At 35.7% G+C, this 115,343-nt stretch carries 121 protein-coding genes, 3 pseudogenes, 1 riboswitch and 2 other annotated features (1 of these 127 only partly in view); of the genes and pseudogenes, 79 read left to right on the top strand and 45 right to left on the bottom strand.

Annotated elements, in window-relative coordinates:
- The 3 genes from MKY70_RS26290 to MKY70_RS26280 all read right to left on the bottom strand — a co-directional run.
- Positions 1-251: the beginning of a DUF418 domain-containing protein gene (locus tag MKY70_RS26290; RefSeq protein WP_088033286.1), read on the bottom strand. 919 nt of this gene lie to the left of the window's left edge; only the first 251 of its 1,170 coding nucleotides appear in the window; its start codon is at positions 249-251; the stop codon falls past the left edge of the window.
- A gap of 301 nt (positions 252-552) precedes the next feature.
- A complete protein-coding gene (locus MKY70_RS26285) occupies positions 553-1,059 on the bottom strand; it encodes a ferritin (RefSeq protein WP_000949400.1) in 507 nt (168 codons plus the stop codon).
- 53 nt (positions 1,060-1,112) lie between these two features.
- Positions 1,113-1,436, bottom strand: a complete 324-nt coding sequence (locus tag MKY70_RS26280) for a MazG-like family protein (RefSeq protein ID WP_341026078.1) — start codon at positions 1,434-1,436, stop codon at positions 1,113-1,115.
- 73 nt (positions 1,437-1,509) lie between these two features.
- Here MKY70_RS26280 and MKY70_RS26275 point away from each other — a divergent pair, with 73 nt between their 5' ends.
- Both MKY70_RS26275 and MKY70_RS26270 read left to right on the top strand, forming a co-directional pair.
- On the top strand, positions 1,510-2,088 hold the full coding sequence (locus tag MKY70_RS26275; RefSeq protein ID WP_445662070.1) for an LOG family protein: 579 nt from the start codon (positions 1,510-1,512) through the stop codon (positions 2,086-2,088).
- Positions 2,089-2,457: 369 nt separating this feature from the next.
- On the top strand, positions 2,458-2,961 hold the full coding sequence (locus MKY70_RS26270; protein ID WP_000533787.1) for a DinB family protein: 504 nt from the start codon (positions 2,458-2,460) through the stop codon (positions 2,959-2,961).
- A 105-nt stretch (positions 2,962-3,066) separates the two neighbouring features.
- Here MKY70_RS26270 and MKY70_RS26265 read toward each other — a convergent pair whose 3' ends face one another.
- The 3 genes from MKY70_RS26265 to MKY70_RS26255 form a co-directional block, all read right to left on the bottom strand.
- On the bottom strand, positions 3,067-3,264 hold the full coding sequence (locus MKY70_RS26265; RefSeq protein WP_002166501.1) for a hypothetical protein: 198 nt from the start codon (positions 3,262-3,264) through the stop codon (positions 3,067-3,069).
- Between the two features lie 394 nt (positions 3,265-3,658).
- On the bottom strand, positions 3,659-4,099 hold the full coding sequence (locus MKY70_RS26260) for a Dps family protein (protein ID WP_002034654.1): 441 nt from the start codon (positions 4,097-4,099) through the stop codon (positions 3,659-3,661).
- A 170-nt stretch (positions 4,100-4,269) separates the two neighbouring features.
- On the bottom strand, positions 4,270-5,703 hold the full coding sequence (locus MKY70_RS26255) for an alanine/glycine:cation symporter family protein (protein WP_060749376.1): 1,434 nt from the start codon (positions 5,701-5,703) through the stop codon (positions 4,270-4,272).
- A gap of 411 nt (positions 5,704-6,114) precedes the next feature.
- Between MKY70_RS26255 and MKY70_RS26250 the strand changes: the two genes are divergently transcribed.
- The 6 genes from MKY70_RS26250 to MKY70_RS26225 all read left to right on the top strand — a co-directional run bounded on the left by MKY70_RS26250 (position 6,115) and on the right by MKY70_RS26225 (position 11,567).
- Entirely contained in the window at positions 6,115-6,612 is a 498-nt protein-coding gene (locus tag MKY70_RS26250; protein WP_002015988.1) for a cation:proton antiporter regulatory subunit, read from the top strand.
- The gene (locus MKY70_RS26245) at positions 6,613-7,812 is read left to right on the top strand and encodes a cation:proton antiporter (protein WP_131246992.1); all 1,200 of its coding nucleotides are present in this window, start codon (positions 6,613-6,615) and stop codon (positions 7,810-7,812) included. It begins immediately after the preceding gene.
- Positions 7,813-8,006: 194 nt separating this feature from the next.
- Positions 8,007-8,441 carry a DUF3920 family protein gene (locus MKY70_RS26240; protein ID WP_131246991.1) on the top strand — a complete coding sequence of 145 codons (435 nt, stop codon included), beginning with the start codon at positions 8,007-8,009 and terminating at the stop codon, positions 8,439-8,441.
- A gap of 109 nt (positions 8,442-8,550) precedes the next feature.
- Positions 8,551-8,961 carry a MarR family winged helix-turn-helix transcriptional regulator gene (locus tag MKY70_RS26235; RefSeq protein WP_060749374.1) on the top strand — a complete coding sequence of 137 codons (411 nt, stop codon included), beginning with the start codon at positions 8,551-8,553 and terminating at the stop codon, positions 8,959-8,961.
- A 50-nt stretch (positions 8,962-9,011) separates the two neighbouring features.
- Positions 9,012-9,710 (top strand): pirin family protein, encoded by a 699-nt coding sequence (locus MKY70_RS26230; RefSeq protein WP_088033272.1) that lies wholly within the window; start codon positions 9,012-9,014, stop codon positions 9,708-9,710.
- A gap of 207 nt (positions 9,711-9,917) precedes the next feature.
- Positions 9,918-11,567, top strand: a complete 1,650-nt coding sequence (locus MKY70_RS26225) for a M4 family metallopeptidase (protein ID WP_341026073.1) — start codon at positions 9,918-9,920, stop codon at positions 11,565-11,567.
- 448 nt (positions 11,568-12,015) lie between these two features.
- Here MKY70_RS26225 and MKY70_RS26220 read toward each other — a convergent pair whose 3' ends face one another.
- From MKY70_RS26220 to MKY70_RS26205, 4 genes are all read right to left on the bottom strand, one after another.
- Positions 12,016-13,464, bottom strand: coding sequence for a serine hydrolase domain-containing protein (locus MKY70_RS26220; RefSeq protein ID WP_052943327.1), 1,449 nt, complete (start codon positions 13,462-13,464; stop codon positions 12,016-12,018).
- 362 nt (positions 13,465-13,826) lie between these two features.
- The gene (locus MKY70_RS26215; protein ID WP_341026071.1) at positions 13,827-14,765 is read right to left on the bottom strand and encodes a DMT family transporter; all 939 of its coding nucleotides are present in this window, start codon (positions 14,763-14,765) and stop codon (positions 13,827-13,829) included.
- A 196-nt stretch (positions 14,766-14,961) separates the two neighbouring features.
- A complete protein-coding gene (locus MKY70_RS26210) occupies positions 14,962-15,690 on the bottom strand; it encodes a hypothetical protein (RefSeq protein ID WP_052943329.1) in 729 nt (242 codons plus the stop codon).
- A gap of 133 nt (positions 15,691-15,823) precedes the next feature.
- Complete coding sequence (locus tag MKY70_RS26205; RefSeq protein WP_052943330.1) at positions 15,824-16,411, bottom strand: TetR/AcrR family transcriptional regulator; 588 nt, start codon at positions 16,409-16,411, stop codon at positions 15,824-15,826.
- 363 nt (positions 16,412-16,774) lie between these two features.
- On the opposite strand from MKY70_RS26205, the gene MKY70_RS26200 reads away from it, so the two are divergent.
- From MKY70_RS26200 to MKY70_RS26185, 4 genes are read left to right on the top strand one after another with little or no spacing between them, the layout of a single operon-like run.
- Positions 16,775-17,305 carry a helix-turn-helix domain-containing protein gene (locus MKY70_RS26200; protein WP_052943331.1) on the top strand — a complete coding sequence of 177 codons (531 nt, stop codon included), beginning with the start codon at positions 16,775-16,777 and terminating at the stop codon, positions 17,303-17,305.
- A 22-nt stretch (positions 17,306-17,327) separates the two neighbouring features.
- Positions 17,328-18,713 (top strand): tyrosine-type recombinase/integrase, encoded by a 1,386-nt coding sequence (locus MKY70_RS26195; RefSeq protein WP_341026070.1) that lies wholly within the window; start codon positions 17,328-17,330, stop codon positions 18,711-18,713.
- A 25-nt stretch (positions 18,714-18,738) separates the two neighbouring features.
- A complete protein-coding gene (locus tag MKY70_RS26190) occupies positions 18,739-20,916 on the top strand; it encodes a tyrosine-type recombinase/integrase (RefSeq protein ID WP_052943333.1) in 2,178 nt (725 codons plus the stop codon).
- On the top strand, positions 20,885-21,367 hold the full coding sequence (locus tag MKY70_RS26185) for a hypothetical protein (protein WP_052943334.1): 483 nt from the start codon (positions 20,885-20,887) through the stop codon (positions 21,365-21,367). The genes MKY70_RS26190 and MKY70_RS26185 overlap by 32 nt, the downstream gene beginning before the upstream one ends.
- 164 nt (positions 21,368-21,531) lie before the next feature.
- Here MKY70_RS26185 and MKY70_RS26180 read toward each other — a convergent pair whose 3' ends face one another.
- The 4 genes from MKY70_RS26180 to MKY70_RS26165 all read right to left on the bottom strand — a co-directional run bounded on the left by MKY70_RS26180 (position 21,532) and on the right by MKY70_RS26165 (position 26,816).
- Positions 21,532-21,849: a metal-sulfur cluster assembly factor gene (locus tag MKY70_RS26180; protein WP_002124161.1), complete on the bottom strand. Its 318-nt coding sequence runs from the start codon at positions 21,847-21,849 to the stop codon at positions 21,532-21,534.
- 120 nt (positions 21,850-21,969) lie between these two features.
- Positions 21,970-23,661 carry a methyl-accepting chemotaxis protein gene (locus tag MKY70_RS26175; RefSeq protein ID WP_341026066.1) on the bottom strand — a complete coding sequence of 564 codons (1,692 nt, stop codon included), beginning with the start codon at positions 23,659-23,661 and terminating at the stop codon, positions 21,970-21,972.
- Positions 23,662-23,889: 228 nt separating this feature from the next.
- Complete coding sequence (locus tag MKY70_RS26170; protein WP_341026065.1) at positions 23,890-25,584, bottom strand: methyl-accepting chemotaxis protein; 1,695 nt, start codon at positions 25,582-25,584, stop codon at positions 23,890-23,892.
- Between the two features lie 413 nt (positions 25,585-25,997).
- A complete protein-coding gene (locus MKY70_RS26165; protein ID WP_341026064.1) occupies positions 25,998-26,816 on the bottom strand; it encodes a class I SAM-dependent methyltransferase in 819 nt (272 codons plus the stop codon).
- A 113-nt stretch (positions 26,817-26,929) separates the two neighbouring features.
- Positions 26,930-27,200 (top strand) — a binding site (T-box leader).
- Positions 27,201-27,250: 50 nt separating this feature from the next.
- On the opposite strand from MKY70_RS26165, the gene metG reads away from it, so the two are divergent.
- On the top strand, positions 27,251-28,885 hold the full coding sequence (gene metG, locus MKY70_RS26160; RefSeq protein WP_341026063.1) for a methionine--tRNA ligase: 1,635 nt from the start codon (positions 27,251-27,253) through the stop codon (positions 28,883-28,885).
- Between the two features lie 195 nt (positions 28,886-29,080).
- Here the strand turns inward: metG and MKY70_RS26155 are convergent, their stop codons facing one another.
- From MKY70_RS26155 to MKY70_RS26135, 5 genes are all read right to left on the bottom strand, one after another.
- Positions 29,081-29,983, bottom strand: a complete 903-nt coding sequence (locus MKY70_RS26155) for an EamA family transporter (protein WP_341026062.1) — start codon at positions 29,981-29,983, stop codon at positions 29,081-29,083.
- A gap of 139 nt (positions 29,984-30,122) precedes the next feature.
- On the bottom strand, positions 30,123-31,556 hold the full coding sequence (locus MKY70_RS26150; protein ID WP_341026061.1) for a sensor histidine kinase: 1,434 nt from the start codon (positions 31,554-31,556) through the stop codon (positions 30,123-30,125).
- Positions 31,534-32,199: a response regulator transcription factor gene (locus MKY70_RS26145; RefSeq protein ID WP_088033256.1), complete on the bottom strand. Its 666-nt coding sequence runs from the start codon at positions 32,197-32,199 to the stop codon at positions 31,534-31,536. Before MKY70_RS26145 ends, MKY70_RS26150 begins: the two co-directional genes overlap by 23 nt.
- A 364-nt stretch (positions 32,200-32,563) precedes the next feature.
- Positions 32,564-33,025: a L,D-transpeptidase gene (locus MKY70_RS26140; protein WP_088033253.1), complete on the bottom strand. Its 462-nt coding sequence runs from the start codon at positions 33,023-33,025 to the stop codon at positions 32,564-32,566.
- Positions 33,026-33,055: 30 nt separating this feature from the next.
- Positions 33,056-33,499 carry a DUF3978 family protein gene (locus tag MKY70_RS26135; RefSeq protein ID WP_088033250.1) on the bottom strand — a complete coding sequence of 148 codons (444 nt, stop codon included), beginning with the start codon at positions 33,497-33,499 and terminating at the stop codon, positions 33,056-33,058.
- A 413-nt stretch (positions 33,500-33,912) separates the two neighbouring features.
- Between MKY70_RS26135 and MKY70_RS26130 the strand changes: the two genes are divergently transcribed.
- The 5 genes from MKY70_RS26130 to MKY70_RS26110 all read left to right on the top strand — a co-directional run bounded on the left by MKY70_RS26130 (position 33,913) and on the right by MKY70_RS26110 (position 37,193).
- Positions 33,913-34,527 carry a DedA family protein gene (locus tag MKY70_RS26130; RefSeq protein ID WP_012261944.1) on the top strand — a complete coding sequence of 205 codons (615 nt, stop codon included), beginning with the start codon at positions 33,913-33,915 and terminating at the stop codon, positions 34,525-34,527.
- Between the two features lie 402 nt (positions 34,528-34,929).
- Positions 34,930-35,169: a helix-turn-helix transcriptional regulator gene (locus tag MKY70_RS26125; protein ID WP_088033246.1), complete on the top strand. Its 240-nt coding sequence runs from the start codon at positions 34,930-34,932 to the stop codon at positions 35,167-35,169.
- A complete protein-coding gene (locus tag MKY70_RS26120) occupies positions 35,153-35,860 on the top strand; it encodes a DUF3169 family protein (RefSeq protein ID WP_341026059.1) in 708 nt (235 codons plus the stop codon). The genes MKY70_RS26125 and MKY70_RS26120 overlap by 17 nt, the downstream gene beginning before the upstream one ends.
- A 43-nt stretch (positions 35,861-35,903) precedes the next feature.
- A complete protein-coding gene (locus MKY70_RS26115) occupies positions 35,904-36,956 on the top strand; it encodes a site-2 protease family protein (RefSeq protein ID WP_140152395.1) in 1,053 nt (350 codons plus the stop codon).
- A gap of 96 nt (positions 36,957-37,052) precedes the next feature.
- The gene (locus MKY70_RS26110; RefSeq protein ID WP_002034639.1) at positions 37,053-37,193 is read left to right on the top strand and encodes a DUF3985 family protein; all 141 of its coding nucleotides are present in this window, start codon (positions 37,053-37,055) and stop codon (positions 37,191-37,193) included.
- 199 nt (positions 37,194-37,392) lie between these two features.
- Here the strand turns inward: MKY70_RS26110 and MKY70_RS26105 are convergent, their stop codons facing one another.
- Together MKY70_RS26105 and MKY70_RS26100 are read right to left on the bottom strand one after the other, a co-directional pair.
- Complete coding sequence (locus tag MKY70_RS26105; protein WP_088033240.1) at positions 37,393-37,779, bottom strand: DUF3938 domain-containing protein; 387 nt, start codon at positions 37,777-37,779, stop codon at positions 37,393-37,395.
- A 341-nt stretch (positions 37,780-38,120) separates the two neighbouring features.
- Positions 38,121-39,014: a YitT family protein gene (locus tag MKY70_RS26100; protein ID WP_000530031.1), complete on the bottom strand. Its 894-nt coding sequence runs from the start codon at positions 39,012-39,014 to the stop codon at positions 38,121-38,123.
- A gap of 274 nt (positions 39,015-39,288) precedes the next feature.
- Between MKY70_RS26100 and MKY70_RS26095 the strand changes: the two genes are divergently transcribed.
- From MKY70_RS26095 to MKY70_RS26085, 3 genes are all read left to right on the top strand, one after another.
- Positions 39,289-39,573 (top strand): hypothetical protein, encoded by a 285-nt coding sequence (locus MKY70_RS26095; RefSeq protein ID WP_002015967.1) that lies wholly within the window; start codon positions 39,289-39,291, stop codon positions 39,571-39,573.
- Between the two features lie 28 nt (positions 39,574-39,601).
- Positions 39,602-40,384, top strand: coding sequence for a membrane protein insertase YidC (gene yidC / locus MKY70_RS26090; RefSeq protein WP_002191109.1), 783 nt, complete (start codon positions 39,602-39,604; stop codon positions 40,382-40,384).
- A 130-nt stretch (positions 40,385-40,514) separates the two neighbouring features.
- Entirely contained in the window at positions 40,515-41,477 is a 963-nt protein-coding gene (locus MKY70_RS26085) for a hypothetical protein (RefSeq protein ID WP_341074621.1), read from the top strand.
- 90 nt (positions 41,478-41,567) lie between these two features.
- Here the strand turns inward: MKY70_RS26085 and MKY70_RS26080 are convergent, their stop codons facing one another.
- Positions 41,568-41,795 carry a hypothetical protein gene (locus MKY70_RS26080; protein WP_002015964.1) on the bottom strand — a complete coding sequence of 76 codons (228 nt, stop codon included), beginning with the start codon at positions 41,793-41,795 and terminating at the stop codon, positions 41,568-41,570.
- Positions 41,796-41,960: 165 nt separating this feature from the next.
- Positions 41,961-42,197: a binding site (T-box leader), on the top strand.
- Positions 42,198-42,262: 65 nt separating this feature from the next.
- On the opposite strand from MKY70_RS26080, the gene MKY70_RS26075 reads away from it, so the two are divergent.
- Positions 42,263-43,576 (top strand): APC family permease, encoded by a 1,314-nt coding sequence (locus tag MKY70_RS26075; protein ID WP_088033231.1) that lies wholly within the window; start codon positions 42,263-42,265, stop codon positions 43,574-43,576.
- Between the two features lie 110 nt (positions 43,577-43,686).
- Positions 43,687-44,871, top strand: coding sequence for an MFS transporter (locus tag MKY70_RS26070; RefSeq protein ID WP_341074630.1), 1,185 nt, complete (start codon positions 43,687-43,689; stop codon positions 44,869-44,871).
- A gap of 431 nt (positions 44,872-45,302) precedes the next feature.
- On the opposite strand, the gene MKY70_RS26065 is transcribed toward MKY70_RS26070, so the two are convergent.
- The gene (locus MKY70_RS26065) at positions 45,303-46,061 is read right to left on the bottom strand and encodes a TrmB family transcriptional regulator (RefSeq protein WP_016121009.1); all 759 of its coding nucleotides are present in this window, start codon (positions 46,059-46,061) and stop codon (positions 45,303-45,305) included.
- A 208-nt stretch (positions 46,062-46,269) separates the two neighbouring features.
- Here MKY70_RS26065 and MKY70_RS26060 point away from each other — a divergent pair, with 208 nt between their 5' ends.
- The 4 genes from MKY70_RS26060 (at position 46,270) to MKY70_RS26045 (ending at position 50,172) form a co-directional block, all read left to right on the top strand.
- A complete protein-coding gene (locus tag MKY70_RS26060) occupies positions 46,270-48,270 on the top strand; it encodes a methyl-accepting chemotaxis protein (protein ID WP_341026054.1) in 2,001 nt (666 codons plus the stop codon).
- A 77-nt stretch (positions 48,271-48,347) separates the two neighbouring features.
- Complete coding sequence (locus tag MKY70_RS26055; RefSeq protein WP_001018862.1) at positions 48,348-48,650, top strand: MTH1187 family thiamine-binding protein; 303 nt, start codon at positions 48,348-48,350, stop codon at positions 48,648-48,650.
- A gap of 48 nt (positions 48,651-48,698) precedes the next feature.
- A complete protein-coding gene (locus MKY70_RS26050; protein ID WP_088033224.1) occupies positions 48,699-48,944 on the top strand; it encodes a YusU family protein in 246 nt (81 codons plus the stop codon).
- A gap of 310 nt (positions 48,945-49,254) precedes the next feature.
- Entirely contained in the window at positions 49,255-50,172 is a 918-nt protein-coding gene (locus MKY70_RS26045; protein WP_002015957.1) for a proline dehydrogenase family protein, read from the top strand.
- A 22-nt stretch (positions 50,173-50,194) separates the two neighbouring features.
- Here the strand turns inward: MKY70_RS26045 and MKY70_RS26040 are convergent, their stop codons facing one another.
- Both MKY70_RS26040 and MKY70_RS26035 read right to left on the bottom strand, forming a co-directional pair.
- Positions 50,195-51,034 (bottom strand): D-alanyl-D-alanine carboxypeptidase family protein, encoded by an 840-nt coding sequence (locus MKY70_RS26040; RefSeq protein ID WP_033713142.1) that lies wholly within the window; start codon positions 51,032-51,034, stop codon positions 50,195-50,197.
- A 97-nt stretch (positions 51,035-51,131) separates the two neighbouring features.
- Entirely contained in the window at positions 51,132-51,278 is a 147-nt protein-coding gene (locus tag MKY70_RS26035) for a YuzL family protein (RefSeq protein ID WP_002034611.1), read from the bottom strand.
- A 237-nt stretch (positions 51,279-51,515) separates the two neighbouring features.
- Between MKY70_RS26035 and MKY70_RS26030 the strand changes: the two genes are divergently transcribed.
- The 15 genes and pseudogenes from MKY70_RS26030 (at position 51,516) to MKY70_RS25960 (ending at position 67,040) form a co-directional block, all read left to right on the top strand.
- A complete protein-coding gene (locus MKY70_RS26030) occupies positions 51,516-53,897 on the top strand; it encodes a 3-hydroxyacyl-CoA dehydrogenase/enoyl-CoA hydratase family protein (protein ID WP_341026052.1) in 2,382 nt (793 codons plus the stop codon).
- A gap of 21 nt (positions 53,898-53,918) precedes the next feature.
- Positions 53,919-55,091 carry an acetyl-CoA C-acetyltransferase gene (locus MKY70_RS26025; protein ID WP_001206332.1) on the top strand — a complete coding sequence of 391 codons (1,173 nt, stop codon included), beginning with the start codon at positions 53,919-53,921 and terminating at the stop codon, positions 55,089-55,091.
- 117 nt (positions 55,092-55,208) lie between these two features.
- Positions 55,209-56,993: an acyl-CoA dehydrogenase family protein gene (locus MKY70_RS26020; protein ID WP_445662069.1), complete on the top strand. Its 1,785-nt coding sequence runs from the start codon at positions 55,209-55,211 to the stop codon at positions 56,991-56,993.
- A 746-nt stretch (positions 56,994-57,739) separates the two neighbouring features.
- Complete coding sequence (locus MKY70_RS26015) at positions 57,740-58,051, top strand: putative cyclic bacteriocin (protein WP_341026051.1); 312 nt, start codon at positions 57,740-57,742, stop codon at positions 58,049-58,051.
- Positions 58,052-58,162: 111 nt separating this feature from the next.
- Positions 58,163-58,669, top strand: a complete 507-nt coding sequence (locus MKY70_RS26010) for a stage II sporulation protein M (RefSeq protein WP_341026049.1) — start codon at positions 58,163-58,165, stop codon at positions 58,667-58,669.
- Positions 58,670-58,697: 28 nt separating this feature from the next.
- Entirely contained in the window at positions 58,698-59,384 is a 687-nt protein-coding gene (locus MKY70_RS26005; protein WP_341026047.1) for a YIP1 family protein, read from the top strand.
- 12 nt (positions 59,385-59,396) lie between these two features.
- A complete protein-coding gene (locus MKY70_RS26000; RefSeq protein WP_341026046.1) occupies positions 59,397-61,115 on the top strand; it encodes a hypothetical protein in 1,719 nt (572 codons plus the stop codon).
- 15 nt (positions 61,116-61,130) lie between these two features.
- Complete coding sequence (locus tag MKY70_RS25995) at positions 61,131-61,892, top strand: ABC transporter ATP-binding protein (RefSeq protein ID WP_341026045.1); 762 nt, start codon at positions 61,131-61,133, stop codon at positions 61,890-61,892.
- A 697-nt stretch (positions 61,893-62,589) separates the two neighbouring features.
- A pseudogene (locus tag MKY70_RS25990) lies at positions 62,590-62,721 on the top strand (helix-turn-helix transcriptional regulator); the annotation flags it as partial.
- Between the two features lie 109 nt (positions 62,722-62,830).
- Positions 62,831-63,553 (top strand): MBL fold metallo-hydrolase, encoded by a 723-nt coding sequence (locus MKY70_RS25985; protein ID WP_341026043.1) that lies wholly within the window; start codon positions 62,831-62,833, stop codon positions 63,551-63,553.
- 3 nt (positions 63,554-63,556) lie between these two features.
- Entirely contained in the window at positions 63,557-64,114 is a 558-nt protein-coding gene (locus MKY70_RS25980) for a TetR/AcrR family transcriptional regulator (protein ID WP_131246974.1), read from the top strand.
- Positions 64,115-64,358: 244 nt separating this feature from the next.
- On the top strand, positions 64,359-64,544 hold the full coding sequence (locus tag MKY70_RS25975) for a hypothetical protein (RefSeq protein WP_001180550.1): 186 nt from the start codon (positions 64,359-64,361) through the stop codon (positions 64,542-64,544).
- A gap of 13 nt (positions 64,545-64,557) precedes the next feature.
- Positions 64,558-64,806 (top strand): spore coat protein, encoded by a 249-nt coding sequence (locus MKY70_RS25970; RefSeq protein WP_341026040.1) that lies wholly within the window; start codon positions 64,558-64,560, stop codon positions 64,804-64,806.
- 247 nt (positions 64,807-65,053) lie between these two features.
- Positions 65,054-66,004 (top strand): L-lactate dehydrogenase, encoded by a 951-nt coding sequence (locus MKY70_RS25965; protein WP_033713146.1) that lies wholly within the window; start codon positions 65,054-65,056, stop codon positions 66,002-66,004.
- 22 nt (positions 66,005-66,026) lie between these two features.
- Positions 66,027-67,040 (top strand): PTS transporter subunit IIC, encoded by a 1,014-nt coding sequence (locus tag MKY70_RS25960; RefSeq protein ID WP_002112681.1) that lies wholly within the window; start codon positions 66,027-66,029, stop codon positions 67,038-67,040.
- 57 nt (positions 67,041-67,097) lie between these two features.
- On the opposite strand, the gene MKY70_RS25955 is transcribed toward MKY70_RS25960, so the two are convergent.
- A complete protein-coding gene (locus MKY70_RS25955; protein WP_088033204.1) occupies positions 67,098-67,745 on the bottom strand; it encodes a phosphatase PAP2 family protein in 648 nt (215 codons plus the stop codon).
- Positions 67,746-67,889: 144 nt separating this feature from the next.
- On the opposite strand from MKY70_RS25955, the gene MKY70_RS25950 reads away from it, so the two are divergent.
- The 18 genes from MKY70_RS25950 (at position 67,890) to yunB (ending at position 84,302) form a co-directional block, all read left to right on the top strand.
- A complete protein-coding gene (locus MKY70_RS25950; RefSeq protein ID WP_002191092.1) occupies positions 67,890-68,417 on the top strand; it encodes a hypothetical protein in 528 nt (175 codons plus the stop codon).
- Positions 68,418-69,059: 642 nt separating this feature from the next.
- Complete coding sequence (locus tag MKY70_RS25945; RefSeq protein WP_002129756.1) at positions 69,060-69,425, top strand: arsenate reductase family protein; 366 nt, start codon at positions 69,060-69,062, stop codon at positions 69,423-69,425.
- A gap of 41 nt (positions 69,426-69,466) precedes the next feature.
- Positions 69,467-69,850, top strand: a complete 384-nt coding sequence (gcvH, locus tag MKY70_RS25940; protein WP_000026895.1) for a glycine cleavage system protein GcvH — start codon at positions 69,467-69,469, stop codon at positions 69,848-69,850.
- Positions 69,851-70,341: 491 nt separating this feature from the next.
- Positions 70,342-70,686 carry a toprim domain-containing protein gene (locus MKY70_RS25935; RefSeq protein WP_000640865.1) on the top strand — a complete coding sequence of 115 codons (345 nt, stop codon included), beginning with the start codon at positions 70,342-70,344 and terminating at the stop codon, positions 70,684-70,686.
- Positions 70,687-70,689: 3 nt separating this feature from the next.
- Complete coding sequence (locus tag MKY70_RS25930) at positions 70,690-70,998, top strand: thioredoxin family protein (protein WP_002015940.1); 309 nt, start codon at positions 70,690-70,692, stop codon at positions 70,996-70,998.
- A gap of 152 nt (positions 70,999-71,150) precedes the next feature.
- Positions 71,151-71,495, top strand: coding sequence for a hypothetical protein (locus MKY70_RS25925; RefSeq protein WP_002015939.1), 345 nt, complete (start codon positions 71,151-71,153; stop codon positions 71,493-71,495).
- Positions 71,496-71,620: 125 nt separating this feature from the next.
- A riboswitch (SAM riboswitch) is annotated at positions 71,621-71,728 on the top strand.
- A 433-nt stretch (positions 71,729-72,161) separates the two neighbouring features.
- The gene (locus MKY70_RS25920) at positions 72,162-73,187 is read left to right on the top strand and encodes a methionine ABC transporter ATP-binding protein (RefSeq protein ID WP_341026037.1); all 1,026 of its coding nucleotides are present in this window, start codon (positions 72,162-72,164) and stop codon (positions 73,185-73,187) included.
- A complete protein-coding gene (locus MKY70_RS25915; protein ID WP_002129754.1) occupies positions 73,180-73,845 on the top strand; it encodes a methionine ABC transporter permease in 666 nt (221 codons plus the stop codon). Before MKY70_RS25920 ends, MKY70_RS25915 begins: the two co-directional genes overlap by 8 nt.
- A 22-nt stretch (positions 73,846-73,867) precedes the next feature.
- A complete protein-coding gene (gene metQ, locus MKY70_RS25910) occupies positions 73,868-74,680 on the top strand; it encodes a methionine ABC transporter substrate-binding lipoprotein MetQ (protein ID WP_002015935.1) in 813 nt (270 codons plus the stop codon).
- Positions 74,681-74,753: 73 nt separating this feature from the next.
- On the top strand, positions 74,754-75,560 hold the full coding sequence (gene metQ, locus MKY70_RS25905) for a methionine ABC transporter substrate-binding lipoprotein MetQ (protein WP_341026035.1): 807 nt from the start codon (positions 74,754-74,756) through the stop codon (positions 75,558-75,560).
- A 237-nt stretch (positions 75,561-75,797) separates the two neighbouring features.
- Positions 75,798-76,583 carry a Fe-S cluster assembly ATPase SufC gene (gene sufC / locus MKY70_RS25900; RefSeq protein WP_002034576.1) on the top strand — a complete coding sequence of 262 codons (786 nt, stop codon included), beginning with the start codon at positions 75,798-75,800 and terminating at the stop codon, positions 76,581-76,583.
- Positions 76,584-76,598: 15 nt separating this feature from the next.
- Positions 76,599-77,891, top strand: coding sequence for a Fe-S cluster assembly protein SufD (gene sufD / locus MKY70_RS25895; protein WP_341026034.1), 1,293 nt, complete (start codon positions 76,599-76,601; stop codon positions 77,889-77,891).
- A complete protein-coding gene (gene sufS / locus MKY70_RS25890; RefSeq protein WP_002015930.1) occupies positions 77,891-79,111 on the top strand; it encodes a cysteine desulfurase SufS in 1,221 nt (406 codons plus the stop codon). Before sufD ends, sufS begins: the two co-directional genes overlap by 1 nt.
- Positions 79,101-79,532, top strand: a complete 432-nt coding sequence (gene sufU / locus MKY70_RS25885; protein ID WP_002089369.1) for a Fe-S cluster assembly sulfur transfer protein SufU — start codon at positions 79,101-79,103, stop codon at positions 79,530-79,532. The genes sufS and sufU overlap by 11 nt, the downstream gene beginning before the upstream one ends.
- Positions 79,533-79,580: 48 nt before the next feature.
- The gene (gene sufB / locus MKY70_RS25880) at positions 79,581-80,978 is read left to right on the top strand and encodes a Fe-S cluster assembly protein SufB (RefSeq protein WP_002015928.1); all 1,398 of its coding nucleotides are present in this window, start codon (positions 79,581-79,583) and stop codon (positions 80,976-80,978) included.
- A 753-nt stretch (positions 80,979-81,731) separates the two neighbouring features.
- Positions 81,732-83,147 carry a bifunctional metallophosphatase/5'-nucleotidase gene (locus tag MKY70_RS25875; RefSeq protein WP_341026423.1) on the top strand — a complete coding sequence of 472 codons (1,416 nt, stop codon included), beginning with the start codon at positions 81,732-81,734 and terminating at the stop codon, positions 83,145-83,147.
- Between the two features lie 65 nt (positions 83,148-83,212).
- Positions 83,213-83,515, top strand: a complete 303-nt coding sequence (locus MKY70_RS25870) for a YunC family protein (RefSeq protein WP_002015926.1) — start codon at positions 83,213-83,215, stop codon at positions 83,513-83,515.
- 55 nt (positions 83,516-83,570) lie between these two features.
- Positions 83,571-84,302 (top strand): sporulation protein YunB, encoded by a 732-nt coding sequence (gene yunB / locus MKY70_RS25865; protein WP_002129745.1) that lies wholly within the window; start codon positions 83,571-83,573, stop codon positions 84,300-84,302.
- Between the two features lie 57 nt (positions 84,303-84,359).
- Here yunB and MKY70_RS25860 read toward each other — a convergent pair whose 3' ends face one another.
- Positions 84,360-85,343, bottom strand: coding sequence for a M23 family metallopeptidase (locus MKY70_RS25860; RefSeq protein WP_341026032.1), 984 nt, complete (start codon positions 85,341-85,343; stop codon positions 84,360-84,362).
- A gap of 189 nt (positions 85,344-85,532) precedes the next feature.
- Here MKY70_RS25860 and lipA point away from each other — a divergent pair, with 189 nt between their 5' ends.
- Positions 85,533-86,429, top strand: coding sequence for a lipoyl synthase (gene lipA, locus MKY70_RS25855; protein ID WP_002034580.1), 897 nt, complete (start codon positions 85,533-85,535; stop codon positions 86,427-86,429).
- Between the two features lie 20 nt (positions 86,430-86,449).
- Here the strand turns inward: lipA and MKY70_RS25850 are convergent, their stop codons facing one another.
- Positions 86,450-86,929, bottom strand: coding sequence for a YbaK/EbsC family protein (locus tag MKY70_RS25850; protein ID WP_002184734.1), 480 nt, complete (start codon positions 86,927-86,929; stop codon positions 86,450-86,452).
- Between the two features lie 74 nt (positions 86,930-87,003).
- On the bottom strand, positions 87,004-87,558 hold the full coding sequence (locus MKY70_RS25845) for a histidine phosphatase family protein (RefSeq protein WP_131246967.1): 555 nt from the start codon (positions 87,556-87,558) through the stop codon (positions 87,004-87,006).
- Positions 87,559-87,691: 133 nt separating this feature from the next.
- On the opposite strand from MKY70_RS25845, the pseudogene MKY70_RS25840 reads away from it, so the two are divergent.
- Positions 87,692-88,134: pseudogene (locus MKY70_RS25840) on the top strand (hypothetical protein).
- A 24-nt stretch (positions 88,135-88,158) separates the two neighbouring features.
- On the opposite strand, the gene MKY70_RS25835 reads toward MKY70_RS25840, so the two are convergent.
- Positions 88,159-88,974, bottom strand: coding sequence for a YhfC family intramembrane metalloprotease (locus MKY70_RS25835; RefSeq protein WP_341074620.1), 816 nt, complete (start codon positions 88,972-88,974; stop codon positions 88,159-88,161).
- Positions 88,975-89,082: 108 nt separating this feature from the next.
- On the opposite strand from MKY70_RS25835, the gene MKY70_RS25830 reads away from it, so the two are divergent.
- Positions 89,083-89,814, top strand: coding sequence for a MerR family transcriptional regulator (locus tag MKY70_RS25830; protein WP_341026029.1), 732 nt, complete (start codon positions 89,083-89,085; stop codon positions 89,812-89,814).
- Positions 89,815-89,842: 28 nt separating this feature from the next.
- On the opposite strand, the gene MKY70_RS25825 is transcribed toward MKY70_RS25830, so the two are convergent.
- On the bottom strand, positions 89,843-90,421 hold the full coding sequence (locus tag MKY70_RS25825; RefSeq protein ID WP_341026028.1) for a YhcN/YlaJ family sporulation lipoprotein: 579 nt from the start codon (positions 90,419-90,421) through the stop codon (positions 89,843-89,845).
- Between the two features lie 118 nt (positions 90,422-90,539).
- On the opposite strand from MKY70_RS25825, the gene MKY70_RS25820 reads away from it, so the two are divergent.
- Positions 90,540-90,842, top strand: coding sequence for a YutD family protein (locus tag MKY70_RS25820; protein ID WP_000435944.1), 303 nt, complete (start codon positions 90,540-90,542; stop codon positions 90,840-90,842).
- Positions 90,843-90,885: 43 nt separating this feature from the next.
- On the opposite strand, the gene MKY70_RS25815 is transcribed toward MKY70_RS25820, so the two are convergent.
- On the bottom strand, positions 90,886-91,344 hold the full coding sequence (locus tag MKY70_RS25815; RefSeq protein ID WP_060749336.1) for a hypothetical protein: 459 nt from the start codon (positions 91,342-91,344) through the stop codon (positions 90,886-90,888).
- Positions 91,345-91,544: 200 nt separating this feature from the next.
- On the opposite strand from MKY70_RS25815, the pseudogene MKY70_RS25810 reads away from it, so the two are divergent.
- Both MKY70_RS25810 and MKY70_RS25805 read left to right on the top strand, forming a co-directional pair.
- Positions 91,545-91,734: pseudogene (locus tag MKY70_RS25810) on the top strand (IS200/IS605 family transposase); the annotation flags it as partial.
- A gap of 9 nt (positions 91,735-91,743) precedes the next feature.
- Complete coding sequence (locus MKY70_RS25805; protein WP_060749335.1) at positions 91,744-92,823, top strand: RNA-guided endonuclease InsQ/TnpB family protein; 1,080 nt, start codon at positions 91,744-91,746, stop codon at positions 92,821-92,823.
- A 292-nt stretch (positions 92,824-93,115) separates the two neighbouring features.
- Here MKY70_RS25805 and MKY70_RS25800 read toward each other — a convergent pair whose 3' ends face one another.
- Entirely contained in the window at positions 93,116-93,382 is a 267-nt protein-coding gene (locus MKY70_RS25800) for a DUF3055 domain-containing protein (RefSeq protein WP_002167444.1), read from the bottom strand.
- A gap of 16 nt (positions 93,383-93,398) precedes the next feature.
- The gene (gene glpX, locus MKY70_RS25795; RefSeq protein ID WP_002015911.1) at positions 93,399-94,370 is read right to left on the bottom strand and encodes a class II fructose-bisphosphatase; all 972 of its coding nucleotides are present in this window, start codon (positions 94,368-94,370) and stop codon (positions 93,399-93,401) included.
- 147 nt (positions 94,371-94,517) lie between these two features.
- Between glpX and MKY70_RS25790 the strand changes: the two genes are divergently transcribed.
- From MKY70_RS25790 to MKY70_RS25780, 3 genes are all read left to right on the top strand, one after another.
- The gene (locus MKY70_RS25790; protein WP_341026025.1) at positions 94,518-94,958 is read left to right on the top strand and encodes a DUF86 domain-containing protein; all 441 of its coding nucleotides are present in this window, start codon (positions 94,518-94,520) and stop codon (positions 94,956-94,958) included.
- A 74-nt stretch (positions 94,959-95,032) separates the two neighbouring features.
- Positions 95,033-95,665 carry a helix-turn-helix transcriptional regulator gene (locus MKY70_RS25785; protein WP_341026023.1) on the top strand — a complete coding sequence of 211 codons (633 nt, stop codon included), beginning with the start codon at positions 95,033-95,035 and terminating at the stop codon, positions 95,663-95,665.
- 107 nt (positions 95,666-95,772) lie between these two features.
- Positions 95,773-96,537 carry a TIGR01457 family HAD-type hydrolase gene (locus MKY70_RS25780; protein WP_088033171.1) on the top strand — a complete coding sequence of 255 codons (765 nt, stop codon included), beginning with the start codon at positions 95,773-95,775 and terminating at the stop codon, positions 96,535-96,537.
- A gap of 711 nt (positions 96,538-97,248) precedes the next feature.
- Here MKY70_RS25780 and MKY70_RS25775 read toward each other — a convergent pair.
- Both MKY70_RS25775 and MKY70_RS25770 read right to left on the bottom strand, forming a co-directional pair.
- On the bottom strand, positions 97,249-97,905 hold the full coding sequence (locus MKY70_RS25775) for a hypothetical protein (protein ID WP_341026022.1): 657 nt from the start codon (positions 97,903-97,905) through the stop codon (positions 97,249-97,251).
- Positions 97,906-97,945: 40 nt separating this feature from the next.
- Positions 97,946-98,443, bottom strand: a complete 498-nt coding sequence (locus tag MKY70_RS25770; protein ID WP_341026021.1) for a matrixin family metalloprotease — start codon at positions 98,441-98,443, stop codon at positions 97,946-97,948.
- 697 nt (positions 98,444-99,140) lie between these two features.
- Between MKY70_RS25770 and MKY70_RS25765 the strand changes: the two genes are divergently transcribed.
- Complete coding sequence (locus MKY70_RS25765) at positions 99,141-99,671, top strand: iron ABC transporter substrate-binding protein (RefSeq protein ID WP_088033167.1); 531 nt, start codon at positions 99,141-99,143, stop codon at positions 99,669-99,671.
- A gap of 32 nt (positions 99,672-99,703) precedes the next feature.
- Here the strand turns inward: MKY70_RS25765 and MKY70_RS25760 are convergent, their stop codons facing one another.
- Positions 99,704-100,285, bottom strand: coding sequence for an NAD(P)H-dependent oxidoreductase (locus MKY70_RS25760; RefSeq protein WP_078203754.1), 582 nt, complete (start codon positions 100,283-100,285; stop codon positions 99,704-99,706).
- Positions 100,286-100,571: 286 nt separating this feature from the next.
- Here MKY70_RS25760 and MKY70_RS25755 point away from each other — a divergent pair, with 286 nt between their 5' ends.
- From MKY70_RS25755 to MKY70_RS25745, 3 genes are all read left to right on the top strand, one after another.
- On the top strand, positions 100,572-101,360 hold the full coding sequence (locus MKY70_RS25755) for an ABC transporter ATP-binding protein (protein ID WP_341026020.1): 789 nt from the start codon (positions 100,572-100,574) through the stop codon (positions 101,358-101,360).
- Positions 101,344-103,917: an FtsX-like permease family protein gene (locus MKY70_RS25750; RefSeq protein WP_002191072.1), complete on the top strand. Its 2,574-nt coding sequence runs from the start codon at positions 101,344-101,346 to the stop codon at positions 103,915-103,917. Before MKY70_RS25755 ends, MKY70_RS25750 begins: the two co-directional genes overlap by 17 nt.
- Positions 103,918-104,438: 521 nt before the next feature.
- Complete coding sequence (locus MKY70_RS25745; RefSeq protein WP_002015903.1) at positions 104,439-104,918, top strand: GNAT family N-acetyltransferase; 480 nt, start codon at positions 104,439-104,441, stop codon at positions 104,916-104,918.
- Between the two features lie 19 nt (positions 104,919-104,937).
- On the opposite strand, the gene MKY70_RS25740 is transcribed toward MKY70_RS25745, so the two are convergent.
- Positions 104,938-105,429 (bottom strand): phosphatidylglycerophosphatase A family protein, encoded by a 492-nt coding sequence (locus MKY70_RS25740; RefSeq protein WP_061690088.1) that lies wholly within the window; start codon positions 105,427-105,429, stop codon positions 104,938-104,940.
- 120 nt (positions 105,430-105,549) lie between these two features.
- Here MKY70_RS25740 and yutH point away from each other — a divergent pair, with 120 nt between their 5' ends.
- A complete protein-coding gene (yutH, locus tag MKY70_RS25735) occupies positions 105,550-106,551 on the top strand; it encodes a spore coat putative kinase YutH (protein WP_002089339.1) in 1,002 nt (333 codons plus the stop codon).
- A 59-nt stretch (positions 106,552-106,610) separates the two neighbouring features.
- Here the strand turns inward: yutH and MKY70_RS25730 are convergent, their stop codons facing one another.
- Positions 106,611-106,826, bottom strand: a complete 216-nt coding sequence (locus MKY70_RS25730; protein WP_001137788.1) for a hypothetical protein — start codon at positions 106,824-106,826, stop codon at positions 106,611-106,613.
- 436 nt (positions 106,827-107,262) lie between these two features.
- Positions 107,263-107,499, bottom strand: coding sequence for a NifU family protein (locus MKY70_RS25725; RefSeq protein ID WP_000431159.1), 237 nt, complete (start codon positions 107,497-107,499; stop codon positions 107,263-107,265).
- A 206-nt stretch (positions 107,500-107,705) separates the two neighbouring features.
- On the opposite strand from MKY70_RS25725, the gene MKY70_RS25720 reads away from it, so the two are divergent.
- Positions 107,706-108,014 carry a YuzD family protein gene (locus MKY70_RS25720; protein ID WP_000248590.1) on the top strand — a complete coding sequence of 103 codons (309 nt, stop codon included), beginning with the start codon at positions 107,706-107,708 and terminating at the stop codon, positions 108,012-108,014.
- Between the two features lie 51 nt (positions 108,015-108,065).
- Entirely contained in the window at positions 108,066-108,860 is a 795-nt protein-coding gene (locus tag MKY70_RS25715; protein WP_341026019.1) for a nucleotidyltransferase domain-containing protein, read from the top strand.
- A 350-nt stretch (positions 108,861-109,210) separates the two neighbouring features.
- Here MKY70_RS25715 and MKY70_RS25710 read toward each other — a convergent pair whose 3' ends face one another.
- Complete coding sequence (locus MKY70_RS25710) at positions 109,211-109,687, bottom strand: SMI1/KNR4 family protein (RefSeq protein ID WP_002015882.1); 477 nt, start codon at positions 109,685-109,687, stop codon at positions 109,211-109,213.
- Positions 109,688-109,775: 88 nt separating this feature from the next.
- Between MKY70_RS25710 and MKY70_RS25705 the strand changes: the two genes are divergently transcribed.
- The 3 genes from MKY70_RS25705 to phnA all read left to right on the top strand — a co-directional run bounded on the left by MKY70_RS25705 (position 109,776) and on the right by phnA (position 112,048).
- Positions 109,776-110,150 carry a hypothetical protein gene (locus MKY70_RS25705; protein ID WP_088033149.1) on the top strand — a complete coding sequence of 125 codons (375 nt, stop codon included), beginning with the start codon at positions 109,776-109,778 and terminating at the stop codon, positions 110,148-110,150.
- Positions 110,151-110,503: 353 nt separating this feature from the next.
- Complete coding sequence (locus tag MKY70_RS25700) at positions 110,504-111,277, top strand: DUF2628 domain-containing protein (RefSeq protein WP_088033440.1); 774 nt, start codon at positions 110,504-110,506, stop codon at positions 111,275-111,277.
- A 429-nt stretch (positions 111,278-111,706) separates the two neighbouring features.
- Positions 111,707-112,048, top strand: a complete 342-nt coding sequence (gene phnA / locus MKY70_RS25695) for an alkylphosphonate utilization operon protein PhnA (RefSeq protein WP_002089332.1) — start codon at positions 111,707-111,709, stop codon at positions 112,046-112,048.
- Positions 112,049-112,098: 50 nt separating this feature from the next.
- Here the strand turns inward: phnA and MKY70_RS25690 are convergent, their stop codons facing one another.
- From MKY70_RS25690 to MKY70_RS25675, 4 genes are all read right to left on the bottom strand, one after another.
- Positions 112,099-112,893: an ABC transporter permease gene (locus MKY70_RS25690; RefSeq protein ID WP_341026018.1), complete on the bottom strand. Its 795-nt coding sequence runs from the start codon at positions 112,891-112,893 to the stop codon at positions 112,099-112,101.
- Positions 112,877-113,536, bottom strand: coding sequence for an ABC transporter ATP-binding protein (locus MKY70_RS25685; protein WP_002191064.1), 660 nt, complete (start codon positions 113,534-113,536; stop codon positions 112,877-112,879). The genes MKY70_RS25690 and MKY70_RS25685 overlap by 17 nt, the downstream gene beginning before the upstream one ends.
- Positions 113,537-113,604: 68 nt before the next feature.
- Entirely contained in the window at positions 113,605-113,805 is a 201-nt protein-coding gene (locus MKY70_RS25680; RefSeq protein ID WP_044439152.1) for an aspartyl-phosphate phosphatase Spo0E family protein, read from the bottom strand.
- A gap of 235 nt (positions 113,806-114,040) precedes the next feature.
- Positions 114,041-115,111, bottom strand: a complete 1,071-nt coding sequence (locus tag MKY70_RS25675; protein ID WP_088033145.1) for an NAD(P)/FAD-dependent oxidoreductase — start codon at positions 115,109-115,111, stop codon at positions 114,041-114,043.
- Positions 115,112-115,343 lie beyond the last annotated feature (232 nt).

The raw sequence follows: 115,343 nt of genomic DNA, 5'->3' as shown, positions 1-115,343 counted from the left end.
TTTCCTTTTGCGATAATACTTTTTTGTAACAAAATAATGCTAAGCCCAAATAAAAAAGAGAATAGGGAAATAAAATTCTGCGTGCCGAAAAATTGAATAAACCAATTAGCACTTTCATCGAGTTTTCCGAAAATATAAGTGGGTTTTTCATTAGCGAATAACCCGAATTGAATTAATGTTATATTAACAAGTAAAATGCCAAATAAAGCGAAACCACGAATGGCGTCAACAAATTCTACACGTTGGTTCATTTTTTCTCTCCTCGTATATTGTTTTATCCCGCTATTTGCGGGCAGTAAGACTCCCACCTCAAAATTCGGCGGGAGCAAAGAAGTTAGGTGGGAGTCGGGCTGCTCGTAAACGCCCGATTGGTGAGGGCTAATGATCCGTGGGGGATGAACAAAACCCCACGGATTAAAGTTTTACTTTATATTGAAAATAATACCATTTTTTTACTGATTCTATGTCAAATACGAGGAATTTTAAGGTTATTTTAAGCTAGAGAGAAAATAAAAAAATCACCTTAATATATTCATTAAGGTGATTGAAATACTACTCAGCTGGAGGCGTAAATGTACGTTTCTCTAATTCAGCATCTAGCATAAATAATGCGTTTGAATCGCTTGTAATACGTTTTAATTTTTGGATGATGCTATCAAATGAAGCTTCTTCTTCTACTTGCTCATCAACGAACCATTTTAAGAATGTAATTGTTGCATGCTCACGCTCATCCCAAGCGATATCAGATAAGTGATAAATACGTTTCGTTACTTCACGCTCGTGCTCAAGTGCTACTTCAAAAGCGTTCAGTACAGATTCATATTCGTTATTTGGATTATCGAATCCAGTAATAATAGCGCGCTCACCGCGGTCATTAATATAGTTGTAAAGCTTCATTGCGTGGAAACGCTCTTCTTCAGCTTGTACAAGGAAAAAGTTAGCGAATCCATCATAGCTCTCAGCTGTACAGTATGCAGCCATTGCCATATAAGCGTGGGCAGAGTAAAATTCAAAGTTCATTTGTTCATTTAATGCGTCGTGCAATTTTTTAGATAACATAAAATCCCCCTTATTATTGTGACAAGAATATTATACCATAATTGATAACATTCTCATTTGAGTGCTTCGAACCTTTTCGAAAGCTTTGTGACGTGTGCGTCCATAATGTCTTGTAAATCCAAATCATATTTTTGCGAAAGGATAATAAGGTTAGATAGTACATCACCAAGTTCTTCTTTTAGTTCTTGTTTTAGCTCTTCTTCTGTTTTCGCATCTTCATCAGGACGATCGCGGCCGATTTCAATAGCGCGAACAACTCGTGAAACTTCCCCAACTTCTTCAATTAAGAAATTTAAGCGAATAAAGGCATTATACTGTGACCAGCTTCGTTTTTCGTAAAATTCCTCAACCCATCTTTGAAATGCAACGATATCCATTTCTTCCTCATCCCCTCAATATGTTGTACAATGTCAATTGTATCATGACAATATATAGTTTTGGGGTGTAGGAATGAGAAAGATTTGTGTGTTTGCAGGTTCTAATTTAGGGGAGAGACCAGAGTTTAAAGAGCAGGCAATCCAGTTAGGGAAAATGTTTGTTGAGAACGACTATGAGCTCGTATATGGTGGTTCATGTGTTGGATTAATGGGAGAAGTAGCAAACGAAGTTCTTCGTTTAGGTGGACGTGTAACAGGTGTTATGCCGCGCGGTCTATTTCGAGGAGAAATCGTACATACAGGATTAACAGAATTAATTGAAGTAGAAACGATGCATGAGCGAAAGGCGAAAATGGCAGAGCTTGCGGATGCTTTCATTGCATTACCAGGCGGATACGGAACGTTTGAAGAACTATTTGAAGTAGTATGTTGGTCACAAATTGGTATACATAATAAGCCGGTTGGTTTATTAAACATAAAAGACTTTTACGGACCAATTTTGCAAATGGTTGAACGGGCAGCAGAAGAAGGCTTTATGAATCCATCGAATAAAGAGTTAATTGTTTCCGCTGAGACGGCAGATAAACTAATTCATGAAATCCAAAATTACGAGCGTCCTGTCTTGGGGACGAAGTGGAAGGAATTATCATAGTACATTTTTATAGCGATTTATAGAAACACATGTCTTTTTTATCGTAAAAAGGCATGTGTTTTTAATTTGGTTAAATATATTGATAGTGAGATGTGAAATCGTTGGAAGAGGGGAAGTAGATGGAGGTATGTTTTGCTTACTTAAAAAAAGAACATCTGAATAAACGGTGAGTAAGGAATTATTGAGTGACATAGAATTGTTCCGTTAAAGGGTCAGGTTGTGGAAGATGGCGAATGTTTTTTATGAAGTTAATAGAGGTTTTTTTAATCGTAATCAGAATAAATTTTATAGATGTAATCCTTTGGGAATTTTTAAGCAGCTATGTATCATAATCTAATCATTAAAATGAAAATTGGAGGAGAAATGAGCATGGGTCGTTCTGTATTAAAAATGTATAATTACCACTTATGGGCAAATGAAGTTATTTTAAATCGCTTAAAAGAACTACCGCAAGACATTTTCCATAAGGAAGTTAAGAGTGGTTTTTCTTCGGTGGCAAAAGTAATGTCTCACATATACCTCACAGATTTAGCCTGGCTCGAGATCATTTCTGGCAAAAGTATGAGTGATGCAATGGTACACACAGACCAATTGAAAGAACAGCTAGAAACAAAAAATATTGAGGAAATGGAAACTAGTTTTTATGAATTATCTAAACGATATAAAGAACTTTTAAGTAGTCAACAAGATTATGAAAAAGTGTTTGAGGTTGATAATCCGTATGCTGGGCTCCTGGATACGACGGTTTCTGAAACAATACTACACGTCGTCACCCACGGAGCATATCACCGTGGGAATATAGCCACAATGTTGCGGCAAATGGGGCATACCTCTGTTATGCAAGATTTTGGACTATTTCTATATTCAAAATGAATTCTTTTTATTTACGATAGAATATGTGTTGTATGATGTTTTTGGGGACTGCTTTTATTAGTGGTTTAAGCTTAATTATGTATTAGAGAAAAAAGGCATTCCATATTATTTCGGAATGCCTTTATTGTTATTGTTACTTTGTTTTTTATACAGGTACCAGCCACCCCAGCCGCCACCAATTGCTACAACAACGAGGAAAGCATAGTCTTTAACCTCGACACGTATATTGAAAATATTAGCTATAAGTAAGAGAATCCCAACTGTTATTAACGCAAAAAATGCTCTAATTAAGTAGTCTTTCAACTGAACCACTCCCGCCATTTAAGTAGTAAATGATGAATATGGAAAAGCTTTTTTGGATCTATTTTACTAAAGGGTGTTACCTATATTTTAACATAAAAGGGATTGTAATATATTGATAAAAGTAGAGGAGAGGGGGGCTAATATTGTCGTGATTTGTCGGTAAGTCGATATAATTGGAAAATCGCTGATATAAATTTCATGTACTGATATGCATGACAACCCCATAGAAAAAAAGCGACTCTGAACGAGCCGCTTCCGCTTTAAGTGGTATCCAGCTCCGGTGGCTAGCTCTTCGTGTCTAAGAACCTTCCACATAAGAAGGCAAAAAGCGCCTTCTATGTGAAAGAACCTTAGCCAGTCAGAGCTGAACGAGCCACCTCCGCTTTAAAATCTATTATTGATTCAAGAACGCGCGTAGCATCCAAGCGTGTTTTTCTAGTTCTGTGTAGATGCCTAGTAGTAGGTCAGATGTCATTTCGTCGTCAGATTCTTGAGCGATTACCATGCCTTTTTTCAGTTCAGTTAGCATCATTTCGTAGTCTTTCATGATTGCTTCGACCATCCCTTCTGCAGTTTCTCCGTAAGCTGCTTCTTGAATAGAAGATAGTTCTAAGTATTCTTTCATTGTTGCTACTGGTTTGCCGCCAATTGCTAAAATACGTTCTGCGATTTCATCGATGTGAGTAGCTGATTCTGTGTAAAGCTCTTCAAATTTTTCATGTAGTGTGAAGAATTGAGGTCCTTTTACGTACCAATGGAAGTTGTGTAGTTTTGTAAATAAAACGCTCCAGTTTGCTACTTGTTTGTTTAATGCTTCGATTACTTGTGTATTCATTATGATCAATCTCCTCTTGAGTTATTATTTTATACAAATTACTAATTTATAATTATTATAATCTAGTAAGTTGTATAAATCAACCCTTTTGCTGGAATTAATTTGAACAAATTATGAACTGTTGTAAATAAAAAATCCCTATTACTGTGAAGTAATAGGGATTTTTATTGTTAAATAGCTTGTTTCTTCTCTTCTAAATCTTGCCCATCCCAACACTCTGTATTTTTTAAGCCAGGGATAGAACTTGCAACGAAAACAGGATCTTTTCCTTGTTTCTTTTGTTTTATATAGTCTACTAATGCTGCGTAGGCAAATTTGCTAAGGAATGAGATGGCAATTAAGTTTGTGAATACCATTAGTCCCATAAATAAATCAGCTAAGCTCCAAACTGTTTGAAGGGCAGCGATTGATCCGAAGAACACCATTCCGACAACTGCAACACGATAAATCATTAACCATGTTTTGCTTTCTTTAATGAATGCGATATTTGTTTCACCATAATAGTAGTTTCCTAGTAAAGAACTGAAAGCGAATAGGAAAATAATAATCGCTAAGAAAGTGCTTGCCCATGGTCCGATTTGTGAACTTAATGCTTGTTGTGTTAATTCAATTCCTTGTAAATTTGATCCTTTGTAAAGTCCAGAACATAATACGATAAATGCTGTTGATGTACATACTAAGAATGTATCTACGAAAACACCTAGTGCTTGAACAAGTCCTTGTTTTACAGGATGAGATACATCTGATGTTGCAGCTGCGTTAGGAGAGCTACCCATACCTGCTTCTGTCGCGAATAAACCGCGCTGAATTCCGAATTTGATTGCTGCTCCAATACCACCAGCGATGGCTTGGTCTAAACCGAATGCACCGTTAAATATTTCCATGAAAATGCTTGGTAACATATTGAAGTTGTTAATAACGACAAAAACAGCCACACCAATATAAATGATTGCCATTGGCGGAACGATCATTTCTGTAATACGTGAAATGCTTTTAATACCACCAAAAATAATTACCGCAACTAATAAAGCTAATACAGCTCCTACGATAGTTCGTTCTAATCCAAAAGCATTTTCAAACGCTATTGTTACTGTATTTGCTTGTACTGAATTGAAAATTAATCCGTATGCAACTGTAATGAGAAGTGAAAACCAGACACCCATCCAGCGTTTGTTTAACCCTTTTTCCATATAATATGCTGGTCCACCACGGAATCTGCTTCCATCTTTTACTTTATAAATTTGCGCGAGCGTACATTCTACAAAACTAGTAGCTGCACCGATAATAGCGATAAACCACATCCAAAATATTGCGCCAGGTCCGCCCATTGAAATTGCTAGTGCTACACCAGCTAAGTTCCCGATACCAATACGTGCAGCTGCACTTAAGCAAAATGCTTGGAATGGAGAGACGCTATCTTTTTTCTTTTCTTTTCGATTGAACCCTTTACTAATTAAACTGACCATTTCACTGAAATGAGTAATTTGGACAAATTTTAATTTAAAAGAGAAATAAAGACCGAAGCCGATTAGCATTGCAATAAGAATATATGACCACAAAATATTATTCGTTACTTCAAGGAATCTGCTAAAGATATCAACCATATAATACACTTCCTTTTTTTCGTAATAAGAAAAGTATATGCAAAAAATATATCAGAATCAAATTTTCTAAAAAAACATGTTACATAAACTTAGTTTATGTTATGATTAAGTTACATTGTAATATTTTTAAAATTATTTACATTTTAAAAAACTAAATTTAAAGCGAGAAAGAGGGGATAATTTGAAAGAAGAATCTTTATTGAAAGTAAGCCTTAAGATTTTGAAAACGAGAAGTAATTTATTTTTTATCGTTACATCTTCAAGTATGTTTCTAGGAGCTACTTATTATTACAATAAAAGATTTCCAAATCACAAATATCCTGAATGGTTAGAATTTCTAAAATTGATTGGATGAATAAAAGACAGAAAAACAGAAAATTTAAATATAAATCCGTTGAGGAGGAGTTAAAGATGAATATTAGAGAAAGTGAACTTCCAGGTATTGGTTACAAGTTTCAAATCGTTACGAAAGGTAACGAAAAAATGGTGATTGTTATTCATGATGATGGACGTAGAGAAATGTATCATTTCGATTCAGACCATGAAGAAAGTCTATCAAGCATTTCATTGCGCGACTCAGAGGCAAGACAAATTGCAGCAATATTAGGCGGGATGGTATATAAGCCTAGGGCACTAGAAAATGTTGAGATGGTCTTTGAAGGTTTAGCAATTGAGTGGTTCAAAGTGGAGAATGCAGCGCCAGCAATTGGAAAAACAATTGGTGATCTTGAAATAAGAAAAACATATAGCGTAACGATAATTGCAGTTATGAAAAAGAATATGAAAAAGCTATTTAATCCAGGTCCAGACACGGTGATTGAAGAAGGAGATATGCTTGTAGTTTCTGGTGAGAGAGAAGAAATTAAAAAGATTATTAATGAATTACTTTCGAATAGGGGGACTGACTAGATGGATACTTTAATTTTTGAAGTTGGTACAGCTTTAGTTTTAGTAGCAATTGCGGCGGTAATCGCTGGAAAGTTTAAATTCTCAGTAATTCCTTTTCTAATTGTTCTTGGCATGTTAGTAGGGCCGCACGCGCCGACAATAGGTGTTATCGATCTCAAATTTATTGAAAGTGCAAGTGTGATATCCTTCCTTGGAAGGATTGGCGTTCTGTTCCTTCTTTTCTATCTGGGATTAGAGTTTTCGATGAAAAAACTAATTAAATCTGGACGTTCTATCGCGATTGGCGGAACAATCTATATTTTGATTAACTTTTCACTAGGATTATTATACGGATTTATAATGGGGTTCCCGTTACTCGAAATCTTAATTATTGCGGGTATTATTACGATTTCTTCTAGTGCTATCGTTGCAAAGGTATTAGTTGATTTAAGAAGAACTGGTAATAATGAAACCGAATTAATTTTAGGAATTATTATGTTTGAAGATATATTCCTTGCTGTATATTTATCAGTTGTCTCTGGTTTAGTTCTAGGGGATCATGCTTCCTTCCTAGGCGCTCTTACCTCAATTGGAATTGCTTTAGGATATATGCTTCTATTCTTTATTGTAGCTAGAAAGGCGACACCGTTATTAAATAAATTGCTTAATATTAGTTCGGATGAAATTTTCATTATTGTAGTATTTGCTTCGTTGTTCTTTATTGCAGGTTTTTCAGAAACAATTCACGTTGCAGAAGCAATCGGGGCACTTCTTTTAGGGTTAGTTTTCTCTGAGACAGAGCATAGTGATCGAATTGAACATCTTGTTGTTCCATTTAGAGACTTCTTCGGAGCTATCTTCTTCTTCAGTTTCGGATTAAGTATCGATCCGTTTTCATTGGGCGGAGCAATATGGTTAACGTTAGGTGCTGTACTTCTGACGATAATCGGAAACTTTGTAGCAGGGATGATTGCAGGGCGACAAGCTGGATTATCTCATAAAGCGTCAACAAATATTGGATTAACAATCGTTTCAAGGGGAGAATTCTCAATCATTATGGCTAATATCGGTATCGCGGGTGGGTTAATGTCGGTATTGAAACCATTCTCAGCACTATATGTGCTTATACTATCCATTTTAGGTCCCCTTCTAACGAAAGAGTCAAAGAATGTATATAAACTTTTAAATAAAATCTTTAAGTGGGATACAAAGAATAGCTAAATTTTAAACAATTGACGTGTAAGTTCAGACTTTATATAAGGTATTATTGTGAAGGAATCTATAGTTAAATAGATTCCTTTTTTTATGGGGAATTAATAACTGGTTGTTATTTGTTAGAGAAGGATATGTTTAATATTTTACATATTGTGGCATACATATAGGAAAAGGGAGTTTAGGAAGGGGATTATTGAGAAATGGAACTCCAGTTTCAAAATGTATATCAACAAGTTGAGAATTGGTATGTGTTGGATTCGGAGCTTCCTTGGGATGTCAAAAAGTTAAGAAATGATTTGTTTTCTCTTATTGAAGTAAGTGCAACGCCAGTTATTTTTTGTGATACGTGTGATGCGAATCATGTACTTTTATCATTAGGAGAAGAAGAAGAGGAGTTTTTATTCCCAGTAGGTGGTTTTTATCATAAAGAAAAACAATTAATTTTCGTTTGTATGTGGGAAGAGTATGAGCAAGTGCTCAAAACGCTATTGCATGAATTCAGGCATGCGATGCAGCATAAGGACGATATACTATATGTTGGAAATGAACTATACGAAGAAAGATGGATTGAGAAAGATGCGAGGCATTTCGCGGAGAGGAAGCTAGATGAATATAAAAATAGAAATTTAATCTGAAGCATAAGTGGAGGAAAATCACTGTGCTTTTTTGCTAATTAAAAATAAGTAGTTGACCTTTAATAAGTTTAGTTCTAAACTAATATTATCAAATGAGCGAGGTGATGGAATGAAAGCAGAGGAAAGACTTGGATTACTATTATGGTTTCGTTTATCACGCTTTTATAATAGAAGTATTCGTGAGACGAATCAGCATTTGAAAAAGTGGAATGTATCTGCCGCTCAGTTTGATGTATTAGTTCAAATCGGAGGAAACGATCGTTTAACGCAGCAAGAACTTGGAAATAAGTTGTTTGTTACGAAAGGAAATGTTACTCAACTTTTAAATAAGATGGAGCAACTAGATTGGATTCAGCGTGAACAAGAAGGTACCACGAAATATATTTCATTAACAGAAGAGGGAAAGGTTCTATATGAAGAAATAGTCCCGCCGCAAGAAACATTTCAAGCAGAGCAATTTGATAAGTTAAATAGAGAAGAACAAAAACAATTATTAGAATTACTGAAGAAGTTGCAGTGATAAAATTAAAAATAAATATCTCGATTTCGAGATAATATGAGGTGAAGGATATGTTTAGAAAAGTTGATCATAAAAATATGGGAAGAGCAAATCACGGTTGGTTAAATACACATTTTCATTTTTCCTTTGCAAATTATTATAATCCAAACAACATGAATTTTGGAGCAGTGCGTGTTATGAATGATGATTTAATAGCGCCACAAACTGGTTTTGATATGCATCCGCACCGTGATATGGAGATTATCTCTTACGTTATAGATGGTGAATTAACACATGAAGATAGTATGGGGAACCGCGGGACAATTGAGCGTGGGCATGTTCAATATATGAGTGCAGGTACTGGTGTATTTCACAGTGAGCATAACTTAGGAAGTGAAACATTACGTTTATTGCAAATTTGGATTTTACCAGACCGCGACGGTCATAAACCAAACTATGGTGAGTTTAAATTTGATTGGAGTAAACGTGAAAATGAGTGGTTCCATATAGTATCTCCTTCTGATGGAGATGCACCAATTCATATTCACCAAGATGCAAATTTATATTCTTTATCATTAGAAGCTGGTAAAGAAATTCATTTTCCTGTTAAAGAAGGACGTCAATTGTACCTTGTACAAATTGAAGGTAGCAGCGTTGTAAACGGTGAAACACTTGTAATGCGTGATGCAGCGGAGGCTGTAGAAGAAGATATTCGCATTCAAGCGAAAGAAAACTCTCACTACTTAGCGATTGAAATGAAAATGGAATAAAGTGAAACTTTAACCCATGGCGGTTTTAAGTATGTGAATAGCGAGATGAAAAGTTATAGGGAAGAGGATATCGAAAACGATATCCTTTTTTGTGTGAGTTAAATTAACAGAAAAAACTTTCTCAATTTTTGAGAGCAGGTATTAGAGGGATTATTCAGAATATTTATAAAGGTGTTAAAAACTTTTAGGGAAATGGGGAGTGTTAGATTGAAAAAGCAAGTAATTTCATCAGCATTAGCATTAACTGTTATCGCAAGTGGGTTTGGGGCATTTGGAGCAACTACGACGAAAGCAGAAGAGCAAAAAATCCAGTATCACCAAGAGTTTAAAACGCCAGCTTACATAGGTGAAGAATGGAAAGCGCCGGAAGGACTAGATAAAAAAGAGACGGTCTTTCAATATTTAGAGAGTAAAAAGGATATGTTTAAACTAGCGGGAAATATTGACAAACATTTCAATATCGTTGGTGAAGAAAAAGATGCTGATTCTGGTACAACACATGTGAAGTTAGTTGAGAAGCATAATAACATTCCTGTGTATGGTTCAGATCAAACAGTTACGCTTGATAAAGAGAATAATGTAAAAGCATTTTTCGGACAAGTTATTCCGAATTTAGATAATAAAAATATTCCTGCATCTGCAAGTATTAGTGCGGAACAAGCAGAAACGATTGCAAAAGCTAATATTGAGAAAGAAATTGGTAAAGTAAAGAATTATGATGGTGTGAAAAAAGATTTATATGTGTATGAAAAAGATGGTCAATACTATCTTGCATATCTTGTAAAAGCGTCGGTTTCGAAACCAGCTCCAGGATATTGGCATTACTTTGTTGATGCAACAAATGGAAATGTTATTGAGAAATATAATGCTGTAGATAACATTACTGGATTTGGTTACGGAGTATTAGGTGCTAGACAATCATTTGAAATTGCTCAAGATACGAAAACAGGAGCGTTCAACTTATTTGATGGTACACGAGGACAAGGTGTCCATACATTTGATGCAGAGAATATGGATGAAAACTGGTTTAATTTATTCTCACAAATTCTTGGATATACAGGAGAAGAAGTTGTAAGTAAATCTAAGTTCTTCGAAGATAAAGCGGCAGTTGATGCGCATGTGAATGCAGGAAAAGTATATGATTATTATAAAAAGACATTTAACCGTAACTCTTTCGATGATAAAGGTGCGAGACTTATTTCTACTGTTCACGTAGGTGAATCTTGGAATAACGCAGCTTGGAACGGTGTTCAGATGATGTATGGTGATGGCGATGGCAAGACATTCATTCCATTATCTGCTGGACTAGATGTTATCGGTCACGAATTAACGCATGCTGTAACTGAACATACAGCAAACCTTGTTTATAAAGATGAGTCAGGTGCGTTAAATGAATCGTTATCTGATATCATGGGTGTCATGGTTGAGAAGAAGAGCTGGGATTTAGGTGCTGATATTTATACACCTGGTAAACCTGGTGATGCACTTCGTTCTCTGAAAGATCCAGCATCTATTCCAAACCCATTAAAACCAGGTGAAGGTTACCCAGATCACTACAATAAACGTTATACTGGAAAAGCTGATAATGGCGGCGTTCATATTAACAGTAGTATTAACAATAAGGCAGCGTATTTAGTGTCTGAGGGCGGCACACATTACGGTGTGAAAGTAACTGGAGTAGGCCGTGAAGCGACAGAAAAAATTTACTATCGTGCTCTTACGAAATATTTAACTGCAAACTCTGACTTTAAAATGATGCGTCAAGCAGCACTTCAATCAGCGGAAGACTTATACGGTAAAAACTCTAAAGCTGTACAAGCTGTAACGAAAGCTTATGATGCAGTAGGAGTAAAATAATAAGAGAAAAAAGACCTGACTAATATGTAATACTGAATGAATGATTGTTATTAATTATATAGTATTAATACACGACGACGTATGTTGTTTAATAACGTAATTTAAAGGTGTATCAACAATTTGGTTGATACACCTATTTTTTATGCTTTTATCGCCCGTTTATCACTACATTCAATCTCTTTATTACTACTTTTGTGTAAAAAGAATAAAGATGTTTAATTTTGCTGTACAGAGATAATAAAGTTGTTTAATTTACAATAAAGTCATTTAAAAAATAATATAGTTGTTTAAAAATCCTTCTTCTACTAACGAGGCAGGTTAGTGGAAGAAATAGCAAGTGGGTTTAACTAGGAGAAGTGTCGATGACATTAAAGAAGACACCGAGGTGTCTTCTGTTTTTTAAATTAAGGATATCGATAAATTAAGATTTATTTACTTAACATTATACTTATTTTCGGACCGAGGCATCTAATCGGTGAGTATATACAAACCAAGTAATGCTTGCTGTTAATAATGTTGACGAAATTAAAGCTGTAAGAACACTATATGTTTGCCAAATAAGTATCGTTGACCAATCGAAGGCAAAAAACATTATACACTGGGCAATCGTAGCGATTAGGAAAATAATTGTTACGATTGTTCTCTTTTTTGTCATTGGCTGCTGCTCATTCGTTTTCCTTTTTCTTAATCCTAAGAAAAATAACAGAACGGCTAATAGGCAAAGAATAATTGTGGTAGACGACAAAATGATATCCAACAGCTGTGTGCCGCTTATCTCATATGACTGAGTTAGATTGCCGTTTAATATATTTTTAACTTTTAGTACCAGGTTTATATTGGTATTTGCGCCGTTGCTCAGTAAGCAGATGGCTGTTCTTTCATTTGGCAGTATGGCTACTTCGGTACTAAAATTTGGATTACCCCCAGTGTGTTCTATAAACGTTTGTTCGGCGTTTACCGACCAACCTGCCGCATAATACATATCATTGACAGCCGAAACAGACATATCACCCCTATGTGATTTTTCGATGGCCCTGTGAAATATTTCGGGTATGTCCTGCACGATACCCATCTGTATGCCCATCCAACGCGCCATATCTTTTGTATTAGAAATGATATAGCCGGCAGGTTTATTCCCAGCATAATCCGGAGCGTTAAATGGAGTTGTTATAAAAAAGGAAGAACGGTAACCCTGTGCTAACTGTCCAGTGGCTTGAGCATCTTCTTTATAAACATACGTCTGGTTAAGACCTAAGGGTAGAAATACCTGTTCCTTCATAAAGTCTTCATAGCTTTGTCGTGATACAATCTCAATAACCAAACCCAATACGTCATAATTAACGGTTCCATAGTTATATTGTTCACCGGGAGAGAACGCCAATTCTGCATCTACCAGCGTTTCCACAGTCTTTTGCAACATATCAGGCGTATTACCTTGTGGAATATTTTGAATATGTCTAATATTTGTTAGGCCGCTGGTATGGTGAAGAAAGTTATTTAGTGTAAGGTTTTGCATATCAACAGGTTTACCTTGATACTTTAACGTAAACCAAGGTAAATATTTTTGGATAGGGTCAGTCATTGATAGCAACCCTTGCTCTTCCAATAGCAAAATCCCCATACCAGTAAAAGCTTTACTCACCGAGGCCAACTCATAGAGTGTATTTTCACTTGCAGACTGGCCCTTTTCAAGATCTGCATACCCAGAAGAAAAGTAGAACACTTCACCATCAGCAAGTATTGAGATTGACATTCCAGGCACACCTGACGTACGACAGGCATCATCTAGCAATGCTTGTATTGCCACAGATTTCGAATCTGACAACGCATAACCTTGTGTTACGAATCCTGAGAATAATATAAATATCGTTAATACAAAAACAATAGTTTTTTTCATATACTCTCCTTTTTGAAGAATTATAAGGGGAAAAATAACTTATTTTTATAACTATAAACTAAACTCTAATTTATCTTTCTATTTACCTATATAATATCAAATGATTGTGAAGAGTTACACTTAAACTAACGGGGGCGTTAGTTCAATAAGAAGTAAACAACTTTATTATTCATTTTTTAAGCATTACATAAGCAGATGGATATAATTTGAAACAACTTTAAAGAGCCTTGCTGCATATAGAATGTAGTAAGGCTCTTATCTTTTTTAATCAAAATTCAATAACTTTATTATCACTATACATTTGCTTGTAAAAATAAAATAACGATCTATTTGTTATCCTCAAAAACATATTGATGAACAATTTAAAATACCCTGATTAAAAAAACACCAGCTATCATAACAATTAAACCGAAAATTTGTATGGGCTTGACTCGATTTTTCAAAGAGTTAAGCAATCCAAATTGTTCTACCATCAAACTACCGATGATTTGACCGAATAAAGTAAGGATTACAGTTTGTCCATTTCCAATTTGATCAACGAGGTATACATTTATTAGAACATAAGACCCACCTAATATCCCTCCAAGCCATATCCACCATGGAGCTGATTGCTTAATAGGTTCTTTAATATTTGTGTAAGAACGGTCTATTATTCCGACAATTATAATTAAGGTAATAGTACCTACAAAGAATGAAACAAGTGCTGCGTGTGAAGAGGAATGAAGAACCTTTCCTAATTGACCATTGATAGCAATTTGTATAGCCATTAACATACCAGCCATTATGCCTACTATACGCCAAATCCATTGATTTAACATGCTCTCCTTGTCTGTTTGAGAAGAATGTTTTTCACTTTTCTCTTGTTTAGCTATAGCTAAAAAGATACCTATTAAGACTAGTAATACACCGAAGATTCGGCTTAATCCCAAAGGATACTGTACTGGATTAAACCAGCCGTAATTATCTATTAGCATACTCATCAGAGTCATTCCCAAGATTGGCATTATTGCTGTTTGTACACTACCCAATTTAGGAAACAAAAGTATATTGGTGGTTAAAGCAATTGCTCCACCAATCCCCCCCAGCCATATAAAGATAGGTTGGTTCAAGAATAAGTCTAGTGGAATACCTAATGGTGAACCACTAATTAATATTGTAATAGTTAAGAAGATTACCCCTACAGCAAATGAGATCATTGAAGCTAAAAAAGGAGAAAACACAAATTTTCTTAATTGAGCATTAATGGCTGTTTGCACAGCAAAAATAGCACCAAAACTTACAGCCAAAAGTATAGCAAACATGGAATTTCACCTCTATTTTATTAGTAGAAAATTCATTTCATTTAAATGCATTATCCCTTTTTAGGGAAATAAAAAATTAAAGCGACGGCAGTAAAAATATTGAAGCCGTCGCCAGGTAGAATGAATACAATAAATGCAAGAGAGAGCACTTTTCAAAAAGCTTATATTTTTTTATTTCTAGAAGGCTCTTACAGTATTATTTTTTTTGTTTTTTTATCCACTGTAACCAGTAAGAAAACTCACATGCTAAATGCATTTGATGCGATTTAATAAGACTGTTAGGACAAAGTGCAGGGAACTCAACAACTAGACTTACTTCTATCCCAGTATCAGTATTTTTAAATTGATGTCGAACTCCACCAATAATAGTACCGTCTTTCATACGTGCTACACCTGTTGATTGGTATTGATAAGATTTATCTCTAGGTGTTTGCAATCTAGTTTCGTCACCAAAAACAATAAAGAATTGAACTGGAAACGGAGAGTTACCAGTAGTTTCTATAACTTCTAATTCATTTTCTCCAAAAGGTCTTAATACATAGTGATCAGGACAAGCTGATAAATTCACTTGATTATTCTCGCGTGATTGTTCAAGCATAAAACTATCAATTCCATTTATCGCTTCTTCTGCTGTAATCCCATCTAAATAAATACTTGTTTTTGAAAATTTTCTTTTATCACCAGATAAAGCCGTACCAATACGCATGCCCATCTCACTCAATCTAAGTTTAAATCTCAATTTATCGTACATTTCATTGTATGAATATCTTAACTTTAGTTCCGTTAGTTTTTTTATCATGTCATCTGTATCATGGATTTGAGGCTCTTTATGACCTAATGTATTGAAAACTTTCTTAATACGTTCGTTTTTCCATTTTGTAAGTTCTTCTTGTGAAATATTTTTTCCTTCAATATAAATTTTCATATTAATTCTCCTTTACTCTTCATCAATTATTATTCCAACTATTGTTTTTAATCTTATTGTTAGTGAATTTATTGAATATAACCCAATTATTTCTTTTAAACATATCTGAATGTAAATTTTCCATGATATTCTTTTAAATTTTTTCTTCTTTTTGATCGTATTTTAATGTGGTTAAGATTAGATTAATCGTCTCTTTTTTCGTATTTAGAGTTAAATCTATCTCTGAATGGGCAATACTACTAAGACCATATAAAATAAATCCAGAAGTTAAAGATAAGTTGTCAGTATGGAATACTCCTATTTTTACTCCATCCTCAATAACTCGTTCAATGAGTGGTCGTAATTGCATAAATAATTTTTGCTCAAGCAGGTAATGTTGTTCCGTATGAAATGAACTGGCATCTTTGTAAGGGGCCAATTTTTCAACAAATGTCCAAAATATGTCTAGAGAATTCTCCATTTTTTGTATCACAGGCAATTCATTCGAAGTGAGTATTTGTTGAATTTTTTCTATATTTTTTGCGATGAAATTGTTTAAAAGTTCATCAACAAAATTTTCTTTGGATTTAAAGTAATAATAAAATAAGCCTGTTGCTACATCTGCTCGATTAACGACATCCTTTATGCTAAAGCCCCCCATACCGTTTTTTATATAAAGTTCAAAACCAATATCCAGTAACTCTTGGCGCCTTATATCAGGTTCTTTTGATATTCTTTTCATAATTTATCTCCTACAATATTATTTTTTGCGACTGAATCTGATTCAATCATAAACGACTGAATTCTATTCAGTCAAGTATTATTGAATCAGATTCAGTCACTTATTATATAGAAACATGCAACTTTATTTCAAACCCACATATAAAACTTGTTTGTGGCGTTGTCATTCACTTTCATCACCATTTTTGCTATTTCTTTCGGTTCAAGAGAAGGTAAATTAGTTGTACAGTCGACTTATTACCACATCCATCGAAGTAACAAATACAACCCTTATTGCTTAAATTCTCTCCTATCGGGGCATCATAGCAGAACGTACAATCTGTTTAACAACATAATGGAAATAACACTTTAAGGAGGAGTTTATATGGAAAATTGGTTTTCAGTTAAAGAAGTAGCAGCCCTTCTGGGCTACAAAAATGAAGAAACCATAAAAAGAAAACTAAAAGATGGGCTTTTTCCAAATGCATTCCAAAACAGTCGCAAAGAAGGTTGGAAGATACCAGCAAGCGATGTAGCAACTCTAGCTGGCTCTTCTCTAAAAAAAGTCCAAAGCAAAAATAAATCATCTTCTACTGATTACAACAAATTTGAGCTGGTCAAATTTGCATATCAAATAGCAACCCTTACTTCTCCTCCGGAAGGAGTACATAAAGCTCTCACTTCTTTACCATTAGAACAAGCACTTAAAATCTGTCTAATTTTACGGCAACAAAGTAGACCAATTGATGATCCATTCAAGTTTGTCAAAGCAGCGATAACGAAGAAGTGGACACCAGATCCGATTACAGATGTGAAGAAAAAAAGTTTAGTCGATTTCACACAACGTGATTTTGAAGGAGGGGGATTGAAGGAACAAAGCATGGGGAAAATCCCTTTGTACAATTGGTTGGAGTAGGAATAAAGGTGGTTAATGTGAGATGAAAAGCAATTATTACTACCATATTAAATGCCCTGAAGGGGTAAAACCTAAAAAGTTTAAATTAATCGTAATGGACAAACATCATACTCCTTTCTTACCTCTGACGGTTTTTTATAAGGAGGCATTGGGTAGGATTTCAGACAGCAGTGCGGAATCCTACCTTAAAACCCTGTATACCTTCTTTACATGGCTTCGTACGGGTAGTAATTATCAGGGGAGAATTGTAAATTGGAATGATGAACCTCACATTGTACGGGCATCCATAGAGGACTATTTGATGTATGAAGCTCATTGTAAGATTTCAACAAACGATAGCAAAACACATTACAATGTAAAGTTAACAAATAAAAGCCCTAATACTGTCAGTCGATTGTTAAGTGCTTTAAAATCTTTTTACAAAATCATGATTCATGTAAGGATGTATTTTTATCCCAATCCCTTAATTGATACGCACGCTATTTTAGAAGAGCACCAAACCCTAAAGGAGGGTATTAGGGAGGGAAAGCCCAGAATGCCCAATGAGGCAGGGACAGAAGAACCTTTACCCAAAAGATTCAGAAGGTTAACCGACTCTTTTTTTAAGGTCATAAATGGCGAGTGGAAACCTCAGATTATTGATACTCCTCATCTCCCTGCTATGATTGATAAGGCTGGAGCGAAAAGTAAATGGAAACTTAGAGACGAAATTATTACACGAATGTTATTTCAAACCGGAGCAAGAGCAAGAGAGGTTATTGAACTTACATTTGGTGACTATCATTCTAGGAATGACAAGAATGAGTTTGCCACCTTTAACAAAGGAAGCAATGGAAAAAGGACAAAGTTTTTGAGAGTAGATAATGACACGTTAAAATTACTTGATAAATATATACATGGTGAGAGAAAGAAAGTTGATAAAAGTGCTTTAAACATGAATGACACACCTGATGAAACTCCAATATTTCTTAATCAATATGGAAATCCCTACACGTATGATGCCTTTCTAAAAAATTGGTTAACTATCATGGGAAAAGCAGAAATTAAAATCAACATTCATAAAACTCGTCATTGGTTCGTAACCCGAAACATTCGTGAAATTCGTGAAAACTACAAGACAAAGGTAGAACAGGATAATGCAATCGAACAATTAAGAATTTATATAAATTGGAGCGACAAAGCAGACACCATGAAAATCTATGAGCACTATATTGATGAAAGAGATTATGTGGCAAAGGTGCATGATAAATTATTGAAAAAGATGAAACAGGATCAGGAGGAGTATTTAAATCCGTTAAAGCCTCGTAAGAAGGCTAAACAACCTTCGGTTGAACCTAGAAATAAGGTTGTTCAAATTCCTGAAAAACGACATGAATTAATGAATTTTATTAATGAATTGAATAGTTAATCCATTAACCTAAGGATGTGGGAATGTGATTAATAAATTAGAAACTAAACTATGGTATCAAGAATTAAAAGGCAAGGTTGATGACAACATTCTTGCCTATCAAGATAAACGAGGTTACTTTTGGGATAAGGTTAATCCTGAGCATTTGCGTTACTTCAAAAGCAACTGTTGTAATCATCCTTTTACAAACCACTTAGCATTAGGTTTGATGGTAATGTCCAATGAAAATTTAGATCCCATGACTATTTACGGGGTAAATATAGCAGTAAGTATCGGTCTCAAGAACCTCTTTCAAGAACTAAAAATAGCGAGTGTTAATGATTTTGATGTGGATATACATCTGTCCAATTATTTACGAGGGGAGATTCTCCCCTCCCATTCAGATCATAAGAGAAGTGAATTCTTTAGGTTCTATAAAAGTGAAGTCAAACATGTACAAAAATGGTACGGGACTAAATTAAAAAAGGAGCAACAAGAAGTGTTTGCCCCTTTTTTATTCCCTCAAACATACTTGGAGCCCAGGGATTTTAAAGTTACAAAAGCAGCAATTGAAAATGCAAAGAATAAACGGAAGTCCGAAACAGACGCAATTTCGAAAGATTTTTTAAAAATTCGTGCCGAAGGTGGATTCCGTTTGAATCAAGTTAGGCGTTTGCGACAGAAATACCTTGAGGTTGTGGAATTAGTAAAAGATCACGGTTATCCTCTTCCTTTTGAATTTTCTTATATTGAAAACGGAGAACGCGGAGATGTATCAAAGGAGCTTTTTTCCTTTCGATTATGGGATAAACCGTCTTTCATACTTCATCATAGTGACAATTATTCTTCAGTAACCATTGGTAATGCAAAAGCACGAAAATTGACTTATTCAGATAAAAACAATGAATACTTCGTCGAGTTTTTAAAAGCAGAAGTATTAGATGATGAAACTGGTAAACCAGTAGAAGAAACTGAAGGTTTTTGGTTTTTACCCATTTTGGAACATCAATTAACCGGAATTTGGCATCAATCTTTAAGCGAAGAAAAAATAAATAGAAAATTAAAAATACTTGAGATGTACGGATATAGCGAACTAGGTTCTGAGGTTCTTACTACGCCTTTCTATTCTAATCACAAAGGCATTCTATCACAAGGTATTTTTGTATCTGAAAACCAGAATCATGCCGATGGCGTTTTAATGAACATTGAGGTATTGTACATTACAGCTCTATTTGGTGCGACAGCACTAGATATATTTACGTCTTCAGGTTCAAGGTTAGGGGAAATGGTGCAAATTCATTTTGGCACAGGGTGTTTAGATCAGGGAATTGTCATCGATTCAGAAACAAATCAAGAGATAACAGCGTACATGTTTAGAGCTATTCCGAAAGGAAGAGATGAGCCTGCAATCTTTTATGTCGTCAAAGATACTTTTGATTTAATAAAGGAAATTGGTTTTTACCTTAGAGATGTACATTATAAAGGTTCACTTCCAACTGTGGAATTTAGATATCGTAAAAGTACGGGTGTATCGCGACCAGACCAACCATATTTATTTCAGTTTCACGGTAAGCATTTTGGACATATAACTTTTGCATGTGTTTTAAACTTCATCTGTTTCGGATTGGTTTATGAGACACAAGACAAGAAATTAGTAAAGCTGAAACCACACTTATTACGCCACAGTTTTGCGACACATGCGGTACAGGCAGAGGAACTCCCGATTGATGTCGTAGCAATGATTCTTAACCAAAAGGATGTATCAGTTACAGGATATTATTCTCAACCTACTCAAAGCCAAGTAACAGGTTTGGTGTCCGACTTTCATACTTCTATGACTACTAAAATTGACATTATGAAGGAAGTATTAAGAAATCCAAAAGAGCTACAAGAAATTTTTAAACGTCAGAGAGAAATTAGTGGACCTTTTAGTAAAACTGTTGGGGGTACATGTGTCACTAATAAGATTTGTCCAATAAAGTTTGCATGTGTAGGGTGTGGTACTAAAATACCTGAACCAGAACAAAAGCACGAGTTAATTTCTTATTTAGAATGGGCACAAAAATCAATGGAGTATCACCAAGAAAAAGGGTTCAAATTGGAAGTAACAAAATTAAAAAAAACGATACATGATGCGAAAGTTGAATTGAAAGAAATAGCATTAATTGAGGAGTATAGGAGAGATAAGGAAAATGAGCCAAAACTTATCATTAGAAAGCCATAAAAGCGGTTTAGAGAACGATTATGAAAAACGAAGGATTAACTCCTTTAAACTAGGTAAAAAAGCAATAGATGTCCTCCTAACGGAGGGCAAAGAAGTTACCTTACACAATGTATCTAAAAAGACAAAAGAACTTGATGAACAAGGCAAAGGGATTCATTTTAACACCATTAGAAATCATGAAGAACTCTATGCATATTATAAAGAAAAAAGTAAGAGTTATAAGAAAAAGCAAAAAGAGCTGGAAAAGCATCTTCCTTATCGTAAAAATAAAAAATATTCCTTTCATGAGTTTGAGCAATTAAAACCTGACAGAAGTTTAAAAAATGTTTATAGACAATATATGCGTCTAACAAAGACTGAATTAGCGACTCGTTTGATAGAAGCTGAGCAGTACATAGCAGAAGGAAAACAGGAGTATTTGAAAAAGTTATTTGAGACGTATGAGGGATAAAAACTGAATTTAAACCACAAATTGTCGTGATAAAAGGAGTGGATTCCCCACTCCTCTTTTTATTCCCTACAATTGTTTAACAACATACCTTTATTGCTAATTCAAACCTCAAAGTTCACTTTTCTTGTCTTTCAGTAAAATGGATTGTCAGGTCTTTTTCTTATTTAATCACGAATACCTAATGCGATTTTCGCCATACGAGACATGCGTTCTTTTGTCCATGGCGGATTCCATACAACGTTTACTTCTATTTCATTTACTTCGGGTACGTTCGTTGATAATATTTTTTTAACGTCTGATACGATTTGCCCAGCCATGGGACAACCGATAGAAGTCATCGTCATTGTAATGACAGCATTATTATTTTCATCAGCTGTAACGTCATAAACTAATCCAAGATTGATAATATCAACACCTAATTCAGGGTCAATAACAGCTTCTAAGTTCGCATATAACTTTTCTTCAAATGCTTGTTGTGACATGTGTAGCACCCCCCTAAATATTAATGATATCGATTCTCATTATAACGGATATACGTATAAAGTGCAGGGAATGAGCTCAAAAAAAATATTCCTCTTGGAAGAGGAATATTTTAAAAAAAGCTACTCAGTTTTAAAATGAGATACAAGCTGATCTAATTCTTCAACTGTTTGTTTCATTTGTTTTGCAGTGAGAGTCATTTCATTCATCACGATGACTTTCTGTTCAGCAGATTGTGCCGTTGCGGCTGTTTCACTAGATACTTCATTTGAAATAGAAGCGATGTTATTAAGTGAAGCGTTCATTTCTTCAGCGCTTGCAGCCATTTCTTCAGCAGTTGCTGATATGTCTTGCATTTGAGTTGATACTTTATTTACTTGTTCAACAATTGTTGTGAAAGAAGTACCAGCCTCACGAACGACAGTAATGCCTTCAAATGCTTCAGAACGACCTTTAGACATCATAGAGCTAGCAGTTTCCGTATCATTTTGAATTTGATGAAGCAATTGGTTAATATCTTTTGCCGCTGTTTTTGATTGTTCCGCAAGTTTACGAACTTCATCAGCTACGACAGCAAATCCTTTTCCTTGTTCACCAGCACGAGCTGCTTCAATAGAAGCATTTAAAGCAAGTAGATTTGTTTGTTCAGCGATATTAGAAATAGATTGTACAGCTGTATCAATATATTTTGTATGAGTGATTAGACGTTCGACTACTTCTGATGTAGCATTTACAGCTTCATGTATCGTTGTCATTTGTGAAACAGATTTTTGGATAACAGTACTTCCGTCGTTAGCGTGTTCAGATGTAGCTACAGCAAGTTCGGCTACAGATGAAGCAGATTCAGCGATACGCTGAACACTTATTGCCATATCATCCATCGCAGTCGAGCTTTCTTCCATACTAGAAGTTTGCGATTGAATACTTGAATTTAAGTTGGACATCGAGCTTTGAACTCTTATTGTTGCCTCGCGTGATGTATTAGTCTTTTCTAGCATATTTTCAGAAGCTGTTTGTACTTCTACAGATGTTTTTTGAACACGATTAATGATATGTTGCAGGTTTTCTAACATTTTATTAAACGATGATGCAATTGCACCGATTTCATCATTGCTATTTACTTGTAGACGGGCTGTTAAGTCGCCTTCTTGAGAGGCTAATTCTTTTAGTTTAGTATCAATTTGTTGAATTGGTTTTACAAGCTTACCAGAGAACCACCATGCAAGAATAATTGCAGTTACAATACAAATAACAAGTGATAAGAAGACAACATATTCAATTCGTAGTGAAGATTGATCGATTTTTTCAATAGATTGTTCACGTAATTTAGCTTGTTCATTAGTGTAATTTGTGAAATCACCGATTACTTTATAAACAGTGCCATTCTCTGTAGAAGCTACTTGTAAAGCTTCTTCCCATTTTTGTTCTTTTGCAAGAGTGAATACTTTCTCTTCAATGAACTTTCTCCAAGTGGATCCTAATTCCATTGTGCTTTTCACGGACTGAGAAGTGTTAGGGTTAGAAAGAAGTTGCCCTTTTGTATCTTCAAGACGTTTACTCATCTCATTAAACTTGTCTAATTCGACTTGATCATGTTGTAGTAAATAACCTCTTAAAGCAGAAAGTTGTACTTGATAAGCGTCTCCGCGCTCTTTCAATTCTGTTGCAAGAGGAGAAATTTCTTTTTGTAATGTTTCAGCTTTATGAGACTGATCCATGGTAAAGAATAAAATAAAAGCTAAGGCGATGCCGAATAAAGCGCAAATCATTCCCATCATGAACATTAGTTTTTTTCGAATGCTAATAAAATTCATATGATAAAAATCCTCCTTGTAAAATCTTAGTATTAGAATTAATTAATTAATGTAAAAAATTGAAAGAAAGCTTTACTCCATCTGGAATAAAGCTTTCTTCTTTCCTTTAGGAATTATAGCAGACAGAATGGGAGATAGAAAGAGATATTTTAGCGTGAAAAAAGAGAGACTCTAAATCGCTCTTTCTAACAATTTAGAGTTCGTAGAAGTATAAATGAAATTTTCATTTTAACCATTTGTTTTGAAATGAGAAACGAGCACTTCAAGTTCTCGCACAATTGTTTTCATTTCTGATGATTTTTTAGCAACGACACTCATTTTGTTTACTTGGTCACCAGCTGAAGTTGCTGTTTTCGATGTTTCGGCAGCAACTTCATTTGAAATAGAAGCGATATTATTTAAAGCTGCATTCATTTCTTCAGAACTTGCGGCCATTTCTTCAGCAGTTGCAGACATTTCTTGCATCTGTGTAGAGACTTTATTAATGTGGTTAACAATTGCTGAGAATGAAGATCCAGCGGTACGAATGACTGTAATTCCTTCAGAAGCTTCTGACTGACCTTGTGTCATCATGTCATTTGCTATTTTTGTGTCCGCTTGAATTTGATGAAGTAAATGGTTAATGTCATTTGCTGCTAGCTGAGATTGTTCAGCAAGTTTTCGTACTTCATCGGCAACAACAGCGAATCCTTTTCCATGTTCACCAGCGCGGGCGGCTTCAATAGAAGCGTTTAAAGCAAGTAGATTCGTTTGTTCTGCAACGTTAGAAATGGATTGAAGAGCAGTATCAATATGATTCGTATGTGTAATGAGTCGCTCTACCACTTTTGATGTAGCGTTAACAGCGTCATTGATTGTATTCATCTGTGTAATAGATTTTTCAATTACTTTACTACCATCATCTGCTTTTTCAGAAGTTGTAACAGCTAAGCTAGCAACAGAAGAGGCAGATTCTGCAATGCGCTGAACACTTGTTGCCATATCATCCATTGCGGTTGAACTTTCTTCAATGCTAGAAACTTGTGAACGAATATTGTGCTCAAGAGCATTCATAGTCTCTTTAGTTTTTGCGGTATTTTCCATAGAAGCAGTTGTTTCGATAAACACATTTTCAGAAGCTTCTTTTACACTTGTTGATGTTTGTTGAACTTGCTTTATTATACGCTGTAAGTTAGCAAGCATTTGATTAAAGGAATTTGCGATGTCACCAATTTCATCTTTACTCGTTACGTGTAATCTAGCGGTTAAATCGCCATCTTGAGAAGCTAATTCTTTTAACTTCGCATCAATTTGTCGAATCGGTTTAACGAGTTTACCAGAGAACCACCATGCCAATAGAATAGACGTTAATGTACATGTAATGAGTGAGAAGAAAATAATATATTGAATAAGGGATGAAGAAGACTCTACGTCAGCAATTAATACGTCCCGTTTGTCATTTTCTTCATTTGCATATTTAGTAAAACGACTTAAAAGATCATTTACATAATCTGTTTGAGCAAGAGCAATTTTGGATGCTTCATCCCATTTTCCTTCCCGTGCAAGAGGGAGGACTTCATTATCTACGACGCTGCGCCATTTTGCTCCCATTAAAATGGCCTCTTTCATTCCTTCAGGGAGTTTTTTATCACTCGTTACTTTTTCTCTTGTATCAGCTAATTTCTTTCCTTCCCGGTTGAATTTATCTAATCCTTTTTGATCGTGCGATAGTAAATATTCTTGTAAGCCAGCAACTTGCGCCTGGAACCAATCACCGCGTTCTTTTAAAATGGTTGCTCTTTTTGATACATCATTTTTTAATGTTTCGATTTCACTTGCTTGGCTCATGGCGAACGAAAGAATAACAATAAGAGCAATGCTAAATAAAGAAGAAATGCTTAAGAGTGTGAACAGAAGTTTTTTTCGAATACTAATATATTTCATCGTTACCCCTACCTTTTTCGAAACTATTTATTACGATTTATAAATACAAGAAACGGAATTAATAAAAACATTATTATGAAGTTATTAATCTGTTCAGTGAAAATTATAGCAGATAATGGAAGGAGGCAAATTGATATGAATAAATGTTCTTAAAATGTATACATTTGTATATCAAAAAATTCATAAATAAAAATCAGAAATGGTATTGTAATTTGAAATAACATCCTGTATACTTCTAATTAGTTGATAACGATTATCACTATCAACTGAACATTACTCTTCGTTATGTTGGTCATACCCCTTTTTGACGACGTAAGTCAGAGACGAATGTTGAAATATCTTGTGTCCTATTCTACAGAATTATGGTAATCTCCAACCTCAACTTATATGCGTAAGCATGCAAAAAAAGGATCCTATCCGTGAAGGGATCCTTTTTTGCATGGTGTTGCAATTAATGTATATAGACCAGGTATACGCTCTTCAATTCCCTCTGGTGCAGTAGAAGGGAAAACCCACTTTTGATGAGATCCGTGTTCTTCAATCAATTTTTCAACCTTGAAATTTGTTTCTGCCATTGATGTAATTATTTCTCCTAGTGTCCAGCGCCTAATTTTTGTTCTCGGTAAAGCGTATTTCTGTGATCCCGTAAGGAGAGTACTATAAGCTACGTCATCTTCAATAAGTTCCTCGTCGAAATAATTTCCATTTGCTCGAAATGATGGATGATCTACTCCTAATAATTTTGTATAAACGGGATGATAGTCACGTAGTATAAATGTCCCATCTTGTTTTAGTAAGTGAGAGATTATATGAAAGAGTGGCTTTAAGTCTAAAAAGTAATGGAGCACGCCAAGTTCCAGTAACACGATATCAAATGATTGGGATAGATTTAAATCTAGTACATCGGAAATGATATATTGAATAGAGACACCAGCAGCTTCGGCTAGTTCGGTTGCGTATTTTTCATTACTTGCTGAAATGTCTACAACTGTTACATCGGCTCCTAAAAGAGCAAGAGCAACTGCTTTATTTCCTTTTGATCCGAGTAAATTAATAATACGCTTTCCTTTTGGAGATTGTATGTAGGGTAAATAATGAGTGACCTCGCGCACGGGATCTTCCATGAGCTTTTTCGCATAATCCTCTGGTGCCCCGTGGCGATTTGTCCAAGCTTCATAAGCAGCTGCGTTCCAGCTTTTTTCATTAATAGTACTTAGTTGTTTTTGATTCAATTTTATCACTCCTTTTGTGAACGTATAGTTATTCGGTGAATGAGTAGGATTTCCTGTTTTTTTGAATAAAAGTTTGATTTTTCTGTTGTTAAGTCGTAAAATACGTTTTATACATAAAAGCGTTGAAAAGGAAAAGTAGAATGGAACCATTCTTTCCAGAGAGCTTCGGTAGCTGAGAAGAAGCAAGAATATTCATTTGAACAATGGCCTTTGAGCTTCGTCCTGAACTTATCAAATGATAATAGTAGGCGGCGACGAGAGTTGGTACTCGTTATCAAAACCACAGTATAAGAGCATATAGCTCCGTACTTGTTAAGGTTAGTTATGCGAATGACTGACGAAATAAGGTGGTACCGCGACTGTTTATACAGCCCCGCCCTTATCTTTTTTAAGATAAGGGCGGGGCTTTTTATATTTTAAAGGAGGAATATAAGATGAGTATTTTTATTGGAGGCGCTTGGCCGTATGCAAATGGTTCGTTACACCTTGGACACATTGCTAGTTTGTTACCAGGAGATATTTTAGCACGTTATTACCGGGCAAAAGGTGAGAATGTGTTGTATGTTTCGGGAAGTGATTGTAATGGAACACCGATTACAATTAGAGCAAAACAAGAAGGTGTGACGGTGAAAAAAATTGCTGATAAGTATCATGAAGAGTTTGAGCGATGTTTTCGTAGCCTTGGTTTTACTTATGATTGCTATACACGTACAGATAGCGAGCATCATCATGAAACTGTTCAAAAAGTCTTTTTGCGACTATTAGAAGAAGGTTATATTTATAAAAAAGTAGTTGAACAAGCTTATTGCGAAACGTGTACGCAATTTTTACCGGATCGATATGTAGAAGGTATTTGTCCGCATTGTCATGAAGCAGCAAGGGGCGATCAATGCGATGCTTGTTCCGCTATTTTAGATCCACTCGATTTGTTAGAAAAGAAATGTAAGTTATGTGGTAGTACGCCATCAGTACAGGAAACAGAGCATTTCTATTTTGCATTGCATAAATTTCAGCAGCAAATTAAAGAGGTCGTAGAAATTGCAAAGCAGAAAGTAACATGGCGCGACAATGCAATTCAATTAACAGAGAGATATTTAAAGGAAGGATTACAAGATAGGGCAGTGTCACGTGATTTACCAATTGGGGTACCAATTCCAGTGGCAGGATATGAAGATAAGAAAATTTACGTATGGATTGAAGCAGTGACAGGATATTATTCGGCGAGTAAACGCTGGACTGAAGAAACAGGGAAAGATGATCAAGAGTTTTGGGATAAAGAAGCGAAAACATATTATGTGCACGGAAAGGATAATATTCCGTTTCATTCAATCATTTGGCCAGCGGTATTACTTGGAATAGGAGAAGAAGCAATCCCGCGTCATATCGTTTCGAATGAATATTTAACAGTTGAAAAAAGAAAATTATCTACAAGTAAAAACTGGGCAGTATGGGTGCCTGACATATTGGAACGCTACAATCCAGATTCTATTCGTTACTTTTTAACAGTTAACGCACCAGAAAATCGTGATACTGATTTTTCATGGCGTGAATTCATTTACAGTCATAATAGTGAACTATTAGGCGCATACGGAAACTTTGTGAATCGGACGTTGAAGTTCATTGAAAAGTATTATGATGGCATTGTGCCAAAAGCAAATATTAATATAGAGCTGAGAGATAAGATAGAAGGATTATATAAAAGTGTAGGAGAGGCAATTGAACAAACTAAATTTAAGGTGGCATTAGAAACAATATTTGATGCAGTACGCTTTGCAAATAAATACTTTGATGAAAAGCAGCCTTGGAAACAAAGAGAAGACGACCCAGTTTCATGTGAAGAAACGATTTGTAACTGTGTTTATCTTATCGCTAACTTTGCACAACTGCTTGAACCATTTTTACCGTTTTCAAGTGAAAGAGTTAGAAATACATTATCGAGTGTTAAAGTAAATTGGGAACCCCAAAATACGTTGCCAAACCGAATTGATATTGTGCAGCCATTATTTGAGCGAATCGATGTAAAGCAAATTGAACATGAGGTAGAGAAGTTATATGGAGCGGTAAAGTGAAATATAAGGAAAAGACCTTTCAAATAAATGAAAGGTCTTTTGTTATGCTGTATAACCCTCTTTCTTATCTTCCAAAAAGAAAAGCACAGCAAGGATTACGAGAATAATAGCTGCAATATCATATGTTATCTTGAATGTAGTATTAAAGTTTAACATATCGTAACTTTATTCACATTTATATACAAGTTGATGTTTTCACGCACTATGCACACGATTATGTTTTTTTTCTTTCCTGGCAGTAAGTAGTTGCGGTGTAAAAATACCGAGTAATATAACTACAATCCCAATCCACTGCATTGGCGATACAACTTCATGAACAAGTGTAATAGAAGCGATAATTGCTGTTGGTAATTCAGCTGCACCTAATATTGTACCAAGTCCCGTTCCGACTTTTGGTACCCCAATTGAAAAACAAATGACAGGTATAATAACCCCGAACAGTCCAAGGAAGAAAGCATATTTCCATAGGCCTGCTTGTAAAGCGCCGTCCGTTAAAAAGGTAGGCGGGAAAAATAAGCATACAATAAGAGTAGCACTCGTTGTCATAAGAAAGCTTTTCGTATAAGGCGGAACATCTGTAGCAACGCGCCCGCTTACAAATACATAGAATGAGAAAGAGACGGCAGCTAATAGTCCGAAAATAATACCTTTCGTAGAAAAGTTTTGTCCAAGACCTTCAAATACTCCACCAGCAAACAATGTACCAGTAAATAAAATAATAATAGATATAACTTTCTCACGGCTTGGAAAGGTTCGATTTGCAATCGCTTCGATGACTACACCAATCCAAGTGAACTGAAAGAGTAAAACGACAGCGATAGATGCCGGTAGTTCTTCTACAGAAATAGCGTAGAAAATCCCAGTCATACTCATCGTTGTTCCGACTGTTAGTAATGAAAAGAATTGCCTTTTTGTTACTTTATGGCGTGAAAAGAAAAGAACGAGTAGAAGTAGTCCAATCCATCCGAAGACATATTGACCTCCTAATAGTTGATGTGCTGAAAATCCGTCAATGAATCCGAGTTTGAAAATAGTTGAAAGTACGCCGTAGCTACAAGCTCCGAGTAAAACGAGTAATGAATACTTGAATTTCTCCATAAAGATCCTCCTTAAAAATAATAAAAAACGCCCGTTATCCTAATAAGGAAAACGGGCGAACGAAACAGAGTAAGAGACTCTACAAAATTCCGCCACTCATACGAAGTATGAGTTTGGGGTATGAAATTATAGTAGTAGTTTACATTGCTTTTGGGAATACAATGGAGCATTTTACACCTTGAGGTGTGTTTTGTATCCCATAAGGGAACTGATGTTTATCTAATATTTGTTTTACAATATATAACCCAAGACCACTACCTTGTACTAAGCCATGTTTGCCAGGATTTGCGCGATAGAATGGCTCAAATAAATGGGCAAGTTTATCCTCATCGATTTGTGAACCTGTATTTAATACTTCTAATGCGTAACCGTTTGGCTTTTCATAAAGCTTTATATATACATGCTGATGATCAATTGTATAATGAATTGCATTTGAAATAATGTTAAAAATAGCAGTTTGAATAAATTTAGGATCAGCTAAAATTTGTACGTCTTGTTTAATGTTAGATTGAACATTTAATTGTTTTACAGATACAAAATAATCCACTTTTTTCATAACATCCTCAATAATAGTAGTTAATGAAATAACTTCTAAATTCGGTTTAAATTGAGGGTTTTGTATTTTGGATAATTCTGACATCTTTTCCGTTAATATGTTAATATCTTGCATCATCTCGTAGGAGCGTTTTAAATATTTATCTCTATCTTTATAAGCTCCGATTCCGTGAATCATGCCATCTAGTTGTCCCATAACGGCTGCGATAGGTGTTTTTAATTCATGGGATACCATAGACATAAATTCTTTGCGAGATTGTTCTAATTGTTGTTCCTTCTTGAGCTCATTTCTTAAATCTTGATTGCTTTCATGTAAATTCTTTACAATATTTGGTACTTGTGAAGCAGCTACTTGCAAATTAAAATCTGTTTGATCTGTATTTTTGTTCAGCGCCTTTTTATCTGAGAAATCAAGATTCATAATATCTTTTAAAGCATCGCTCATATATTGAAAAGGTTTGGCAATTAGTTTTGTATAAATTAAAGATCCGAGCAGTGATAATGCAAGCATTGTCGCACCAATATATGGAGCTAACTGTTGCAGTGCATCTGCTAATCTTGGATTATCATTTGTTTTATTTGCTGCATTTTGTTTATGTAAGGCATCATTGTTAGCGATTTGCTTTTCCGCTTCTGTAAGTGGAGCAGCTGTACTATTTTTCCCCGCAATATTTTGTGCATGTTCTTTTGTTTTTGCAGTTTGGCTAGGCTGCAACAGGTGATTGATGGCTGTAGAGAGTGTTTTATAATCTATAATAGAAGATTGAAAATTAAAAATATTACTCTCTGGCACAGCTTTATTTTGATTCGTTTTACTTTGGTCGTTTTGTTTGTCTGAATCCGCATGTTCTGTAGTCTGCGCGCCATTTTCTTTTGCAAAACGTTCTTTATCGTAGTTTGAAGCTAGAAAATAAATAACTTGATAAAGACAAAGTGATAAAAGAATACAAAATAATAAGGTTTTGATGAAAATATTTTTGGTGATGTTGTCTTTACTACGATTCGATTTTGTAGCCAATGCCTTTCACCGTTTTGATATAAGGAATTCCTAATTTTTTTCGTAAGTTTTTAATATGTGTATCTATAACTCTTACATCACCATAATGTTCATAGCCCCATACCTTATTCAACAAATCACTTCTTGATAATACTTTCCCCCGATTTTGCAGTAAAGTATATATAATTTCAAATTCTTTTGTTGTCAATTCAATTTGATTACCATGAACATAAGCGGCATATGCTGTAGAATTTAACATCAACTCATGGAATTGTAGTATAGTCGCAGTTTCTGCTTCCTTCGTTGCTGCCCTTCTTAATACAGCTTCTACACGTTTAATAAATACCGTATAATGGAACGGTTTCGTAATATAGTCATCAATACCTAATTCAAATCCTTTAATTTCACTTTCTTCATTATGTAAGCCTGTTAACATAATGATTGGTACATCAGATTGTCCTCGCATAATTTTACAAATACTATAGCCATCTATATCTGGTAACATCACATCAAGGAGGACAAGATCGTATGAATTTTTTTGGAAAAGAAGTATACCTTCTGTGCCAGCGCCAACGACATCAACGTTAAAGTTTTGTGCCATTAGAAATTCACGAATAAGTTCTTGTATATCTGGGTTGTCTTCAATCACCAGTATATGCGTCATAGTAACACCTCCTAAATAACGCTTTTTACTGCAATATTCGAATTCATCATTTTTCGGATGACTCAAATTGTTTATACATATAATAAGCCCCCGCTATAAAATAATCATGAAAGCAGCAAGGGGAATTGTTTAGAGAAACTGAATATTTCAGAATTACAGTAGTTCTATTATAGTATGTATTGTAAAATTTATAAAATATTATAAATGTATAATTTTAATATCTATGTTTATCAATGTTTTGATGTTATTTGACACAATCTATTCTCATTATATATGTAAATACAGTTGTTTTGCTACTGTAATTGAATAAATAAAATAAGCCAAGATATAAAATTCTTGGCTACACGTAAATCGTGTTCTTAGGTTATTTTACAGTGACAGTAGCTTGCTGCTGAATACGCTCAAATAACCAGTGTATATCATTGTTATACATACGAATACAACCGAGTGTTGTCGCTTTTCCGATTGCTTGATTATTGTTAGTTCCATGAATAGCATAAGTTGTTCCGTAAGTTCCTGCCATATTTAATCCGAGCCAACGGTCACCAAGTGGATTACGTGGGTCGCCGCCTTTAATTTTGCCTGTATAGTAAGGACGGTTTTTAATTTTATTTACGATTTGAAAAGTACCTTTAGGTGTAGGTGTTGCTACTTTTCCAGTAGCGACAGTGAAACTTTTTATGAATTTTCCATCTTGATAATAATCCATTTTATTTATCTGCGTGTTTACGATAAGCTGATCTTTCATTGTAGCTGCCTCTGCAGTAGTGAATGGAAGAGTTAAAAATCCTAATGATAATAGTGCACTTAATAATAGTTTTTTCATTATGTTCTCCTTTTACTTGTTGTAATAGTCTTACATACAATGAATTTGTAATCCTCGTAATGCTTGATTTATATTTTCATCTAATGTTTCAAAGAAGGTAGTAATCTTTGTATTGTGTTTGTTGTTTTTATCAATAAGTAATCTTTCATTTAATAAAAGCTCACCATGTAGTCCAAAACTTTGAACTTGAATCTTTAGTTCATCTTCAGTTTCAGAAATAATAGGTAAGAAATAGTGAAAAGCTTTCGTTGGAATGATGTAGCTTTTGCCAATCATGCTTTCTTGATTTGAATTGATCCATTTTCTCGTGACGATCTTAATGTTCTTTTTTGAAACGATAAAAGATAGTGTTGTAGATTTTGTTAAACTTACGTCAAATTCATTTGTTTCACATATGTTTAAATTAAAAACGTTTTCATTTTGATGAGATTCAACATTTGTATTAATAAAATCGTGCATTTTATAAGCTTCCATTCGTATTCACCCTTTTTTCAATTTCGAAAAACGACTTATATTTATTCAGTTTAATGCTTAGTCATATATTAGTTAAATTTTTCAACAAATTCCGATATAATCTTACAATACGTATATGAAGCTAATATGAAGTTAGTATGAGTTTGTTATGGTTTTTTATAGAGAACAAAATAAGGTGATTTCCAAGTGTTAAAAACTGGATAAAAAATGTATATTAATGGCTATATTCCGTACGGTATATAGTTGTTAGCTCATTTTAAAATGATAATGGGTATAAGCAAATAAAGAACAGAAAACTTTAGTGTGAGCCTTACAAAAATGTAATAAAAATGTAAGCTATTGTGATAGTTATTTCGACAATTTTTTTATACAATAATAGTAAGAAGTTGTACGTGATTGAAAGGAGAGATGACATGGAATGGGTTCATGAATTATTTCAGCAGTACGGGTACTATGTTGTACTTGTTGGTTTGCTGTTAGAATACATTGCACTTCCGTTTCCGGGAGAGCCAACATTAGCATATGCGGGGTTTTTAGCACAGAAGGGTGATCTAAGTTTACCTATTTTAATTATCCTATCCTTTATTGGGACAAGTGTAGGAATGACAATTCAATACTTTTTAGGGAATAAGCTTGGTATGCCTTTTGTTCAAAAATACGGGAAGTACGTATTTTTAACACAAAGAAAAATTGATTTAACGAGAATGTGGTTCGATAAGTATGGATATTTTCTAATCTTTATCGGTTTCTTCATTCCTGGTGTACGTCATTTTACAGGATACTTTGCAGGTATCATTAACTTACCGTTTCGCCGCTTTGCGATTACAATTTATTCAGGTGCTTTATTCTGGGTATCGTTCTTCTTAATCGGTGGCTACTGGTTAGGTGGTAACTTACATGATATTTTCGGATTATTGGAAGATAATATCGGCAAAATCATTTTCGGAGCCATTGTCATTGTAGCAATTACGTTAAGCATTCGTTTCCGCAAGCAACTAAAACGAGTATTTTTACAAAACGCAAGTTAATATGGAATCCATTCTATGTCAGATTTTAGGGAGGCAGTGCAAAAGCACTGCCTTTTTTATTGTATTTTCCAGTTTGCTTTTATTTTTCCATCGATACCGTAACCGGTCACTACTATATAATACGTTCCCGTTCTATTAGGTGAAAGTTCGTACGTATCGTTGCTTAGGTCGGAAAGGGGTTCATATTTATTAAATTCACTAGAAAAGTAAGTGCTATAACCTTGGTAGGTGCTATTTTCAGTAATAAGGAAGTTTACGTTGACCTCAATTATGTAGTTCTTGAAGATTATTATATACGTTATGTTTAGTATAATATATATTCGTTTTTGACATGTATCTACGTCAAAATGACAATTATAATTGACAAATATAAGGATGTTATTTACAATTTTAATTAAATAAATGAAAAAGAGGGAAGACATGAAGCTTCAAAATCGAGTGAGGGAATTTCGAGCAAAGCATCGTTTATCACAAGGGGATTTAGGGAAAGCGATTGGCTCATCACGGCAAACCATTAGTTTAATTGAGCGTGGGGATTATGCGCCATCTATTGTGTTATCGCTAAAAATCGCACAAATTTTTGGAGAGCCGGTGGAGGAGATATTTATGTTGGTGGAGGGGGAAGATGGAGATGAAGGGTAAGGGGAAAATGACGGCTATATTGAAGTTGTTAGTAGGAGCAATTTTTGGTGGGCTTATAGGGTATGTAGTAGGGGATATTGCAACAGAGGGTACTAGCAAAATACCTCCTGTTATTAGCATTGCTATGATGAGTGTATTTGGCGTAGCGATTATATATTATATTTGGAAGCGTACAAGAGCGCTCGCACAAACGAAAGATGAAGAAGAAAATGTTAAGGGACGAAGATTAGGGATAGCGCTTATTTATTTTCGAGTAATGGAAATTATTATTCCATCATGGTTTGTTTGTTCAGTTATCACTTTTTATAGAACGTATACAAGTGAGGGGAACTTGCTCTTTGTTAGTGTAAGTATTGTCGTATCTACAGTGTGCTTTATTGCTATAACTTGGTTAGGATCTGTAATGAGGAAAAGGTATAACGCTCTATATCCAGAACAGAGTGTTACGTATTCTCAGTCAATGGAAATGTGGGCAAAGAATGCAGATGAAGGGCAAAAGCAAATTGTTCATGAAGCGGGATATAAGGCATATCAATATACAAACATGACACTTGCTTGTGCGTGGTTGGCGGCGATTGCGTATGCAATTTTAGATGGAAAAGACTTCTTTATGGTCATTATGATTTCGTTCGTTTGGGTATTACATGTTGGAACATATATGTACGAAATGCATAAAAAAATGATTTATTAAGGGGAGAAAAACGGTGGATGTTTTAAGAAGACCTGCTTTTTTAATGTTCGTTGCTTTCGTTTGCTCCGCTGTATACGGATTTATTCGAATAGAAAAAGTACAGCAAATTATAGAAATATGGACCTTTTTCGGGATTGCATTGCTTGTGGTGGCTATTCATGAATTAGGGCATGTAATATTCGGCTTGATGGGCGGTTTGAAATTTAAATTTATGGCAGTAGGACCTATTACTGTGCAAAATGAGAAAGGAAAAATACGAATTCGAGAAAATAAATTATGGGAGTACTTTGGAGGCGTTGCGATGCTAGTGCCGCCTTCTATAGAGACACCGAACCTTTCAAAAAAATGGGCGTGGATGACTTTAGGTGGACCGATTACAAGTGTACTATTCGGTATTACTTCAGGTTACATATACATGGTTAGTTATTATCAATATCTTTTATATTTTTCCGTTTTACACTTTACGATTTTTGCCGTTACAATAGTGCCGATAAAAGGAACATTCCTGAGCGATGGCATGCAATTTCTCATTTTAATTAAAGATGATGAAGGGGCTAGAGGGCATTTATATAATATTCAAGTATCGGGTGAATTATTAAGCTACAAACGGCCGAAAGATTGGGATGAGAGATTAGTAGAAATTAGTGAAGAAAAAATAAAAGAGGATAAAAGTATAAGAGAAATAATGAGCGGACTTATGCTCGTATTTTATGCCCGAGCTGATCAAGAGGGAATGGAAAAAGCGATAGTGCATTTAGAGAAAATTGTGCAGTTACCTGTGACAAAAGAAAATAAATATTTTGTTGGTAGTTTTCATAGTTGGTATCTTTTATATAGAGTACTTTATCAGCAGGAAAATCTTTACTTGCAAGAAGCGAAGAATCATGCGAAGGCAATTACAAGGCTGGACTTACATGGGTATTACCGTACGCAAGGAATTATCAAATATTTAGAGCAAGATATGGAAGCATGCCATATTTATATGAAGAAAGCAGATAAAGAATTGAAGAGCGCTGAGAAGAGTGAAATAGGATATTTACAATTGGATAGAGAGTGGTTCGAGCAGTTGAAGGAGAGGGTATCTTACGATGGGTGAGGTATCCTCTTTTCTATATGTAATCTTATGCCGTTCCATAAAAAGTTCGGGGCGAGTAAAATGAGGTAAGAAGAGCAAAGCTTGGAGGAGTTATATATGGAAATTTTAGCGATTATTTTGCTAGTCTTACTCATTTATGTGATTTTTAAAGTGGCATATGTAGCAGTAAAGATACTCGCAGTCCTATTAATTATCTTTTTAATTGTAGAGTTCGGCAGTAAGCTGCTTGGGGGATAGGGTATGTTGTGCTTTAGGGATGGCGAAGGATGTCGGTAAATCGATATCCCGTGTCGAAACGTCGATATAATGAAAAAATCGCCGATATAAGTGTCGAAACGGTCGATATAATCGAGGAATCGCTGATATATTTTGGTAAATACCAATTAGAGTATGCACGGGGGATAGCAAACAAAAAGCTGGAAGAGTATCTTCCAGCTTAAGAGTTGCTTTCAATTTGGCGACTGCTATCTTCTTCAGTGTCCTGTAATAGATTGAATACGTCTGCTAGGCAGAATGCGATAAACCAAGTCCATAGACCGTGGAAGAAAGCTGAGCTTAATTGAAGTGGTAATGTATAGTTTGTCATTGAGTAGGAAATACATCCACCAACGATTCCGATCATTGTTAATAACATTGTTTTTTGAGCATTTTCTTCTGGATTGAAGAGGAAGAAAATGTATCCGCCTAAAATTGAAGCGCTTACAAGGGTTTCGATTCCATTAAAAATGATATTCTCTCCAAGCTCTGTGTTTGTCCAGAAACAGATCACGCCGCCGACGATGGCAAATAGGACAGCTAGTGTGTATCGTATATATTGATTCATATGTTCATCTCCTTATGTAATAAGATGATTTGGAAGTCAAAAAGGTAGGTATAGTATATTGAAGTGAATTTTAGTTGTACGAATCTTTTTATAAAAAGATCAGTGAAGAATAACTAAGATGAGCAGCTTTTTTAAGCCGTTACGTGTATGGTGTCTGAAATATACACGACTTCTTGTTTCTTTTTGCTTATATAAATAAGAGAAACTTCCAAGTCTATATACTCTTTTTTGTAAGTCTACTTTTATTATAACACATTTATTGCCACACTAATAGAATTATCTGATTTTGTAATAAGTGTAAAAAATAAAAAACGCAAGGAATTGTAGTTCCTTGCGCCTTTTTATATACGTTTGAAACGGCCGACAATTTCAACTGTTTCAGTAATGTTCATAAATGCTTTATTATCCACTTGGCGGATAATACGTTTCATTTCGCCCAACTCGTAGCGAGTTACGACAGTGTAAATCATTTTTTTCTTATGGTTTGTATAGCCGCCGACAGCATCTACCATTGTTACGCCACGTATGCCGTGATGTAATAGTGAGCTTTTTATTTCCTCACCTTTTTCTGTAATTGTCATTATCGTTAATTTAATATGTTTTGTATGCACGGCATCAATTACTTTGCTGACTACAAACCGACTAATTAACGTATAAAGCGTAATATCCCATCCGAAAATAAATCCTGCTGCAACAAGTAAGATTAAGTTGAATCCAAAGATGATTGCTCCAATTGAAACATCGCGATGTTTCGCTACAATCAATCCAACAACATCAAAACCACCTGTTGAAGAAGCAAATCGGAATATGATTCCTGAGGCAGCACCGCAGATGACACCACCGAATACAGAAGACAGCAAAATATCATCTGAAACTTGGTGTACTGGGATAATGTTCATCGCTAAAGATGATACAGCCACAAAGTATGCCGTTAAAAAGGTTGTCTTCTTTCCTAAGTAAAAGTGACTTAAAATAAGAAGCGGAATGTTTAGTAAAAAGATAAGTGCTCCGATATTGTAGTGCATTAAATAACCGATAATCATCCCTACACCAGCGAATCCACCGCTAATCATATTATGCGGGATAAAAAACATATTCATAGAAATTGCATACAAAATAGAAGCTATAAAAATAACAACTAACTGTATGATGAATTCTAAATGAAATGTTTTAGCTGCTGGGAAGGATAAAAAGGCGGTGTCGGGAACGTAATCGGCGTCTCCTAGTTGACCCATAGTATGTTTCATCTCCATATTCATTTTTGATTACAAGAAGAGAATAAAGCTTTTTTCAAAAACTGGCAATAGTTTTATTATAATGCAAAAATTTTATAAATTTCTAACAAATTAAACCTATTCAAAGATACGTGTGAATATACTAAAGAAAGCGGATACATTAGTTTTCTAGCATAATTTTTTGAGAAAATATGCAAAAAAACTTTTGAGAACAAAAGGAAATAGAGAATGTTTGCTGAATATGCTAAAATGACTTTATTAAGGATGTGAAGCGATGGAATTTTTATTGCAGGATGCAATTCTATATATATCGTTTGTAACGACAGCGCTTTGTGTATTAGAAGTCTTTTTTCTTGCTAACGTTTCTCGCTTTGTGCGTCAGCAAGCATCGAGCGGTAGGCAGAGAGCTTTTAAACTAGTAGATACGTGTGAAGAGGGTACAAGAAATGTACCGCTATTTTCTATTTTTTATAAATATGGAATGATTCGTTCTGTCCGCAGACAAGAATCGAGTGGAGAGAGTGACGAGGTAGGTCCGTATACACCAATGTTTCGCTAATTAATTACGAAACATTGGAGGAATGAACATGTTAAAATCATACCGAGCTAGGCTCATTAGTTTATCATTATTACTTGTTTTTGTTTTATCTGGCTGCAGTAATGCAGGTACAATTGATTCACATAGTACGGGAATTTGGAACCATTATTTCGTATATCCAATCTCATTTATGATTCAATTTGTTGCTCATCATATACCTGGAGCTAGCTTCGGGATTGCCATCATTATCATGACGCTCGTTATTCGTTCAGCAATGATTCCATTAGCTGTTTCGCAATATCGTAGCCAAGCGAAAATGAAAAAAATGCAACCTGAATTACAGAAGCTGAAACAGAAATACGGTGATGTGGGTAAAGATCTTGAAAAACAAAAGCAGTATCAAAAAGAAATGTCAGAACTAATGAAATCAGGCGGTTGGAATCCGTTAGCTGGGTGCTGGCCAATCTTTATACAAATGCCGATTTTCTCTGCTTTGTATTATGCGATTAGCCGAACTGAAGAGATTCGTACATCTTCATTTTTATGGGTGAACCTAGGACATGCAGATCCATATCATATATTACCGATTATCGCAGCGTTAACAACATTTATTCAAATGAAGGTGTTCCAATCAAATGTAACGCCTGGAGAACAAGTTCAAATGCTGAAAATACAGCAAATTATGATGCCTGCAATGATTCTATTTATGGGATTTGCGGCGCCATCAGGACTGGTGCTGTATTGGATTACAGGTAACTTATTTACAATGACACAAACAATTGTATTAAGAAAAATAATGGAACGTGAAGAATTACAATTACAAAAAGCTTAGAAAAACGCCGCTCGTGATGAGCGGTGTTTTTTTATTTAAATCGTTAAGGAAATTTTAAGAAACCAACATTACTATTGGCATTGTATACGAAAGTGTACATGCTTTAGAAATATGAAGGAGGAAATTTCCTATGAAGAAGAAAACAGTTGGGTATGTAGCAATTGCAGGTGCTTTATCATTTGGAATTATAGGAGGAGCTTGCATACCAGCGTTTGCGGCAACGAATACTCCAGCGGCCGAGCAAGTTACAAAAACTGCGAAGAAGGATTTAGATGAAGCGACAAAACAAAAAGTAAAAACGATTATGGATGATACAAAGAAACAGTTAGAGGGATTAGGTGTGAAACTTCTAGAGAAGGAGAAACGCAAAGACATGCTTGCGGACTTAGATGAGGCGACAAAAGAAAAAGCGAAGTCGATTCTAGAGCAAGAAAAATCCGGGAAATTAACTCGCGAACAAGCAAATGAGGAATTAACAAAGCTAGGCGTGAAATTCCCAGAGAAAGGTAAGCACAAAGATATATTCGCGAATTTAGATGAGGCGACAAAAGAAAAAGCGAAGTCCATTTTTGAGCAAGAAAAGTCCGGAGCATTAACGCATGAGCAAGTGAAAGAGAAATTGAAAGAATTAGGCGTAACGCTTCCAGAGAAAGGGAAGCACGGTGACATGTTCACGGATTTAGATGAGGCGACAAAAGAAAAAGCGGAAGCAATTTTGAAGCAAGAAAAGTCTGGAACACTAACTCGTGAGCAAGCGAAAGCGAAGTTGAAAGAACTAGGTGTGAAGTTCCCAGAGAAAGGGAAGCACGGTGATATGTTCGCGAATCTAGATGAGGCGACAAAAGAAAAAGCGAAGTCTATTTTTGAGCAAGAAAAGTCCGGAAAATTAACTCGCGAGCAAGCGAAAGAAGAATTGACAAAACTAGGTGTGAATCTTCCAGAGAAAGGGAAGCATGAAGACATCTTTGCAAACTTAGATGAGGCGACAAAAGAAAAAGCGAAAGCGATTCTAGAAAAGGAAAAGAAACAATTAGCAGATTTAAATGTGGATCTTCCAAATCATAAATTTTTTATGAAAAAAGATGATAAATAATTGAACTATGTAGTATCTTTCGTGTGGGCAACCGAAAGGTACATATGACAAATGCGAGGACCGATTTCTGTAAGCAGAAATCGGTCCCTTTTAATGATTCATTGAAATTCTTTTCATTGTTAGTATGTATCCAAAGATGCAGTAGAAGATTGCAAAACCGATAAACACTTCAGTATATTGGTATTTACCTAATACGTAGAAGGAAGCAGCTGGTATAATAGCTACCGCTAAAATGCTATAACCAGGATACTTATATCGATACATGATAGCGAATATAAAAGAAAGAACCGTAGCGATGATACAAAAAATAGCAATCATTATTAGTACACCTCCTACATGAATTATACCATTTTTAGGGAATTAGAGAAGTGTCGGAACTTCTGTTATAATATAAGAAGAGAAATGTTTCTTATGTTATATAAAAAATATATTTATTTTTTCTAACAATTCAATATAATGGGAAACAACTACAAAATTCGACATCAAGAAGTGATGATGAGGATATGATCAATTTTTTACGATTATCAGAGAGGGAGGCCTTTGGCTGTGAGCTTCCTAATACGGGAAAATCGATTACCACCTCTGAACTGCAGCAGTGAACGTATATCTAGTAATTGCATGCCGGCAAAAACCGTTATTTAGACTTGAGAAATTGGTGAAGTGTGTCACTTTACTAATTGAAACAAGGGTGGAACCACGAATACAACACTCGTCCCTTTTTTAGGGAGGAGTGTTTTTTTATTTCATTTTTGCATCACACTAGAATTGGAAGGAGGATACGCAGCATGCATCATGATGAGAAAAACAAAATTGGTTTAACAGTAGCACTTTCTATCGTAGTAGGAACTATTATTGGGTCTGGTGTGTTTATGAAACCAGGGAGCGTATTAGATTACTCAGGGAGTTCTAATATGGCTATTCTTGCTTGGGTAATTGGTGGTCTGTTGACGTTAGCAAGTGGTTTAACAGTAGCCGAAATTGGAGCGCAAATTCCGAAAAATGGTGGGTTGTATACGTATTTAGAGGAGATTTACGGAAGTTTTTGGGGGTATTTATCTGGCTGGATGCAAACAATTGTTTATGGACCAGCTATTATTGGAACGTTAGGTTTGTATTTTAGTTCTTTAATGATCAATTTTTTCTATTTAGATAAAGTCTGGAATTTACCAATCGCAATTGGAACAGTTGTGTTCCTAGGCGTTATAAATAGTTTGGGAACAAAATATGGGGGCATCGTCCAAACGGTTACGACAGTTGGGAAGATGATTCCAATTATATTAATTGTTGTGCTAGGGTTTTGGAAAGGGAATAGTGATATCTTCAACGTAGTTGTACCGATATCAGAAAATCAAAGTATCGGGATGGCAATTTTAGCAACTTTATTTGCCTATGATGGCTGGATTTTGCTTGCTTCTATTGGCGGAGAAATGAAGAATCCAACAAAGTTATTACCGAAGGCAATGACAGTTGGGATTTTAATTGTAACAGCTGCTTACGTATTAATTAACTTAGCGTTATTAAATGTATTACCAGCAGCGAAAATTGTAGCCCTTGGAGAAAACGCAACGGCGACAGCTGCGGGAATGTTACTTGGAGAATATGGCGGGAAAATTATTAGTATCGGTATTATCATTTCTATTTTCGGTTGTTTAAATGGAAAGATTTTAACATTCCCACGTATTCCGATGTCGATGGCAGAGCGTGGACATCTTCCGTTTTCTAGGTTTATTGCAAAGGAAAGCCCAAGATTTAAAACACCAGCGAATGCGATTACTGTTGAAATCATATTAGGAATTATTTTAATGATTATTAGTGATCCGAATAAGCTATCCGAGATTTCCGTATTCATTATTTATATTTTCTATGTAATGACATTTATAGGTGTCTTCATTTTAAGAAAACGTAACAAGAATAAAGAGCGTGCATACAGTGTACCGTTATTCCCAATCGTACCAATCGTCGCGATTTTAGGATCATTGTTTGTACTTGGAAGTGCGATTATTAACGATCCGGTAAGCTGCTTCTTATCAATTGGAATTGTATTTACTGGACTTCCGGTATATTGGTACTTAAATAAGAAGAAAGAAACTGGAGTTTAATGATTGAAGGGCAGGCGTATTATACGCCTGCTTTTTTGCTGTAAAAAAATTTGTACTTGCGTCCACTTTCTCTTTTGGTTACTATAATGGTAGTAACCAAAAGAGAAAGTGTGGGGAAAGGCTTGAATTTTCGTGTATATATTTTAGCTATTGCGGCTTTCGTAGTCGGAACGGTTGAGCTAATTATAGGAGGAACGCTTGATTTAGTTGCTAATGATTTAGGTGTGTCGATTAGTGCAGCTGGTCAGCTTATTACAATATTTTCAGTAGTATTTGCTCTATCGGGGCCAGTTTTATTAGCATTAACAGGCAAGTTTGAAAGAAAGAAATTGTATGTTGTGGCATTATCAATTTTCTTAATTGGAAATATCATTTCGGCATTTAGTGTGAATTACGAGATGTTAATGTTCTCGAGAGTAATTTGTGCAGCGAGTGGATCGCTTATTATTGCACTATCGGTAACACTTGCTTCTAGTGTAGTAGAGCCGCATTTCCGTGCGCGTGCAATTGGAATCATTTTCATGGGTATTAGTGGATCACTCGTACTTGGAGTACCGCTAGGTCTTGTGCTCGGAAATGCATATGGATGGCGTGCACCATTTGTATTAATTTCGGTATTAACAGTTATAGCAATCGCTTGTATTTCATTATTTTTAACGAAAGTACCACCGACATCAGTACTATCGATAAGAGAACAAATTGCTACGTTAAAGGATAAAAAAATTGTAAGTGCACAGTTAACATCATTTTTATTTTTAACAGGTCATTTAACGCTATACGCATATTTAACGCCGTTTCTAAAAGATGTGATGCATGTTGAAGCAAATTGGATTAGTGTGTTTTACTTCATTTTCGGAATTGCAGCGGTACTTGGAGGTGGCCTTGGCGGCTGGCTTGCTGATAAATGGGGATCGAAGAAAAGTATTATTTCCATCATTATCGTATTTGCATGTGCAATCTTTATGTTGCCGATGATGAGATTCTCATTCCCGCTTTTCATTATTATGATGGGGCTTTGGAGTATGCTGAGCTGGGCAATTTCGCCAGCACAGCAAAACCATTTAATTGAAATTGCGCCAGAATCAGCTGGTATTCAGCAAGGTTTAAATAACTCTGCACTTCATTTAGGAATTGCACTTGGCTCAACAGTGGGCGGAGTTGTTATTGAGAAATCATCTGTTATATATAACGCTTGGGTAGGCGGCGTTTTCATTATATTGGCACTGCTTTGTGCGATTTTCTCTATTACGAGAGGACGTTCGAATCAGCTTACGAAAGAAGAATCTATCATTTGATAGGTTCTTTTTTGTGTGAAAAATTGCAGGGGTTAGTAGAGAAATGGAGAAGGGAATATATAGCGAGGTGATAGTATATGGAGTCTAATTTTTCAATTATTGGTTTTCTAATTTCTTTAGTCCCATTATTTCTTATTATTTTTGTATTTAGATGGATTCGTTTCATCTATCAAAATTCTGAGAAACAAGTAGAGCAAAATGAGAAGATTATTGAGCTTTTGATGGAGATAAAGGAGCAAAAAAAATCGTAAAATGAACGTTCTGTATTTACAAATCAAAACCATCCGAAAAACCAACTACATAAAATTAAATTAGCGAAAGCGTAAAAAAGAGCTGTACCAAATGAGTATGTAAAACTCCGCTTGGTACAGCTTTTTTTGTATGAAAAATTATATTATCTATTCAAATGGTAGAATCGATTTTTGGATTTGTTAATACCTCAACTTCATCAACAATTCCTTAATTTCCTCATCCTGCATAAAGAGATCATGGTGCTTCTCTGTAATCTTCGCAAGTGCAACGTCATGATAGAAGAACTCCGTAAAGAACTTCACGAAAGGTTGTGACATTGTTTTCATCGCTTGCCATGATTCTTGCTCTACACCAGCAAATAAAATTTCACGATCGTCAACGATGAGTAGTAAATAACGCTCTAATGCGTTAGGTTCTTGAGCTGGGATTAAAAAATGCATGTTTTCTAAGTCAGTTTCCACTTTTCCAACTATGAGGGACTCGACTTGGACGCCTTGTTTTTCTTTTTGTTCTAGTAAAGGAAGATATTCTAAAAGGGTATCGTTCCATGCGGAGATGCGTATGGATTCTTTCGCATCTTCTATAAGTTGCCTACTTTGTACTTTAATAGAAGACTGCATTTTTAAACTCCAAACGCGGTCATCTGTAAATGATTTTTTAGAAATATTATTTTCAAGTTCTTTAATATTAGATTGGAATTCTGTCGTTAACTTTTCAATTGCTAGCTTGAGTGGTAATGCTGTATACAATTTTTTCTTCTCAGAAACAGAATCCATTACCATCCCTTTATCAATGAGTCGTGCTAACACTTCGTATATTTTTGCTTTTGGAACACCTGAATGTTTAACGATAGTTGTTGCATCTAATGGGTCATTGCTTGATACGACAACTTCATAAGCTTGGCTTTCATATTGTGAGAAACCGAATTTTTGTAGCATAGTTCCCTCCGAACGAATGAGATTATATGTTAAGGATAATGAACTATTTGTTTTTACACAAGTGTTGAGATAACAAGTAGGTTGATTGAAATGAGAATAAATTTCAATTTTTTAAACTATATGGATTGAGCTTTCTAATTTATCTATTATACTTAATATAGTGATTAATGCGATTAAATTTTACCGAGAAGGGGATGCTTGAGGGAATATGTTGAGAAGTTTACGTTTAAAAATTGCAGTAGTATTTTCGGTACTTATTTCTATGATGTTTGTAATATTAGGTACAGCTGTGTATCAATTGCAAAAAGAGAAAGAAACGCACTCCTTAGACCAGTATTCTGAAAATACGATGGATCTTGTGACAGAGCAGTTAACTGCATTTATGCAGCGAATTGAAGAAGATATGGGTCATTATGGATCTCATGATGATATTCAAAACATGCTACAAGATGGGGTTACTCCAGAAGAGGAGAGTTTTATTTTAAAGGAATTTTCAAGGTTTAAAAAGAATCATCCTGATATTTTAGATGTCTACATTGGGACGAAAGATAAAAAAACGTTGAGTGCAAATCTTGCAGATGGTGGGACAGTTCCAGAAGGATATGATCCGACGAGTCGCCCTTGGTATAAAGCGTCAGAAGCAGCTACAGAATCGACTATTTGGGGAGAACCACAATATGAAATCGCGACGGGTAAGTTAAGTATTGGAGTTTCAAAAGCCATTGTCGGACAAGATGGTTCTGTGTTAGGTGTTGTAGCAATGGATGTATCACTAGGAACGATTCAAAAGCTACTCCATAATATTCAATATAATAATGGCGGAGAAATGTTTGTTATAAATGATAAAAATATTGCCATTGTGTACCCGGAGAAAGTAGGAAAAGATGTTTCGAAAGAACCACTTGTTAAAAGTTTAAATAAAGATGAAACGAAATTTGCGGCGGCGACATTAGGTGGAAAAGATGTAGTAGCCTATAGTCAATTGTTTGATAAGATGAAATGGAAAATCGGGATTGTATATCCGAAAGAGTCCATTGATAACTTACTAATAGAAACAAGAAATACAGTTATTATAATGGCATGTATTAGTTTATTAGTTGGAATAGTAGCTTCATATGTATTCTCAAGAAGATTAGCGAGACCGTTACAATTATTAACGAATCACGTTCAAAAAGTAGCGGAAGGTGATTTAACGTTGCAAATGAAAGTGACAAGTAAAGATGAGGTTGGTACGCTTACGACTCACTTTAATGATATGGTTGGGCAAATGAATGAAATGGTAAGTAAAATTAAAAATAGTGTATCGACAGTACAGAAATCGACTCACAATCTGCATTATTTAACGAATGAAACTGTAGCAGCTAGTAGAGAAGTTTCAGGTGCAATGGATGATGTGAGCGGAGGCGCGTCTACTCTTGCTAATAGTGTAGATGAAGTTTCAGAACAGCTCGAGAATATGGCGCAGTCAGTGGAACAAATGAATAACTCCGTTGGTGAAATAAAAGGAGTGGCTGGCAAAGCTGAAGAGGCATCTAAGCAAGGATTAAATACGATGCGTAATTTAGTTCGTACAAGAGAACAATCATCTTCTATCGTTGTTCATACGGAAGAAGCGTCCGGTAAGTTAGAGCAAAGGGTTGGATCGATTCAAAATGTGGTAGAACTTATAAAAGGTCTTTCGGATCAAACGAATTTACTGGCTTTAAACGCTTCAATTGAAGCAGCACGTGCAGGTGAGCAAGGTAAGGGCTTTGCTGTTGTTGCGGAAGAGGTTCGGAAATTAGCTGAACAATCAAAAGAGGCAACGGGTGAGATTACAATAATGATTAGCGATGTGCAGTTAGAAGTAAAACGAGTTGTAGAAGTTGTAAGTAAATTGAAAGACATTGCGGATATACAAAATAAAGTTACGACAGAGGCGGAGACAGAATTCCGCACAATTATGTCAGTTGTAAATACTATTAGTACCTCAGTTGAAAAAATTGTAGAAGAGGTAAATAACATAGGTCACGAGCAAGAAGAAATTACAGAAGTTATGCAAACAATTGGTAGCACGAGTCAAGAGAGTGCGGCTGTTTCTGAAGAGGTAAATGCAGCAACTGAGTCACAAGTGAATCATTTAGAAAAAGTAGCTCATACGATGGAAAGTTTGACAGAGAATATGCGGGACTTAGAAAGATTGGTTGAGCAGTTTAAAGTAGAAGAGTAATGTATTAGTAAAATGATGAGGATTTCGGTAAAATAGACAATGGATATATAAGAAGCGATTATAGGAGGTAAGTTACTATGGCAATTGTTGATGTATCGATTATTCCAGTAGGAACAGGTAATCCAAGTGTTAGTGAATATGTAGCAGAAGTACAAAAGGTGCTAGAGAAAAATGCTGATCGCGTGAAGTATCAATTAACACCGATGAATACAGTTATTGAAGGAGATCTTCCTGTCATTTTAGAAGTCATTCAACAAATGCATGAAGTTCCATACACGAAAGGTGCACAGCGCGTTGCGACAACAATTCGTATCGATGATCGCCGTGATAAAGTAAGTACGATGGAGAAGAAATTAAACTCTGTTCGATCAAAATTATAAGAAGAAGCAGCGATTTTCGCTGCTTTTTTCATATAGGAGGAAAATAAGATGAGTGAAAAGTTTAATGAGCAATTTGATGGCTTGCTAGAGAAATACACGGAACTATTACTTGGAGAGAGCGACGAAGAGCGAAAAGAGCAGGTACAGAAATGGGCACTTTATTCTTATATGGCTAAGACGATGCCAGCTTTAGTGAAACATTGGAATGAGACGTATCCAGATGCAAAAGAAGAGATGGTACAGTTAATTACGAATATTAAAAAGCTGAATGATGAGAAGCGAAATGAGAAGTAAGAAGGCTTGAGATAATGTTACCTCAAGTTTTTGTTATTAATATCCTCATATAATTTAGATGAAATATAAATGGTTTTGTGAGCATGTCGAATATTTTCGGCATGCTCATTTTTTCCCTAGTAAACTCGTTTTTTCTGAATGTCGAAAAATATTTCCTTCATATTTACAAACGAGAATATAGGGTTTTAAATGTTTTGATAGTATTTTATAAATTATCTAAATAATTATTTGTATCAAATAATTTTAAACAATGATATAATTTCGAAGAGGGGTAAAAAACAGATAAATCATAGTCGTAGGGGTGAATTACATGGAACAATTAATGCGAAATTCGTTTCTTTTCTTGTCTAAAAATAAAGCGCTAACAAAACTGGCTAAAAAGTACGGTTTACGCTTTGGTGCAGGTCGCTTCGTCGCAGGGGAGACGATTGAATTAGCGACAGCTGCAATTAAAGCATTAAATAAGCAAGGTCTTTGTGTAACAATCGATTATTTAGGTGAATTCGTTGATAACGAAGCGGAAGCAAATGAAATGGCTAGCGAATCGATTGAAGCGATTCGTGCAATTGGAAGAGAAGGTCTTAATTCGCAGCTTTCTTTAAAAATGACTTCTATGGGATTAGATATTTCTGACGAAATCGTAATGAACAATATGCGCCGTATTTTAGAAGCTGCAAAAGAAAATGGTGTGTTTATTACAATTGATATGGAAGACTATACGCGCTGCGGAAAAACAATTGATATCTTTAAACAATTAAAATCTGAATACGATAATATTGGTACTGTTATTCAAGCTTATTTATATCGTACAGAAAAAGATATTGAAGATTTAAACGCTTACAATCCTAATTTACGTCTTGTAAAAGGGGCCTATAAAGAACCTGAAGAAGTAGCGTTCCCGGAAAAGAAAGATGTAGATGACAATTATAAAAAAATTATTAAAATGCACTTATTAAATGGAAATTACACTGCAATTGCTTCACATGACGAAGCGATTATTGAATATACGAAAAAACTTGCGGAAGAACACAATATTCCAAGGGATCAATTTGAATTCCAAATGTTATTTGGTATTCGTACAGAGCGTCAACTTGAGCTAGTAAAAGAAGGTTACAAAATGCGCGTTTACGTGCCTTATGGAAACGACTGGTATGGCTATTTCATGCGCCGTCTAGCAGAACGTCCAGCAAACGTTGCGTTCGTATTAAAAGGTATGATCAAAAAATAACCAAGGAGAAAATACTCCTTGGTTATTTTAATTGCTGAAATGCGTAGTGCGCCATTTTCTTCGTATCAGGATATAGCTGCGTACGAGTAGAAGATAACACGACGTTAATGACGCGTTTACCGTCTTTTTCATCAACTGTTACGACTGTGTATTTTCCGAGTGCTGATAAACCGCTTTTACTTCCAATCGCATATGGATCATCATATAGTTCTTCCCGTCCATAGTTTGCGATTTTCGGAGAACGCTCTGAAGTATGTAGTGTTGTATGTATTGAATTCATATATTCTAAAACAATCGGATACTTCAAGGCTTCTTTCGTAATAATAGCAATGTCATATGGTGATACTTTATTTCCAAGTGCATCAGCACCGCTTGCGTTTTTGAAAGTCGCATGTTTTGTCCCAAGTTCCTTCGCCCTAGCGTTCATCATTTTCACAAACTCATTTTTTGATCCTGCGATATGTTCTGCAATTGACTCAGCGATTGGGTCTGCACTAATAATAAGCATAAGTTTTAATGCCTCATCACGTTTTAATTTTTCACCCGCGCGAAGCTTAATCTTCTTACTTTGACTTTCCGTTTTAATCGCATTCTCTGTAACCGTAATTTCTTCATCTTCTTTCACATTTTCTAGTAAGAGTAAGGTAGTCATCATTTTCCCTATACTAGCCGGATAAGAGCGTTCATCTTCCCGTTTTCCATACAAAATTTCACCTGTGTCTGCATCGATTGTAATCCCGTATTGCCCAGTAATGTTAGGCTGATCTGCTCTTACAACTTGTTGCCTTTGTGCATAAGAGAAGAAAATCATCCCTGTAAATAGTGTGGCAATCATTACAATCATAATTATTGTTCGTTTCATCGTCGTTCCCTCTTTTGTTTTCCATATGTACAAATAAATTGGGCAGAAAAAGCAGCCATTAATCATTATGCCACGTTCTCTGCCCAAAAATATAGCGTTATTTTTCGCCCATATTATGCTTCTTATATTGTTGGTTATTACTTTGACGCCCTTTTTCAACACCGTGATTATGCGGACCTGCATTTCCAGTTACACTTGCTGCGCTAATTCCAGCTTTTGAAGGGTTCTTCTTAAGTTTTGCCATATATATTCCTCCAGTTTCGTCAGATTATAAAAAGGAAAAGTGCATTTTAATGAAGAAAATACACATGTATAGCATAGCCAAATGAAAGAAATATATTTATTTCAGAAAATTTTATCAATAAATATATTGCGAAAATTCAAACTGTATCATATATTTATTAGTAGAGGCTCACTCATTGATTGCGACTTATGTCGAAAAATTGAATGAGCATTCATTCAAGAATAGGGGGAGAAATGGATGTTCCAAATTAAAAAGGCTGCTGTTCTAGGTTCAGGCGTAATGGGTTCAGGAATTGCGGCACACTTAGCTAATATTGGTATTCCGACATTATTGCTTGATATTGTACCACCGGCGCTTACGAAAGAAGAAGAGGCGAAGGGACTTACATTAGAACATAAAAGTGTGAGAAATCGTTTTAGTAATACGGCTGTGCAAAAACTATTAAAGCAAAAACCAGCTCCTCTGACAGTGAAAGGAAATTTAGCACTGATTGAAGCAGGTAACTTAGAAGATGATCTTGAGCGTCTAGCTGATGTAGATTGGATTATTGAAGTAGTAGTTGAAAACTTAGATATAAAGAAGAAACTATTTGAAAAAGTAGATGCTGTTCGTAAACCAGGCTCAATTGTGAGCTCAAATACATCAGGCATTTCCGTTGAAAAAATGGCAGAGGGTCGTTCAGACGACTTCCAGAAACACTTCTTAGGAACACACTTTTTTAACCCACCACGATATTTAAAACTTCTAGAGGTAATACCGACGAAAGAAACTGATCCACAAGTATTAAGCTTCATGAAACTATTTGGCGAAGACGTTCTTGGAAAAGGCGTTGTTATCGCAAAAGACACACCAAACTTTATTGGAAACCGCATCGGTACGTATGGCTTGCTTGTAACATTGCAAGAAATGATTAAGCGTGGCTATAGCGTTGGAGAAGTTGACTCTGTAACAGGTCCATTAATTGGTCGTCCGAAGAGCGCAACGTTCCGTACATTAGATGTTGTTGGTTTAGATACATTTGTACACGTTGCAAATAACGTATATGAAAATGTACAAGAAGAAGAGCGCGACGTATTTAAAGTACCTGCTTTTATGCATGACATGCTTGATAAAAAATGGCTTGGAAGCAAAACAGGTCAAGGCTTCTTCTTAAAACAAGGAAAAGAAATTTTAGAATTAAACCCTGAAACGATGGAATACGAAGCGCGCAAAAAATTAAAAGCTGCATCCGTAGAGTTAAGTAAGCAAGAAAAAGGATTAGCGAATAAATTGAAAGCGCTTGTATACGCGAAAGATCGCGCAGGAGAGTTGTTATGGAATATTATCACACCAACTCTTTTATACTCTGCAAAACTTCATAAAGAAATTGCTGACGATATCGTTGCAATTGACCAAGCGATGAAATGGGGCTTCGGATGGGAGCAAGGACCATTCGAAATTTGGGATGCAATCGGCGTTGAAAAGTCTGTTCAAAAGATGGAAGAAAACGGCGCAGTTGTTCCTACTTGGGTGAAAGAAATGGTAGAGAAAGGTTTCACTACTTTCTATAAACATGATAACGGCGATAGCTACTATTACGACAATGGTGAATATAAGCTAATCGAACGTAACAAAAAAGCAATTTCTCTTAAGCAGTTAAAAGAGAAAAACGGTGTGTTAAAGAAAAATAGCGGAGCGAGCTTAATTGATTTAGGCGATGGTATCCTTTGCTTAGAATTCCATTCGAAGAGCAATGCAATCGGTATGGATATTACGCAAATGATTAACTACGCTGTTGATGAAGTAGAGAAAAATTATAAAGGTCTTGTTATCGGAAACCAATCGAAGAACTTCTGCGTTGGTGCGAACCTAGCAATGATCTTAATGGAAGCACAAGACGACAACTACTTTGAAATTGAGTGGGTTGTGAAAAACTTCCAAGATGCAATGACGAAAATTAAGTACTCTTCTAAGCCAGTTGTAGCGGCGCCATATGGTATGACGCTTGGCGGTGGTACAGAAGTTTGTTTACCAGCAGCGAGCATTCAAGCTTCTAGTGAGACTTATATGGGCTTAGTAGAAGTAGGTGTTGGCTTAATCCCTGGCGGAGGCGGTAACAAAGAGTTATACATTAAACACTTAAACAAAATGGCAAACGGTGTAGAATTCGACTTACAAAAAGTTGCGAATAAAGTATTCGAATCTGTAGCGATGGCGAAAGTTTCTACATCAGCACAAGAAGCTGTATCGAACAACTTCTTAGGCGATAAAGACGGTATTAGTGTGAATGGTGATCACTTACTATATGATGCGAAACAAAAAGCACTTTCTTTATATGAAGCAGGTTATAAAGCACCTATCCGCAAAAAGATACCAGTTGTTGGTGAGACAGGATATGCAGCGCTTGTACTTGGTGCAGAGGCAATGCATTTATCAGGTTACATTTCTGAACATGATCTGCACATTGCGAAGAAACTGGCATATGTCATTGCGGGCGGAAAAGTGCCGTACGGAACAGAAGTTGATGAGCAGTATTTATTAGATGTAGAACGTGAAGCATTTATTAGCTTAGTAAGTGAGATGAAATCACAAGCAAGAATGCAGCACATGCTTGTAAAAGGAAAACCATTACGTAACTAATAACGAGGGGAGATATCGTTCATGAGAGAAGCTGTCATTGTTGCGGGAGCAAGAACACCAATTGGAAAAGCAAAGAGGGGTTCATTAAAAACAGTTCGTCCTGACGATCTAGGGGCGTTAGTAGTAAAAGAAACGTTAAAGCGTGCGAATTATGAAGGACCAATTGATGATTTAATTTTCGGTTGTGCGATGCCAGAAGCAGAGCAAGGTTTAAATATGGCTCGTAATATCGGCGGGCTAGCAGGACTTTCTTACGATGTTCCAGCTATTACAATTAACCGTTACTGTTCTTCAGGTTTACAAAGTATCGCTTACGGAGCAGAGCGCATTATGCTTGGTCACTCTGAAGCTGTATTATCAGGCGGAGCGGAATCAATGAGTTTAGTTCCAATGATGGGGCACGTTGTTCGTCCGAATAGTCGCCTTGTAGAAGCAGCACCAGAATATTATATGGGTATGGGGCATACAGCAGAGCAAGTTGCTGTGAAATATGGAATTTCTCGTGAAGAACAAGATGCATTTGCAGTAAGAAGTCATCAACGTGCTGCGAAAGCATTAGCTGCAGGGAACTTTGCTGATGAAACAGTATCTGTAGATGTAACGTTACGCTCGGTTGGATCAAACAACAAACTGCAAGAAGAAACAATCATTTTCGCCCAAGACGAAGGTGTAAGAGCAGAGACGACGCTAGACATTTTAGGTAAATTACGTCCAGCATTTAACGTTCGCGGTTCTGTAACGGCTGGTAACTCTTCACAAATGAGCGACGGTGCAGCATCTGTACTATTAATGGATCGTGAAAAAGCAGTGAGCGATGGCATGAAGCCACTTGCAAAATTCCGTTCATTCGCAGTAGCTGGAGTACCACCAGAAGTAATGGGAATCGGCCCAATTGCTGCAATTCCGAAAGCGTTAAAATTAGCTGGTTTAGAGCTATCTGATATCGGTCTATTTGAACTAAATGAAGCATTCGCTTCTCAATCTATCCAAGTTATTCGTGAACTTGGTCTAGATGAAGAAAAAGTAAACGTAAACGGCGGTGCAATCGCACTTGGACATCCACTTGGCTGTACAGGAGCAAAACTAACACTATCTCTTATTCACGAAATGAAACGTCGCAACCAACAATTCGGTATCGTAACAATGTGTATCGGCGGCGGAATGGGAGCAGCGGGAGTGTTTGAATTACTATAAAAAAAGTGTAAGCGGCTCGCTCAGAATGTGAGGGCGCTAAAGCAAAGAATGGAAGCAACAAAGGTTTATAAAAAAATGAGAGAAGCGGCTTATGAAAATATGAAGGAGGAAATTTTCATGGAAAAAACAGTAGGAAATGCGGTTAAAGGCGGTAGCTTTTTAGTAGAGGAAATTACAATTGATCAAGTGTTTACGCCAGAAGATTTTTCATCTGAGCATAAAATGATTGCAAAAACGACAGAGGACTTTATCGTAAATGAAGTTCTTCCGGAGCTTGAATATTTAGAGCAACACGAGTTTGATCGTTCTGTTCGTCTTTTAAAAGAAGCTGGTGAACTTGGTTTACTAGGTGCTGACGTACCAGAAGAGTACGGCGGAATTGGTCTTGATAAAGTAAGCTCAGCGTTAATCGCAGAGAAATTCTCTCGCGCTGGTGGTTTTGCAATTACTCACGGTGCTCACGTTGGTATCGGATCATTACCAATCGTATTATTCGGTAACGAAGAGCAAAAGAAAAAATATTTACCACTACTTGCAACTGGTGAAAAATTAGCTGCATACGCATTAACAGAGCCAGGTTCAGGATCTGACGCATTAGGTGCAAAAACAACTGCACGTTTAAATGCAGAAGGTACGCATTACGTATTAAATGGTGAAAAACAATGGATTACAAACTCTGCATTTGCTGACGTATTTATCGTATACGCAAAAATAGACGGTGAGCACTTCTCAGCATTTATCGTAGAGAAAGACTACGCTGGTGTATCTACAAGCCCTGAAGAGAAGAAAATGGGTATTAAATGTTCTTCAACTCGTACGTTAATTTTAGAAGATGCGTTAGTACCGAAAGAAAACCTACTTGGTGAAATCGGTAAAGGCCATATTATTGCGTTCAACATTTTAAATATCGGTCGTTATAAATTAGGTGTTGGTACAGTTGGATCTGCGAAACGTGCAGTAGAAATTTCAGCACAATATGCAAATCAACGTCAACAATTCAAACAACCAATCGCTCGCTTCCCATTAATTCAAGAGAAACTTGCGAATATGGCAGCGAAAACATATGCAGCTGAAAGCTCTGTATATCGTACAGTAGGTTTATTCGAAAGCCGCATGAGCACATTATCTGAAGAAGAAGTAAAGGACGGTAAAGCAGTAGCAGCTTCTATCGCTGAATATGCAATCGAGTGCTCTTTAAATAAAGTATTCGGTTCTGAAGTGTTAGATTATACAGTAGATGAAGGTGTTCAAATTCACGGTGGTTACGGATTTATGGCAGAGTACGAGATTGAAAGAATGTACCGCGATTCTCGTATTAACCGTATTTTCGAAGGCACGAACGAAATTAACCGCCTAATCGTACCAGGTACGTTCTTACGTAAAGCGATGAAAGGTGAATTACCATTACTACAAAAAGCACAAAAATTACAAGAAGAGTTAATGATGATGATGCCAGAAGAAGTAGGCGATGAGCCATTAGCACTTCAAAAATATTTAGTAAAGAACGCGAAGAAAATCGGCTTAATGGTAGCTGGATTAGCTGCTCAAAAATACGGTAAAGCATTAGATAAAGAGCAAGAAATTCTTGTGAATATCGCTGACATCGTAAGCAATCTTTACGCAATGGAATCAGCTCTTCTTCGTACAGAAAAAGTAATTAAAACAACTGGTCTTGAAAAGAATAAACAAAAAGTGTTATACACTGAAGTATTCTGCCAAGAAGCATTCAACGAAATCGAAGCAGATGCGAAAGAAACACTTATCGCAGTTGAAAATGGCGACATGCTGCGCATGATGTTATCATCATTACGTAAATTAACTCGCCACACACCACTTAACGTAATTCCGAAGAAACGTGAAATTGCTGCGAAAATTTTAGAAGATGAGCGTTACACAGTTTAATTATAAACTAAAACCAGTAGTCACACTTTTGTGTGGCTACTGGTTTTTTATGAATAAATGTTGAGATAATTAGATTTTCCTAATTATTTAATGGTGGAAAAAGATAGTTTATCAACATTTTACAGAAAATAATGAATAATTAGATTTTATTTTTTATTTATAGGATTCCCTTGAATGAGTATGGATGTCTAAGTTAAGTATTTTTAGAAAGGATTGATTCTCGCATCAGTATACTAAACTCTATGCATGAATAAGATGATAACGTATCCAACATTGATATAAGAGTGTAAAAAGAATATATAGGGATGGTAAATATAATATCTGAAAATGCTGTCAAACAATATCATAAATTTAATAAAAAATAATTCTAGTCTAGCTTGGAATTGAAGATATTCTGAATGTTCACAGATATTTTAAGATGCCTCGAAGCTAGGCATATATTTGAAAAATTGATTTTGTTAATAGAGGAATATTTTTATTGATGGGAGATAGTGTATACTCACCATTTGCTGTAGTAGCTACTTAATTTGGTAGGCTTTTTCTACGTTTCTAGTATATCATTGTCGTACAAAAATCCCTTGAATACTTATGAAATTGCATAAATATAATATTCATGTCTTGTTTAGTCGAAAAAAAGTTGAGAAAGTTCTGATTTTACAAAAAAATACAAAAAACAATAGACAAATATTGGGTTTTTTGAAATAATATGTTCGAAGCTTCAAAAAAATTTGGGAGGTAATAGGGAAATGACATTAGGGCAACAGAGCAAGCAGTTATTCTTATGGGGAGCAGCTTTAATTGGAGTTTGTCTTGCGTTTATGGTTACTCAAGGCGCTGTTCTGGAACTTTATGGTAAAGTAAGTTGGGTAGGTGTAACTTATGCGACACTCTACAACATTGTATCTGCAATCGTAAATGGTGCTTCTATTATGAATGCTGTAGCAGTTGTTGGAGCTGTTATTGCAGGACCGTTAGCAGCAGCTCTTACTGCGGTAGGACGTGGATTGATTGTTAGTTTGGTTAAGCGCTGGGGAATGAAGAAGCTAGTGAGTTGGTAAAATGTTACATATGCAAACAGAGTCTCTCTGTTTGCATATGTTTAATTCTTATATTTTATAAAATGTTTATATAATTTTAGAATTATTAATAAGAAGGTGTATAGTTTCTATATGAATCCTATTAAATTAACATTCAAGTATAACTTAAAAATAGCTGTAACTATTTATGTATTATCTATGCTTTTAAGTGGATTTATTTTCGGAATATTAAATATAAAAATTGGGGAATTTAAATTTTCAAATGATTTAGGAGCTTGGTACATTATTTTTTTTCATAATTTAAAAATACACCTTTTACTTATTATAGGTGGAGTATTATTTAGCATACCTTCATTAATTATATTAATTATCAATGGATTATTTGGAGGGTTTTACATAGTACAAGCTTTCATTTTGGGACAATTTGATAGTTTGATTAAGACAATATTTTTGCATGCTATATTTGAAATACCAGCAACCTTATTAAGTGTAGTATTAAGCTTGCAAATTAGTTTTTTTATTTATTATCGTATAGTGAAAAAAGAGAAGTTTACGATAAAATTATCAAAAATGTTAGGGGTATTTTTGGGTGTGGTTTTATTGACACTCATTGCTGCAATTATTGAAGGAATAAGGTGAAAAGAGAAAGGAGCGTTAAAATTTATATATGGGTATAAAATCGCCAACTACTATAATAGATGAAGTTAATGAGTTTAATAATGAAAAACCTTCATTATTAAAATTCATGATTAATCCAGCATCAGAGATAAGACTTATAAATAAAAATCCGCTAATTATCAAGCCTTTACTAACCATTTTATTTGTACAAGTTCTCTTAATCAGCATTGTTAGCTATGTGTTGACCGATAATTCTCAAGTTAATGCTATTGTAAATGATCTTCAAACTACTCCTCAAAGGTTAAAAGTTGTAATCTCCTTTTTAAGTGGATTAATGTCTGTGTTTAATTCATTGTTTATGATAATCTTGATAGCCATCTTTTTTAAAATTTGTTCTATTTTTTTTCAAAAGGATGTTCTATTCAAAAAGATTTTTTCTCTTATTGTATTTACTCAAGTCACTTCTATTGTAGGGATATGTTTAAATTTCTTGATAGCTATTATGTTAGATACTGATTTTAAATTGTATACAAATTTAGCCTTTCTTTTTGAAGAAGATACTGTAATTTATAATGTTTTTGCTTCAATTGATCTTTTCTTCATTTTAAATTTTGTGTTTATAGGATTAGGTATGTATATTATTGTTGAGTTAACGAAAAAGCAAACTATTTTACTAATGCTAATTTTATTTGCTTTAAATATAGGGGCAAGTATATTTTTTCAAAATTTATTATAGTGAGGGATAAATTTGTTTGTAATAGCGTTGCAGAACTATTTAAAAACACGTCTTCGTTATATCATATTGAGAAAATCTGATTTTTTTGTAAGAATATTAAAGAAATTTATAGCTCAAGAAATAATAAATAAATATATATATTTATTTATTATTAGTGTTAATTTAATTAAATATTTTCTTTATTTTATCGCTATGACTTTTTTACTCTCAGTAGGAAGTGAGTATTTATCATTAAAAGAGTTGGTATACTGTTATTTTAATGTGATAGTTTTGTTAGTTTTATTTGAAGGTGCTCAATATTCAAAGAGTCTGATTGCACCAGCTGAAGAAGTTTTATTAAGTGCTTCCCCGTTAACCAATCGTGAAATTTATCTGTTTAATTGGTTGAGCCATTTTGTTATATTTTCAATCCCTAATTATATTTTTGTTTTATTAGGAGTAATTTCTTTCTTTGTTGTATTTGATGAAGTAGGATTCTTGTTTTTATTTACTACATTTTTTTATTTTATAATAGTAATTTTAATTTCTTTTATTGTATCTGTTCTTTTGTCCAGGTTGTCAGTGAATCGGGTTAAAAATGGTTATCGTTTAGGGACCATGTTAGTGTCTATAATTACTGGAAGCATGGCGTTACTAATTAGTTTTGTAGGCATTCGTACTTTGTTAGCTTGGATTACAACTTCTTCTAATCTACTGGATTGGAAAATATTGATAAAAGAATTATTTGTATCGGTTAGTAAAGTAATTAATCTTGAGATGAATAAACTATTTTTAAGTTATTTTTTTGCAGAAGTTTCAACATCAAGTTCATATGATTTTCATTGGATATATTTAGTTGAGGGGTTAATGATTATTGTCTTTAGTATATGGTGTTGGAAAATATCTGGAAGTTGGTATCGGACTGATTGGAAGCTTAAGGATAAACGTAAAAAAGATTGGATTGATGTTATACAGATAATTTTTTGTAATTTATCTACTGATATTATTTTAAAAGTACAAATTTTGAATTTGTTTAGGGATAGAATACAATTATCACATCATTTCACTTACTTTTTTTACCATTATTCAAATTATATTTTTATAGGTGCTGCAGTGGGGGTTATGGACACAGTAGATAGTTCTTCTCCGATTATTAGGGTTTTTACTATCTTTGTCATTTTCAATTCTATTTCAAGAGATGCGTTTGAGGCTGGAACAACCTTGTTTCCGGGAATTGTAAGATTTGATGGAGAAGGAAAATCAATCGTTTTATATCGGATAACAGGAACAGATTTGAAAAAAGTATATAAGCAAAAACTTATTTTTCAACGTATTTTGGGGTTATTTGAATTTACTCTTACTTTTACCATTATTATGATTATTTTATCTGTTACTGGATTAGAATTATTATTTGTTTCATGCTTAGTTTTATTGAATTTTTTATGTATTCCTCATTTGAAATTGTTACCGTCTTTTGCTTCCCCACATTTTAATAAACAACACTATTCAGAAGCTGATGACTTTGAAGAACAAGAGATTTGGGAGGATTCGATAGAATCTAAACTTTCGCAGTTTTTAACAATTGCAATTATTACACCAATGATAATGATGATTCTTTTTGATTTTAAATTAAATGATATTTATTTAGTTGGATCATTGATAATTCTTCTTATAACAGGAATTTTATATACGATTATAAGGTTAGTTATTAAGAAAATTACTAAAAAAATCAATAAAATGGATTTAGTATAGTAGGTGGTGTGGGAAATGTTATCTATTAAAAAATGTACAAAGCAATTCAATGAATGTACTGTTATAAATAACCTTACCATTGATTTGTTTAATGAGAAAACTGCTATTCTAGGAGAAAATGGTGCAGGAAAAACAACATTGATTAAGATAATTGTAGGTTTGCTTACTCCTGATCAAGGAAGCATTGAAATAAATGGTAAGGACCTTTATAAATATCCAAGAGAAAGAGTAAGAATAGGTTATGTTGCGGTAGATTCCTTTTTTTATGAAAAATTAACAGTTCTTGAAAATATAAGATTAATAAGTTCATTATATGGTGTTAAACTCAGTATTCAAGAAATAAAAGACATTTCTATTCAAACAGATATAATTGAATATCTCAGTAAAAATGTTGGAGAGTTATCTAGTGGAATGAAACAAAAAGTTTCTTTAACCTGTGCTCTTTTACACAATCCAGAATTTCTTATACTAGATGAACCGTTTAATGCGTTAGATGTTTTTGCAACCTCAGTATTAAGTGATATTCTAAAGAAATGGTCAAAAGGTATTTTATTTACGAGTCATATTCCTGAGACAGTGTATAATTTAGCTGATCGGGTTATAGTTTTAAAGAATGGCTATATTCATCATGATGTGAAAATATCTTCATTTAAAAATATCCATGAATTTGAAAATTGGCTAAAAGGACATATAAGTATAAAAAATAGAGCTTCTAGTTCTGACGGAAACTCTGAAAATGGAACAAATATTAAAACGCCTAAACTACCTATTCTCTAAATTTGTTAGGGGACGGGTAGTTTTTTTGAAAATTGGTACGGTTATTTTGATTATTTTTTATCTTTTGTGAGTAGAAAGCTTCACTTTTAAAAATGAAAAACACCTCCATTCAATTTACATGTTTAGTATGTAAATTGAATGGAGGTGTTCATGTCCCACTAACTGAATATACTCTATTAATTTAGGGTTTATTTTTTTGTTTCATATAAATACCTATTATTGTAAATACGGCAATGAAGATAGGATATGTGATAGCAACAATAATCATCATCAATTTGCTATCATTGAGTTTGGAAGTGAATAATAATGCGAAATATATAATCACATGAGTAAGCCAAAAGTCTGGTTTGCCAAGTTTCCTTTTTAACTGCATGACTATATTTTGGGGCATTGAATTCTCCTTTTCTTTTAAGGTTTATATTTCTTATATTATACCATATTTTCAATCGATTGTTAATTTTCGGAATTCTACGGAAGGCATTTATCCTGCCATTTGTGTGCAATAAGAATTTCGCCTCAAAATTCAGCAAAAGTAAAGAAGTTAGGTGGGAGGTAAACTGCCCGCAAAATCCTGATTGGTTCAACTAATAATCAATGGGGGATGAATGAAATTCCTACTGATTAAAATTTCACTTTATTGATGTTAAAAATAATTTACAATTAAAATATAGAAAATAATGTAAAGTAAGGAGAGGTTATGAAACAGAGTGGCATGTTACAAAATGATCTCGTCGTACTTCGAGCAGAAAAACGCTGATCGCAAACAGATTTAGCGAACCAAGCTGGGGTAAGTAGACAAACAATCGTCTCAATTGAAGCGAATCACTACACAGTTTAATATTTTGAAAGAAAAAATGAAATTTTTAGTGACATAAAACTAATACCATTAGTATAATAAAACTAATGGTATTAGTTTTCGTGAAAAGGGAGCTGGAAATATGAGAGTGATACATGAAAAAACGGTATATCAATTGTCATTTTTGCCAAGAGTGTTTCCTGTGAATTGTTACTTTGTCGAGGAAGAAGATGGTTTAACTTTAATTGATGCGGCTTTGCCATATAGCGCAAAAGGAATTTTACAGGCGGCTGAGAAAATAGGGAAACCCATTACTAAGATTGTATTAACGCATGCGCATGATGATCACATCGGTGCACTAGACGAATTAAAAGAAGTACTTCCTGATGTCCCAGTCTATATTTCTAAGCGGGACGCAAAGCTGTTAGAGGGAGATACGTCGTTACAAAAGGATGAACCAAATATACCAATAAAAGGCGGTGTACCTAAAAAGGTAAAAACGGTACCTGATGTTTTATTGGAAGATGGCGATCGAGTTGGATCGCTTCTTGCGATTATGACACCGGGACATACGCCAGGATCCATGTCGTTTCTTGATGTACGAAATAAAGCTCTTATTGTCGGGGATGCCTTCCAAACAAGAGGAGGTATGGCTGTTTCGGGACAAATGAAATTTTGGTTTCCGTTTCCTGCGATGGCAACGTGGAGCAAAGAAATATCATTACAAAGTGCAGAGAAGCTAAGAGAATATGAGCCTTCCTTGCTTGCGGCAGGACATGGAAAAATGATAAAAGATCCAGGCACTGCCATAAAACTTGCTATTAAGGAAGCTAAGCGAAATGTAGAAAGTATGAAAGCGGGTTAATTTATGTCACCGAGAATCGGACTTACATTACAGAAAATTGTAGATACAGCGGCAGAAATCGCAGATACAAATGGGATACAAGAAGTAACATTATCGTCATTAGCGCAAAGATTGGGGATACGTTCGCCCTCTCTATATAATCATGTGAAAGGGTTACAAGATGTAAAGAAAAATCTTGGTATTTACGGAATAAAACAGCTGCATAACAGACTGGAAGAAGCAGCTTCGGATAAACGTGTGGATGAGGCAATTCATGCATTAGGAGAAGCGTACGTAGCGTTTGTCCGAAAACATCCTGGATTGTATGAAGCAACCTTTTTACGAGATGAAGAAGTAAGAAAAGCAGGTGACGGAATTGTAAAGCTTTGTCTTCAGATTTTACAACAATACGGCTTAGAAGGAGAGAATGCACTTCATGCGACACGTGGATTCAGAAGTATTTGTCATGGATTTGCGTCGATTGAACAGCAGGGTGGATTTGGTTTGCCATTAGATTTAGATGCGAGTTTACATTTATTATTAGAAACCTTCATTAAAGGGTTGCATGTAATGAGAGAGTGAATAAGAAGCGAGACAACATGAATTTGTTGCTGATCATGCTTTTTGTATAGTAGGCTGCGGTTTGCTGGAGGCAAAATTACAAGTGGTAGTTGTGTTCTTAATTCTTTCGTTAATTATAGGTGTTGCAGCTTGAGTATGAATAAGAGGAAACCTTAGAAGCGATTCTAAGGTTTTTTTAGTGCATATAATCCTAAAAGAAATAAATACTAAATCGTGAATGAACAAAGAAAGGTAGGAGTATTTTATGCAAAACTTAACAGAGCTTGAAGTTGAAAACTTACGTCATTTAATTGGTGGACATGCGACGATTATTAACAAATTGGACCAGTATGCACAGGCTTGTACAGATCCACAGCTAAAGCAAATGCTACAAAAGGATGCACAAGATGCACGAAATACGAAACAGCAGTTAATGACTTTTTTAGGATAGGAGGAAGAGAGAAATGAATGAAAAAGATATGGTAAATGATTATTTAGCAGGGTTAAACTCAAGTTTAACAAGTTATGCAAATTATATTTCTCAGTCTGATAATGAACAGTTACATCAAACGTTAATTCAAATTCGTAATCAAGATGAGATGCGTCAACGTAATATGTATGAATACGCAAAGCAAAAAAGTTATTATAAGCCGGCAGCGCCTGCTAACCCAATGATTGTACAGCAATTAAAAAGTCAATTAGGTGCGGAATAGTGTGATGAATGAAACGAGCGAATGGATTCGCTCGTTTTTTTGTTTGGTATATGTCAATAAATACATAAAAAATATTTTTCCGGTTGTAACAAATATGACGAAAATGTAATATGACAATTCACAAAAAGGACAAAAACTTTGCTCAACATTTCACAAAGTATCCATGGTTTCTATCGTGAGAACCTCTATAATTAGGGGTGTAAAGAACGAAAGAAATAGACTACATGATCAATTAGGAGAGATTGCTATGAATAGAAACACAAGAAAAATTGCAATTATCGGTACTGGATTAGTTGGATCAAGCTGTGCGTATTCCATTGTAAACCAAGGGATTTGCGAAGAGCTATTGTTAATTGATATAAATCATGAACGTGCAGTTGGAGAAGCGATGGATTTATCGCACTGCATTAACTTTACAAATACAAGAACAAAAGTATATGCAGGAAGTTATGAAGACTGCAAAGATATGGACATTGTCATTATTACAGCAGGACCAGCGCCGAAGCCTGGACAAAGTCGTTTAGACACTTTAGGAGCCAGCGCTAAGATCATGGAGGGTGTTGTTGGCGGCGTAATGGAAAGTGGATTTGATGGCATTTTCTTACTCGCATCGAACCCAGTTGACATTATTACATATCAAGTGTGGAAGCTATCTGGATTACCTAGAAATCGTGTGATTGGTACAGGTACATCACTAGATTCTTCTCGCTTAAGAACAATTTTATCTGAAATGTTACATGTAGACCCTCGTAGTATTCATGGGTATTCATTAGGAGAACATGGTGATTCTCAAATGGTTGCTTGGTCTCACGTAACTGTTGGTGGAAAACCGATTTTACAAATTTTAGAAGAGAAAAAAGACCAATTTGGTGAAATAGATTTAGATGAAATTGTTGAGAAGACTGCAAAAGCTGGATGGGAAATTTATAAGCGCAAAGGAACTACTTATTACGGAATCGGAAATTCTTTAGCTTATATTGCTCGCTCAATTTTCAATGATGATCACCGTGTTATCGCTGTTTCAGCTATTTTAGATGGTGAATATGGCGAATACGATATTTGTACAGGAGTACCAGCAATTATTACTAGAGATGGTATAAGAGAAGTGGTAGAACTAAACTTATCAGAAGATGAAGAAAGTCGCTTTGCAAAATCAAACGATGTTTTACGCGATTATATGAAAACAATTGGTTACTAAATTATAGGAGAAGGTGAAACAAATGAAGGAATATATAATGTCTCGTGTGTTTAAAGCTTCAGCCGGAATCGCGCAAGGTATTTTCGTATCCCTTGGAATTGGTTTACTGATCGAAAATATAGGAAGAATTGTTGATATACCATTACTTATTACAATCGGAGTTGTTGCAAAATCACTTATGGCACCAGCAATTGGAGCCGGGATTGCCTTTATGCTCGGTGCAAACGGACTCGTAATTTTCTCAGCGATGGTAGCTGGAGCAATTGGAGCTGGTTCAATTTCAATTACTGAAGCTGGTCTTATCATTAAAACAGGTGAACCAATCGGTGCATTATTAACAGCGACTTTAGCAGTTTATATTGGTAAACGATTAAGTGGAAAAACTGCTTTAGATATGATGCTCGTTCCATTTGCAGCAATATTAGGTTCTGGTTTAGTCGGTATTTGGTTAGCTCAAAATATTAGCCCAGTTTTAAATACAGTTGGAGCATTCATTAAAGATAGTTCAGCTGGTAGCCCGTTTATCGCTTCTATCGTGATTGCTGTAGTTTGGGGATTGTTACTTATCTCTCCAGCTTCATCAGCTGCGTTAGCGATAGCGCTTAGCTTAGATGGTGTTGCAGGCGGTGCAGCACTTGCAGGATGTGTTGCTCAATTTATCGGATTCTCTGTTATTTCAGCGAAAGAAAATAATTTAGGTGGCATATTAGCTCAGGCACTTTGTACTCCAAAAGTGCAGTTACCGAACATTACTAAAAATCCAATGATTCTCGTCCCAACTGTCGTCGCCAGTGCAATAGTTGGCCCAGTATCGGCACTAATTTTCCAACTGGAAGCAGGAAAAGAAATTGCAGGTCTTGGATTAAGCTCTCTTATCGCACCAATTAATTTAATTTCCAGCCAAGGGTGGGAGGTTGTCCCAGCGATGATAATCACTTATATCATTATCCCAGTAGCTGTTTCTTATATACTTTACATTGCTCTTAAAAAAGCAGGTCGTATTCATTCTGGTGATATGACTGTACCGCAATCTTAATTTGAAAATCTCCTTAATAATAGATAAAAGCAGACTGAGAAGACACAGTCTGCTTTTTTACATTTTATGATTTTGTTTTACTGGAACTGTCACTGTTTCTTTTGCTAATAAGAGCTGGACACCGAAGTATAGTACGCTTGCGAGCGTCATTCCAGAAACTGCATCTACAAAGGCATGCTGCTTCGTAAATAATGTTGATAAAATAATAAGCGTACCGAAGAAAGTAAGGATGTAATATTCCAAAGTATGCTGTTCTCTACGCTTAAAGGCAGCTAACATAATTACAAATGTCGTAAGGACATGAATGCTTGGGAAACAGTTTACCGGTTGATCAATACTATAAATATAGCGGACTAGTTCGGAAAATACATCTGTTCCAACGACGGTTGGGCGTGGTACAGTTGTCTGCCAAAAAAAATAAATCGAAAAACAAGCAAGTTTTCCAAGAATTACACTACTTAAAGTGACATAATATTGCTTTCGATCAGCAAAACAGTAATAAATAAGTGCACCGTATAAGTATGGAAACCAAAGTAAGTAAGGAATAATAAATGCTTTCACAAATGGAATCCAATCATCTACTACAGTTGTGACATCTACTGCGTGAACAGTAGATTTATTTAATACATCGTAAAGGGGACTTACGAGTACGAGTAGAAGTATATAACTTAACGGAAGAAGAGATGAAAGTTTAAATTTCTTCATGATAATCTCCTATGTTTTAGTAATGTAAATAAATTCAATTGATTATAATATAGAAAATCCAATTGGGCTATCGATTTTACTTACATTTTCTTGAATTCACCTTACATTTTTGTCACTTGACTTAAAAGAGGGGGAGGGTGCTATATGAAGCGTTCATTTTATTTCTTAGTTTTTATATTGTTATGCCTAGTGAGTACTGGGTGTGCAAAGGATAAAGAAGGAGAGAAATTAGAATACAACGGGAGAGCACTCGTAATTGGAGTTGTTGGTGAAAAGCCGAAAGATACGTTTAGAAATATAAAGTTTGAAAAAGTGAAGTTAGAAGAACTGAAAAAGGAATCTGGAGCAGTAGATGGTTTTCTAATAATGAAAGAGCACTTTCAAGAAGCTTCGAAAGAGCAGTATAAAGATTTATTTTTATCGTTAAAGAAACCAGTGTTTTTTATTGGCTTACAAGATAAATCATATTCGACTTTTATTACAAAAAATATAGAGTATAACAGTGCACCAAAAGATGTAAATGCTATGTACGCGCAAGGTTTTGCAAATATTGGAAGTGGCGAAGGGCAACAATGGGGAGTTGGTTTATCGAATGGTGGAAATACAGAAGAAAGTATTCATAATATGTATATAGTAGTGTTTCAAACCATTTCGGACTATTTAAGTCGATGATGAAGGAGCCTGTAAACGAGGCTTCTTATTTTTTAAATAAAGTGAAACTTTAATCAGTGGGGGTTTTGTCCATTCCCCACTGATTATTAGCCCGCACCAATCAGGCTTTTACGGGCAGTTATCTCCCACCTCGCATTTGCCGAATTTCGAGGTGGGAGTCTTACTGCCCGTTAATGCGGGATAAACGTTTGTTTAAGATATATGTTCGGTATAGAAAATCATGTATTCCAAAGGTGATATAGAAAAACATGAAATTAATCAAACGTTTGTTTAAGAGGTATGTTCGGTATGGAAGAATTCATGTATTCCAAAGGTTGGGGTAGAAAAACATGAAATTAATCAAACGTTTGTTTAAGGTATATGTTCGGTATAAAAGAACCTACGTATTCCGAAGGTTGAGGTAGAAAAATATGAAATTAATCAAACGTTTGTTTAAGATATATGTTCGGCGTGGGATGAGAAAAAATTTTAAAAAAATTATATATTTATTTTTTCTTAATAAATGGCGGAAAAATAAGAAAAATTAGCAGGATTATTAAAAATTATCACGAAATAAGTAAAAGTTTAGCGAATAATCGTTTGAAATAATAAAATGTTTTCTATATGATAAAGGTAAAGGTTAGTAAAAAAGTAGGTGAATTTATGACAGTAACATTTTATTCATATCCAAAATGTGGCACATGTCAAAAAGCAAAGAAATGGTTTGAGGCAAACGATGTAGCATATGAGATGATTCATATTGTTGAAAATCCACCGTCAAAAGAAGATTTACGTAATTTACATGAGAAAAGTGAATTACCATTAAAAAAATTCTTTAATACAAGTGGAATGCGTTACCGTGAACTTGGTTTAAAAGATAAGTTAAAGGATGCAAGCGAAGACGAAATGTATGAGCTTTTAGCATCTGATGGCATGTTAATTAAACGTCCAATTGTAACAGATGGAACGAGTGTAACACTTGGTTTTAACGAAGAGCAGTTTGAAAGTGTGTGGAAAAAGTACCAATAAGGTATTTTTACATAATTAATACATTCACTGGAGGTACAGTCATGAGCATTCCAAATAATTTACGTTACTCTGAAGAACACGAATGGGTAAAAACAGAAGGTAATGCGGTTGTTATCGGTATTACTCATTTTGCGCAAGGTGAGTTAGGCGATATCGTATTCGTTGAACTTCCTGAAGTAGGTGCAACAATCCAAGCTGACGAGCCATTCGGAAGCGTAGAATCTGTTAAAACAGTTTCTGAATTATACGCACCTGTAAGTGGTAAAGTTGTAGCAGTAAACGAAGAATTAAGTGACCAACCAGAACTAGTTAACGAATCTCCATACGAGGGTGCATGGATGGTTAAAGTTGAACTTTCTGATGCAAGCCAAGTTGAGAAGTTATTAACTGCAGAAAAATATGCAGAAATGACAAACCAAGACTAATTATAGTCGAAGAAAAGGACAGCCCTTGTGCTGTCCTTTTTTATGTTGTGTACATAATGAATTTAAAAACATATATATTAATTATTATGTAGGAGAACGTTTTTGAAAAACTTTTTTCATGGAGGCTTCATGCTGAGCGAGCCGCTTGCGCTTTTCATTGTCTAGCTCCAGGGGCTAGATTGTTCGGTGGCTTCGCGTCTTCCTGTGAGGCAAAAGGCGCCTCTACGTCAGAAGCTCCATCCCCCTCACAATCTGAACGAGCCGCTTGCGCTTTTCATTGTCTAGCTCCACCTCCTAGCCCTTCATGTCTAAGAACCTTCCGTACGAGAAGACAAAAAGCGTCTTCTGTACGAAAGAACCTTAGCCAACAGGGCTAAACAGTCGGTTCCGCTTTTCTTTTGCAAAAATAAACAGGAAACAACATGAAAATAACGAATATACTATATACTAAGTTAAAGGTTGTATAGTATATGGTGATCGGGTGATGACATATGATTTATGTGGAAAAAGTCATTATTGTAGAAGGTAAATCGGATAGAAGAAAGATTGAATCTATTATTCGTGAACCAGTGGAAATTGTTTGTACAAATGGTACAATTGGTTTGTCGAAAATGGATGAGCTCATTGATCAATTTTTTGATAAGGACGTATATGTGCTAGTGGATGCTGATGATGCAGGAGAAAAGTTAAGGAAACAATTCCGAAAAGAATTTCCGCAAGCAGAGCATATTTATATTGATCGCTCGTATCGCGAGGTGGCGACTGCACCTTCTTCACATTTAGCAAATGTATTATGGGGAGCAGACATTGACGTTTATACAGAATATTTACGGTAAGGAATGATAGAAGTGATTGATTGGACAGGTGCCGAAGCTACAGCCCTAATAGGAAATGAAGAAAAAACAGTGTTATATGTGTATACACCAATGTGTGGAACATGCCAATTAGCAAAGAAGATGTTAACGGTCGTTGAGATGACGATTGAAGATTTGAAAATTGGAATGTTAGATTTAAATTATGCCCCGCATTTAGCGAAAGAGTATGGGATAGAAAGTGTACCGTGTTTACTTATTTTTGAAAATGGGACACTGATGAAGAAAATATATGCATTTCATTCGGTTGAATATTTATATACGGAATTAAAGTAGGCGGCAAAGTTTTTGCCGCCTCGACATATTTCTTGGGAAATATGTCGACATGCGTGATAGATACAGTATTTGTCGAGCGAAAATAACAGGATTGCCCTTTAATAAGAGGGAATGGTATGTAATAGAAAGTGATATGAGGGATGTGGTTTAGGATGAAATTATATTCTTTGCTTCAATCATTTGTAAATTACGCTAATGGTCAATATCATTTAGAACCGCTTTTAAGGCAAGGAGAAAGAACTGTTAATTTTCGTTTTGGAGATGAATGCTGTTCGTTACAAATTTCAAGAGATTATATAGAACTTTTGAAAGAGGCGAGAGGAACGGAACAAATCGTTTGTTTAGAGGAAGAGGATGTACAAAAATTAGTGACTGGAAATATGAGGTTGCAAAAGTTAATGAGTGATGGACGGGTACAATATTCTGGAACGTATCGAACGATGTTATTAGTTGAATCGATGTTTCATATATGTAAACCGATGTCAGTCGGAGCTTAAAATTCTGAAGTTTCTTTTTTTACGAAAATTTCTGTTGACAGCGCGTGTGGATATTGATACAATTCAATTCATAAAATATAGACAATTTCATAAATTTTAAATCAGACGAAAATTTAATCTGATTTCTCTTATTAAGAGAGGTGGAGGGACTGTGCCCTGTGAAGCCCGGCAACCGTCAACTTATGTTGAAATGGTGCCAATTCCTGCAAAGCAAATGCTTTGAGAGATGAGAGAGAGGGATAATGTTGTTATATACGCATATAAACCTTTCTGCTTCTCTAGAAGCGGAAAGGTTTTTTGTCGTTTGAATGCGGAGGACATTCAAATAATAGGAGGAGCTATAACGATGGACTACACGCATCAAAAATAAAAAAATTGCGGAGTCTATCCAAAGTTTTTAAGAAATCCAGCTCCAGCGGCTAGAATGTTCGATGGCTTCGCTTCTTCCTATGAGGCAAAAAGCGCCTCTACGTCAGAAGCTCCATCCACTTCACATTCTAAGCGAGCCGCTTACGCTTTTTAAACAAATCTAGCTCCAGCGGCTAGAACAGTCGGTCGTTTCATCCCTTCCTATGAGGCAAAAAGCGCCTCTACGTCTGGGATTCGGGCGTCCTCTTGTTCTAAACGAGCCGCTTACGCTTTTTAATCAAAAAAGGGGTGAACATCATGATCTTATTAGAAAATGTAAAGAAAATATATAAGGCAAAAAGCGGTGATGTCACTGCTGTAGATAACGCCAACTTAAAAGTAGATAAGGGTGAAATATTTGGTGTTATTGGATATAGTGGCGCTGGGAAAAGTTCGTTAATCAGATTGTTTAATCAGTTAGAGAAACCAACTTCTGGCCAAATTACAATTGCGAATCGTGTGATTTCAGCGATTACTGGAAATGAACTTCGTAAGGCAAGACAAGAAATCGGAATGATTTTTCAGCATTTCAACTTACTTTGGTCACGAACTGTGCGTGAAAATATCGCATTCCCACTTGAAATTGCAGGTGTCGATAAGGCGGAGAGAAGAAAACGTGTTGATGAGTTAATTCATCTCGTTGGATTAGAAGGAAAAGGAGACGCATATCCATCTCAGTTAAGTGGTGGACAAAAGCAGCGCGTCGGGATTGCAAGAGCGTTAGCAAATAATCCACAAGTACTTTTATGTGATGAAGCAACGTCAGCTCTTGATCCGGAAACGACAAATCAAATTTTAGATTTATTGTTAGATATTAATAAGCGTCTCGGCTTAACAATTGTATTGATTACGCATGAGATGCACGTTATTCGCAAAATTTGTAATCGAGTTGCTGTAATGGAGAAAGGGAAGATCGTAGAAACGGGTCCAGTACTTGACGTATTCCGTAATCCACAGCAAGACATTACAAAACGATTTGTACAGCAGTTAACTGATTCTGAAGATACGAATGAAACGATTGAAAGTTTAATAGAAAAGTATCCAGATGGAAAAGTAATTCGTTTGCAGTTTGTCGGTGAAGCGGTAGAAAGACCGGTACTTCAAAGGTTAATGCAGCGCGGTGATATAGAAGTTAGCATTTTGCAAGGAAATATCGCGCAAACGAATAACGGCTCTTACGGAAGTTTAGTCGTTCATTTAAATGGTGAAGAAACAGCGATCCAGCAAGCAATAGAAGGAATTCATCAAGATCAAGTAGAGCTGGAGGTGATTGCACATGGATAAGTTAATCGCAAATATTGATTGGAATCAAATGTTAGAAGCAACTGGTGAAACGTTATATATGACGGCAATCGCAGCGCTTGCCACATTTGTTTTAGGACTTATTTTAGGATTATTACTCTTTATGACAGCGAAAGATAATTTATGGGAAAATAAAGCGATTAATACGGTGATTGGAGCGTTCGTAAACATTTTCCGTTCTATACCGTTCATCATTTTAATTATTTTATTAATCCCGTTCACAAAGATTCTTCTTGGAACAATACTCGGAGCGAGTGCAGCGCTGCCAGCTTTAATTATTGGAGCGGCACCATTTTACGCGAGAATGGTTGAAATCGCACTTCGTGAAATTGATAAAGGTGTAATTGAAGCTTCAAAAGCAATGGGAGCAAAAACAAGCACAATTATTTTGAAGGTGTTAATTCCAGAATCGTTACCAGCGTTAGTATCTGGTATTACGGTTACGACTATTGCTTTAGTAGGCTATACAGCAATGGCAGGTGTTGTTGGTGCTGGTGGTCTTGGAACACTGGCTTACTTAGAGGGATTCCAGCGTGGAAATAACGATGTAACAATCGTTGCGACAATTTGTGTATTACTCGTTGTATTTTTAATTCAGTGGATTGGTGATAGTTTAACGACTCGAATAGATAAAAGATAATGAAAACAGGGGGATATTTCAAATGAAAAAATTATTACTTACAGCACTTATTTCAACTTCAATTTTTGGGTTAGCTGCTTGTGGCGGGAAAGATAAAGATGAAAAGAAACTTGTTGTTGGTGCTTCTAACGTACCGCACGCTGAAATTTTAGAAAAGGCAAAACCGTTACTTGAGAAAAAAGGAATTGAGTTAGAGATTAAAAAATTCCAAGACTACGTGTTACCGAATAAATCGTTAGCAGATAAAGAATTAGATGCAAACTACTTCCAGCACATTCCGTATTTAGAAAAAGAGATTAAAGATAAGAAATATGATTTTGAAATAGCAGGGAAAATTCATTTAGAACCGATTGGTGTGTATTCTCAAAAATATAAGAGCTTAAAAGAACTTCCAAACGGGGCGACAATTATTATGAGTAATTCTGTTACTGATCATGGTCGTGGTTTAGCAATTTTACAAAAAGAAGGCATTTTAAAAATTAAAGACGGAGTAGAGCCAGTTAAAGCAACTCCAAAAGATATTGCAGATAATCCGAAAAACTTAAAATTCAAAACAGATATTGAGCCGGGTCTATTGCCACAAGTGTATAACAATAAAGAAGGTGATGCGGTTCTAATTAATTCAAACTATGCAATTGATGCGAAATTAAACCCAGAAAAAGATGCAATTGCAATTGAAGGAAATGATTCTCCATACGCAAACGTAGTAGCTGTTCGTAAAGGCGATAAAGATAAAAAAGAGATTAAAGCTCTTATAGAAGTACTGCATTCTAAAGAAATTGAAGACTTTATTACTAAAGAATATAAAGGGGCAGTTGTTCCTGTAAAAGAATAATTGCGGAAAAAGGGCTGGTGTATGCTGGCTCTTTTTATAACTACATAACTATAGGGGAGAAGAGGGACATCATATGAAAAAGATTATATTGTCAGTTGTTACAGCACTGTCTGTATTTACATTAGCTGCTTGCGGGGGGAGAGATGAGAATAAGCTTGTCGTTGGCGCTTCTAATATACCGCACGCTGTTATTTTAGAGAAAGCACAGCCGATATTAGAGAAAAAGGGTATTAAATTAGAGATTAAAAAATTTCAGGACTATGTTCTGCCGAATAAAGCGTTAGCGGATAAAGAAATTGATGCGAACTACTTCCAGCACATTCCTTACTTAGATAAAGAAATTCAAGAAAAGGGATATAAAATTGTAAACGCAGGAAAAATCCATTTAGAGCCAATGGGCATCTATTCTAAGAAATATAAAAGTTTAAAAGAACTTCCAGATGGCGGAACAGTTATTATGAGTAATAACGTAGCGGAGCGTGGCCGTATGCTCGCATTGTTACAAAAAGGCGGCGTTATTAAATTAAAAGACGGTGTAGATGTTGTTAAAGCAACAGTAAAAGATGTTGTAGAAAATCCGAAAAATTTAAAGTTTAAAACAGATGTAGAACCTGGACTTTCGCCGAAGCTGTACGAAAACAATGAAGGTGATGCTTTATTTATTAATTCAAACTACGCAATTGATGCGAAATTAAATCCAACAAAGGATGCAATGGCAATTGAAGGATCAGACTCTCCTTACGCAAATATTATCGCAGTTCGTAAAGGTAACGAGAAGAAAAAAGAAATTAAAGAGCTAGTAGAAGTGCTACATTCAAAAGAAATTCAAGATTTTATTAACAAAGAATATAAAGGTGCTGTACTTCCTGTGAACGAATAGGTGCTGGAAAGGGCTGGGAATAACCCAGTCCTTTTTTCTTTATATATATAAGAAGAAAGGTGTATCATAAGAGGATGTAAAGGAAATACTTATATACATTTGTGAAAAAATTGTTACATTTTCTTAGTGTTTGCGATATCATTTTATTTGCTATAAGATTAGAATGAGAATAAAATGAGAATATGAACGTTTTAGTAATTTTTAAAATGTATATAGAGGATTAATGGAGGTATTGAGATGGCTGGTTCTACATTAACGGTTAAAGACTTACACGTATCAATCGATGGAAAAGAAATTTTAAAAGGTGTAAACCTTGAAGTAAAAGGTGGAGAAATCCACGCAATTATGGGACCTAACGGAACAGGTAAATCAACTTTATCTTCTGCGATTATGGGTCACCCAAAGTATGAAGTAACAGAAGGTAGCATAATCATCGACGGTGAAGATGTATTAGAAATGGAAGTAGATGAGCGTGCGCTAGCAGGTCTATTCTTAGCAATGCAATATCCAAGTGAAATTAGCGGAGTAACAAACGCGGACTTCTTACGTTCTGCAATTAATGCACGTCGTGAAGAAGGCGATGAAATTTCTCTTATGAAATTTATCCGTACTTTAGATAAAAACATGGAATTCCTAGAAATGGATCCAGAAATGGCACAACGTTACTTAAACGAAGGTTTCTCTGGTGGAGAGAAAAAACGTAACGAAATTCTTCAATTAATGATGATTGAGCCAAAAATCGCAATCTTAGATGAAATCGACTCAGGTCTTGATATCGATGCATTAAAAGTTGTATCTAAAGGTATTAACCAAATGCGCGGCGAAGAGTTCGGTTGCCTAATGATTACGCATTACCAACGTTTATTAAACTACATCACTCCAGACTTCGTTCACGTTATGATGAACGGTCGTATCGTTAAATCTGGTGGCCCTGAGCTTGCACAACGTCTAGAAGCTGAAGGTTACGACTGGATTAAAAAAGAATTAGGTATTGAAGACGAAACAGCAGAGCAAGAAGCGTAAGAGAGGAGCATAAACATGACAATCGGTACATTACCTTTCGATCAAGAAACAATCCGTCAGCGCGCAAGCGAAGTAAACGAAGCTGCTTGGTTGACTGAGTTCCGCTTACAAGCTCTTGCACAAGCAACTGAACTTCCAATGCCAACGCCTGATAAAACGAAAATTGAAAAATGGGACTTTATCGGAAAAGGCGAAGCTGCTAAGCAAGAGCCTGTAAGTTCTTTAACAGAGCTTCCAGAAGCAGTGAAAAACTTAATCGATGAAAATAACAGCGTATTAGTACAACGTACTGGTACAACTGCTTTCGTTTCTTTAGCAGACGAAGCAAAAGAAAAAGGTGTTATTTTTACAGACATCGTAACAGCTGCAACAGAGCATGCGGAATTAGTACAAAAGTACTTAATGAAAGACGGCGTGAAAGTAGACGAGCATCGTCTAACTGCACTTCATGCTGCATTAATCAACGGCGGTGCATTCGTATATGTTCCGAAAAACGTTGTTCTTGAAACTCCACTTCAAGCTGTATTCTTAGTAGACGGCGAAGAAGCTAACGTATATAACCACGTATTATTCGTAGCTGATGCGAACAGTACTGCAACATATGTAGAAAACTACGTTGCAAATGAAAATGCTAAAGGTATTGCAAATATCGTAGCAGAAGTAATCGTGGAACAAGGCGCACAAGTGAAATTCGGTGCGGTTGATTTATTAGCAAAAGACGTAACAACTTACGTTAACCGCCGCGGAATTGTTGGACGCGACGGCCGCATTGATTGGGCTCTAGGCCTTATGAATGACGGAAACACAATTTCAGAGAACGTTACGAATTTAATGGGCGACGGATCATATGCTGATACAAAAACAGTAACAATTGGTCGTGGTAACCAAACACAAAACTTTACAACTAAAGTTGTTCACTTCGGTAAACACTCTGAAGGTTGGATTTTAAAACACGGTGTACAAAAAGATAGTGCAACATCTATCTTTAACGGAATTGGTAAGATTGAACACGGTGCATCTAAATCAAATGCACAACAATCTTCTCGCGTTCTTATGTTAGATGAAAAAGCTCGCGGTGATGCAAACCCAATTCTTTTAATCGACGAAGATGATGTAATGGCAGGTCACGCAGCTTCAGTAGGTCGCGTAGATCCGTACCAATTATACTACTTGATGAGCCGTGGTATTCCAAAACGCGAAGCAGAACGTTTAGTCATCCATGGATTCTTAGCACCTGTAGTAAATGAGCTTCCAATTGAAGGAGTAAAGGCACAGCTTGTTGAGGTAATTGAAAGGAAAGTTCGCTAATGAATATTCATGAAATACGCAAACAGTTTCCAATTCTTGATCAAAAAGTGAACGGCAAACAACTTGTATATTTCGATAGTGCAGCAACTTCTCAAAAACCAATTCAAGTCATTGAAACGTTAGAACGTTATTATAAAGAATATAATTCTAACGTGCATCGCGGTGTTCATACGCTCGGTACGAAAGCTACCGACGCGTATGAAGGTGCACGTGAGAAAGTTCGCAAGTTTATTAATGCGAAATCAATGGAAGAGATTATTTTCACGCGCGGAACGACAACTGCATTAAATACAGTAGCAGCTAGCTATGGCCTTGATAATGTAAAAGAAGGCGATGAAATCGTCATCTCTTACATGGAGCACCATAGTAACATCATTCCGTGGCAACAAGTTGCGAAGAAAACTGGTGCAACTTTAAAATACCTTCCGCTTCAACTAGACGGTACAATTTCTTTAGAAGATGTTCGTCAAACAGTTACACCGAATACAAAAATCGTTTCTATCATGCACGTTTCTAACGTACTTGGAACGATTAACCCTGTAAAAGAAATCGGAGCAATCGCACATGAAAACGGTGCAATCATGATCGTTGATGGAGCACAAAGTGCACCTCATATGAAAGTGGATGTACAAGATTTAAACTGTGATTTCTACGCATTATCTGCTCATAAGATGTGCGGACCAACAGGTGTCGGCGTATTATATGGTAAGAAAGAATTGCTAAACAATATGGAACCAATTGAATTTGGTGGTGAAATGATTGATTTCGTAGACTTACAAGAGTCTACTTGGAAAGAGCTTCCGTGGAAGTTCGAAGCAGGTACACCGATTATCGGTAATGCAATCGGACTTGGTGCGGCAATTGATTTCCTAGAAGAAATCGGTCTTCATAATATTGAAAAGCATGAACATGAATTAGCGCAATACGCTTTAGAGAGACTATCAGAAGTAGATGGCGTTACAATTTATGGTCCAAAGCATCGCGCTGGTCTAGTTACATTTAATATTGAAGACGTACATCCTCACGATGTAGCAACTGTATTAGATGTAGAAGGCATTGCGGTTCGCGCAGGACATCACTGTGCACAACCGCTTATGAAGTGGCTAAAAGCTTCTTCTACAGCACGTGCGAGCTTCTATTTATATAATACAAAAGAAGAAATTGATACATTTGTTGAATCACTAATCAAGACAAAGGAGTATTTCACAAATGTCATTTAATAATTTAGATACGTTATATCGTCAAGTTATTATGGATCATTATAAAAATCCTCGTAACCATGGCGTGTTAGAAGATAGTGTTACCGTTAACTTGAACAATCCAACTTGCGGCGATCGTATTCAACTTACGATGAAAGTAGAAGAGGGTATTGTACAAGAAGCGAAGTTTGAAGGCGAAGGATGTTCAATTTCAATGTCTTCAGCTTCAATGATGACACAAGCAGTAAAAGGAAAGAAAATTGAAGAGGCCCTTAAGCTTTCTAAAATTTTCTCTGACATGATGCTAGGAAAAGAGTATGATGACAGCATTGATTTAGGAGATATTGAAGCATTACAAGGCGTATGCAAGTTCCCGGCACGTATTAAATGTGCAACATTAGCGTGGAAAGCGTTAGAAAAGGGCTTAAACGAAGATAAGTAATGTTAAAGGTTCCTAAAAACGAGGTTATATAAGGAGGGACACACCAACATGGCGAAGCAACTGCCAGATATCGGCGATTATAAATATGGTTTCAAGGATAAAGACGTTTCGATTTTCCGTGCTGGACGCGGTTTAACAAAAGAAATCGTTGAAGAGATTTCACGTATGAAAGAAGAACCACAGTGGATGTTAGACTTCCGTTTAAAATCACTGGATAAGTTCTATGAAATGCCAATGCCACAATGGGGCGGCGACTTAAACGACTTAGATTTCGATGAAATTACGTACTACGTAAAACCATCTGAGAAATCTGAGAAGTCTTGGGATGAAGTACCTGAGGAAATTAAAGCGACATTTGATAAATTAGGTATTCCTGAAGCTGAGCAAAAATATTTAGCTGGTGTATCTGCACAGTACGAATCTGAAGTTGTATACCACAACATGAAAGAAGACCTAGAAGATCTAGGAGTCGTATTCAAAGATACAGATAGCGCATTAAAAGAGAACGAAGATATTTTCCGTGAGCATTTCGGAAAAGTAATCCCACCAACAGACAACAAATTCTCTGCATTAAACTCTGCAGTTTGGTCTGGTGGATCATTCATCTACGTTCCAAAAGGTATTAAAGTTGATACACCACTTCAAGCGTATTTCCGTATTAACTCTGAAAATATGGGACAATTCGAGCGTACGCTTATCATCGTAGACGAAGGCGCACACGTACACTACGTAGAAGGTTGTACAGCACCTGTTTACACGACTAACTCACTTCATAGTGCGGTAGTAGAAATCATCATTAAAAAAGATGCATATTGCCGTTATACAACAATCCAAAACTGGGCGAACAACGTATACAACCTAGTTACAAAACGTGCGGTTTGTGAAGAAAACGCAACGATGGAATGGATTGACGGTAACATCGGATCTAAATTAACGATGAAATACCCAGCAGTTATCTTAAAAGGCGAAGGCGCTCGTGGTTTAACATTATCTATCGCGATTGCTGGTAAAGGCCAACACCAAGATGCTGGTGCGAAAATGATTCACTTAGCACCAAACACGTCTTCAACAATCGTTTCTAAATCGATTGCGAAGCATGGTGGTAAAGTAACATACCGTGGTATCGTACAATTCGGACCAAAAGCGAAAAACTCTCGCTCTAACATCGAGTGTGACACGTTAATCATGGATAACCAATCTACATCTGATACAATTCCTTACAACGAAATCAAAAACGATTACGTTTCACTTGAGCACGAAGCGAAAGTATCTAAAGTATCAGAAGAACAATTATTCTACCTAATGAGCCGCGGTATTTCTGAGCAAGAAGCTACAGAAATGATCGTAATGGGCTTCATCGAGCCATTCACTCGCGAACTTCCAATGGAATACGCAGTTGAAATGAACCGCCTAATCAAGTTTGAGATGGAAGGTTCTATCGGTTAAATAGAAATGCGGAGCCGACTGTTCAGACCCGTTGGCTAAGGTTCTTTCGCACATAAGATGCTTTTTATCTTCTGGTGCGGAAGGTTCTTAGACATGAGGGTCTAGGAGACGAAGCTGGACATATTTAAAGTGGAAGCGGCTCGTTCAGAATGTGAGGGGGATGGAGCTTCTGACGTAGAGGCGCTTTTTGCCTCATAGGAAGAAGTGAAGCCACCGAACAGTCTAGCCGCTGGAACTGGATAATATATGTATGAAGAAAGCGCCCTGCATAGCAGGGCGCTTTTTTATGTTGTATATTCGGGTTCGGCTGTAAGATACCTGGGTGGGTGTTTGATGAAATATATCGACGATTTTTCAAATATATCGACCACAACTCGGAATATATCGGCGATTATTTCAATATATCAGCGGTTCGACAAGGAATATCGATTTGTCGACAAAGTAAGACAAAAGAAATCCCGCACATACCCCCCCCGCAACATTTTATACGAAAAGAGAACGACCAGAGGTAAGACAAAGATACTGACAAATCCGCCGCATTGCTCGCTAAACCTCTCGAAAAATTCCCGCCTCAAACTAATCAACACACTAGAAAAAGTAATATAAAGTTTTCCATATTAAAAGGGCAATCTTTGGCTTTTTCTTATAATGCGAGTACAATGTAGAATAGCAAGAAAAGACGAAAAGTATTTACAGGATTATTGCGTACGTATAGCGTAAATGGCAGTAAGGAACTGAGAGGAGGTTTTTTCTCTGAATATAAATAAAGAAACAATCATCCACCTTTATCATACAAACGATATACATAGTCATTTTGAAAATTGGCCGCAAATTTCTCGGTTTGTACAAGGGGAGAAAAGGCGAAGACAGGAAGCGGGAGAGACTGTTTTAACTGTGGATATTGGCGATCATGTGGATCGTTTTCATAGTATTTCGGAAGCGACAAATGGACTTGGGAATACAAAATTATTAAATGAGGCGTTATATGATTATGTAACAATCGGAAATAATGAAGGAATTACATTGGCGAAAGAGCATTTGAATCGTCTATATGATGATGCTGGTTTTGAGGTGCTTGTAGCGAACTTATTTGAAAAAGAAGGTGTACGTCCAGCGTGGGCGCAGCCTTATAAATTACATACAACGACAGATGGGATTACGATTGCCTTTATTGGATTAACGGTAGCTTATCCAGAGTTTTATCATATGTTAGATTGGCATATTGAAGATCCAATCATCCATTTAGAGTCTATTTTAGAAGAAGTTAAGGATACAGCTCATATTACTGTTGTGCTTTCTCATCTTGGAAAAAGTATGGATGAGTATATGGCGGAGCATTATGATATAGATGTTATTTTAGGGGCACATACGCATCATTTATTTGAGCGTGGCGTTCTTGTGGATAATACTTTGCTTTGCTGTTGTGAAAAGTGGGGACATTACGTTGGTCACGTTCAGCTTACTGTGGATAAAGAGACGAAGAGACTGTTGAAAAAAGACGGTAGAGCGATTAAGACAGAACGGTTAGGTGCTTATAGCGAGCCGTTATCCACAATTGAAATGCTAAAGGAAGAAAGTAAACAGATAATGGCCGAGCCTGTCGTTCATTTAAAAGAATCATTGCCGGTTGATTGGTTTAAGGACACGACATTTTCTCATATGTTGGCAAGTGCACTTAAAGAGTGGTGTAATGCGGATGTTGGGATGGTGAATGCTGGTGTACTTCTTGAGGGATTAAATGAAGGTGTTGTGACGCGCGGAGATATTCATCGGATTTGTCCACATCCAATTAATCCATGTATGTTAAAAGTACCAGGGAAAACGTTAAGAGAAGTTATTTTGAAAGCGCGTCGTCCGAATATGGAGAACCTTGAGGTAAAAGGATTCGGATTTCGTGGAAAAGTGATGGGAAAAATGATTTACGCTGGTGTAGAAGTCATTCCAGATACGATTCCGGGGAATAAAATTTTACTGGAAGATGTATTAATTAACGGGGAATCGCTGGAATTAGACCGGATATATACGGTAGGAACGATTGATATGTTTACATTCGGATACTTATACCCAGAGCTATCCACACTTTCTGACAAACAATATTATATGCCGGAATTGCTTAGAGATGTGTTAACAGACATGTTGATAACTTATACATCTTCAGTCAAACTATAGGCTAGTTAACTTGTAACACTCATTTTTCTCTTGTCATAAAGATAAGAAAGAGAGGAGTGTGAACTATGGTTAATGTAGAGCCAATTATAATTGATAACTATACGTTCATTGCTGTTAGCGTAAAACTTCCAAAGACAAATTTGCTAGCTGTAATGAGCGATAAAGGATATATTATGTGCGGTGCTTTAGATGTAGGTCTTCTAAATGAGAAGTTAGGTGATCGAGGAATTATTGCTGGCCGTGCGGTTGGTGTAAGAACGATTGAACAACTTCTTGAAGCACCGCTGGAATCAGTAACGACTGGAGCCGAAGCTTTAGGTATTCCGGTAGGCACAATCGGAAAAGATGCACTATTAAAAATGAGATAAGCATATATCGTCCCTCTTTCTTGCATAGAAATAATATAAGAAGGAGGGTTTTCTTATGGGCATATTTCGTTCGAAAAATTCGCGGTTTCGAAGGGGACCGATTTCCTTTCGGTATATACTGCTTATTTCATTTATTATTTTTATCGTAATGGTAGTTCAAGGTTTATGGATTGTAAATAAAAGTATTCAGCCAACGTTAATTAAGTATGGGGAAACAGAGACTCATAAAATGGCAACAGCAGTTATGACGAAAGCGGTAAAAGACCGAATTAATGAAGGGTTTGATGTAGATTCATTAATGAAAGTACAAACGGATAGGAACGGGAAAGTATCTACAATTGATTTAAATACAAAACAAGTAAATGAAATATTAACATCGACTACTGCATACATAGAAAAATATTTACAACAAGTAGAAAAAGGGGATACGAAAGCACTTGGTATTTTTGAAGAGAATGGGGTATCTATGTCAGTTCCTTTTGGGCGCATAACTGATAATGCGCTTCTTGGTAATATAGGACCGGATATTCCGATTAATTTTACGCCAATTGGTCATGTGAATACGGATATTAAACAATTAGTTGAGCCGCAAGGAATTAATAATACAGCGATCAAAATTATTATGGAAGTGGAAGTGACGTTACAAGTTATGATTCCGTTACGCACGAAAGAAATTAAAGTGAAGCAAAACATTCCGATTGCGACGCGCATCGTTCAAGGTGAAGTGCCTACTTATTACGGAAGCGGGGGAGTTGTTGTACCAGATAAAAAGAAAACGGATAATTAGTCAGTAGTGTTCTATTGATTTATATTTATAAAAAATAACCGTAGCAATTTGCTACGGTTATTTTTTTGTATTTGCTCGTTCTTTTCGTTCCCAAAGGCTTAAATGCATGTATGGATCGAAAGCCCATTCTGTATAGCCATTGTCTTTATACATGCCGAAATGTAAGTGAGGCGGGAACTTTCCAGCTGTACCAGGAGGACCGTAGCCGGTACTACCGACAAATCCGATTACTTTTCCTGGTTCGACGATTTGTCCGAGCTGTATTTCTTTAGAGAACCCGCCTAAATGAGCGTAATAGTGGTAATTATTATGAAGGTCACGAATACCAATGCGCCATCCACCAAGACGATTCCATCCTTTTGTTTCAATAACGCCATAGCAAGTTGATCGTACTGGTACGCCATATCCAGCAAAAATATCGGTTCCTTCATGAATCCTCCTGCCGCCAAAGCTTCTACCAGCACCGAAAGTACTACGATAGCTATGGTCACTGCGAATCGGGAGAGGGAAAGCATTACCTTCTAAATTAATGCGTCCATAATGTTTATAAATTCGGGCGTATTCTGTAATTAATTCAACTGTTTTTGCACGTCTATAATATTCCCAAAGCATAATGTTAATACGGTCTTCCGATGTTCCTTGTTTCTTTAAAATAGTTGCTGCTGTATGCAGAAGATCACGGTCGTTATTTGCATTTGCAAATCCATCTTTGTCACCATCTAAACCCATTCCGCCAAATAGAGAAATTGTATGGGGGAGAGTATCATTACTATTAACAGGTCCAGCCCATATTTCAGGTTTGAAATAAAGGGAAATGATGGCATCTGGTTTTTTCGGAATATTTTTTCTTACGCTCCGTATGTTTCTTTCGTATTGATCCATTGCGGCTAAGTAATACCACGGAATACCGGAAGATTGCTCAGTTTCTTTATATAGTGCCATGCGCTTTTCATATATGCTTTGCTGATTATCTTCACCGTAAGCGATGTTTTGGTGGAGAAGAAAGCAAATCGAAAGCAAAAGAGAAATTTTTCGAAGCATGAAATAGACTCCTTTCACAACATCACTCTTTTTAGTGTGGGATATACGGAGTATTTCATTATAGGGAACGATTGGAAAAAATCTTAGAATCTTCATTTGAGCAAATCGCTTTCATACGTTAGAATAGATATGTTACATTGAAAGAAGCGAACACGGTAAACTATTTCATATTGTGCGGAGTTGATAACCATGACAAAACAAACAGAGTATAAGCGCAAGCCCGAATGGTTGAAAATTAAGTTAAACACGAATGAAAACTATACAGGCTTAAAGAAAATGATGCGTTCTAAGAATCTTCATACAGTTTGTGAAGAGGCGAAATGTCCGAATATTCATGAATGCTGGGCTGTAAGGAAAACAGCAACATTTATGATCTTAGGTGCGGTTTGTACACGTGCTTGTCGTTTTTGTGCGGTTAAAACAGGCTTACCAACTGAGCTTGATTTACAAGAGCCAGAACGCGTAGCAGATTCTGTAGTACAAATGGGCTTAAAGCACGTTGTTATAACAGCGGTTGCACGTGATGATTTAAAGGACGGCGGAGCAGCTGTTTTTGCTGAAACAGTACGCGCTGTACGTCGTGAAAATCCATTCACGTCTATCGAAGTATTACCATCTGATATGGGTGGGGTAGAAGAAAACTTAAAAATGTTAATGGATGCAAAACCAGATATTTTGAACCATAACATTGAAACAGTACGTCGATTATCTAACCGAGTTCGCGCTAGAGCAAAATATGACCGTTCATTAGAGTTTTTACGTCGAGCAAAAGAAATGCAGCCTGATATTCCAACTAAATCGAGCATTATGCTGGGCTTAGGTGAAACGAGAGAAGATTTAATTGAAGCAATGGATGACTTACGTGCAAACAATGTGGATATTTTAACTCTTGGACAATACCTACAACCATCTAAGAAGCATTTACCAGTTATTAAATATTATCCACCAGCAGAATTTGCAGAGCTAAAAGAAATTGCACTTAGCAAAGGATTTAGCCACTGTGAAGCTGGTCCACTTGTACGTTCTTCTTATCATGCGGACGAGCAAGTACGTTCTGCAAAAGAAAAAACAGCAGAAGCGAAATAATGAAAAAAGAGAGCTAATCATTAGCTCTCTTTTTTCTTATACTCTAAAACTTTATTTTGACATGTGGATAAAATCTTTTTTAATTCCTCTGTGGATAATTCAATTGTAAATTCAGGTACACCAGGTGTAATTAAAATTTTATCGTAAGTATAAATTGAACTGTCCACAATAATCGTTACATTTTGTGAATAACCGAAAGGAGCTACACATCCAGGAGTGCAACCAGTCTCTTCTCTTAGCTCATTAGGAGAACAGAGAGATAAGCTCTCTCCTGTTATTTCCTTCATCTCTCCTCGGTTGAGGCGAGTGCCTTCTAACGTAAAGAATACGTAATGCTCCCCGGATTTTGATTTTAAAAATAAGCTTTTACTTGGAGTGCCTTGCAAACCAAGTCTTTCACGAACGATACGATCTGTTTCATAGTCAAGTACTGGTTCGTGTTCAAATTTTTCATAAGAAGCATTTGTTTTATGTAGTAAAGAAAGTACATCTTCATACATATGGAATGATACCCCTCTCTATTGTTAATACAGTCTCTTCTCGTGGCGTCAACTGAGTGTTTTGGAAAGGGATACTACTTGGACGATGCTTCCCATAATCGTTTTATGAAACTTTGTTCATCGATTGTAATTTCGTAAACATCAGGATTCGTTAAAGTTCTCCATTCACTAAAGCCGATCGTACGATCAAAGTGCTTTAAAATGAGCGTAAGTAAGTTTCCATGTGTAACGAGTAGTGTTGTAGTATGGTTTAACTTTAAAACGTCTTGGATAAGCGATATAGCACGGTCCGTTGCTTGTTTTGTTGACTCTCCGCCTGAAAAGGCAATATCTATGTTTGTAAAAGTAGATTCTAGTTTTTGCATCCAATCATCCATCGGAACGTTGCTTAATATACGTTCAGCTAATCGTTCATCCTCTTCGATAGATAGGTTAGCTTGAATCGAATAGGGCCGAATGGAATCGATAGCTCGGACAAATGGGCTCGAAATAATATGATCTATTTGTAGCTGATTTTCTAAGAGGAATGCAGCAAGGGTGTTAGCTTGATCTTTTCCGGCAAACGTTAATTCGGCATCACGTTTTTGTCCAGTTGCGGAACAATGTCGTATTACAATAATTTTCTTCATAATTCATCCCCATCTTTCAAGTTGACGCTATATACTTCGACAAATGTGGAAAAAATTCCTTTTTATTGGAAAGGGCATAGTGATCTAAGTATGTGGAAAAGTAATGTGGATAAAGAAAATTTGAGGTGCTAGCATGAAAAAAATAATAATTATTGCATTCATTGCTTGTTTTTTTACACAATTGTCCACAACATATGCACAATCAAATCAAAAATTAGAATATCCGAGCAATCAAAACAAATCGTTTGTGAATGAAAATCTATTTTATGAACAGTTAGATAAGAAGGTCTATAAGGAATACAAAAATGCGGCGTATAGTGTTCGAAAGAAAATTTTATGGAAAGAAGTACAAGATGCAGAATTTACCTTCCGAAAAAAACAGATGTTGGCTGTCGAAGTAGAGTGGTGATTCAAGATGTATTTGTTCATCCTGATCGCCAAGTGTACTTTTTTGCTTCTTTTTCTCAAGATGAAGGAGATGAATTTCATAAGTATATAGTTATAGATGCAGAAACAAAGAAGGAGCTTCGAGGGGGCCGAAGTTATCACTGTTACGAAAATCCACATAAAAAATAAACCACCAATTTTGGTGGTTTATTTTTACTCTGAAGCACTTACTAATTTCTCTTTCATTTTACGAATAAGAACGAAAGCACCAATTGTGAAGAGAAGGGTAATTCCTTCTGCGACAAAGATGTTGATTGTTTTTGTTTGGTAAAGTGCTGCGAAAAAGTCCACAAGTGCGTGGAATAGTATAGCGTATACGAGGAAAATGTATTTCTTTTGTTTTACTGCGTATACGACAAGCATTGTGAAAGCAATTTGCAGAACGAGTGCCATAATTCTTTCTAAGCTACCGAGTAAGTATAAGTAGGCAGGTTGCTGAATTAACATGTCCTGTAAACGGCTCAGCTCAGGCATTTTTTCAACCATTTGAGCGAAGCTACCATTGTTAATAGATGTTGCAAAGATAAGAGTTTGAAGCCCAGCGAATCCACCGACTAAAATCGACTCAATTCCGCCGTGTCCAATTCCGTATGCAAGACCGTCTTTATACTCTCGATATTTTTTCAGTAAGTAGTAAAAGGCAACGAAACGTCCTAATTCTTCAAAAATACCAGCAGTCAGTCCGCCATAAAGTGCGAAGACAAATGGATTTTCTAAAAGTGGAGCGATTGCTGGATTTCCACGCATAAATAGGTGGAATGGTGTTTCGAGAATTTGGGTAAACCCGATAAAGATAAGGATACCAACGCCAACTATTTTCCAATTAATATTATATTTCTTACGGAAATAAACGAGTACAATAATTGGGACCAGAACCGAGAGAACGAGCTGAATTATGATGCTGGAAATTACAGTATTTGAAACCATACTTTCACCGCTTTCTAATATATGTACATATATATTATGCATGAAATGTAGGAGAATGTGGAGAGATGAATCTTTCAAAAACAAAATGAAATTTTTATTGACTCTAACGTTGCGTCATACTTTATCGTATGTATTAAGGGGGAGATACGCATGACAATGAGGATAAAAGAAGTAGCTAATTTAGTTGGAATTAGTGTGCGCACACTGCATCATTACGATGAAATTGGGTTATTAACCCCAGACGAGACGACAGAGTCTGGATATCGTCTGTATTCCAATGAAAATTTAGAAACATTGCAACAAATTTTATTTTTTAAAGAGCTTGGCTTCCCTTTAAAGAAGATTAAGGAAATTATCATGAGTCCTTCATTCGACCGTGAAGAGGCATTACAGCTTCATAAGAAAATGCTTCTTGAAAAGCGGGCTAGATTGGATAAAGTGATAGCGACGATTAATAAAACAATTCAGCATACAAAAGGAGAGATTGAGATGACGAATAAAGAGAAATTTGAAGGATTCGATTTTAGTCATAACCCGTACGAAGAAGAAGCACGTGAACGATGGGGAGATGAGGCTGTAGATAAAGCGAATAAAACAGCGAAGGGTATGTCTAAAGAGAAACAGGAGGAGTTTAATACTATTTACAGAAATCTAGCGACACTTCGAAATGGAGCACCGGATTCTAAAGAGGCACAAGAAGCAATCGGGGTATGGTACGATTACTTGCAAAACTTCGGTGAATATTCATTAGAGGCATTTAAGGGACTCGGTCAAATGTATGTTGCTGATGAGCGCTTTACGAAAAATATCGATAAGTTTGGTGAAGGTTTAGCGCAGTTTATGTGTGATGCGATGGAGGTTTATGCGGATCGTAAGAAATAGTAAAAAGGTGGAGGTTTTCTCCACCTTTTTATTTTTTTATCATATTATTTAAAGTTTGATCCCCCGTATTGTTCAAATGAGGATTATCGCTCATTTCACGTTTTAACATATCAAGACTTTGTTCATATTCTTTATCGTTTAAGCTACCAGATTGTAGGCCTTGAATTTGAGAAATCAACTTTTGGTTTGTTGATACATATGCTTTATAATAGCGAGGGACGATGGACAAAGCTGTTTTATATACTTGATCTGTTACGAGTTTCGGGTCTGTTGTGTTTGCACGGTATACAACGAACACTTCATCGTCGGTAACGAGTGTAGCGGCATTGGTGACATCAGGAAGTTTGACTGTCATGCTCGTAATCATTTCGGCGACTTTCTCACGGTTAATAGCGCCTACTTGTTTGTTAGATACTTCATGTTTTTGTTTAGAAGAATAACCGACTCTCGTTAACCTGGTATTTGTATTTTCCGTATGATACATGTCGTTTTTGTTGGAAACAAGAACACGACTTCCTTCTTCACGCTCCATTTCGGCTTTATTAGTTGATTGGCAGCCTGCAAATAAGGAAAGAGTGAGAAGAGAGAGTATAATTTGCTTTTTCACGATGTATCACCTCCTTCTCCATAGCATGCACTAATTTTCAATTTTTTGTATTTGAAATTGTTGGTTGTTATGCTTTGTGATACGATAAAAAGAAGAATGCTTAGAGAGGAAGTTCATAATGGAGCAAAAGCAAGAGATTCATACTACGGTGAGCGTTAATAATGTTCAGTACGAAGTAATTAAAAACTTTCGTGACGGTTTTAGTGAAGAAGCATTTAAAGAGCGCTATGCAGAAATTTTAAATAAATATGATTATATCGTTGGAGACTGGGGTTATGAGCAACTTAGATTGCGTGGATTCTTTGATGATAGTAATCAACGTTCGACATATGATACGAAAATTAGTACCTTATCAGAGTATTTATACGAGTACTGTAACTTCGGTTGTGCACATTTTGTATTACGAAAAGTGAAGAAATAAAAAAATCCTCTTACGATTGTAAGAGGATTTTTTTTATACTTGCTCACAAACAAATCGAAATATGATCGCCTTCAGAAAGTATTGCGTTTGGTTTCATTTGTTGTCGGTTCAATTGGATATGCCCATTTTTAATTTTATCCACAATGATAGTGCGGCTCCAATCTGAAATATATGTGGATAACACTTTATCAATCCTGTGGGAACCGAAAACGATGTCTAATACGATCGTTATTTCGGCTATACCACTTTCTTTGTATTGTGTAATGGAAATGGTAGTACTTGTTTCCGTTTGTTCTTGCTGAGTCATATCGACAGTTTCGACGTGATCAGTAAATGATTTATAAATATGAAGTTTTTGATTCCACGTATGATCTTTCGGACATTTATAAATTGCAAATCGGTATATGTTTTTTCCGTTTGCGTTATGCCTGCGAATATTCGTATCAGTAAAAAGGGTAGTGTGTCTGCAATTTTTATAGCCCTTTCTGAACGAGTAGCCCATCTTTTTTAGGTATGGATTTAAAGTGAGGTTGGATACGGATTACTACTATGAAATCGTTTAAGTATCCAAAGTATATTTCTTAGAGCTTTTTTGTTATGATTTTTCGGAAATAACTGATAAATTATAAGTATGGTTAATGATTAGAGAAGAATGAAAACAATCGTATCATTTTGTATTTTGTAAATGATACAGAAGAAAGATTTTTTAATATACTATCAACACTTAGTCCTGTTGATGCAATGGCAAATATAACACAGCGTTTGAGAGAAGGATCCTCTTATCTTCATGTAGTTGCAAAGTTTATGGACACGTTCCTTTTTTATTTCTCCTGCTGGAAATGTATCCAATGAGATAATCAAACAGTGTGTTGAAAATCAAAAAACAAGGGGGATGAAACGTATGTCACAAACCCTAACAGTAAAAGTGAAATTGATTCCAACAAAAGAACAAATCCGTTTATTGGAACAAAGTAGTCACGAATATATCAAAGTTATTAATACACTTGTATCGGAAATGGTTGAAGCAAAGAAAAGCACGAAAAAAAGTACGAAAGATATTGAAGCGAATATTCCAAGTGCGGTGAAGAATCAAGCAATCAAAGACGCGAAAAGTTTATTTGTTACAAAAGTAAAGAAAAGTAAGTATAAAATCATTCCGATTCTAAAGAAACCTGTTTGTGTATGGAACAATCAAAATTATTCATTTGATTCCAATTATATTTCAGTCCCGCTGATGATAAATGGAAAGTCAACTCGTTTAAAGGTACGTGCTTTATTAATCGATAAAAACAATCGCAATTTGGATTTGTTAACACATAAGTTAGGTACACTTCGTATCACAAAGAAATCGGATAAGTGGAGTGCCCAAATATCTGTTACGCTTCCTAGAAGTGAAAAAGCAGGTACGAAAATTTTAGGAGTAGACTTAGGTCTCAAAGTCCCCGCGGTAGCGATCACAGATAATGACAAGATTCGTTTCTTTGGGAATGGTAGGCAAAACAAATATAGGAAGCGTAAGTTTCGTAGTGCTCGTAAGAAGTTAGGAAGAGACAAAAAGGTGAATGCTATCCGGCGATTTAATGATAAAGAACAAAGATGGATGCAAGATAAAGATCACAAAATAAGTCGTGAAATCATTGATTTTGCGATAGAGAATCATATTTCTGTCATTCGATTAGAAAAACTAACGAATATAAGACAGACGGCAAGAACAAGCCGTAAAAACGAAAAAAATCTACATACTTGGTCATTCTATCGTTTGTCACAATTTATTGCGTATAAAGCGACATTAGCCGGTATTAAGATTGAATATGTGGATCCAGCTTATACAAGTCAAAGTTGTCCAAAATGCGCTGAAAAGAATAAGGCACAAGACAGAAAATACAAGTGTTCATGTGGGTTTGAGACACATCGTGATATCGTTGGGGCGATGAATATTCGTTACGCAACTGTGATTGATGGTAACAGTCAATCAGCCTAAGCACCTATATGGTCTGGTTTAGGAGGGGCAATGAGATGCCCTCATCTTGAAGACTGTTCAAAACAGAAATGGACTGCGAACGTTTAGTCATTCAAGAATCCCACCCGTAACTCCGTAAGGATTCGGGCTTGAGATTTTAGTCATGGGAGTCTCAAAAAGTAAATGTTGGCATACGTAGATAACGTCCTTTCTATCCAAATAGATTTGTTCATAAGTATAACATATAAGATTGAAAATTCAAAATATAAATTGTAAAAAAACACCAGCTAACATAGCTGGTGCACCAGATAAATTATATAAGTTCAAATAAAAATGAGCGTAATTCTTCTGCATTTTCTTCAGACATCGAAAATGCATGCTCTAAGTAGCCTTGTTCATTTAAATCGTCAGGACCGATGATAGCAAATTTGTTGCTTTGCATATCAAGGACTATCGTTTTACCGTAATGACGATCGGAGTATAGAAGCGCTAAATCATGACGCTCATTTTCCCCCATAAAGCTAACGAAACGCGTTTTTGTAGCGACTGTGTCGTCGTACAGAAAGAAACGTTCTTCCATACACATGGCTCCTTTATTAAATATCTAAGTTTAAGTGTGGTTTATGGTCTAAATGGTGGTGTGTTTTAATGAATCGTACCGTTCTTGTTTTGTAACGCATAACGATAGAATATGTTTCAGCTAAATCTCCGCCAAGGAATTTCACCCCGTCTAATAATTCACCAGCAGATACACCTGTTGCTGAGAAGATTGCGTCATCACCAGATACTAAGTCATCTAACATAAGAAGTTGACGAGGATCTTCTAATCCCATTTCACGGCAACGAGCTTCTTCTTCTTCGTTCATTGGAACTAAGCGAGCTTGCATTTCACCTTCAAGGCATTTTAATGCTGCTGCAGAAATAACGCCTTCTGGAGCTCCGCCTACACCTACGAATAAGTCGATACCTGTTCCAGGTAAAGCTGTAGCGATTGATGCACCAACATCTCCATCACCAAATAGTTTTACGCGTGCCCCTTTTGCACGAACACGGTCAATAATATCTTGATGACGTTCACGTTCTTGGATGATAACCGTTAGGTCACGAATTTTTTTATTGTTTGCTTCTGCTACAATATCAATTGTTTTTTCAATTGGATCATCTAGGCTAATTTTACCAGCTGCTTTTGGACCAACCGCGATTTTTTCCATGTACATATCCGGAGCATGAAGAAGGTTTCCTTTATCTGCGATTGCGATAACTGCCATTGCATTTGCAAGGCCTTTTGCAACGATGTTTGTACCTTCTAATGGATCAACGGCGATATCTACTTCTGGACCGTTACCTGTTCCTAGTTCTTCACCAATATACAACATCGGTGCTTCATCAAGTTCTCCTTCACCAATTACAACTGTACCTGCCATGTTTACTGAATCGAACATATCACGCATAGCTGTAGTTGCTGCATCATCTGCTTCGTTTTTCTTTCCGCGGCCCATCCACTGTGCGGATGCTAAGGCTGCTGCTTCTGTTACACGGACAATTTCTAGTGCGAGTTCACGTTCCAAGGTTGCATTCCTCCAATTTCAAAAATCATACAAATATAACTATAACAAATAACGAGGAAAAGGTGAATTCGAAAAATTGTCGATTTTTTCAGAAGAAAGCGTTACAATTAAAATGTAAATGCTTTAATTTCCAGGTAGGTGACATTCATGTACTTCGTAGACAGAAAGAAAATAGAACAAATGCTAGTATGTTTAGAACGAGCAACAAATACATTTCAAGAGAAAAAGACATATGAAACCGAGTTTGAATTTTATGCATTAGAGCGCATAGCCCATCTTATTATTGATTGTATATTAGATGTGGGAAATGCGATGATTGATGGATTTATTATGCGCGATCCAGGAAGTTACGAAGATATTATTGATATTTTAATGGACGAGAGAGTTATAAGTGGAGAAGAGGGAGCGCAGATTAAAGAAATTATTCTTCTTCGAAAAATGCTTACGCAAGATTATATTCAAATGAATCATGATGAATTATATAAGACGATTCAAAAACATATCGCCGTGGTAGAGAAATACCCAGTGAATATTCACAGTTATTTAGAAAAGGAATTAGGGCCTGTATCTGCATTTGTACCAGAATAATTGTGCTTATAAGATCCCCGGGAATTCCTTTGGGGATCTTATATTGTATATGAGAAAAGGGAGAAGGGCGAGTTATGGGGGAAGCACGTACGACGAAAGAAGAGATTGTACAATTGTTGAAGGTAAAGGGCGAGCATACTGTAGCAGAATTAGCCGAAGTTTTAGAAATTACGGAAATGGCAATCCGAAGGCATTTAAGTAATCTTGAGAGAGATGAGCTAATTTATTCAAAGATGGTAAGACAGCATGTTGGACGACCAACATATTTGTATGGATTAAGTCAAAAGGGAGAAGATACGTTCCCGAAAGAATATAAGCAGTTTGCTATTGAAATATTAGATGATTTAGCTCGAATGGGCGATGAAAAAATACTTCGTTACGTTTTACAAGCGAGAACGAAACGAATGGAAGAGCAGTTGCAAAAGAAGATAAGTAATCAAAGCAATTTAGCGTATAAAGTACAGGAAGTAGCTGCTATGCAAGAGAAAAATGGTTATATGGTTCAAATAAAAAGAGATGGGGAACGCTCTTTCATACTTGAAAAGCAAAACTGTCCGTTAAAGGAAATAGCGGAGAAATTTCCGCAAGTGTGTGAGGATGAAAAAGATATGTACAAGCGGTTATTTACAGGTGCAAATGTGAAGACGTTAACGAACATGTGCGTGGGCGATTGTAATTGTTCGTACCAAATAAAAGAGAAAAAATGAACGTTATGGGACGCTTTAAGGTAAAGCGTTTTTTTCTTTTGAAAAAGGGGTTAATATAAGAGTGGTATGATAGATGAGAACGTTAGCATAGAAGGAGAGACAAACAGATGTATAAAGGCTATTTAATTGATTTAGACGGTACAATGTATCGCGGTGAAGAACAAATTGAAGAAGCAAGCGACTTCGTAAAAGCATTAGGAGAACGCGGTATTCCATATTTATTCGTTACAAATAACTCAACTCGTAAACCAGAACAAGTTGCAGAAAAACTTGTTCGTTTCGATATTCCAGCGAAAGCGGAGCAAGTATTCACAACGAGTATGGCTACAGCGAACTTTATTTATGAGCGCAAACAAGATGCAACTGTATATATGATTGGTGAAGAGGGCTTACACGCCGCACTTGTGGAAAAAGGCTTTGAACTTGTGGATGAAAATCCTGATTTCGTTGTTGTTGGTTTAGATCGCGATATCACATATGAAAAATTAGCAAAAGCGTGCCTTGCTGTGCGTAACGGCGCAACGTTTATTTCCACAAATGGAGACATTGCCATTCCCACTGAGCGCGGATTATTACCAGGTAACGGCTCATTAACATCAGTTGTAGCAGTATCAACAGGTGTGGATCCAATCTTTATCGGAAAACCAGAATCAATCATTATGGAACAAGCTTTAAAAGTGCTTGGCATAGAAAAAAATGAAGCATTAATGGTTGGGGATAACTACGATACAGACATTTTAGCGGGAGTAAATGCTGGCATGCATACCCTTCTTGTCCACACTGGAGTCACAACTGTGGAGAAGTTAACAGAATATGAAGTACAACCGACGCAAGTTGTGCATAACTTGACGGAGTGGATTGAGAAGATGTAATGAAATGCAGGTAACCGAAATATTAAATTCAGATAATAATTTATAGGATAGTTAGTCCATTATGAGGGCTGATTATCCTTTTTTATTTACATAACGAATGAAATAAATAAAGATTGAATATTTAGTTTAATCAGTATAATACAGATGTATAATTAGAAATGTTCGTTTGGTTTTTGGAGGAGGACAAAGACTCGGTTTTGGTTTGAAATAAAGATTGATGATTTAAAACAAAGTCCGATCATTTATAAAAGATTGATAATTAATAATAAAGTTTAATAAAAATCTAACTTCAAGACTTTTCATTAAACAGAGAGGTAGGTTATTTAAAAAAGGTGGAGAATATTGCTAGTGTTTTTGCAAAAGGGGGATACAAAGATTATAGCTCAAACAGTGGAGGAAACATTTGTTCAACTTAATGGTTTTAAATTATTTGTGAAATTTTATGGAAATAAAAAGAATACACCAACTGTTATAATGGATGCCGGATATGGAGACTATTCCAAAACACGGAAGGCACATCTAATGACTTTGAGATTATTGAAAAAGCGAACAAGATTTTAAGAGATATTGTTGAAGTTCACAAAGAGGAAATTATTATCTAAAAGGTGCTGTTACAGCATCTTTTTTTATACTGATAATAGCAAAACAAGAAGACCGAATCATTCAGTCTTCTTGTTTTTGTATTTAACTACATTTTCAATTCTAAGCGAACTATTTTAAACTAGATTCATATTTTTTTAATGCTTCTGCTTTTATCAAATTTTGATGATCAATCTCTGATAACTTTTCTTTAGCATAATCAGTGTTCGCATTGTTTAATGATTTCTTTAAAGAGCTATTTTCATCTTTTAGCGGAACTTTTCCGTAATTAACACCAGTTATTAAGTAATACGGATCAGTTTGGGATTTTCTTAGAAACAACAAATATTTTTTGTCTTTCTCCATTAATTCGTATCCAGCTATGTGATATGTCATATCTACTTTTTTGTTGTACGCTTCATTCTCTAGGATGGTAATTTCCGTCCCAGGAGTTACAGAATCTCCACTTATTACTTTATCAATGGCAAAATTAGATAAAGTATAGGCAATATCGATTCGTCCTTCTTTGTTGTATACAATTGTAGGTTCTTCTTGCTTAACTTTTTTACCTACGACAATAATTTCTGTTTTCTCTTCAACAGCATTTAAATTTTGAAATTCATCTATTTTTGCATCTAAGACTAGACTTTTTCCAAATAAGTGATCTTCCATACCGTTAACCAATTGTGCAGCCGGCTCTTGCTTATCCGGATTATCGTTAAAGTAATATATGAAAAATCCTATTAGAAAGGCGCCTATTACTCCACTAATAGCTAATATTTTCTTCATATTTCTTTTACACCACCTTTATATATTTAAACACTATTCATTAATATTTAGCATTAATACCAGCTTTATCATCAGATAACGGATAAGCTTTACTATTAAATCCAGTTTCTCTCATAACAGAAATTGTATTGTTTTTAGATTGAGTGTGGCTTAATCCAATTGCATGTCCAACTTCATGTACCACTGTTTCATTTCTAACAGAAGAAGAAGCGTTTTTAAATGACTTGTAATAACGAATATCACTCTGACGATTGGTATTGTAGTAACAAACACCATAGGTCCCATTATCAGTATCCACAACACCTTGATAAATGTTTATAAAGCCAGTAGAAGCTTGTTTAACAAACACTTTACTCCCTTGATAACTCCACTGTGTCGCATAACCCATATGACTTAAATAACCGTCTGCTGAAGATAGATTCATATAATTAGCGTTATACCCTACATTCTGATTGTTAAATTGGTATGCTTTCGATTCCGTAGGATAAAATACTATGCCTAATATTAGGCAAGAAAGGAACGCCATAAACCTCTTCACATAATCACCCTCTTTTTTCCAAATTTTGTGTTCTCACAACAATAATAAGTCGAATATTCTGAAAAGAAAACATATTTCGTGGGTATTTTTGTAACTTTTTTACTAATTTTCTATTTGTATACAGCTGGAAGACCAAGAAGACAAGGTTATTAAATCTAAAAGTATCTTTTTGATATTGTAATATAGGCTACTTTTCTATTGAAACAGCATCAATTTTGATCTCAGGTTTAATCGCTTGCTGGAGACTTTTTGCTGCATTAATAAGACATAAAACAATGGCTATTTGGACTATATAGACTATAACTAATAAAACTATAACAACTTTGGAGGAATAAATAATGAAAACAGCAGTATTAAAAGTAGAAAAAGATCTATTTGTAGGGGTAGAACCACATCGCCATCAAGCTAAGAAAAGCAAATACCCAAAACGAGAAAATTGATATCTCCTGGTGAAAATGTACATTTTTTTGTTTTAGAGGGGTTCTTAAGTTGATGAATGTGGAGTCTCGCCGCATAATAAAAAGGCAGAAACATTTTGTACATATCAAATATGTTCCTACCTTTGATTTTATTGAGTTTAACATCTATGACCTAAATATAAACATATGGTTACCTGTTTTTTTTATGCATAATTGCATATGTGTTATTGTTATATAAAATGTAAAATTTATATGTAATGATACAAGGGGGAATCAGCGTGTACTGGATGTCATGTATTATGTTTGTTTTTACATTATGTATTTTGTTTTTTATTCTATGGAAGATATATAAAATAAATGAAATGAAAAAAGGCGCAGGAAAACTCATTGCAATGTATCCTCGGGTGAAAAGACGTTGGATTGCATTACTTGGACCAGCATATTTCATTGGACAATGTATGTATATATATGCTCAGTACGTAAGTGGCGATATGGATACAGTTGAACAGTTTCTCATTCAGCTAGGTATTCATGCTGTAGCAAGTTGTTTTATGACTTTAATAGCTATCCATCTTATTAAAAGTGTACAAATATATGAAAAAGGCGTAGTAGACGGATTGAACTTTTATTCATACGAAGAATTAAAAGGCTATAAAACATCAACATGGGAAAATCCAAAAGAAAATATATTTTTATATCGCGGGCGAGAAAAAATGAATGATAATGTGAATTTACTTATTAGACAGGAAGATATGAATGAATTAGAAAGCATTCTTCAAAGATATATTCCGAAATTGATGATGAAATAAAAACTCCGGTTGTTATAACCGGAGTTTTTTTATTAAAACGCACGATTCACTACGTCTTTAACTTCTTCAAGATATTGTTTACGCACACTGTCATCCACAGAAGGAACACTTGTGTAGAATGTATGTTCCGGTGTTTCAATGCCTGTAAATTCAAAAATACCAGCATCAGTTGTTTTTTTCATTGCATCAAACATACCGCCTGCTGTGTATACTTCTTTCGAATTTCCCATCGTAGATAATAACAATCCTTTTTTACTGCTTAATAACTTTTCAATACCATTCTCACCGTAAGCATAAGCGAAGCCGTGGCTAAATACACGGTCAACGTATCCTTTTAAAATAGCAGGAAGACCCGCCCACCAAACTGGGTAAATGAATGTAATACTATCAGCCCAAGAGATATGCTTTTGTTCTTCTTTAATATCTTCTGGTGTGTTTCCTTGGGAAAATGAGATGAAATCGGAAGCACCTAATACTGGATTGAAGTTTAATTCGTATAAATCACGAACGCGTACTTCATGACCTTTTCCTTCTAATTCACTTTTTACAGTTTCTAAAATTGCATGGTTGAAGCTTTCTGTATTCGGGTGTGCATAAACGATCACATGTTTCATTGTTCTTCCTCCTAATTGTGGATATGTGAATAGTTTTTATATATTCGTGTAATTATTATGGTTACTTCCGTTGCGAGAGTCAACTTTTCTGACGTGAGAAATAAAGTGAAATTTTAATAGGTGGGGGGTTTCCATCCCGCACTGATTATTTGCTCACACTAATCGGGCACTTACTGCCGGTTAATATAAATGTTAGTATGTGACAAAAAAATACAAAATAGTAGGTATTTTGCATTTTCGAATAGAATATATAGATTGGTAAATAGAGAGAAAAGGGGATATCGGGATGAATATTATTGAAATTGAAGGGTTAGAAAAATCGTTTGATATTGGGGATAGTACAGTAAAGATCTTAAAAGATATTAATGTTCAAATTCAAAAAGGTGACTTTGTTTGTATTATGGGGGCAAGTGGATCGGGTAAAACGACTTTACTTCAGCTGTTAGGTGGATTAGATATTCCATCGGTAGGTAGTATTCGAGTTGATGGTACGGAGATTTCAACATTAAAAGAAAAAGAGCTCGCTTTATTTAGAAGGCATAAAATCGGTTTTATTTTTCAGCAGTTTAATTTAATTCCAGTGTTTAATGCGGAGGAAAATGTAGGGTTGCCTTTACTATTAGATAATGTTTCGCAAAAGAAGGCAACTGTGACAGCAAATCGTTTATTAGAGCTCGTTGGATTGAAAGGAAAAGAAAAGCATTTACCAGCACAGTTATCAGGTGGGCAACAGCAAAGGGTTGCGATAGCAAGAGCTTTTGCAAATGAGCCGGCTATTATATTAGCAGATGAGCCAACAGGGGCGTTAGATTCAGAAAACAGCAAAAATATTATCGCGGCACTTCGCAATGCATGTGATGAATTAGGGCAAACAGCTGTCATTGTAACGCACGATCCGTTCGTAGCGGCCCATGCTGATAAAGTCGTTTTCTTATTAGATGGTGAGGTGATTCATGAGCATACTGAAAGTAAAGGGTGGAAATTTCGAAATATCCCGCAACAAGTTACTCACATTCAAGAGATTATGAATCGTCACTTTAAAGTAGGAGGTAAAGGTGATGCGATGGGTAATTAAGTATGCGGTAAAATCGATGAAACAAAATTGGTTGCGAAATATGTTGATTGCCCTCGGTGCAGCTTTAGGTGTTATGTTAGCGACGATGTTATTACTAGGTAATCAATCAGTAGAGCAAAGTGTGAAGGAACAAGTAGTAAGTCGGTATGGAGATTATAATTTACAATTTGGCTATATAAAAAATGACATGTATTTAAATAATGAAAGTTTAAAAGGAATAGATGGCTTAGAAAATGCTGAAAAAATATCAAAAGCACTTATACCGTATCCTTTTCCACATTATAAAGAACTATCGGGAAAGCCATCTTATTGGGGTGTTGAGCAAGATTCTCCAGAAATGCATTCTTATAAAATATTAGAAGGACGATATCCGAAAGAAGGTGCTGAAGTAGCACTGACAAAAGGGTATACAGATCGTGAAAATATACGGGTAGGAGATACGATTAAACTGCCATTCCCGCAGCATGGTGAAAAGGCTGTGAAAGTTGTCGGTATTTTAAATCCACCGTTAATGGCGTCAATGGGGCATAGTGCTTATTTTCCAATCCATTGGCTTCAAAAAGAATTAAATTTACCAAATCAATTCAATCTTGTTCAAGTGAAAGTACAAGATGTAAATGTGAAAAAAGCAATTGCTTTTGATGTACATAAAAAGATTGAAAATATAAAAGTGGACCAACGTACTTATGTAGATAAGGCATTTGAACGCCTAAATGTAATGAAGCCATTAATTTTTAGTTTAGGTGGTATTGCCTTATTTGTTGTAGCCCTTTTAATAATGGGAAGTTTCTTCTTATCTGTCAGAAGTCGATTTAAGCAATGGGCATTATTACGTGCACTTGGTAGTAATCCAAATCAAATTATATTAGTCGTTTTATTAGAGGCTTTATGTATTGGGGCAATCGGATCACTAGCAGGAGTTATTCTTGGAGCAGGTACGCAAACAATCGCCGCATCATCTATTAATAAATGGGTGAATATTGAGGGGGCAGTGAAAGAATCATTCTCGATTTCAGGCGAGATTTTACTCATTACGTTTTTACTAGGGATTGTTATGTCTATCATAGGGGCTATTATACCAGCCTTTATGGTTAGAAAGATTCCACCAGTTCAAGCGCTTAGGCCAGGTCTTCCTAGTAATGAGAAAAAAGAAAAAAGGTGGAGTGCTTTTAGTGGTAGCATTTTAATCATTGGTACTGTTATTGGACTAGCGGGTAACGTATTAGAGCGATATATCGGTTTTAATCCAAGTGCGATAGGTGCGCTGTTATTTGCGGTCGGTTTGTTATTTGCGATTCCGTTATTTATTCGGATGATAGCACCAGTGATTGCAAAACCACTTCAAATGATATTACGAATTGAAACGACGATTAGTAGCCGAAATGTAATTCGTTATCGAAATAAGGCAGCTGTATCGGTTGCTATACTAGCATTTGGTTTTATGTTAGCACTTGTTGGAACGATGTATATAAACTCTATTTATGAAGGCATGAAAGATGGGTTACAAAAACATTTACCAGCTGATTTAGTAATAAGAATTCCAATAGAGTCGCAAAGTACTGAAGTATTACCATTTAGTTGGATGGAGAAGGTTAAAAAAATTGATGGTGTAGAAGAGAGCGTAGCAAATGTTACTGACTTTACAGCGAAGCTTATAAATTATGATTTTAAAAAAGCGGATCAAGAGTGGTATGAAAATGTGAGGAAAGATGATTTTGAATATGATGTGATAGAAGTTGTGGGGAATGATATTGTTGCTTATCAAAAAGTAACAAAAGCGAAAGTGATTACAGGACAAGATTTAAATAAGCCATTACAAGATGGTGAGGGAGTCGTTACGAAGAGAACTGCTAAAACATTAGGGATTCAGTTGCATGATACGATTGAAGTACAAGGAAAAGGGAAAGAAAAACAAACGATTAAAGTCGTTTCGATTATTGAGCAAGGATTAAGGGGAAGAGGATTAGACATTTTCGTAAATGAACAATGGGTTCGTGATAAGTTTCACGTGCAAGGATATGAAGCAATTCAAGTTATGACAAATTCTAATCAATCATTTGAAGAGATTAAGAAGCAAGTAAAACAAATTACAAATAATAAAGAGAACGTAGAAGTTATTAATAGCCATGATTTATTAAAAGAACAGAAGCAGTTATTATCGCAAATGATGATGTTAATTCGCTTGTTAGTTGTAATTGTTTTCATTATTTCTGGTATAGGTTTAATGAATGCGATTGTCTCAAGTTTACATGAAAGACGTGCTGAAATTAGTATGATTCGTGCGGTAGGAGCTATTCCGAAGCAAATGAGACGGATTGTTTTATTAGAGGGCACTTTACTTGGAGCGATAGCTGGTTGTATTGGGGTTTTAGGTGGAATTGTATTTAGTTATATTGTGTTATCAAGCTTAGAGTTAACGGTTATTATCATTCCGTATAATCAAGTTTTAATATTGGCACTAGCTAGCATTATACTCGGAGCAGGAGCAGCAATGATTGCTTCATTACAATTAAGAAAGTTTAAATTGAGTGATACTTTAAAGGAGTTATCAGCATAAAAGATTACTATATCCCGCTCATACAAAGTACAAAGAAGACGAATAAAATGATAACAATACCAATGCCAAAGTTAAATACAAGAGTACTATCCATATATGTAACCTCCTTGTTTGAAAGTAAAAAGCACTCTGGCTGGAGTGCTTTTTATTATCCGAATCTGTCGCAACGAACGCTGCAACGTATAGAAAGGTAATAATGGGTTTAAGAGTTATATTAATTTATGCATTAATTTTGTAAATGAGCAGGTCCTGCTCAGGTATAGAAAAAAAGACACTCTTTCGAGTGTCTTTCATGATGACAAAACGTGCCAATTGCTTGAGTTTGATAAGACGTTAATTTTCCGGTTAACAGTCTTTCTTAATCAAGAAGTGTAACAACAGCGATTCAAATAAATTTTAGCATTTTTTAAAGGGGTGTGCGTATGTAACTATGCATATTACGATTAGAGGAGAATCAAGTTTGGAAAATGAATGAGTAAATACATATAGATTAGTAGAGTATTTGATAAGGAGCGAGATGAATGGATATACATAAGTTAACAGAAGAAGAAGCGAAAGAAATAAATACGTGGAAGTATGAAAATCCCTATACGTTATATAGCTTTTCGGGAGATGCTGAAGTAATAGAAGAGTTGCTAGATGGAACGTATTACGGTTGTTGCGGAGAGAATGGAGAATTCATCGGCTATTTTTGTTTTGGAGAAAATGCACAAGTGCCAGGGGGAAGAGATGCTAATTTATATAGGGGAGAAGATGTAGTAGATATTGGGCTTGGAATGAAGCCGGAGTTAACAGGGAAAGGGATGGGGGAAATATTTTTTCAAGCGGGAATAGCATTTGCTACTGAGGAATTGAATTCGAAAATGTTTCGACTGAGTGTAGCGACATTCAATAAGAGAGCGATTAGGCTGTATAAAAACATTGGATTTCAAGTAGGACCTCTTTTTTTGAGCCGTGGAAGAGAGTTCATGCTTATGGAATATGAAAGGCCGTCAGTATGAAACTGACGGCCTAGACCCCTTATTCCGAATGCTCAGCACGGTGCGCTAAACGACTTGAAGCAGCGGCAGCGATTCCGCCAACGATATCATCAAGGAATGTATGCACCTTTCCAGTTGATTTATCATTTAAGTATTCTAAAATACCTGGTTTTAATTTATCGATATATCCAAAGTTCGTGAAGCCAATTGACCCGTACACGTTAACGATTGAAAGTGCGATGACTTCATCAATTCCATATAGTCCTTCATCGCGTTTTACGATATCTTGTAACGGCTGACTTAACATTCCTTTTTCAGCAAGGACATCAAGTTCAATGCCTGTAATAAGAGCGTTTTGTACTTCTCGTTTTGATAGTACACGCTCAACGTTATAGCGACATTCTGACATCTCTAAATTTGCATGGTATTTCTTTTGAAGAAAATGAACAAGTTCAGCAATATCGTCAATTGTTACACCGCGTTCTTGTAATAGTTGTAATGCTCTTTCTTGTAGTTGATTTGAGTCTTTCATGTTTATCACCTTTTTTTCTTTTTAGTATTTGTATACGTTTCGTTGCTTTATCATGTGCATAGGAATGAAAGGCGAGCACAAGCTCATATATATAAAGAAAAACCATAGGTGGCGACTGCGATGATTCAGCATATTTATGAGCATTATCACATGCATGTTAAAGAATTAATCCCCCTTGGCCCCTATAAAAGCTTTTGGATTCGCAACAAAATTTATGTACTTGTTCCGATTGGAGAAATGGAGGAAGAAGTACTTGTAGAGATGAAAAAGCTCAGTGATTATATGAACCAGCAAGGGGATATAACTGTTTCGACTTTCGTTCCGACTATACACGGCTACTATGTAAGTGAGATAGAAGAAAAAAATTACTGCTTATTAAAAGGTATGCGTATGTTAGAGCGACATGCTACATCATTAGGAAGTGAGCTTTCTATATTCCATAAACGTGGCGCATTCTTTCCAGAAGAAGTTGAGCAATTAAGCCGCATTGGTGAATGGAAAGCATTATGGGAAAAAAGGCTCGACCAATTAGAAAGGTTTTGGCAATCGCAAGTGATGAACCATCCTTCAGACGTATTCGATCAATTGTTTATTGAATCCTTCCCGTATTACTTAGGAGTTGCAGAAAATGCAATTCAATATGTTGTCGATACAGAAATGGACGATACACCACAAATAACTGACGCAGCAACAATTTGCCAAGAACGATTTACACCTTTATTATGGCAGCAAACGAAGCGTTTAAAACTTCCTTTTGATTGGGTATATGATCACCCAAGTAGAGATATAGCAGAATGTATTCGCTATATGATGATAGAAAAAAAGAAAGATTGGGAGCAAACGGTAGTTCAATTCATTACAGATTATGAACGTAATTATTCGCTCTCTTCATTTGGTTGGCGCTTATTATTCGCAAGGCTTCTGTTCCCGCTTCACTACTTTGAAACAATTGAACGATATTATCAAACAGGAAACGAAGAACAAAAAGGCATATATAGAGCCCGTTTAGAAATCATTTTACACGATGTGAAGCGCACTGAGCAATTTATGAATCATTTTTACGAGTCATTTCGTTTACCTGTTGATAAGTTAGGCATTAGGAAATTAGATTGGCTGTCTTAAAATGAAAAAAGAGACCGGGTGAGGTCTCTTTTTTATATATCACAATTGTATGTAATACATTATGCCCCTACCTGTTGATCTGCACATATATTTAAAATGAATTGATGTCTTTCGATTTTTTCATTTACTTTACTCAATAATTCTTGCTGGATTTCTTTAAATAAAAATTGATAACTTGCATTCCATGTTGGTATAACGGATGAAAGGTCTAATAAATACTCTTTTTTCTTTTCTAGTTCTTGAATTGTTAAGAAAGTGTTCCCCATTCTTGGCATGTGTCGTCCCCCTATGTTTTTTTCTGTATATGTGTGAACGATTCTATAGTATTAATTATCGCACTTTTTGAGAAGGATTTCCAATTTTGTTTTATGATGTTAAAGGGGAAGTGTTATTTGAATAAAAAAAGAGACCCATTTGGGTCTCTTTCTAGGAAGCGATTCTGAACGAGCCGCTTCTGCTTTTAGATAATGTCTAGCTCCAGCGGCTAGAACAGTCGGCCATTTCGCGCCTTCCTGTGAGGCAAAAAGCGCCTCTTCGTCAGGAGCTCCAATGACCTTCTGTTCTGAACGAGCCGCTTCCGCTTTTAAATATTATCTAGCTCCAGCGGCTAAAATGTTCGGTGGCTTCGCTTCTTCCGCCGAGGCAAAAAGCGCCTCTATGTCAGAAGCTCCATCCTCCTCACATTTTGAACGAGCCGCTTCCGCTTTTAGATTAAAATACTTGTTCTACTTCAATAACGCCTGGTACTTCTTCAAGTAGTGCGCGTTCGATACCAGCTTTTAGTGTGATTGTAGAACTTGGGCAGCTTCCGCATGCACCCATAAGGCGTAATTTTACGATACCTTCTTCAATGTCTACTAATTCAACGTCTCCGCCATCGCGAAGTAAGAATGGACGTAATTTATCTAATACCTCTAGTACCTGTTCTTGCATATGTGGGTTTTCCATTTTTATCGACTCCTTTCATCAGTTTTATTATAATCAAGATAGAGGGGAAAATCTATTTTTTCTCTTCTTGTTTTATTGTCAAAATATTATATCGTGTGTACAACGTGTTTTTTCAGTATAGGGGTATGGAATAAGTTTGTAAAATGATGTGCTTATGAAATAAGACATCTGAATATACTGTTAGAACGAGAAGTGGGGGAGAAGAAATGGTTAATGTGCAAGTGTATGGGACGAAAGTAATTTGTGCGAGCTGCGTTGGAATGCCATCTTCAACAGAAACGTTTGAGTGGTTACAAGCGGCGATTGGTCGTAAATATGAAGGACAAGAAAATAAATTTAATTTCGAGTATATTGATTTTCAAGAAGAACAAGAAGATGAAGATAAAAAAGCATTCGCAGAGCGAGTAGTGGAGGAAGATCTATTTTATCCGGTCGTTCTTGTAAATGGAGAAATTGTTGGAGAAGGAAATCCTCGTTTGAAGGATGTTTACGAAGAAATCGAGAAATATTTATAAAGCAGGAAGCCTTTGCGAATTCGCAAAGGCTTTTTTTATGGAGGGATAGATGTGGAGAATGGAATAAAACATGCTTTACCAGAAGAAGTAAAGCAATTAATGGAGCAGTACATAGTAGAATTAAAAGAAATTTTTTCGGATGAAAAAATAGTCGGGGTATATATTTACGGATCAATCGCGCTAGGAGCATTTCATATAGAAACGAGCGATGTTGATTTTGTTACGGTAATAAGTGATTCCGTGAATAGAGCTGAAAAACAACAAATTATAGAACTGCATAAAAAAATTAGTAAAAGTACGTTAGGTAAAAGAATGGATGGTATGTATATCCCGCTTGCTGACTTAGGGAAATACAATCATGAAATGAATGAGTACGTGTATTGTGCAGATGGTAAGGCTGATATTGGTCATTGGGATATTAACGCGGTCACATGGTGGACATTGAAAAATCAAGGTATTACAGTTAGCGGGAAAGAAGTAGAAGACCTTTCCTTTCAAATAAAGTGGGACGATGTAGTAAATACAATGAAATACAACGTAGAACATTACTGGCTTGAAAAAGCGAAGCGTCCTTATTTATTTTTCATAGAAGAATGGGTAGAATCAGTTGTCGTTACGATGGGACGTATTTTATATACGTTAGATCATAAAACAATTGTTTCAAAAGATAGAGGATTACAATACATGTTGGAACTTTACTCTCATAAGTGGGAACCTTTATTAAGAGAAGTAGAGCGAATGAGGCAGAATCCAGAAGGAAAGCGAAAGCTCTCTAGGTGGAGACGGGCTGATATGACGAAGCGGTATTTGCTGTATGTAATTGAAGAGTGTAGGGGGAAGTGGTAGGTGAATAGTAAAAGCATCCTTCATATAAAGGATGCTTTTACTATTTTTATATAATGAAAAAGTACTTTGCAAGGAATGAGAAGTCGAAAGATAATCTAAAATATGGATAGTTTCATGTGAAACATTATGCAATAGACTGTTCTTTTTGATGTTTATCCCGCATTAACGGGCAGTAAGACTCTCACTTCAAAATTCGGCTGGAGCAAAGAAGTTAGATGGGAGATCAACTGCCCGTAAAAGCCCGATTGGTGAAGGCTAATAATCAGTGGGGGATGAACAAAACCCCCACTGATTAAAGTTTCACTTTATAATGAAATCTTGCACTATTGCGCACTCCTTTAGAGATAGGTTTACTCTTCATCTTCATCATAATTGTATGTAGTTAAGTTTTGTAAGAAGCTTTCAAAATTAGGTGCTAATTCAATAATTTCCTCAAACTCATTATCGATAAATATAACTGGAGGATTTTCAGCTACGTTTCGATAGTCTAGTGCAATCCACGTATGTCCGTCACCAGATAAAAGCACGATATTCTCAGGCATGTCCCATTCCTGAATTAAATAATGGCTCTCTAAAATACTAGACTCATTTTCATCAAAAGAAATGCCATATAATCCAGAAACATTAACGTGATCGTCTGCCCAAGAATTTGGCTCTGAAGTAGGGTGAGCATCTAATCGAAGAGTTCCTCCGTTTTGTTCTTTTAGAAGATTTATGTACGATTCTGGGAGCTTTACGTTTAGTACTTCTTCTGCTTTTTTTATTAGTTCGTCGTTAATAGGTGCTAATTTTAAATAGTCATCTTCTGCCCAAAGTGTAGTCTTCATATTTGGTCACCTCAAATAATAGTTTTATAAACTTTATTTTGTATATTATAGTTAATTAAAAAATTGCGCAATAGAGGGAGAAAATCTTATGATTAACCACAATAAAATTAAACAACTTTTAGCACATGTAGATCGCGCTGAGGATAATGAAATTGAGTTAGAGTGTGAATTTGAACCAATGACAATAGAATTATTTAATAGTGAAGAAATAGAAGAAGGGCAACTTGGTTATAGCTTTGATGATGAAGGGCAAAGCTTAATCGGGAATGAAGACGGAGAGTGGAAAGACGGTTGGATTGTAATTGGGATAGATTCCTATCTCGGAGACCCGATCTTTGTAGATAGTAATGATGAGAATTGTCCGGTTTATACAGCTATGCATGGTGAGGGAGATTGGGAGCCAGAATGTATAGCTAAGCGTATAGAAGATGTTATTGAGAAAGTGAAGGGTAATGTGGGATAGTTGTGTAAGTGGAAATATGTTTGAAATAGTAGAGAGCTAATTTGTGAAGTCTCTTAAGTCGAGATTTTAGGCTAGGTCATATTACAATAGTAGTTTAATAGGAGAAGGGTGTGTCAAAATGATTTTGATACATCCTTTTTTGCGAATATACAAGATGTTTAACATAGTGTATTAAATGTCTTATATATGAGTATTCTAATATATTTAATAGCAAAATGGAATATAGAATGGATAATTGTCGGAATGTATTCGATTTTTGTTCATTTTTATGAAATATAACTATTTTTTGTTAGATTCCTTCTTTTTATAGATATACAATAAAGTTATATAGAAATAAGAGAAGGATGATGTACGTGAAGGACACTGTTTTACAGGAAGCGATAGCTCCTAAAGAGTTACATAAAGTTGTGAGAAATAATACTGCATATTACGACTTTAAGTGGGGGAAAGCAAAAGATCCCGAGAAGGGAAATAGTTGGAACTGGATAGCCTTTTTCTTCCCATTATTGTGGTTAGCTTATCGCAAGATGTATAAATTATTTATTATTATTGCATTAGTAGGAGTTCCTACTTTAATTACCTCTGTTTTTATAGATATCCCGATGTGGATCGATTTTATTGTTTATTTCGGAACTATGCTATTTACTGGATGGCAAGGGAATCGTTTATATTACAAGCATACAGTTCGCGTTTTACATAAGGCACAAGAGTTATCTGATGCACAACACAATTATTACTTCCAAACAAAGGGTGGCACTCATGTTGGGATTATGCTTGGATTAAATGCGTTATTATTTGTAGTATTTGGTGCAGCTGGTTATGGGTTATCGTATTTACCGACGGAACCGAATATAAAAGATGTAGTTCGTTTAAGTGATGAAGGGATTACATTGGAAGTTTTTACTGATGATCCAAAATGGACGTATGTAAAAAAAGAAGGACGTTTTGATATAGTAGAATTTACTGGTTATGATTATGAGGAAAAAAAGGATGTAAAGGTTAAGTTCGCTGTGTATTTAGATAAACAGAGATTTGAATGGAAAGAAATTTATTTAAACGATAAAAAGTTAAATGAAGAAGAAGCAGAAGAGTATCAATTTTATATTGAAGAAAATGCCTGGTATTAATATAAATAGATAATGGTGTATCGCAAAAAGAAGAGTCTAATGAAGATTCTTCTTTTTATTTATGAGAAAGGATATGTAACAAGAAGAGAAAAACATTAGTAAACAAACGCCATACTAATTGAAATTTTGTAAAATACAATAAAAAATGAGAATTTGAGGTAGGCTTGTCAATAACGTGAGACTATGGCAGTATAAAGAAATGCTATACAAATTTTATTTATCCCGCATTAACGGGCAGTAAGACTTTCATCTCAGAATAGGGCGCCAGCAAATATGTAGGTGGGATGTCAACTGCCCGTAAATGCCCGATTGGTTCAACTAATAATAAGTGGGGGATTCCATCCTCCACTTATTAAAGTTTCACTTTATCGACATGTAAAAATTCGATTTGATTTTTACGTATAAATAATGAACGGAGGAAATGAATTTATGGCTACTTTACCAAATTGTCCAAAATGTAATTCAGAATATACGTATGAGGATGGCGCTCTTTTCGTATGTCCAGAATGTGCCCATGAGTGGGGTCAAGAAGCGGAAGCTGAAAGTAATGATGGTGCAAAAGTTGTAAAAGATGCGAACGGAAACGTTCTTCAAGATGGCGATGCTGTTACTGTAATTAAAGATTTAAAAGTAAAAGGAACTTCTTCAGTTGTAAAGATTGGTACGAAAGTAAAGAGTATCCGTCTAGTTGAGGGAGATCACGATATTGATTGTAAAATCGACGGTTTCGGAGCTATGAAGTTAAAATCACAGTTTGTTAAGAAGGCGTAAGGTTAGTAAAGGAAAAAGACGCCCTGCAAGTTACTTGCAGGGCGTCTTTTTTATGATTGTACTTCAACTTCTTTCAACTGACATCTTTTATTAAAAAACGTTTTATACCCAAGCTGTAAGAAGATAATAACAGAGAAAGCTGTACTTCCAGAAATGCCAAGTATAATCACAATTTGATATTGGATAGCTGTAAAGGGTGATACACCGGATAAAATTTGTCCTGTCATCATGCCTGGAAGACTTATAATTCCCATTCCGATCATAGAATTAATTGTTGGTAAAATAGCAGAATCGAAAGCGTCCCGTATGAGTGGGGCAGTTGCTTGTTTCGGAGTTGCACCGAGCATAAGTGCACCTTCAATATGGTCTCTTTGTGATTTCATACTGTTTAAAAAGGTGTTTGCCCCGAGGCAAATACCTGTCATAGCGTTACCGATTAGCATGCCGGCAATAGGAACGATATATTGCGGAGCATACCAAGGATTGTGTCCGATAATGACAAAGATAAATAGTAGAAGAGGGCCAATTGATCCAGCGATCATGGAGAGGGCGGCTACTCGTTTTAATTCTTTTGACATAGGAAGGTTTATTCGTTTATAAATGTTGAAAATCGCAAATGTAGTAATAGAAGTAATGAGAGCTATTGTATAAAACGGATTACTATTTTCAAATATGTATGTAAGAACATATGCGACTAGTACGAGCTGAATTGTCATACGTAATGTAGCAATTGTAATTTGTTTCTCACGCGGTATTCCTTTTAATTTCACAAGCCCGATTAAAATAAGGATGAAAATATATGCAGCTGCAAGTTGCCAAATTTGTAGTTCAATAACGCCCTTCAATTGATAGCACTTCCTTTCTAGTTGCACCGTTTGTTTTACTAATTTCAATAATATCGTCTGCGATTTCTTCTGGAAGTTGTTGCGAGTGCGTGATGAAGATAACTGTTTTTTTCTTTTCTCTTGCCAGTAGAGTGAATTGTTTCATAACGCGGCGTTCTGTGTCACCATCTAGTGCCGAAGTTGGTTCATCTAATAAATAGACGGGCGGATCCATTAGTATAATACGAGCGAAAGCAAGTCTTTGTTTTTCGCCACCTGATAAAGAAGAGGCGTTATCTTCTAATTTTTTATCTAGGCTAACAGTCGTTAATGCGCCTTGCAGGGCATCGTCATTTGGAAATGGCTTTTCAGAAAATCGAAGTCCCATTAATAAATTATCTTTAATTGTTCCATCAAAAATAGGCGGAGTTTGTCCGAGCATGACAACTTCACGGCGTAATTGAATGGGAGGATAATCTAAAATAGATTTTCCGTTATATTCAATTGTGCCAGATGTTGGTGATTGTAAATCGTTTAACATGCGAAGTAATGTGCTTTTACCACTACCACTTTCACCGATAATACAAGTTGTTTTTTCTTTTTGAATCTGTAAATAAGGAATGTGTAGAATATCTTTATATATGATGTCTTTTAATATAAACATAAATTGCTCCTTTCTGATTCTAGTTATATCGTATCAAAAAGGGAGAAAAATAGAAAAATAAAGTCTATTCAGAGGGAACATCTTTTTTCTTTGTTTGTAGGATTAGATCGTTTTGAGACGGAAGTTAGCTTCGTTAATAAGTTTAGCAAGCGATCTAAGTCTTGACTGAGAGAAATGACTTTATCGTGAGAAAATCCATATTTTTCAACGAGGTGGATTAATTCTTTCTTTTTCACTTCTATTTGATTATTTAGTTTTGTTAAGTTCATAAGTGAAATGAAATGCCTCCTATTATGTGTAGTACTTATAGCATAAAAAATAAGACCGAACGTATTCGGTCCTAAAGAAAATAATAAAATGAAACAACTCTTACATATAGCATACACTTTTAATTGATAGTTTTTAATATTAAAATAGGGAAGTTTCGTGAATCTATATTGAGAAAGTTATTTTTTAAAAATGAATAGAAAAAGGCTGTCTACTATGTAGGCAGCCTTTAAAGTATTAACCGTTATGATATTTGTACATCCAAAGAAGACCGGATTTTAATAATCTCGGTACACGTCCCATTAATGGTTGGTTTGCTAGTAAACCAAATCCATGTTTTTTGCCGAGAGAACCGAGAACACCTTTTAATTTAATAACAGGTAGTTCATCAGGAAGGGGTTCATTATTCCAACGTTTTAATAATATTTGGACAATTTGTTCTCCTTGACCTTCAGCAAGTTGAGCAGATGGTGCGTGTGGAAGTGCTGCACAATCTCCTACGACATAAACGTGCTCGTTATTTGGAATATTGTGATATTTCGTTAAAACAACCCGTCCGCTACCATCTTGTTCTACTGGAAGGTTTCGAACAACTTCATTTGCTTGAATACCAGCTGTCCAGACGATTGCATCACATTCAAGTGGTTCATCATGGTTGTATACAATGTTTGGTTCCACTTTTGTAATGTTAGAGTTTCGTATAATGGTAACTTTATGTTTTACAAACCATTCTTCTACGTATCTACTTAATTTCTCTGGGAATGGGAATAAAATTCTATCTTTTCGATCAAATAAATAGATTTTTAAATCTGAACGGCTTTCGCGAAGTTCACTTGCCACTTCAACGCCGCTTAAACCAGCCCCAACGACAGCTACTGTTGCATTGGGTTCTAAGCTATTTAATTGTTCATATGTCTTACGTGTTTGTTCAATTGATTGTAGGCTATGTGTATATTCCTTTGCCCCAGGAACGTTATGATATTTATCTTCACAGCCAAGCCCGATAATTAAATCATCATATTGAATCGTTTCACCGCCATCGAGATGAACGGCTTTCGTTTCGAGGTCAATATTTGTTACTGTTCCGTATTGAATATTGAGACGTGGGTGCTCAGGAAACGGTATGCGAATATGCGTTTCTGAAATTGTACCCGCAACTAATGCATAATATTCAGTTTTAAAGCAATGATATGGTACTTTGTCGATTAATGTCACTTGTACATCATCTGGAAGTTGGTTGCTTGGAAGTAGCCGCTGCAGAATTCTCATTCCACCGTAGCCACCACCTAGTAGTACGAGGTGTTTCATGATGGATTACCCCTTTTCTGTTGAAATATCCCCTAATCATACAATTTTATATTAATAAAATATTTTGACTTTACACAATCAAATTATATCGAATTTGTGAACAAATAACAATGCATGAATGAATACTCTGTTGTACAATAAGAAGAAAAGTAAAGTAAATGGTTTTCATTTTCTAGTTACTATTTACTATTTCATTATGAGTAGTATGTTATATAAAGAAGACTATCTATTA

The organism is Bacillus sp. FSL R9-9492, from assembly GCF_038007365.1.
Lineage (GTDB): Bacteria > Bacillota > Bacilli > Bacillales > Bacillaceae_G > Bacillus_A > Bacillus_A mycoides.
This window is presented reverse-complemented; position numbering and strand designations above follow the sequence as displayed.

Excerpts from the sequence above, each read along its gene's own strand:
- MKY70_RS26285 (WP_000949400.1), bottom strand. The coding sequence starts at position 1,059 with ATGTTATCTAAAAAATTGCACGACGCATTAAATGAACAAATGAACTTT.
- MKY70_RS26280 (WP_341026078.1), bottom strand. The coding sequence starts at position 1,436 with ATGGATATCGTTGCATTTCAAAGATGGGTTGAGGAATTTTACGAAAAA.
- MKY70_RS26275 (WP_445662070.1), top strand. The coding sequence starts at position 1,510 with ATGAGAAAGATTTGTGTGTTTGCAGGTTCTAATTTAGGGGAGAGACCA.
- MKY70_RS26270 (WP_000533787.1), top strand. The coding sequence starts at position 2,458 with ATGGGTCGTTCTGTATTAAAAATGTATAATTACCACTTATGGGCAAAT.
- MKY70_RS26260 (WP_002034654.1), bottom strand. The coding sequence starts at position 4,099 with ATGAATACACAAGTAATCGAAGCATTAAACAAACAAGTAGCAAACTGG.
- MKY70_RS26255 (WP_060749376.1), bottom strand. The coding sequence starts at position 5,703 with ATGGTTGATATCTTTAGCAGATTCCTTGAAGTAACGAATAATATTTTG.
- MKY70_RS26250 (WP_002015988.1), top strand. The coding sequence starts at position 6,115 with ATGAATATTAGAGAAAGTGAACTTCCAGGTATTGGTTACAAGTTTCAA.
- MKY70_RS26245 (WP_131246992.1), top strand. The coding sequence starts at position 6,613 with ATGGATACTTTAATTTTTGAAGTTGGTACAGCTTTAGTTTTAGTAGCA.
- MKY70_RS26240 (WP_131246991.1), top strand. The coding sequence starts at position 8,007 with ATGGAACTCCAGTTTCAAAATGTATATCAACAAGTTGAGAATTGGTAT.
- MKY70_RS26235 (WP_060749374.1), top strand. The coding sequence starts at position 8,551 with ATGAAAGCAGAGGAAAGACTTGGATTACTATTATGGTTTCGTTTATCA.
- MKY70_RS26230 (WP_088033272.1), top strand. The coding sequence starts at position 9,012 with ATGTTTAGAAAAGTTGATCATAAAAATATGGGAAGAGCAAATCACGGT.
- MKY70_RS26220 (WP_052943327.1), bottom strand. The coding sequence starts at position 13,464 with ATGAAAAAAACTATTGTTTTTGTATTAACGATATTTATATTATTCTCA.
- MKY70_RS26215 (WP_341026071.1), bottom strand. The coding sequence starts at position 14,765 with ATGTTTGCTATACTTTTGGCTGTAAGTTTTGGTGCTATTTTTGCTGTG.
- MKY70_RS26210 (WP_052943329.1), bottom strand. The coding sequence starts at position 15,690 with ATGAAAATTTATATTGAAGGAAAAAATATTTCACAAGAAGAACTTACA.
- MKY70_RS26205 (WP_052943330.1), bottom strand. The coding sequence starts at position 16,411 with ATGAAAAGAATATCAAAAGAACCTGATATAAGGCGCCAAGAGTTACTG.
- MKY70_RS26200 (WP_052943331.1), top strand. The coding sequence starts at position 16,775 with ATGGAAAATTGGTTTTCAGTTAAAGAAGTAGCAGCCCTTCTGGGCTAC.
- MKY70_RS26195 (WP_341026070.1), top strand. The coding sequence starts at position 17,328 with ATGAAAAGCAATTATTACTACCATATTAAATGCCCTGAAGGGGTAAAA.
- MKY70_RS26185 (WP_052943334.1), top strand. The coding sequence starts at position 20,885 with ATGAGCCAAAACTTATCATTAGAAAGCCATAAAAGCGGTTTAGAGAAC.
- MKY70_RS26180 (WP_002124161.1), bottom strand. The coding sequence starts at position 21,849 with ATGTCACAACAAGCATTTGAAGAAAAGTTATATGCGAACTTAGAAGCT.
- MKY70_RS26175 (WP_341026066.1), bottom strand. The coding sequence starts at position 23,661 with ATGAATTTTATTAGCATTCGAAAAAAACTAATGTTCATGATGGGAATG.
- MKY70_RS26170 (WP_341026065.1), bottom strand. The coding sequence starts at position 25,584 with ATGAAATATATTAGTATTCGAAAAAAACTTCTGTTCACACTCTTAAGC.
- metG (WP_341026063.1), top strand. The coding sequence starts at position 27,251 with ATGAGTATTTTTATTGGAGGCGCTTGGCCGTATGCAAATGGTTCGTTA.
- MKY70_RS26155 (WP_341026062.1), bottom strand. The coding sequence starts at position 29,983 with ATGGAGAAATTCAAGTATTCATTACTCGTTTTACTCGGAGCTTGTAGC.
- MKY70_RS26145 (WP_088033256.1), bottom strand. The coding sequence starts at position 32,199 with ATGACGCATATACTGGTGATTGAAGACAACCCAGATATACAAGAACTT.
- MKY70_RS26140 (WP_088033253.1), bottom strand. The coding sequence starts at position 33,025 with ATGAAAAAACTATTATTAAGTGCACTATTATCATTAGGATTTTTAACT.
- MKY70_RS26135 (WP_088033250.1), bottom strand. The coding sequence starts at position 33,499 with ATGGAAGCTTATAAAATGCACGATTTTATTAATACAAATGTTGAATCT.
- MKY70_RS26130 (WP_012261944.1), top strand. The coding sequence starts at position 33,913 with ATGGAATGGGTTCATGAATTATTTCAGCAGTACGGGTACTATGTTGTA.
- MKY70_RS26125 (WP_088033246.1), top strand. The coding sequence starts at position 34,930 with ATGAAAAAGAGGGAAGACATGAAGCTTCAAAATCGAGTGAGGGAATTT.
- MKY70_RS26120 (WP_341026059.1), top strand. The coding sequence starts at position 35,153 with ATGGAGATGAAGGGTAAGGGGAAAATGACGGCTATATTGAAGTTGTTA.
- MKY70_RS26115 (WP_140152395.1), top strand. The coding sequence starts at position 35,904 with ATGTTCGTTGCTTTCGTTTGCTCCGCTGTATACGGATTTATTCGAATA.
- MKY70_RS26110 (WP_002034639.1), top strand. The coding sequence starts at position 37,053 with ATGGAAATTTTAGCGATTATTTTGCTAGTCTTACTCATTTATGTGATT.
- MKY70_RS26105 (WP_088033240.1), bottom strand. The coding sequence starts at position 37,779 with ATGAATCAATATATACGATACACACTAGCTGTCCTATTTGCCATCGTC.
- MKY70_RS26100 (WP_000530031.1), bottom strand. The coding sequence starts at position 39,014 with ATGGGTCAACTAGGAGACGCCGATTACGTTCCCGACACCGCCTTTTTA.
- MKY70_RS26095 (WP_002015967.1), top strand. The coding sequence starts at position 39,289 with ATGGAATTTTTATTGCAGGATGCAATTCTATATATATCGTTTGTAACG.
- yidC (WP_002191109.1), top strand. The coding sequence starts at position 39,602 with ATGTTAAAATCATACCGAGCTAGGCTCATTAGTTTATCATTATTACTT.
- MKY70_RS26085 (WP_341074621.1), top strand. The coding sequence starts at position 40,515 with ATGAAGAAGAAAACAGTTGGGTATGTAGCAATTGCAGGTGCTTTATCA.
- MKY70_RS26080 (WP_002015964.1), bottom strand. The coding sequence starts at position 41,795 with ATGATTGCTATTTTTTGTATCATCGCTACGGTTCTTTCTTTTATATTC.
- MKY70_RS26075 (WP_088033231.1), top strand. The coding sequence starts at position 42,263 with ATGCATCATGATGAGAAAAACAAAATTGGTTTAACAGTAGCACTTTCT.
- MKY70_RS26065 (WP_016121009.1), bottom strand. The coding sequence starts at position 46,061 with ATGCTACAAAAATTCGGTTTCTCACAATATGAAAGCCAAGCTTATGAA.
- MKY70_RS26060 (WP_341026054.1), top strand. The coding sequence starts at position 46,270 with ATGTTGAGAAGTTTACGTTTAAAAATTGCAGTAGTATTTTCGGTACTT.
- MKY70_RS26055 (WP_001018862.1), top strand. The coding sequence starts at position 48,348 with ATGGCAATTGTTGATGTATCGATTATTCCAGTAGGAACAGGTAATCCA.
- MKY70_RS26050 (WP_088033224.1), top strand. The coding sequence starts at position 48,699 with ATGAGTGAAAAGTTTAATGAGCAATTTGATGGCTTGCTAGAGAAATAC.
- MKY70_RS26045 (WP_002015957.1), top strand. The coding sequence starts at position 49,255 with ATGGAACAATTAATGCGAAATTCGTTTCTTTTCTTGTCTAAAAATAAA.
- MKY70_RS26040 (WP_033713142.1), bottom strand. The coding sequence starts at position 51,034 with ATGAAACGAACAATAATTATGATTGTAATGATTGCCACACTATTTACA.
- MKY70_RS26035 (WP_002034611.1), bottom strand. The coding sequence starts at position 51,278 with ATGGCAAAACTTAAGAAGAACCCTTCAAAAGCTGGAATTAGCGCAGCA.
- MKY70_RS26030 (WP_341026052.1), top strand. The coding sequence starts at position 51,516 with ATGTTCCAAATTAAAAAGGCTGCTGTTCTAGGTTCAGGCGTAATGGGT.
- MKY70_RS26025 (WP_001206332.1), top strand. The coding sequence starts at position 53,919 with ATGAGAGAAGCTGTCATTGTTGCGGGAGCAAGAACACCAATTGGAAAA.
- MKY70_RS26020 (WP_445662069.1), top strand. The coding sequence starts at position 55,209 with ATGGAAAAAACAGTAGGAAATGCGGTTAAAGGCGGTAGCTTTTTAGTA.
- MKY70_RS26015 (WP_341026051.1), top strand. The coding sequence starts at position 57,740 with ATGACATTAGGGCAACAGAGCAAGCAGTTATTCTTATGGGGAGCAGCT.
- MKY70_RS26010 (WP_341026049.1), top strand. The coding sequence starts at position 58,163 with ATGAATCCTATTAAATTAACATTCAAGTATAACTTAAAAATAGCTGTA.
- MKY70_RS26005 (WP_341026047.1), top strand. The coding sequence starts at position 58,698 with ATGGGTATAAAATCGCCAACTACTATAATAGATGAAGTTAATGAGTTT.
- MKY70_RS25995 (WP_341026045.1), top strand. The coding sequence starts at position 61,131 with ATGTTATCTATTAAAAAATGTACAAAGCAATTCAATGAATGTACTGTT.
- MKY70_RS25985 (WP_341026043.1), top strand. The coding sequence starts at position 62,831 with ATGAGAGTGATACATGAAAAAACGGTATATCAATTGTCATTTTTGCCA.
- MKY70_RS25980 (WP_131246974.1), top strand. The coding sequence starts at position 63,557 with ATGTCACCGAGAATCGGACTTACATTACAGAAAATTGTAGATACAGCG.
- MKY70_RS25975 (WP_001180550.1), top strand. The coding sequence starts at position 64,359 with ATGCAAAACTTAACAGAGCTTGAAGTTGAAAACTTACGTCATTTAATT.
- MKY70_RS25970 (WP_341026040.1), top strand. The coding sequence starts at position 64,558 with ATGAATGAAAAAGATATGGTAAATGATTATTTAGCAGGGTTAAACTCA.
- MKY70_RS25965 (WP_033713146.1), top strand. The coding sequence starts at position 65,054 with ATGAATAGAAACACAAGAAAAATTGCAATTATCGGTACTGGATTAGTT.
- MKY70_RS25960 (WP_002112681.1), top strand. The coding sequence starts at position 66,027 with ATGAAGGAATATATAATGTCTCGTGTGTTTAAAGCTTCAGCCGGAATC.
- MKY70_RS25955 (WP_088033204.1), bottom strand. The coding sequence starts at position 67,745 with ATGAAGAAATTTAAACTTTCATCTCTTCTTCCGTTAAGTTATATACTT.
- MKY70_RS25950 (WP_002191092.1), top strand. The coding sequence starts at position 67,890 with ATGAAGCGTTCATTTTATTTCTTAGTTTTTATATTGTTATGCCTAGTG.
- MKY70_RS25945 (WP_002129756.1), top strand. The coding sequence starts at position 69,060 with ATGACAGTAACATTTTATTCATATCCAAAATGTGGCACATGTCAAAAA.
- gcvH (WP_000026895.1), top strand. The coding sequence starts at position 69,467 with ATGAGCATTCCAAATAATTTACGTTACTCTGAAGAACACGAATGGGTA.
- MKY70_RS25935 (WP_000640865.1), top strand. The coding sequence starts at position 70,342 with ATGATTTATGTGGAAAAAGTCATTATTGTAGAAGGTAAATCGGATAGA.
- MKY70_RS25930 (WP_002015940.1), top strand. The coding sequence starts at position 70,690 with ATGATAGAAGTGATTGATTGGACAGGTGCCGAAGCTACAGCCCTAATA.
- MKY70_RS25925 (WP_002015939.1), top strand. The coding sequence starts at position 71,151 with ATGAAATTATATTCTTTGCTTCAATCATTTGTAAATTACGCTAATGGT.
- MKY70_RS25920 (WP_341026037.1), top strand. The coding sequence starts at position 72,162 with ATGATCTTATTAGAAAATGTAAAGAAAATATATAAGGCAAAAAGCGGT.
- MKY70_RS25915 (WP_002129754.1), top strand. The coding sequence starts at position 73,180 with ATGGATAAGTTAATCGCAAATATTGATTGGAATCAAATGTTAGAAGCA.
- metQ (WP_002015935.1), top strand. The coding sequence starts at position 73,868 with ATGAAAAAATTATTACTTACAGCACTTATTTCAACTTCAATTTTTGGG.
- metQ (WP_341026035.1), top strand. The coding sequence starts at position 74,754 with ATGAAAAAGATTATATTGTCAGTTGTTACAGCACTGTCTGTATTTACA.
- sufC (WP_002034576.1), top strand. The coding sequence starts at position 75,798 with ATGGCTGGTTCTACATTAACGGTTAAAGACTTACACGTATCAATCGAT.
- sufD (WP_341026034.1), top strand. The coding sequence starts at position 76,599 with ATGACAATCGGTACATTACCTTTCGATCAAGAAACAATCCGTCAGCGC.
- sufS (WP_002015930.1), top strand. The coding sequence starts at position 77,891 with ATGAATATTCATGAAATACGCAAACAGTTTCCAATTCTTGATCAAAAA.
- sufU (WP_002089369.1), top strand. The coding sequence starts at position 79,101 with ATGTCATTTAATAATTTAGATACGTTATATCGTCAAGTTATTATGGAT.
- sufB (WP_002015928.1), top strand. The coding sequence starts at position 79,581 with ATGGCGAAGCAACTGCCAGATATCGGCGATTATAAATATGGTTTCAAG.
- MKY70_RS25870 (WP_002015926.1), top strand. The coding sequence starts at position 83,213 with ATGGTTAATGTAGAGCCAATTATAATTGATAACTATACGTTCATTGCT.
- yunB (WP_002129745.1), top strand. The coding sequence starts at position 83,571 with ATGGGCATATTTCGTTCGAAAAATTCGCGGTTTCGAAGGGGACCGATT.
- MKY70_RS25860 (WP_341026032.1), bottom strand. The coding sequence starts at position 85,343 with ATGCTTCGAAAAATTTCTCTTTTGCTTTCGATTTGCTTTCTTCTCCAC.
- lipA (WP_002034580.1), top strand. The coding sequence starts at position 85,533 with ATGACAAAACAAACAGAGTATAAGCGCAAGCCCGAATGGTTGAAAATT.
- MKY70_RS25850 (WP_002184734.1), bottom strand. The coding sequence starts at position 86,929 with ATGTATGAAGATGTACTTTCTTTACTACATAAAACAAATGCTTCTTAT.
- MKY70_RS25845 (WP_131246967.1), bottom strand. The coding sequence starts at position 87,558 with ATGAAGAAAATTATTGTAATACGACATTGTTCCGCAACTGGACAAAAA.
- MKY70_RS25835 (WP_341074620.1), bottom strand. The coding sequence starts at position 88,974 with ATGCATAATATATATGTACATATATTAGAAAGCGGTGAAAGTATGGTT.
- MKY70_RS25830 (WP_341026029.1), top strand. The coding sequence starts at position 89,083 with ATGACAATGAGGATAAAAGAAGTAGCTAATTTAGTTGGAATTAGTGTG.
- MKY70_RS25820 (WP_000435944.1), top strand. The coding sequence starts at position 90,540 with ATGGAGCAAAAGCAAGAGATTCATACTACGGTGAGCGTTAATAATGTT.
- MKY70_RS25815 (WP_060749336.1), bottom strand. The coding sequence starts at position 91,344 with ATGGGCTACTCGTTCAGAAAGGGCTATAAAAATTGCAGACACACTACC.
- MKY70_RS25805 (WP_060749335.1), top strand. The coding sequence starts at position 91,744 with ATGTCACAAACCCTAACAGTAAAAGTGAAATTGATTCCAACAAAAGAA.
- MKY70_RS25800 (WP_002167444.1), bottom strand. The coding sequence starts at position 93,382 with ATGGAAGAACGTTTCTTTCTGTACGACGACACAGTCGCTACAAAAACG.
- MKY70_RS25790 (WP_341026025.1), top strand. The coding sequence starts at position 94,518 with ATGTACTTCGTAGACAGAAAGAAAATAGAACAAATGCTAGTATGTTTA.
- MKY70_RS25785 (WP_341026023.1), top strand. The coding sequence starts at position 95,033 with ATGGGGGAAGCACGTACGACGAAAGAAGAGATTGTACAATTGTTGAAG.
- MKY70_RS25780 (WP_088033171.1), top strand. The coding sequence starts at position 95,773 with ATGTATAAAGGCTATTTAATTGATTTAGACGGTACAATGTATCGCGGT.
- MKY70_RS25775 (WP_341026022.1), bottom strand. The coding sequence starts at position 97,905 with ATGAAGAAAATATTAGCTATTAGTGGAGTAATAGGCGCCTTTCTAATA.
- MKY70_RS25760 (WP_078203754.1), bottom strand. The coding sequence starts at position 100,285 with ATGAAACATGTGATCGTTTATGCACACCCGAATACAGAAAGCTTCAAC.
- MKY70_RS25755 (WP_341026020.1), top strand. The coding sequence starts at position 100,572 with ATGAATATTATTGAAATTGAAGGGTTAGAAAAATCGTTTGATATTGGG.
- MKY70_RS25750 (WP_002191072.1), top strand. The coding sequence starts at position 101,344 with ATGCGATGGGTAATTAAGTATGCGGTAAAATCGATGAAACAAAATTGG.
- MKY70_RS25745 (WP_002015903.1), top strand. The coding sequence starts at position 104,439 with ATGGATATACATAAGTTAACAGAAGAAGAAGCGAAAGAAATAAATACG.
- MKY70_RS25740 (WP_061690088.1), bottom strand. The coding sequence starts at position 105,429 with ATGAAAGACTCAAATCAACTACAAGAAAGAGCATTACAACTATTACAA.
- yutH (WP_002089339.1), top strand. The coding sequence starts at position 105,550 with ATGATTCAGCATATTTATGAGCATTATCACATGCATGTTAAAGAATTA.
- MKY70_RS25730 (WP_001137788.1), bottom strand. The coding sequence starts at position 106,826 with ATGCCAAGAATGGGGAACACTTTCTTAACAATTCAAGAACTAGAAAAG.
- MKY70_RS25725 (WP_000431159.1), bottom strand. The coding sequence starts at position 107,499 with ATGGAAAACCCACATATGCAAGAACAGGTACTAGAGGTATTAGATAAA.
- MKY70_RS25720 (WP_000248590.1), top strand. The coding sequence starts at position 107,706 with ATGGTTAATGTGCAAGTGTATGGGACGAAAGTAATTTGTGCGAGCTGC.
- MKY70_RS25710 (WP_002015882.1), bottom strand. The coding sequence starts at position 109,687 with ATGAAGACTACACTTTGGGCAGAAGATGACTATTTAAAATTAGCACCT.
- MKY70_RS25705 (WP_088033149.1), top strand. The coding sequence starts at position 109,776 with ATGATTAACCACAATAAAATTAAACAACTTTTAGCACATGTAGATCGC.
- phnA (WP_002089332.1), top strand. The coding sequence starts at position 111,707 with ATGGCTACTTTACCAAATTGTCCAAAATGTAATTCAGAATATACGTAT.
- MKY70_RS25685 (WP_002191064.1), bottom strand. The coding sequence starts at position 113,536 with ATGTTTATATTAAAAGACATCATATATAAAGATATTCTACACATTCCT.
- MKY70_RS25680 (WP_044439152.1), bottom strand. The coding sequence starts at position 113,805 with ATGAACTTAACAAAACTAAATAATCAAATAGAAGTGAAAAAGAAAGAA.
- MKY70_RS25675 (WP_088033145.1), bottom strand. The coding sequence starts at position 115,111 with ATGAAACACCTCGTACTACTAGGTGGTGGCTACGGTGGAATGAGAATT.